A 108,467-nucleotide genomic window follows, 5' to 3' on the forward strand; every position below is an offset into this window, starting at 1 on the left:
GCCGGGAGTGCCCGAAGTCCGTGACCGAACCCGCAAGGGACGGAGCGGCCGAAGGCGAGCTCGGTGACTGGGGCGAAGTCGTAACAAGGTAGCCGTAGGGGAACCTGCGGCTGGATCACCTCCTTTCTGGAGCGACGAGTAAGCCCTCGGGCAGAAAGTCCTCACAGGTCGAACCACACAGACATCTCCGACACACTGGTTGAAGGGCCTGTAGCTCAGTTGGTTAGAGCGCACGCCTGATAAGCGTGAGGTCGGCCGTTCGAATCGGCCCAGGCCCACTGCCCTGACTTCAAGCCCCCGAGACGCTTACGCGCTTCGGGGGCTTGTTGCGTTAGGAATTCAGTGGTGGGCCAGGTGCGTCCTCCGGAAGCGCTTCAGCGACGTGTGACAAATGCGTGAGCTCGTTGAGGACTCGCCCCCGTCTCTCACACCGCGATCACCAGCGACTCTGCGTTGCTGCGCTGTGCGGCGGCGGTTTTGGCAGCGTCCTGAGTGATGCGGAGGGTGCTTTCGAGCGAGGCCTCAACGGCAGAAGCGCCGTCGTCCTCAGCGAGGTGGAGGAGCTGATTAGGGTGTTGAGCACCCCAGTTGAACTCGCGCACGAGCGCGTGCACGCGTCGGCGGTGGGTGTGCGGCGGCAGTTTGGCGGCGAGCGCGGCCCATGCTATGGGCGCGCGTCACCTTCTCGATGTGTGATGTCACTCGTCCGGGGTCCAGACGGTTGCCTTCCTGATGGTCCGTCGGCAGGCGATGCAGCAGACGGCCGTTCCGACTCTGCCGAGCGTGATGCAAGCGGCGTCCAACGCGGCGATCTGGATGGCGGACGAGAGCGGCGCCCAGCCGCTCTTGCGCCGGAAGCGTGTGAGCGGTGCGTGCCTGGTGCGCGAGTGCGTCGAGAACGCGGCCTGCCTCCCGTACCGCGATGATCAGCGGCTCCGCACTGCCGCGTCGCGTGGCGGCGGCCTCGGTCGCCTCGCTGGTGATGCGGATGGTGCTTTCGAGCGCCGCCGCGGTGCTGGGGACGCCGGCGACCTGCGCGCGTTGGAGAAGCTGGTGGAGGGTGTCGAGCACCTCCGCGAGTTCATGGCGCAGCGCGCGAGCGCCGCGGCGGCGGGTGCACGGCGGCAACTTGGCCGCGAGCGCGGCTTAGCGCACGTAGCGCAGCGGGCGGACGCCGCAGGCGGCCGCGGCTTCTTCGATGTGGCGCCACTCCTCGGGGGTCCAGACGGTCGGCTTCGTGACGGTACGGCGGGACGGCATGCTGCGGTGGTCGTGCGGTGTCCTTCGAGCGCAGCGAGCGAATTTGGGCGTATCCCAGTGTTGCTGGCTCCGGGTGTTCCTGCTGATACCACGACTCCAATGAAACGCCCGATGAAAACATTCGGCGATCCGAGAACTGCCAGCGCGTGTGCATGGGGGGCTTGGTCCACCGAGGGCTGTGATGCGCGAGTCGTGAGGGACCAGTTGCTTCATCGAAGTCGGTCTCGAGGGATCCGCAGAGCACCAAGTCAAACTCCGGTGTCCTAAACACCGCTCGGCTGGGTTGCGCATCATCAAAAAAATAGCTTGTAGCGTGCGCCGTCAGTAAGCTATACTGTGACGGAATTTGGTGGCAGGTAACGGGCCACGACGCCCCCGCGATGATGGGTTAAGCGGACAAAGCTTGACTTAATTCCCTTCCTCCCTTACAGTGAGTACTGAGATGCGCGAGCCCGATTTGCTTGTTGTGGGTGGTGGGATTCTGGGGTTGAGCGCAGCGTTTCTCGCAGCGGAGCGGGGCTGGCGCGTAGAACTTTGGCGCTTGCCCGATTCTCCACGACCTGAGGCGGATACGTTGCGGAACATCGCGTGGCTGCACACTGGGTTGGCTTACGCTGAACTTTTTAAGGATGCAGCGGCTCCCGATTTACCATCCCCTCTCAGCTTGCTTCTTAAGGAGGGGGGGAGGCGGATGATGGAGGCATTCGGTCTCTCAAATGAGAATGAGCCGCCAGGCATTTTCCGAGTTTCACCCGAGAAGGAGGACTCGTTTCTTCGGAATGCGCGTCTCCTGAATGCGGAGTTCAACCTGATGACTCCTGAACGTGCTCGTCGAAATGCAGGACCTTTCGCGGGTGCGGACAAATGCTATGAGGTGTGGGGAGAGATCCGTTTCCCGGAGCCCCAAGTGCTCAGCCAATGCCAAGAGCGGGCGGGCGACACTAGCGGTCTTCTGCAGATTCATGAAGATCGCCGGCCAGTCATCTTGGAAGTCGATGAGGGGAACGAAAGAGGATACCGCATTTCCGTTCCGGTAGGTGACAATCGCAGGGAGCAGATACGGCCGGCTAATACCTTCCTCGCAACTGGTATCCGGCTCCCAGAAATGTTGTCTGCTTTGAACGTGACGCACGAACTCCGAGTTTTTGGTACGCCGCTCCTCTGTGTTCGCGGTGACCCGTGGATCTACCCAAATGGCTTGTTTCACCACTACATGGGTGCAAAAGGGCTAACCATCCTCTCTCATCAGACCCCATCGCCCGAGCGGACGTGCAACGTCGTGGGTGCGCGAATCTGTTCGGAGGTTCCCGATGTCAATGCGCGATTTGGCGAAGGCGCTGATATTGATGAGACATTGGGCGGACTTCCCGAATTGCTACGAACGGAAATGCATACTAACCCGGGCGCGTATACGGTTACGGCAGCTTATAAAGTGGGCCGCATAGAGCAAACGGTAACTGGCGTCCGACCCAAGAAGCCATGCCCTATGGAGGAAATCTGGGAGAAAGGACCCCCTGAGCTTCCTGATGGGCTCTACGCGGCGTTTCCCGGGCGTGCGACATTGGCCTATTTGACCGCCCAGAAGGTTCTCCACCGCATCTTTGGAGATCGCGCGGGGCCAGGCACCGAGGCACATCCGTTCGATCCCGCGGCCGATGGAGCAATGGATAACCCGTCGGCGAGAACCACAGGCAAATTTCGTATGCATTGGGAGTATGAAGATTTAGACGAACGCCGCCCGGTGATCAATGTCTAATAATAACGAAGGTCGGTTCACAGCCGAGTTGCTCGCCCTTATGGAGAGCACCGGGCTTTCTCCGAGCCAGTGGGCGGAGATGCTTGGGGTTTCACCGGCTGCGGTCAGCCAGTGGAGGTCTGGTGAGACCATCCCCAGCCCAGAACGCTTCCGCGCCATAATCCGCGTGTGCAGCGACGTTGGCGAAAGATCGAGAGAGCGACTCGAAGCCTGGTGGAAGCTGATGCCGATTTCTCTTGCGGCATTGCGTCCAGACCGGAGCCAGTCGAGCGAGACTCTGGGCGACTACTATGTTGCACCGCTTTATGAGGCCTTTCACCGGGTTTACAAGCGGTTACCATTTCGCGAGAAGGAGCGGGTTCTAAAGATTGCAGGAGACGTCTCGAACTTCCCGGAGAACCCTCACCTTGGCGTGCTCTGGCCAGGGTTGGAACGTTCCGTCGCCACTGAGTTCCGTGACATCCTTTTCGGACTCTCTCGCGCATCCTTCGAAAAGCAACATTCGTTTCTTGACGCAGCGCGGGCTGATTTCTTTGCTCTCGTGCTGGAGCGTCCTGATCCACTTGCAGCTCGAGTGTCGCATGCAGAGGCTGGACCTCGGACACACTCGTGGCCGAACGCTCTGGTCGAAGCCATGCAATCAGCTGCCAAGATAGCAGCGGAAAGTAGCATTGGAGCGTATGCGGCGGTTTTGCCGGCCTATACGTTTGCGGTGTGCGGAGATGGTGAGTCGCGTGCCAGCAGACTGGAAGCATGGTCGGAATTGCTATCGGTCGCCCTCGAACGTGAACACGAGCAGATCCGTAACGCACAATACCCGGAATTTACTGGATTGAGTCAAGCGGTCCAAGCGCAAGTTATTGGTCAAACAGACAGTACGTTACGCGCTCATCTACGCGAAGAAGTGCTTAGGGCTTATAACCGAGCCCTCGATGTACCGGCGTCTCCAGCTCTGCATCTCGATCGACTCTACTGGAGGTCAGTGTCCCGGTCCCGGCCTTCCGCAGCCGATAAAGAGCTTACTGAGGCTTCTCCCGAGGCATGGAAGAAGATCAAGAATGCTCTGACACAATCGACGACGTTTTCACACATCCAGCCGAAATGCCGGATGAATGCAAGCCCGTACGCTGAATGTGTGTGGCAGGTACTTCTGCGCATTCTGTTTCAGCAAGCGACGGGTAATACGCTTGACTTGGAACCGATTCCGTGGCGGGCAGTTGCATCGGCACTTCAGAAGAATGATATCGAGGTTGCTTTTCATAACCGCTCCCTTGAGCGTGAGAATCCGTCTCATGCTGACCCATTGTTTAAGTATCATGGATATGAGGTTGTGATTGCTCAGAGCCATTTGTCCGGGGTGTTAGCAAACCAAGATGTAGAGGCTGACGTACGAGGTCAACTTGGAATCATCTGCGCGGATGGCGAAATTTCCGAGAATGAGATCAAAACGTGGCTGCAGCGCGAAGCTGTCAAAGCGTTATTTAGAGGCGCATCCGTATACTATCCCCAAGGGACAGATATGGAGCGCGCATTGGACGAGTTCCTGAAGAGGTTTAATCTGAGTTTGGCCGACATTAAGTGTCATGATGATGCGGGCGGTGAAGGCATTCTCGCAATTCTGGATGGGAAAGCAGATGTGCTATTCGGCGGCAACAATGATGTTGCGTATCTTCGACGCCATTTTCGGGCGCGTGTCCCACTGAAGCTTCAGGTACCCGATGAAGATATTCCCATCTTTGAACAAGGATTTGATGTCCCGACATCCTCCTCGGGACGCTCCACTAATGTTTATTTTTTCGCAAAGAAGGGCGTACGACGTGCTCAGCTGTGTCAGACTTTACAGGATCTTTGGCCATGGGTTCACCGTCTTTGGGACATCTTAACAGAGAATTACGACAATCTGGATATAGAAGGTAGACGACTAAAGGCGGAATTGGATGAATGTGGCATCGCATGGAGGCAGAATCTGCAACTCCACTTGCTTCACGAACTCAATAGTCTGCTTTGCGGCAGTGAACCGGGTGGCGGTGGCTCAATCATTCCAACTGAGCAACACTCTGGTTTCCTGGAGGATTTTGCTGCGATTCAGCAGATACTTGCGGATCACAATAAGTGGGGCCCCCAAGCTCAGACTCTGGGTTTCACGAATCACTCATCCGTTGTGACCTCTCGGCCCTAGGAGTTTACCAATGACCTGGCTATCCCCCAAGGAAGCTGTGCACGAGGATCCAGACTATCTGTACACAAGCGTCCCGTCTACGGATCGAAAGCCGGCTTGGGCAGTATTCTCGGTTTTTCTCGGTTTCATTGTAGTTGCCGGGCAGATGACCGTAGGGGGAGGTCTCGCATCGCAGCTTTCGAAGGGTGACCTAATCGCCGCGGTGCTCATCGGGAATGCCATCGCAGGCGTGTTTGCGGCATTCGCTGGGTACACAGGTGTAACGTCTGGTAAGTCGTTTGTCATCCTGACAAAGGAAGCCTTTCCTCAGGGCACGTGGCGCGTCGCCTGTTTATACGTGCCCTTGGTCTTGATCGGATGGTATGCTGTCGAGGCAGCGATCTTCGGAAGCTTGTTGGCGAGCGCCGCAGGCGCCGGTTCCATCGCAACGCGTCTATTTATTGTGGGATCCGCCATCCTGTTTGCGTCCTCCACATTCATTGGATTCAAAGGCTTACGATACGTTAGCTACGTCGCCGTGCCTGTGATGATAGGCATCGGAACCTACGCGATTGTGCGTGTGATGACGAGTACGAATGCTGATTTCGGTTTTGGTTCCGTCCAACTGAGCCTTGGGCAGGCAACGGCCTTGGTGGTGGGATCATGGATCATGGGCGCGCTTACCTGCGTTCCGGATCTCACCCGCTTCAACCGCTCGCATTGGGCTGCCATCGCGATCGGTTTTTTTGGAATTTTGTTGGGAAATAGTTTCAACCACTTGGTCGGGGCAGCCGGCGCCGCATTTGCGAAACAGGCGGATCCTGCGGTGATCCTGATGACGCTTGGCCTAGTTGTTCCGGGGCTAGTATTTGCGCTCGCCAATATTTGGACCACCAATGATGGAAACATGTACTCAGCGTCACTGAACGCAGCTCCAGTTCTGGGGATTAGTCGACGCGCCGCCGTTGTCCTCTGCACAGGTCTTGCGGCAGGTCTCGCGATGTTCAGGCCGCATGAGATGCCGAAACTCTTTATGTTCTTAGGCGTACTAAATGTCACGGCCCCGGCTCTGGGAGCGGTTGTGCTTGGCGGGTACTGGTTACGTAGGCGTGGATTAATCGGCGATAGTGATAATCCGGCCCCTGCTTGGTTGGGGTGGATCGGCGGAAGCGGGGTCGCCTACATTACTGGAGCGGAGTGGGCATTCCTGACTGGGTTTGTGGTTGCCGGGATTATCTTCTGGGGGGCCACACTGCTGACTCAGACGAGTAGGCGACCAGCGCTGGAACTTTAGATGGGGAGGGGCGCGGTTGCTGTTTCGGACGTACTTCGCAACGTCTACGGGGAGGGTGAGATGAAGACGATAAATCCGCGGGGCGAGATCTTCGGCGATCACACAGCGGCGCGCCGCAACGAGGAGGACGGCTCACTTAGCGCGAGTACTACGTTGGTTTACCTGGGTCAAGGACAGCGACGGGCACTCAGACCCGAGACGGTAGGTTGCATTGTGGCGGGGCAGGCCAAGGGCCACTACTGCCACCTGTAACAGACGAGCGCTGGCCTGTGAATCCGTACTTCTTCTTGGTTCCGGGTCTCGGGCTTGTGCTCGTGACAGATAACGGACACCACTTGGTGAACATCCGCGGTGACCTCGAGGCATTACGCGAGGTCGCCGCTACTTTGTCCTGCCTGATCGCGCAGCGAAGCACTTCAGCGTTTTCTCGCGAAGCCGTGGTCGCCGCCATGGAGGCACTTCGTCAGTTTCAATCGGTTGAGGGTAGGTGCGCTACTGCGGGTCCACCAATCTCCTGCCTACCCCCCGTTGTTTTCAACTATCTCCAGTTCGTTCATGGTGAACTCGGCGCTGAACCGACATCCTCTGAGGGTATTTATCGCGCTCGGGAAGAGCTTGCCCGAATGGGCTACGAGATCGCGTTGCGAGAACCCTCTGGAGACGCGCCTTCGCTCCGATGGACACCTCCTATTCCCGTTTACGAGGTTCGCGAGAAGTTGCTCCCCGCGCAAGTGATTGCGGAGGGTAAAGGTCTCACTCACGAGCGGAGCATTGCTTCAGCGGTTGGCGAAGCTGTTGAACGAATCTTGGGGAGCTTCCCGAGTGCACAGGTCGGGATCCGGTCGGCTTGCTTTCGAGAACTCGGAATACCAGATGAGGAGATCAACGCGTTCGACTTCGGGCCTCGCGATTGTCTCCACCCTCTGATTGTAACTGACTGGGTAGATGCGTACGAATGGTGTTCGGAAGGCTGTGAGCCGTTATTCGTCCCGGCAGAGTTGGTCTTTACGAGCCACATTGGCGGTTCTCGCGTTGCTGTGGTGGCATACCGAAACACGACCGGGTTGGCAGCCGGACGTTCTGTTGATGAAGCCGTATTGAATGGCCTTCTGGAGATTATTGAGCGAGACGCATATTGGATTGTCATGCGATGTAAGATGCGTACGCCCACCATTAGCCTGAGGGATGTACAGCGTCTCGATCCTCGGGTTGGAGAACTCGCCATTAACCTTGAGCGTCAAGGACTTCGGCTTCACCTCCAAGACATCTCACTTGACTGGCCCATTCCCATCGTTCACGCGTTCCTAGAAGACGCCTCGGGACGAGTGCCTGCATTTGCCCACGGCTCCGGCGCAGCCTTGTCCATATCTGAAGCTGTCACCCGCGCCATCTGCGAAGTTGTCCAAGTGCGGTCGGACCTCTGCAGGTGGGTTGACACTCATCTTCTCGACTTCGTTATGCCAGCGAATCCACTACGTAGCCCCCACCTAACTTGGGCTGACCCCTTGTGGGGTCCACAACTGGCGCATTTCCGTACCTCGTCCCGTCAGGCCCGATCTGTTCGTACCGAGAGAACAAACGCACACGTTGCTGACCTTGTCGCCGCCCTGCGGGCGGAGCTAAGCGTGCGCGGTCACCGCGTACTGTATTGTCGCTTAGGTGAGATCGGTGGGATTCACGGTGTACGTGTATTCTTATTAGGGGCAACGCCGCCAGACCCTCGTGGTGAGCGAGTTTCACCGAGGATGAAACGGTTCCTCAACATCCAAGGGTTGTCCTCGCCCTATATTGAGCCGATTCTAACCTGAGGAGTGTTCAGTACCTGCCCGCAAGGCAAAGCTCAATGTTCTGCCGTGCTTGGGAAGCTCCTGTGGGTCTCCGTACTGAAATCATCTACTGCCGTCGTCATCCTGAAGAGGTGCAGGTGTTCAAGCTGCCGGGCAGAGTCCGGCAGCGGGGGAACGGAACGTCGGCAGATCGCGCGTCCTGTCTGGGTTTTTGTGACAGGCTGCGGTGTTCCGCTCCCCTCGGGAGCCGCCTGATAAGCGTGAGGTCAACCGTTCGAATCGGCCCAAGCCCACTCCCTAGATGAAGGCCCCGCAACGTTCTGCGTTGTGGGGGCTTTGTTTTTGTCGCGTGGCGACGGTCAAATGCTGGAGGGCCAGCTTCACATGCCGGCCCCGCAACTGGATACGGACTTTGCCGACGTGACGCGGGTCTTCACGGGTGCACCCGCGAAGACCCGCTTTTCGTCCGGAGGCGCCGGATCGCCATCACCCCGCCGGGACGGCCCACCAGGCGGGGTCGGGGGAGGCGGAGAGGGTGAGGGCGTCCAGGCGCAGGAGCGGGAGCTTGACCTCGCTGAAGTTGGAGAACACCACCAGCCCAAAGGTGAGCGCCGCCCCCTCGCCGGCCGGCTGCTCGCGCCCGTGCCACGCGGAGAGCGCCTCCAGCAGCTGCCGCGCAAAGGTCTTCTCCACCGCCGGGTTCCAGTCGGCCTCCACCTGGAAGCGGTAGTCGTCCACCAGCAGCAGCGGCAGCCGCACCACCAGCGGCGCGTCGTCGCCGGGCGACGCCAGCGCGAAGCTGTATCCCACCTCCAGGCGGATGAGCCGCTCCCCCGCGGGCACCCCCAGGAGCGCGGCCATTTGCGGCCCGGAGGCGGGCTCGAAGACGGCGCGGAAGAACGAGGCCAGCCGGGACGCCAGCGTGTCGCCGGGCAGGTCGTCCAGCGACAGCCCGGAGGCGGCCACCAGCGGCGTCACGGCGTTGCCGAAGCGCACGGTGGCGGTCTCGTAGACGAACGCCTCGTTGGTCTTCCACTGTCCCAGGCCGGCGTTGCGCACCACCCGGGCGCCGCCGCGCGCGTTCTGGCGCTCCGCCAGCCGCAGCCCGGGAAAGCGCAGCGCCCGCGTGACCTCGGGCGCGTCGAAGCCGCCGCCCAGGCGCGCCACCGGAAGGCGGCGGTAGGGCCGCACCTCGGCCTGCGGCTCCACGTCCTCCGGCGCGTACCCCCGGATCTCCGGCCACACGGGAAGCCCGTCCACGCCGGGAAGGCGGCGGACGGACAGGACCGCGTCGTCGTTGTCATCCTCCTCGAGCCAGTAGCTGTCGGTGATGGGCCGCAGGTCGTCCTGGGTGGTAAAGTGCGGCCCCCAGGTGCCGGCGGCGCCCTGCACCAGGGCGGCAAAGCGGTCGATGACGGCCAGCGCCTCCGCGCGCACCGCCTCGTCGCCGTCCGCGGCGGCGGCCACGGCGCCGGCGCGCGCCCACAGCGCCGGGGACTCGGCGGTAAAGCGGGCCAGCGCCTCGAACAGGCTGCCGGGGGGCGGCCGCTCTCCCCGGGCGTCCGCCCGTGCCGGCTCGGCCCCGGGCGGCGCGTCGACGTTGTAGTCGGCGTCCACCACCAGGCGGTCCTGCGCCACGTCGCGCTGCTGCAGCTCCAGCGCGTACGTCCAGCGCAGCGCCTCGGCCAGCGTCGCCGGTGGATCGTAGCCGGCCTCCGCCGTCTGGCGCACCATCTCGGGGGGCTGGGGAAAGCGGCGGATGGGGACGGGGACCTCGAAGGTGCCCAGGTCCACCGCCAGCGCCGCCGGCGGGTCGGTGCGCACGAAGCGCAGCCAGCTGGAGGGGTGGTAGCGCCGCTCCCCCGCCGCTTCCTCCGCCCGCCGCCGCCGCTCCAGGTAGCCCACGGTCCACCGCAGCTGCCCCTTGAAGCTGCGCTTTTCGGTGGGCCGTGCGGCGGTGAACAGGAAGGTGAGCGGCTGCACGAAGCCGCCCTCGCCGCCCGGCCCGGGCGACCGCAGGCTCAGCCGCCCCACCGAGAACTGCGCGTCGGAGCCGTCCAGCGCGTCGCGCGCGGCGTCCACCGCGCCGTAGTAGCGAGGCTCGTCGCCGCTTCCCGGGGCCGGCGCGGGGACCCGCACCGTCATGGGAAGCTGGACGATGGTGTTCACCTCGTACGCGGCGGCCAGGCGAACCAGGAGCCGCTGGTACATCGCCTCCACCGCCGAGGGGACGTCGCCCGCGCCCCCGGGGGTGTCGGACGGGTCGAAGACGGGAGCCACCGAAGCGGCGACGGCCCGCGCGATGGTTTCCTTGTATCCCATCAGCTCCGTGAACCGCTCCGGCGCCAGCCGCGCCACGGGAACGGCCAGGGCGGGGGAAAGGAAGGCGTCCACCGAGGCCAGGAAGTCGCCGGCCCAGGCGTCCAGGTCCACCTGCGCAAAGGTGGCGTCGGCCTCGGTAAAGTCCGACGGCTGGCCCGTCCACGCGCCCTCGCCGGCGTAGCGGCGCACGCGAAAGGTGCCGCTGGCCAGGTGGCGCGAAAGCGGCGCGGGGGCAAAGTAGTGCCGCGCATCCCCCGGCGTGACCTGGATGCCGCCGGGCCCGCCCACGCGCACCGCCCACAGCTCGCCGCCGGCCTGCTCCGTCGCGGTGTGCCCGCCCGCCGCGCCCGTCCCGGCGCCGATGGCCACCCGCAGCCGCCCGCCGAACGCCTCCTCGAAGGCGCGCGCGAACTCCTGCAGCCGCCGCGTCTCCTTTTCGTCCCCCGCCTCCGGGCCCAGGGGCGGGAGGTGGGGGGGGACGGGGGATTCGACCGCCGCGGACGCGGGGTTCTTCGCCGCGGCGTCGGGATCGACCATCCCGGTGCGCCGCAGCCGCAGCGACACCGCCAGCGGGAACGCCTCGCCCGCGGCGGTTGCCCCGGCCACCGTCCACGAGAGCGCGAGGACCGTGGCGGGGAGCGCGGGCCACGGGTCGCCGGGGTGCAGCGCGCCCAGCCAGTCGCGGATCCCCCGCGCGAACGCCGCCAGCGCGGCGGGGTCCACCGCCAGCTCGGCGCCGGGCGCCACGCTGAACCAGGCGCCGGCCGCCGTGAACGGGTCGCGCAGCTGGTCGTACACGCGCGCCCAGGCCACCCGCGCGGCGCCGGCCGCGTCGACCTGCGCGTCGCCGGGCCCGTCGCCCGCCAGCGCGCCGGGGACCACGGCGCCGGGCGCAAAGCGCACCTCCACGGTGAGCCGCGCCGCGTCGCCGTCGCGGGCCACGGTGTACTCCAGGGCCACCCCGGGCCAGTCGCCGGGGGCCGCCAGCCGGTCGTGGAAGCGCACGTTCACGGGGGGAAGGCCCACGGGGTCGCTTTCGTCCATGACGTTTCCGAACAGGTCCAGCACGCGGAACTCCAGCGACACCTGCCCGCCCACGCCGGCGTAGCGGCTGGGGTCCGCATGGCGGTACGCCTCGGAGGCGAAGCGGAAGACGGCGGGGACCTGCTGGTACAGCCACTCCGCCGGCTCGCCGCCCTCCACGGACGCGGCGCGGAGGGCACGGAAGCGGCGCGCGGCATCGGGCGCGTTGTCGGGCTGGCCGGGGCCCACGGGAACGGACCACACCGACTGGCGAAAGCGGCCGCGCCCGCGCACGCGGAACTGCAGCAGGTTGAACAGGTTCTGCAGCTGCGCGGCGGGGTCGCCCGCGGCGTCCAGCAGCGCCTGTTCCTCCGCGCTTCCCGGCGCCACCCCGGCCACGTGCGCCGCCCGCAGCAGCGCCCGGCGGGTGAGCCCCGCGCCCTCCCCGTCCGCATCTGTCCCTTCCGCCGCCGCCGCCAGGGCGCCGGCCAGCGACGGCGGCGGCGCCAGGGTGCGGTTGGGGTTCACCCGCCTCACCTCGAAGCCCAGCGTTCCCGCGGGCTGCGCGGCGTCCCACTCGCGGGCGCCCCGCGGCTCCACGTACAGCGTGCGCCCGCTTCCGTCCCCGTCCGCCGCCGCCAGGGCGCCGTCGACCACCAGGGCGCCGTCCACCACCAGCGCGTTGTGCCAGGGAAAGAGCCGCGCGTCCGCGGCGGCGGGAAAGGTGACCAGCAGGGTGAGCGGGGTGGAGGGCCCGCGGTCGAACAGGTCGTCCGGGAGGTCGTCCCCGTCCGCGTCGGCGTAGTGCAGGTAGAACCCCCCCGAGTTCACCACGCCGGCCTGCCAGGCCAGCGTCAGGAAGGCGCGGCGGTCGGCGAGGGGCGCGCGGACGGGGTCGGTGTCCGCGTCCGCCAGCCGCGCGGCCATCAGGCGCGTCTCGGCCGGGTTGCTCTCGGTGGACAGGTTGGTCTTCACCAGCAGCACGGAGCCCGCCGGGGTGCGCGAGCGCAGCCCCGGGGCGCCGTCGGCGGCGGGGTACAGGAGGTGGATGGAAGCCGGGTCCAGTGCGCCGGGGGCGGCCAGCAGCCCCTCGAGCACGCGGCGGTTGCGCTCGTCCGCGCCGCCCAGCTGGTACAGGTGCGGGACCCATGCGTCGGCCGCGCCGTCGGGTGCCACCTCGCCCTCGCGCCGCTCGCGGCGCACGCGGTGCAGCGCCAGGTCCACGCGGACGGCGGGGGCCCAGGCCACCGGGTCCGGCGCGCCGCCGTCGTCGCCCCAGGGCGCGGCGGCCACCCCCAGGACGATGCCCTCCGGCGGCACGGCGGCGGCCAGGGGGGCGGAAACGCCCGCCACCACGCGCGCGGCGGCGTCCGCCGTCCAGTCGGCCAGCTGCTTCAGCGTCAGGCGCAGCGGGCGCGCGGCCAGCGGGGGAAGCCAGCGGCGCTCCGTGACCCGCGCCTCGAGCGGGAGCGCGGCCATGGCCCGCAGCGCCTCGCGGGCCGCCGCGTCGTCCGCGGGAACGGCGATGCGCGTTCCCGCCGGGCCGGCGTGCACCCACGCGGCGATGGCGGCGGGGATCTCCATCCGCAGCGCGTACTCGGCGGTGCCCAGCTCCAGCGGAAACTGCTGCCCCGTCTGCTCGTAGAGGGCGGCCAGGGTAAGCGAGGGCCAGTCGCCGCGGCTGTCGGGGATCTCCTCGTCCGGGGGGCGCAGCCCGGCCTGCAGAAAGCGGGAGACGCGGGCCGCCACGCCGGCGTAGTCCACCTCGTCCAGCGCCTCCGCCATCCGCAGCGTCCCGCGCTCGCTCGCCACGCGGTCCAGCTCGGCCCGCATCTCCTTGACCAGCGCGGCGAAGTAGTCCTCGAACACCAGCCGCGCCATCGGCGTCCCCTCGTCCTCCGCCGCCAGGGCCAGCAGGCGGTCGGCGGGGGCGTCGAACGAGGTGCGCATCTCGTCGTAGTACGCGCGCAGGTTGCGCACGTACGCGGGCGTGCGCCGCGCCGTCCGGTCGAAGTCGATCCGGCGCGGCTCGCCCGACGCCTGGCCGGTGACGTTCAGCACCAGCTGGGGGATCATGGGAAAGACGGCGCCGGCCACGGCGGGAGGCGGGTCCTGGCCCTCCCGCAGCGGGGGCGGCGCGTCGATCTCGAGGACGAAGTTGGCTTGCAGGAACGCGACGATCCGCTCGTAGGTCAGCGGGTCGGGGTTGCCGGGGTCGGCCACGTTCAGGTAGCGGGGGCGGGCCAGCCGCGCGCCCCACAGGGCCAGCCGGTCGCGGTCCAGCCGCTGCGCGCGCCCGGGGCCGTTCATCCCGTCCGCGCGCGCCTGCAGCTCGGCCTGCCACTCGGCCACCGCGCGCGCCAGCGCCTCGAACGGCGACCACTCCTGGCCGGCCACGGGGGTCGTGGGGATGGTGAGCGTGGCCACGAAGGCGGGAACGCCCTCCACGCGCGTCATCCGCGGGGCAAAGAGCAGGGGGAGCACGGGGGTCAGGGTGGCCCAGGGAAGGCGCACGGCCGTCCAGGGAAGCGATCCCCCGCCCGCCATGCGCGCCTCCAGCAGCATCCGCGCGCCGCCGTTGTCGACGACGAACTCCTCGCTGACGTCGGCGTGAAAGCTCAGGTCCACCCCGATGCTGATCCGCTTTCCGAAGACGTGGAACGACGCGACCTCCACCCGCAGCTGCACCGACACCCCGGCGGAGACGCGGATGGTGGTCGACTTCCCCGTCTCGAAGGTCACCGTCACCGACGCCTCCAGCCGCACGGTGACCGACGCCTTGATGATGGCGAAGTCCACCGCGCCCTGGATGACGCCCACGATCCCGAACGTCCCGCGGAACCAGAAGTAGTCGAACAGCGACGGCCCCGCCCCCGGCGCCGCCAGCCCCGTCCCCGCCGGTCCTTCGCCAGACGCGATCGCCAGCGGGACGTCCGCGTGGGGGCCGTCGAGGGCCAGCCCCAGCTCGCGCGGGGTCTTGCGCCGCAGCCACGCCACGCGCCCCTCGAAGACGCCGTAGAGGGAAAGGGTGAGGACGGCGGTGAGGATTCCCTTGCGGAACTCGCGCCCCACGCCCAGGCGCAGGGCGATGCCGAAGGCCAGGACCGGGTCGTACGCCATCCCCTCGGGCGGGGCGGGGAGGTCGGGGGCGGTGGCGCTGCTCAGCTTTGCCAGGTAGAAGCCGCCGCTGCCGATGAGGAACAGGTACTGGATGGTGAACGAGCGCTCGCCCAGCGGCCACCCCAGGCTCACCTTGAAGTCGCCGTTGGTGTAGATCCACAGGGCGATGGAGGGAAGGGTGATGGACCACGCCCCCATGAACACCTCGCGCAGCGCCACGGGGAGCGTGAGGTCGATGTAGAACAGCCCCACCTCGTCGCTGATGCGCTGGTACAGCACCTCGAAGGCGAGCCCCTTCAGAAAGCCCAGCCTGGGCCCCGCCCGCAGCGCGACCCCGTACAGCACGGGGTCGTTGAAGATCACCTGCAGGTCCACCAGGTCGCGGACGGTGAGCCACACCCCCGCCAGCCACCCCGCGTCGGGGCGGTAGAACTCCGCCAGCCGCTTCACCAGCTCGTCGCCCGGCTCCTGGCGCAGGTCGGTGCGCATCTTTTCCATCACCGCCGCCATGGTGGTGGCCCCCTGCAGGCGGGGCGAGACGCGCTGGCCCAGCCCGAAGTACTTCAGGTCGATCAGCGGCGGCTTCGGCTGCGGGACGGCGAACGGGTAGGTGAGCGTCTGCTCGCGGCCAAAGAGAATGACGTCGACCCCGAAGTCCCACTGCGCCGGGCGCCCCGCGCCCGCCTGCTGGTAGCGCACGCGGACCCCCGTCACCTCCATCTCGGGGATGGGGAGCTCCAGCGGCGTCTCCATCTTCATGGCGCCCTGGATGAAGCGCGGGGCGTTGGGCGAAAAGGCCAGCTCGGGGGTCAGCCGCTGCCGGTAGAGCGCGTCCCAGGGGCGAAACGAGCCGATCCCCGGCAGCTCCGGCACCGCAAAGCCAAAGGCGCCGCCCAGGCTTTCCAGCACCTCCCTGATGCTCACCGGCCCCTCGGTGCCCAGCCGGAACACCAGCCGCCGCGTGGAGAGCGCCAGCGAGAACACGAAGGTGAAGCCCTCGCCACCGTCCTTTCCGGCGGTGCCGGCGCGCGCGCTCAAAACCAGCTCGGTGACGATCTCGGGCGTGCTTCCCTGCGGCATGCGGGGCTCCGGAAAGGGCGCGGGCGGCGGACGGGGTAGGAAAGAGGCGGCCGGCCCGCCCCGCGAGCGTCGCGGGGCGGGCCCGGCCCGGGCGGCGGATCAGCCGTTCTCGGGCGGGGGCGCGGGTGGCTCCACCTGCTTGCGGACCAGCTCGAAGCTGAACGACTGGAGCTCCAGGTTGCCCACGATCTTCCAGCCGTCGAACTTCAGCGTGACCTTTACGTCGAAGGTGACGTTGGTCCCCTTGGCCCTGACGATCAGGGTGTTCACCGTGGCCTCTGCGCCCGTGATCTTGCGCAGCGTGTCGGGGAGCTGTGTCCAGTCGGGGCTTTTGAAGGTCATCTGGCCGGCGAACCAGTCGACCATCTTTTCCAGCGTCCCCAGCTGGATCTCCTTGTCCGCGGGGAGCTCGAACGAGATCCCTTCGGCGGCAAGGTTCAGCACGTTGCCGCTGGTGATGGGGACCGTCGTCTCGTCGATCTTGACGATGGCCTGGAAGTACAGCTCGTTGACGGGGGTGTCGGCCGTGGCCTCGGGAAGGTCTTCGCGGAAGACCGCGGGGACGAACATCCCCTGGTACCTGGCCGGCACGGTTGCGTCGCTCATGCGTGCTCTCCTTCGGGGGTGGGGCCGGCGACCACGAACCGGGGAGTCGGTTCGCCGGGTCCGGCGTCCTGGCCGCTGCCGGTGACCACCACCGTCAGCGTAAGATAGATTCCGTCCGTCGACTTCCACCGCTCCGTGAGGTCGGCGCGGTACAGCTCGTCGGGCCCCTGGGGCTCCACGAAGCGGATCCCGATTCCCCACAGCACCCACTGGGGGCCTCCCGGCGGCTCGAACGCGGAGCGGCGGACCAGCCGCGTCCCGTACTGCTCGTTCAGCCAGCCGAAGAACAGGTCGACCGTGTCCGCCTCCGGCGGCGGGCGCGGGGCGGCGCGCCAGGGGGCGCGGGCGCCGCGGTAGGGCGCGGCGGGCGCCCCCTCCGGCTCGGTCCACCAGCCGCTCATCCGTCCTCCTTGGGAACGTAGCCCAGGTACCAGCCCAGGTTGCTCTTGCCGGCCGCCGCCCCCTCGCCGGGGTCGGCGAAGAGGACGAAGTCGAGCACCACCCCGGGCGGCAGGGTGATCCCGAACAGCGTGAGCGCCACGTTGTTGAAGAGCAGCGCGTACACGCCGCGCCCGCCCCGGGGAAAGCGCATCAGGTTGCCGTCGCCGAAGGTGGTCTTGAGCACCCCCTGGAACGAGTAGCCGGCCACCCCCGGCGTAAGCGCGGGAAGCTTTACCCAGACGGCGGCCGCGTCGTCCTGCGGCACCGTGTCGCCCGGCCCCCACCCCAGCACCACCCCCGCGTCCAGCGAGGCGCCCGCGGTGGCCAGCGACCCCAGGGTTCCCAGCGGCATCCCCATCTCCAGCGCGTAGCGCGGCGCCTCCGTCAGCCGCCCCGCGGGCGAGGGCCCGCCGTCCTCCCCCTCCTGGGCCGTGAGCGCGGGAACCTGCACGGCCTGCGCGCCCAGCCCCGGCGCCGACAGGCCGTCCGCCGCCCAGCGAAAGCCGCGCAGCCGCAGCGGCATTCCCGCCGGCAGGCTTCCCGCCCGCAGCGACCCCTCGGGCGGGGCCAGGAAGGCCATCCCGGCGGGGTTGAAGCGCAGCGGCCCCGGCTCGCTGACGTTGCCCTCGCCGTCGCGCAGGAAGTCGTAGTCCAGCGAAAGGCCGGTGAAGGGAAGGAGCGCGGCGCCTCCATCGCCCCCGTAGCCGAAGAGGTCCAGCGGGAGCGCGTGCTTCGCGAACCCCAGCCCGCCGGTAAGGGCGAAGCGCGCCGTCACCCGGGTCTTTCCGTCCGCCGGCTCGGAGCCGGCGGTGACGAACTCGGCCCCCTCCACCGCCACGTCGCCCAGGATGCGCACCATCCCCTCGGGCGCGGGAAAGCGAAAGCGCGCCGGCTCGCGCGCCTCCAGCGCAAAGCCGCCCACCCCCTCGCGCTGCTGAAAGCTTCCCAGCAGCGGGATGCGGTTTCCCCCGCCGCCCACCCGCTCCACGTCGCGGCCAAAGAGGCGGTTGATCTCCAGCTCCACCCGGCAGCGGAACTCCACGACCTCGGAGTTGCGAAAGAGCACCGTCAGCTCGCGCACCGCGAAGTCCTGGTCCGGCGGCGGCGCCTCCCCCGCGCCCTCCCTGTCCTCCGTGCTCCGCAGGCGCTTCGCCCGGGCGCGGAGGGCGTCCGCCGCGGTCGCCGCCTCGTCGGCGACGGCGGTGTGCAGGCGCAGCGCGGGGACGCGGGCCCGGCGCGCGGCCGGCGGCGCCTCCACCACGGGGGGGTAGAGGATGAGCCCGAAGAGCGAGCTGGTGACGATCTCCGCCGCCGGCTCCGTCCGCACCTGGTTCATCTCGATGCCCAGGTGGTGCCCGCGCAGGGGGCGGGTCATCCGCCCGCGCAGCCCCTCGAGCTCCGTCCGCAGCCCCGTGACCCCGGCGTTCAGCGCCAGCACGCCGCGCCACGCGGGGTTGCGCGCGATCCGCTGGTCGAAGTCGCGCAGGTTGGGGTCGTCGCTCTCCCGGGCGGCGTCCAGGAAGCGGCGGATGGTGTCCTGGACGGGAAAGCCATCGCCCTCCTTGTCGTTGAAGGGGTCGGGCGAGGTCCAGAGGTTCACGTCCTCCACCAGGTCGCGCAGCGCGCCGTCGCGGAACTTGAAGAGAAGGATGGACTCCAGCGGCGCCCGCGGCGCGGCCGGCGCCATGCTGAGCGTAAAGCCGCCCATGGTCACCGACGCGTCGAAGCTTCCCGTGGTCCCCGGGGCGGCGCGCGAGATCACCAGGAAGACGTCGCCGGAAAGCAGCGCCAGCGCCAGCGGCGGGGCCAGGGTGCGCCCGCCGGGCGCGGGGGTGAACGCCAGCCGCCCCTTGCCGCCGGGTCCGTGCGCCAGCACCAGCTCGCGCCAGCTCCCGTCCTCGTTCAGCGTGGCCAGGAACCCCTGCGGCGTAAGCGCCGTGGGCAGCCCGCTCCCCACGGCGGAGAGCGCCATCGGCCGGCGCGCCCCGGCGCCCAGGAGCGCCACCTCTCCCGCCGCCTCGCCAAAGCGGGGGCCCTCGCGCAGAAAGGGGGCGATGCGCCAGCGCGTGGGGGCCAGCACGTCGCGCTCGAAGGCCGCGAGCGCGGCCGCGTCCACCCCGGGGTTCAGCGGCGCGCCGTCCACCGCCTGGGCCACGCCCCCGTACGGCGCGGCGGGAAGGGAAAAGGCGTCCCTCCCGTACTCTCCCACGCGCACGGGGACCACGTCCATCATCCGCGGCGCCGCGGCGTTGGGGTGGCCAAAGTAGACGGCCTGGCGCGGCTGGGCGAAGTAGCCGGAGGGCGCCGCCTGGTCGATCGGCTGCATCCACGCCGTGGTGGCGGTGTCGTCCAGCGCGGGGGCCAGGTCGCCGGACTCGGGCGGGGCGGGAAAGCGCGGCGCGTACGCGGGCATCCCGGGAACGAAGCGCAGGGCGGAGGCGGTGGGCGCCAGGTACTCCGTGGCCTGCAGCCCGCACATCACCGCCGGCACGGTGCGCCCGGCGGGATCGACCAGGCCGAAGTCGCCGCTGGGGGCCAGGTAGTACGCGTCGGCGCGGGGCTCCCGGCACAGCGCCAGCGCCGCGCCGTCGCGCGGGCGCAGCCGCAGCCGCCGCCCCGTGGGCGTGCTGAAGCACCCCTCCAGCTCCGCCCCCCGGGCCCGCGCGCCAAAGGCGAAGCGCGAGCGCGACGCGTCCTCCGGGCGCAGCGGGTCCAGCGCGGCGTCGAAGTCCAGGGTGGCGGGGGCGGCGGGGGGAAGGAAAACGGGATAGCGGGTGCGGACGGGCGCCGTGGGCGGGCCGTGGAAGTAGCGCACGTCGCCGCCCAGGGCCAGCAGCTGGCCGCGGTCCATCTCGGCCGCGAACGCCGGCGCGCCCGCCAGCGGCCCGGCCAGGGCGATGCGCAGGCCGGAGCGCAGGATGGGGAGCGGATCGGGGAGGGGGGCGGCGCGAAAGAGGATCCCCGCGCCGCCGGCGGGGGCGAGCTCGAACCCATCCAGCCCGGGCGCGAGGGCCGCCGTGCACCCCGCCTGCACCTCCAGCGACAGGCTGCCCAGGGAGATGCGCGCCGGCTGCGCGACGGCGCCCTCCCGCACCCCCGCCATGGCCGCGACCCGCGGGATGCGGGTGTCGGAGCGGGCCACCCACACGAAGCGGGTAAAGCCGGGGAGGGCGCGGTTGCGGATGAACTGCGCCAGGGGGCCCTCCTGCTCCGGGGCCAGGGGCGCGTCCAGGAACAGGTAGTAGCCATCCCGCGCCGCGGGGTCCGACCAGGTGGCGGAGAGGGTGAGCGTGTCCGGCGCCGCCGGGTCGGGCAGGCGAAGGAGGTAGCGCGGGCGCGCCCCGTCCGGGGTGCCGTCGCCGGAGGCGGTGTACAGGTCGCGTCCGTTCGGGCGGCTGAACGAAATCTCCGGCATGCGGGGCGGGCTGGCGGGGAAGGGAAGCCGGGGGCGCGGCGCGCGTGCGTGTGGAGCGGAAAAGGCCACTGCGCAGGCGGGAACAGGCCGCGATGGCAACGTATGTACGTTCCCCGGGCATGTCAATTCGACCTCGCGGGGGCCAGATCGGGGGCCGGGACCCGGGCGGCGCCTCCCTCAGGAAGTCGATCACGCTGGGAGGTTTGGCGACACCCTCTCGTCCCGGACGCTCGGCCCGATCGTGCATTCTCCCAGGCCGTCTCATCCTCAGCCTCAGACCAGATCCTGAAAAGGAATGATCGTACAGAGGAACAGAGTCAGACAGAGAAAGCGCCCTCCTCTGTCTGACTCTGTTCCTCTGTACCCATCAAGGTGTTGTTTTTCTGGAGCCGGTATCACACGAAGGGCACGGGAGGACGGGAAGAAGACGAGAGGACCCGGTTTTCTCCTCGGTTCGAAGTTCCTGCGGCTGAACGAGATGGGGGATCTCGCGGCCGGCGGGGGGCCGGGCGGACGCGGCGAGCCCGCACCTTCGCCGGTTCCGCCGGGGCGGGCAGCGCCGAGGCCGCACTCCGCCCCTCATCCGCCAACGTGCGCACGATGTGCTCTCCTCGGCGGTTTCCCCAGCCGCCACCGTCGTTTTCGGACCGTGTGCGCCCGCCGGGCCTCCCCCCGCGCAGCACTAAAAACGACGGGTTCGGGAATTGGCCGAAGACATGGTAACGTATTTCACGTCAGGCAGTTGACAGGTGCTGAGGCTTCGTATAAGTTGAAGCAATCAAAACAGATGGCGGCGGGCGACGGTGGATTGTCGCCCCCACGGCAGGACCGCGGTTCCCCTCTCGCAGCCCGGGCATCCCAGCCCGGCGCTCCGTAAGCTGGATCTCCCGTCTTATCGTGTAGTTTATCCCGGCCGGCGTGCTTTCGAGCGCGCCGGGCGCGACCATTCGGTTTCCACACATACGGACAGGCAGACGGCCCGGTGTTCCCCTCTTGGCGCTTGTATACGGCCAGCGCTCGGAATGCCTGTGGATCGTTCGTTTGGTGCTATTCCTTACCCGATGCACCCCCGCGGGGCGCACAGGCATCGGGATGACCCCAGTGCGCCCGCACATCCCCTTTCAGGAAGAAAAAGCAATGGATTCGGAGAGCCGCAAGCTGCGCATCAAGGAGATCCTGGTGGAGCGCCTGAACCTGGCCATGGACCCGGCCGAGATCAGCGACGACGCGCCGCTGTTCACCGCGCAGGACGAGGGCGGGCTGGGGCTGGACTCGGTCGACGCGCTGGAGCTGGCCGTGGCGATGAACGGCGAGTTCGACGTGGAGATCGGCGACGAGGACATGGGGATCTTCGAGTCGGTGGCGAAGATGGCCGCCTTCGTCGAAGAGCGCCTGGTCGCGGCGGTCTAAAGGACCGGGTGATCCCGCGGCGGCCGGGGGCCTTTCTGGCCCCCGCCGCCACGGGGCCCCCTTCGCCGCAATCGAAGATGATCATCGGCATGGGAGCGGACTTCGTCCGCGTCGACCGCATCGCGCGCTTCGTGGAGCGCGCGGGCGAATACGGACTGGCGCTCGTGTACACCCCCTACGAGCGGACGCGGCTGGCGGGACGCGAGTTCGCGGCGGGGCGCTTCGCGGTCAAGGAAGCGCTGCTCAAGGCGGCCGGGCTGGGCTTTTCCCAGGGGGCAAGGCGCCTGGCCGAGATCGAAACCGTCCCCACCGGCACCGGCGCCCCGGAGGTCCGCACCAGCGGTTCCGTGCGGGCGCGGCTGGACGAGATGGGCGTCAAGCGGGTCCACGTCACCATCACGCACGAACGGGAGCACGCGCTCGCCTTCGTGCTCCTGACCGGCTGAAGCGGCTGCCCACACACGGCGGCCCCGCGGTCGTACCACCGTTCCAATCGTTCCCCACCGGCCCACGGCGGACGCCCCGACGCGGGCACCCCGCGGCCGTGCATCGTTCCTCATCTGCCCCCAGGCGGGATAAAAGGTCGTCCATGCTACTCAAGTACGCGCTTCGCGGCATCGGCCGCCGGAAAAAGGAATCGGCGCTGCTGGTGCTGGTGGTCCTGGTGTCGGCGTACGTGATCCTGGCGCAGGCGGCGCAGCGGCGCGGCGTGGAGATGCGCGCCAAGCGGGTGCTGGTGGAGTCGCTGTCGGGTGAGTTCCTGATGTACCGCAGCGCCCGCGGCGGCATCGACGTGCTGGACGCGCAGATGGACGAGATGGAGACCTTTCACGCCGACCCCGCCCGCGTGGCGGCCGCGGCGGCCTCGGTCCCCGGCGCCACCATCGAGCCCCGCCTTCGCTTTGGCGCCCTGGTCTCGTCGGGCGAGGAAAGCTCGGGGATGTACCTGCAGGCCGTCTCGGCCGCCCAGCTGCGGCGCCTGGCGTCGGCGCTGGAGTTCAAGACCGGCGGCATGGAAGACAGGGCCGCGGACGGGCTGGTGCTGAGCGAGGCCATGGCCAAGCAGCTGGGCGCCGCCGTGGGCGACACCCTGGTGGTGCTGGCCACCAACCGCGACGGCTACATGCAGGACGACGCGCTGCGCGTCACCGGCATCTTCCGCGGCAAGGGGATCGCCTCGTTCCTGGTGCCGGTGGGCTTCATCCCCTACGCCCGCGGCGAGGCCATGCTGAACCTGGCGCCCGGCGAAACGGCGGAGCTGGTGGTCTCGCTTCCGGCGCAAATGGCCGGCGACCGCGAGGCGGCGGTGCGGCGCGCGGCGGAAGCCATCGCCCCTTCCCTTCGCGTGGCCGAGTGGAACAAGACGGCGCCGCTGTTCTCGGCCATCCTCTCGGTGTGGCGCGGCTCGGGGGCCATCACCCAGACGGTGTTCTGCGCCCTGTCCTTTCTGCTGCTGCTGAACGTGGTGCTGATGAAGGTGCACCACCGCCGCAAGGAAGTGGGAACGCTGCTGGCGCTGGGCTACGGGCGCGGCTGGGTGACGTCGCTGGTGGCGGTGGAGTACCTGCTGGTGACCTGGATCGGCTTTGCCCTGGCGGCGTGGATGGTGTTCGGGCTGGCGATGGCCTTTGGCCGCAGCGGCATTCCCATCGGCTCCGAGGCCATGCAGGCGGCGTACATGGGGAGCAAGATCTACCCCCGGCTGCTCCTGGCGGACGTGGTGCAGGTGCTGGCGATGTTCTCGGTGGTGGCGCTGCTGGCGGCGACCCTCCCGGTGCTGCGCTTTCGCAGCGTGGAGCCCTCGCGCCTGCTGAGGACCGCCACGTGAGCACGCACACGGACGCGGTGGTCGTGGGCTCGGGGCTGGGCGGCCTGACGGCGGCGGCGCTGCTGGCCCGCGCGGGACGGCGGGTGCGGGTCTACGAGCGGCACACGGTGGCCGGCGGCTACGCGCAGAGCTTTCAGCGCGACCGCGGCAAGGTGGTGTTCGACGTGTCGCTGCACGGGCTGGGCGGGCTGGCGGGAAACGGGCTGGTGCGCAAGAACCTGGAGCTGTGCGGCGCCTGGGAGCGCCTGAAGCCGATCGCGGCGCCCAGCCAGTACCGCACCGTCTTTCCGGAGCACGACGTACGGGTGCCGCAGCTGGACGTGCCGGGCTACGTCGACGCGCTGGCGGCGCACTTTCCCGCCGAGCGCGACGGGCTGGCCCGGCTGGCCCGGGAGATCGCCGACACGCACGAGGAGTACGAGCGGCTGCAGGCCACCGCCTTCAAGGACCTGTTCCGCAACCCGCGGGCGTATCCCAAGGTCGTCCGCTACTCCCGCTGCACGCAGCAGGCGCTGCTGGACGCCTTCCTGGTGGACCCGAAGCTGAAGTCGCTGTTCGCGGCGCAGTGGAGCTACCACGGCGCGCCGCCCTCCAAGGTGCCGGCCATCGCCTTCGTGGTGAGCTGGGCGGAGTACATGCACGGCGGGGCCTTTTACCTGGAAGGCGGAGGCCGCTCGCTGGCCGACGCGCTGGTCGGCGTCATCCGCGACCACGGCGGCGAGGTGCACCTGCGCTCCCCCGTCGAGCGGATCCTCGTCGAAGGCGGGCGCGCGACGGGCGTGGAGCTGAAGAGCGGCGAGCGGATCGCCGCCGGCCTGGTGATCGCCAACGCGGCGCCGGCGCAGGTGGTGAACGAGCTGGCGGGCCCGGAGCACTTTCCCGCGGACTACCGCGCCAAGCTGCAGGGGCTCAAGCCGTCGCTCTCGACCTTTCTGACCTTTCTGGCGCTGGACGTGGACGCCCGCGAGCTGGGGCTGGACGACTACAACGTCATCCTGACCCCCTCGTACGACCTGGACGAGGTCTACGCCCGCTCCGCCGCCGGCGACGTGGACGCCGCCGAGCTGACGATCGTGGCCCACAGCAACCTGGGCCCCGCGGCCACGGGGCGCGAAGGCGGGCAGCTGGCCCTCTTCGCCCTCAGCGGCTGGGAGCGCTGGGCGGCGATGGAAAAGGCCGAGTACAAGCTGGCGAAGGAAGCGGCGATGGAGGGGATGATCACCCGCCTGGAGCGGCTGATCCCCGGCGTGCGGCGGCACATCGTCGTCAGGGAAGCCTCGACGCCGCTGACCAACGCGCGCTACACCGGCAACCCCGGCGGCTCCATCTACGGATTCGAAAAAGACCTGGCGCAGTCGGCCAAAGTGCGCGGCATGTCGCGCACCCCGGTAAAGGGCCTCTACCTCTCGTCGGCCTGGACCTTTCCCGGCGGCGGCTACTCGGGGGCCATCTGGGCGGGCTACTTCTGCGTCCAGGAAAACGACCTCGCGGCATGAACCCTCACCGACGCTCTCCGATGACCTTCTCGCTTCCCCCCATCGCGCGCATGGCGCTCCAGAACCTGGGGCGGCACCGCGTCCGCAACCTCCTCGTGGGCGCGGGGGTGGGCCTCTCGGCGGGGCTCCTGTTCCTGGTCCTGTCCGTGGGCGAGGGAATCCGCAACCAGCTGGTGCAGAGCGTGGTGGATTCCGAGTCCGGCGCGGTGGGCGTGCGCTTCGGCGGCGACTTCCTGCGCTCGGACGAGGCCGCCCAGAAGGCCGGGCTGGACCGCATCACCGCCCACTTCCAGGCCGACCCCGCCGTGACGGGGATCCGCCGCCGGGTAAGCACCCGCGCCGTGCTGGTGGCCAACGACCGCACCGCCGACGTGCAGCTGAAGGGGATCGAGCCCGCCGCCGAGCAGGCGGTGCGCGGCGGGATGGAGATGCGCTCCGGCGCCTTTCTGGCCCCGGACGCCGCCGCCGACGTGGTGGTGAGCGAAGCGACGGCGAAGCGCCTGGGCGTCAAGGCGGGCGACCCCTGCGTGCTGATGGGGCAGACCCGCGACGGCGCGGTGAACGCGCTGGACTGCCGGGTGTCGGGCGTGTTCCGCGGCGCCTCGCGCTTCACCTCCGGGGCGGCGTACGCGCCGTACGCGCTGGCCGCGTCGTTCTACGACACGCGCACGCCGACGGAGCTGCTGGTGGACCTGCGGTCGCTGGAGCAGGCCCCGGCCGTGTACGGACGTGCGGCGACCGCGCTGCAGCTTCCCAAGGATGGCCCGGTGCGGCTGGGAACGTACCGCACCCGCACGGGGATGGCGTCGTCCATCGCCAGCGTGAACTCGGTGTCGATGACCGTCATCGTGCTGTGCCTGCTGCTGATCGCGGCGGTGGGGATCGCCACGGCGGTGGTCAACAACGTCAACGAGCGCACGCCCGAGCTGGGAACGCTGCTGGCGCTGGGATTCTCGCGCTGGCAGGTGGGCGGCTTGATCGTCCTGGAGACGGCGCTGCTGGCGCTGGTGGCCACCGCGGCCGGGCTGGCCGTCTTTGGCGGGGCGGCGCTGCTGATGGGGCGCTCCGGGGTGGACGTGGGCGAGGCGGCCTCGCTGGCCTTCGGGATGCGCGTGCTGCGCCCCGAGCCCACCCTGCAGGCGCTGGTGACGGCGTTCTGGCTGGGCCTGGCCCTGCCCATCGTGTTTTCGCTGCTCCCCGCGCGCCGCGGTGCGCGGATGAACCCGATCGACGCGCTGCGGACGGCGGGGTGAGGGGAAGACGTACCTAGTACCTAGTACCTAGTACAAAAGTCAGACGCCGGGCACCAGGCACTCGGTACTCGGCACCAGGCACTCGATACTAGGCACTCGATACTCGGTACTCGGCACTCGATACTCGGCACCGCGCACTCGACCGTACGCTCGCGACTTACTCTCTACCGAAAGACCCACCGATGCCCATCCTGACCCCCCTGCTCGTCGGGCTGGCCGCCATGCTGGCGGCGGGCCCCGCGCCCGCCCCGGCGGCGCCGCCGGCGACGGCCGAAGAGATCGTGGAGTACGTGGACAACCGCGTCTTCTCGCAGTCCATGAGCTACCGCATCCGCATGACCAGCTTTCGCGGCGGGCGCGCCCACCGCCAGTACGGCATGCAGGTGTACAAGCGCGGACCCATGCTGCGCATCGACTTCCAGGACCCCGCCGTCGAGCGCGGGCGCCGCGTGCTGAACGACGGCCGCGACCTGTGGATGTTCCTGGCGCGCACCAGCCGCACCATCCGCCTGGCCAACCGCCAGAGCTTCATGGGCACCGACGCCAGCAACCAGGACCTGCTGCGCATCTCGCTGGCCCGCGACTACCAGATCGACGGCGCCGCGCAGCCCCGCACCGTGGACGGCCGCGCGATGACGCTGGTGCGGCTGCGCGCAAAGGACGCGGCTACCTCGTACGACCGCATCGACCTGTACGTGGACCCGGCCAGCAAGGTCCCCCTGGTCCAGGAGTTCCTCACCGTCTCGGGGCGCGCGGTAAAGCGCGTGCGCTACGACCGGGTGGGCGACGTGGGCGGCGCCCCCTTCCCGGCGCGCGTCACCATCGAGAACCTGCTGGTGCGCGGCGCCGAGACCGTGCTGGAGTACGACCGGGTGGACCGCTCGCCCGACCTGACGGCCGCGTTCTTTACCCTGGCCGCCCTGCGCCGGTAGAACGAAACGCGCGACGAACCGTTCCGCCGCGGCGACGCGGCGGAACGTGCCGGGGAAGGACCTTCCCGGCCGCAGCCAGGCTCCACCGTAGCTTCCAGCAGTACCGCAGGTACCGGGCGGACCCATCCGCCCCCTCCCGCAGTGCCCCTGGACGGGCCGCCCCGGCGGTCTCCGCTCCGTGATTCGTGTTCCACCCGAAAGTCCCCAAACGGCCACCGTGCGAACAATCGCATGAATGGCCGCGGGAGCCCGATCGCTCTTCAGTCCGCGAAACGCGCGCAAAAGCTGCGCGCCAGCCCTTTCCACCGAGAGTGCACATGATCACCACCGCCAACGGAACCGCCCGCCGCAGCCAGGAAAAGGTCGTCATCACCGGCCTGGGCGTCTACTGCTCCATCGCCCGCGAAGTGGACGGGTTCGCCGAGGCGCTCCAGACGGGGCGGCAGGGCTTCCACGAGATCGACGAGTTCGACCTCGAGGGGTGCCGCAACCGCCTGGCCGGCATGGTCAAGGAGCTCGAGGAGGTGCCCACCCGCACCGGCATGCGCTCCAACATCCTGCTGAAGCACGCGGTGACGCAGGCGCTGGCCGACTCGGCGCTCACCGACGCCATCCCCGACCGCTCGCGGGTGGGGGTCTCGGTGGGCACCAGCGTGGGCGGCGTGGGCGGGTACGTGGACTGGGTGGCCGGCGGCGAGCGCGAAGACCCCAACGCGGTCTTCCAGACCCCGCTGAACCCCTACAACCACCTGCGCGGGCAGGAGTGCGTGAGCAACGTGCCGCACACGCTGCTCCCCTACGAGGTGGCCAAGGAGCACGGCTTCAGCGCCGGCACCAGCTGCTGCGTGACGGCGTGCAGCGCCGGCGCCAACTCGCTGGCCATCGCCGCCGACTTCATCCGCAACGGGCGGGCGGACGCCATGGTGGCCGGGGCGCTCGACACCTTTACGCCCCTGACCTACATGGGCTTCCACGCCCTGATGGCGATGACCAAGGCGCTCCCCTCGCCCTTCGACGCCAACCGCAGCGGGCTGCTGGTGGGCGAGGGCGCCGGGATCATGATCCTGGAGCGCGAGAGCGCGGCGTTGCGCCGCGGGGCAAAGATCTACGCCGAGCTGGCGGGCTACGGGCTCAGCAACGACGCCTTCCACGTCACCCAGCCGCACCCGGGCGGGCGCGGGGCCATCTCGGCCATGAGGCGCGCCCTCAAGGACGCGGGGATGACGGCGGACGAGATCGAGTACGTGAACATGCACGGCACCGGCACCAAGTACAACGACCTGATGGAGCTCAAGGCCATGCGCGAGGTGTTCGGCGAGCGCGCGGGGCGCATCCCCATCTCGTCCATCAAGAGCGCCATCGGCCACACCCTGGGCGCGGCCGGCTCCATCGAGGGGATCGCCTCGGTGCTGGCCATTCACCAGGAGTTCCTGCCTGCCAACGGCAACTTCACCTCGCCCATCGAGGGCTTCGAGTACGACCTGGTGACGGAGCCGCGCCCCGCGCCGGGGCTGAAGACCGCGATGAGCAACTCGTTCGCCTTTGGCGGCAACTGCGCCTCGCTGGTCTTCCGCCGCTACGAAGGCTGATCCCCCTCGCACCGAAAGCCCACGACCATGACCCCCCCTCTTGTGGCTGAGGCACCGCCGGCGCCCCCCGCGCCCGTGCTCCTGGCGGTCGCCCTCCCCTTCGCTCCGCCGGCGGCCCCGGCGCCGGCGGAGCCGACCGAGACGAACGAAGACCCGCGCCGCGCCCAGCGCACCCGGCTTCTGCTGGGGCAGCTGAGGCGGCTGCGGACCGAGCTGCGCACCACGGCCGACGCCCGCGACCTGGGGCGCCTGGACGCCCGCCGGGTGCTGGTGCTGGCGCCGCACCCCGACGACGAGGTGATCGGCTGCGGCGCGCTCATCCAGCGCCGCGTGGCGGCCGGCGCGCAGGTGACGGTGGTGTTCATCACCCAGGAGGGCGCCCGCTCCATCGTGCGGCACCAGGGTGAGCCCGTCCGCCGCCGGGTGGTGGAAAGCCGGCGCGCCGTGGCCGACCTGGGCGTGGTCCGGGTCGCCTACCTGGAGCTGGAGGAGCTTTCGCTCAGCCGCGACGCCGAGGCCTACGACCGGCTGCGCGCCGCGCTGGCCGAGCTGATCGGCGGGATGGGGCCCGGCCTGGTGCTGGCCCCGGGCGACGGCGAGATGCACCCCGACCACCGCGCCGTCTGCCGCGCCACCCTGGAGGCCATGGACGCCCTGTGGGCGGCGGACGAGATCGACCTGGACACGCCGGTGGCGCTGTACGAGGTGTGGGGCGGCGGCGAGGCCAACGCCTACCTCCGCGTGGCCCCGGCCGAGATGGCGGCCAAGCGCCTGGCCATGGGGCGCTACGCCAGCCAGACCGAGACGGCGGACTACCTGGCGATCATGGAGCTGCTGCACGAGACGCGCGGGCGCACCCTGGCCGGCGGGTTCACCCCGGCCGAAGGGTACTTCCTGCTGCGCGGCGCCGAAGAGGCCCGCGCCCGACTCCTCAACCCCACGGCGTGAGCGACCGCACCATGCACCTGAGCATCGTAACCACCACGCGCACCAAGGTGGCCCACCTGCGGGCCGCGCTCCGCAACCTGGCGAAGCGCGCCGAGGGCCGGTCCGACGTGGAGCTGGTGGTCGTCAACGACGGGTCCGAAGACGACACCGAGGCGTTCCTGGACGGCTTCCAGGCCGAGTTCCCCTGCGTTCGCCTGCGCACCGACCGGGTGGGGCTGGCCTCGGCCCGCAACGCCGGCGTGCGCGCCAGCACCGGGACGCACCTGCTGTTCATGGATGACGACATCGTCCTGGGCGAGGGCTACCTGGACGCGCTGATGGCCGCCATCGCCGCGTGCCCCGACCGGGTGCAGGTGGGCAACCTGGACAACGTCCACATCGACAACGTGGAGCCGCTGCTGGAAGAGGCGCGGCAGCCCTGGTTCGGCGGCTTTCCCCCGCTGGACGAGCTGACGGCGCACAACTCCATGTTCACCGCCGCCCGCCACCTGTTCGCGGGAACGCGCACCGACGGCGGCGAGCCGGTGGTGACGGCGGGATGGTGGGCGGTGAGCACCGGCGGAAACATGTGCGTGCCCCGCGAGGCGTGGGAGCGGGCCGGCGGCTTCGACGAGCACTTCAAGAGCTGGGGCCCCGAGGACGCGGAGTTCTGCTTTCGCCTCTTTCGCCTGGGATACACGGCGCGGTTCAACCCCGGCTGCCGCCTGTACCACCTGGACCACCGCCGCGACACGGTGGCCACCAAGCTGAGCCTGATGCAGAACGCCGGCTACATGATGAAGAAGCACGGCAAGCCCATGGAGCTGTACGCGTACCTCGAGGTCATCGGCGGCATCATCCCCGTGCAGGAGTTCAACAACCGCTGCGCGCGGGCCAACGGGCTGCCCGAGATGCAGGTGGAAGAGTGCTTCCTGACGCTGAAGTACGTGACCCGCAAGGACCAGCTGATCGCATGGAAGCGCGCGTGACCCCCTCCGACCGCTTTCGCCGCGGCTACGTGCCGGGCTTCGACTGCCGCCTGTCGACGCTGCGCAACACGCTGGCCTACCACGGCCACCCGTTCAGCAACGGCATGGTGCTGGGCCTCTCCGGCGCGCTGTGCTTCAGCTACGCCGACAGCGCCCGCAACCGGCTGCCCTTTCACACCGTGGCGGGCGTGTCGGACCAGACGCTGGAGGGGACGGCCGCCGCGCTGAACCTGTACATGCACCGCGGCCGGCACGACCCCGCCCACGCGGGCCCCGCGCTCTTTCGCGAGTACCTGGCCGAGGGGATCCCCGTGAACGCGGCCGTCTACCGGCCGGCGCTCAAGCGGGCGCAGTTCCGCGGAAAGCCCGTGCGCATCAGCGACGCCACGGCGGTGGGGTTCCACTACGTCACCCTGACGGAGTACGACGCGAATACGGGCGAGTACACGGTGTTCGAGACCGACGCCGCCGCGCCCTTCCGGGTGACCGAGGACGAGCTGATGGCCGCGTGGTTCCACGACCGCGACCACCACCGCCCGCTGCGCGACCCCTTTCAGCCCTGCGACGGGCACTGGTACGCGCTCAACGCGCCGAAGTCGGTCGAGGCGCTGCTCCCCGCCTCCATCCGCCACGCCGCCGCGAAGGTGGTGCACGGCTTCTTCGCGCCGCCGGTGGAGCGCATGGGGCTGCCGGCCCTCCAGCGCCTGGCCGCGGACGCCGCGGAGTGGCACACCGAGGGCTGGGACGAGGCGGCGCTCGCGCAGAGCATCGTCTTCATGAAGATCCTGGAGCACTGGCTTACCGGCGGCGGCTTTGGCCGCAAGCTGTACGGCCGCTTCCTCAGCGAGTCGGCCACGGTGGCCGGCGCGCCGGAGCTCCGGGACGTGGCCCGCCGGTTCGCCGGCACCGCCGCCGCCTGGTCGGCGCTGGTGGCCGAGCTGAACGGGGCGGTGAAGTGCGACTGGACGGCCGGGGTGTTCACGGCGGACCGCGCGAAGCTGCGCGAGGCCGCCCGCGCCCTGCCGGCGCTGGTGGACCTGGAAACCGCGCAGATGGAGGCGCTTGGACGATGGGCGAGCTGAACCGCGACCCGCGCTACGTGGCCCCCGGCTCCGTGCCGCTGGCCGACAACGAGATCCTGGTCACCCCCCGCTTCGCCGACGTGGACATGATGCGCGTGGTGCACCACAGCCGGTACTGGACCTGGCTGGAAGACGCCCGCTTCCACTTCCTCCGCGCCGTGCTGGACGTGACCCCGGGCGAGATCGAGGCGCTGGACGTGTACACGCCGCTGGTCTCCTCGTCGGCCACCTACGGGCGGGCCGTGCGCTGGGGCGACTCGGTGGTGGTGGCGGTGCGGATGGAGCTGTTCGAGGGCGCCAAGTTCTCGTTCCACCACCTCGTCACGGCCGCGGCGGACCGGCGGACCCGGGTGGCGTCGATGACCACCACGCACGTGTTCACCGGGCTGGACCTGAAGCTGAAGCTGGCCATCCCCCCGTTCTACCGCGCCCGGCTGGACCGCGCGCTGGAGCGGCTGGGGCCCGACACCGACCTGATCACCCTTCCAAGGCCGCGCACCGCGGCGGTGGCCGCCCGATGAGCATCATGGAGACGGACGTCCTGGACCTCGGCACCTCCCTCGCGGTCCTTGCCCCGGCGGCGGACGCCGGGACGATCGGCAGCAACTGGGCGGAGCGCACCGCGGAGTACGTGCGCGCCTACCAGGTGCGGCTGGACGCGGACGAGGTGGTGTGCCTGGCCTCGGCGCTGTGGCTGGAGGCGGTGGGCGGCGCGCGCCCCCGGCTGGCGGGGGTGAGCCCCGTGGCGCTGGAGCAGCTGTGCGCGCAGCTGCAGTGGGGGCTGGTCGCGTACCGCAACGGCTGCCCCACCATGCTCTACACCGTGTGCATGCGCACCCGGCTGGGGAAGCGGATGCTGATGAAGGTGGACGAGGCCGCGCTCACCGGCGGGGCCCTCACCGGCAAGCCCGTCTACGCGCTGGCCGACCGCGTCCACGGCCTGGGCGACCTTCCCGACGGCTCCGGCCCCGTGCTGGCGCGCCGCGACGAGATCGAGGCCGAGCTGGACTTCGGCGGCGGCGTGCGGCGCCGGGTGACGCTGGGCGAGCTGCTGCGGGTGTGGAAGGTGGATGCGGACGAGATGTCGTGCGAGTGGCACATGGTGCTCCCCTGCCACCCCACCCCGCACCCCGACGGGCGCCGGATGCTGGCCCGCTCGGCCCTGGTGCGCCAGTTCCACCTGCTGAGCGCGCGCTTCCCGGACCGCGCCAGCGGCCTGCACGCCCTGATCCGCATGCGCGAGGCGCTGGCGATGGAGACGGACGTGGACGCGCACCGCCGGGCCCTGCGGGCGTCCTTTCCCGCGATCGGCGGCGAGCGGGCGGACATGGGACGGCTGGCCTTTGCCCGCGGCGTCCGCGCGCTGGGCGGCGGCGCCTTCGAGGGCGTGGCCCGCGCCGCCGGACGCGCCTCGGCCGCCTGGCTGGCTCTCCGCGCGCTGGCGGGGGACGAGACGGCTTCGGCCGCCGCGCTGGACGAGGGATACGAAGAGGTGCAGGACCGCGAGCGCACGCTGCTGGACGCCCTGGCCCGCGTGGCGGGAGGTGCGTCGTGATCGCCCTGAGGGAAGCGCCCGCGATGGAGACGGCCGCGGGGGAGAGCGTGTCGCTGGACTACCGGCACCAGCCGGGGAACTTCTGCCTGGGCGTGGCCCTGCGCGGGGTGACCGAGGCCGTGGGCCTGAAGCTGAGCGAGGCCGAGGTGATGGGGCTGGGCGGCAGCGTCTGCTTTCGCTACGGCGCCGACCTCCCGAAGCGCAAGTTCCACCTGGAGGTGTGCCACTCCGGGGTCGACATGGCGCTGTTCGGCAACCTGGGGATCCTGGCCCGCCAGCGCCGCACCACCGACCGCGACTGGGCCGAGCGGCGGATGATGGAGCTGCTGCGCGAAGGCCGCCCCGTGGCCGTCAAGGTGAACCCCCGCTTCTGTGAGGGGGTGATGCGGGCGACCCCCGAGGCGCTGGTGCCGCTGCTGTACATCCATTGGGTGGTGGTGAGCGGCTACGACGCGGAGCGCGACACCCTGCGCTACCACGACAACACCCGCTTCGCCGCGTACGACATCCCGCGCGAGGAGTTTCGCCTGGCCCGCGACAGCGGCCCCAGCGTGCAGAACGGCCGCAACACCTGGCTGGAGCTCGAGGTGCCCCGCGCGTTGGTGCCGCTGGACGAGGCGTGCCTGCAGGGGATCCGGCAGATGGTGGTCTCCAGCAAGTACCTGCACGGCGGCGAAGGATACAAGGGGGTGGACGCCGCCACCCGCTACGCCCGCCACCTGAAGAGCTGGCGCACCACGCTTACCGCGGACGAGATCCGCGGCAACGCGCTGGGGATGATGAGCTCGATCACCCTGGGCGGCGCGCTGAAGGGCGCCGGCCGCCGGCACTACGCCGCCTTCCTCGAGGCGGCGGCCCGGACGCTGGACGCGCCGGTGCTCAAGGAGGCCGCCGCGCCCTACCGCGCCCTGGCCGGCGTGTGGACCGGGCTGTACGCCCGGTTCGCGGCCATGGCCGCCGACCCCGCGGACGACCGCCTGTGGAGCCGCGGCTCCGAATACTTCGCGCTGCTGGACGCGCTGGCCGCCGGCGAAAAGAACGCCGCCGACACGCTGGAAGCGGCGCTGGCCGAAACCGAACGCGGACGCATGGCGCGCCCGCTTCCCTCTACCCGCAAGGCCCCATGCTGACCCTGAAGTCCCCCCCGCGCACCCGGCCGGCCCCCGCGCCCGCCGCCCCCCCCGCCGCGGCGCCGGTGGCCGAGACCGTGATCCGCGTGGACGACCTGCGCAAGAGCTACGGCACCCGCCAGGTGCTCAAGGGCGTGTCGCTGCGGCTGCAGGCCGGAAAGATCCTGGGCGTGCTGGGCTCCAACGGGGCGGGGAAGACCACCCTGCTCGAGACGATCGAGGGGCTGCGCCGCATCGAGCACGGCACCGTCGAGGTGCTGGGGCACGACATGCGGAAGGACCACAAGCGCGTGCAGGCCAGCCTGGGGATCCAGCTGCAGAAGACCGCCATGTTCCGCAACCTGACCGTGGCGCAGACCCTTCGCATGTACGGCCGGCTGTACGGCCGCGCCATCGACGTCAAGGCGTCGCTGGAGCGCTTCGGCATCGGCGAGCACGGCGAAAAGCTGCTGCAGCAGCTGTCGGGCGGCATGTTCCAGCGCTTCTCGCTGTGCCTGGCCACGCTCAACGACCCCCGCATCCTGTTCCTGGACGAGCCCACCACCGGGCTCGACCCGTACGCCCGCCGGATGCTGTGGGACATCATCCGGACGCTGCGGGCCGGCGGCACCTCCATCGTCATCACCACGCACTACCTGGACGAGGCCGAGGCGCTGTGCGACGAGGTCGCCATCCTGCACGGCGGCGAGTTCGTGGCCTACGGCCGCCCCCGCGACATGGTGGAGCGCCTGGGCGCCCAGAAGACGGTGGTGATCGAGCTGGACGAGGGCGTCGTCCCCGCCGAGACCGGGATGCTGGGCGCGCTGGACTACCGCGTCGTCGACGGGCAGCTGCACGTGCTGACCGAAGAGGTGCACGCCGCGCTCAAGCAGGCGCTGGGCGCCCTGGAAGCCGCGGACGTGCGGGTGGCCAACCTCAGCATCCGCACCCCCAGCCTGGAGGACGTGTTCATCCGCCTTACCTCCACGCACATCGAGACCACCCCCACCGCCGCCGCGAGGCGCTGAAGGATCCGTCAATGCGCAACGCGTACGAGATCGCCCGGGCGTTCACGCTCATGTTCTTCCGGGACAAGCTGAACCTGTTCTTCACCTTCTTCTTCAACGCCTTCCTCATGGTCCTGCTGGGCCTGACGGTGGCCGACCGCTTCAACCTGCAGGTCACCCTGGGCGTGGCCGACATGGCCCGCTCGCCGATCTCGCGGTCGGTGGTGGACGGGCTGGCGAAGTCGCAGAACCTCAAGGTGCAGCGCTTCGCCAGCGAGGAAGCCCTGGTGCGGAGCGTCACCGACGGAACGCTGGTGGCCGGGATCGTGGTGGACCGCGCGGCCGGCGCCGCCGCCTCCACCGCGCAGGCGCCGGGCACCCAGGTGCGGGTGATCGCCGACCCCAGCCGCAAGATGTGGATCGAGATGCTGAAGCCGGGCCTTACGGTGGCCATGCTCGAAGCCGACCCCTCGGGGCGCAGCGCGCTGCAGACGGTGAGCATCCGGGCCAAGGAGACGCAGAGCCGCAACCTGAGCTACTTCGACTTCATCTTCCCGGGCGTGCTGGCGTTCTCGATCATGCAGATCGCCCTGTCCGGCGGACTGGCGCTGCTGCGCTACCGGAAGAACGAGACGCTCAAGCGGCTGAAGCTGACGCCGCTGGCCCGCCACGAGTTCCTGCTGGGCTACACCGCCAGCCAGCTGTTCGTCCTGCTGCTGCAGGTGATCGTGTACTTCGGCATCGCCCGGCTGGTCTTCGGCTACACCATCCACGGCTCGGTGGCGACCATCGCCCTGGCCACCCTGCTGGGCTCGCTGCTCTTCATCGCCTTCGGGCTGCTGGTGAGCACGCTGGCGCCCTCGGTCGAGTCGGGAAGCAACCTGGTGCGCTTCCTCAGCTTTCCCACCGCGTTCCTCTGCGGCGTGTACGTGCCGCTGGATTCGCTGCCGTCGAACCTGGCCAAGGCGTCGTTCCTGTACCCGCTGACGCCCTTCGTCTCGGCGCTCCGCAGCTCGGCCAACTACGCGGCGCCGCTGGCGGCCAACGCGGTCAACTTCGCGGTGATGGCGGGGGTGCTGGTGGTGTTCGGCTCGCTGGTGTTCAAGACCTTTACCTGGGAGGAGCAGGCCGCATGACCGCCGAGACGCTTGAGCCGGCGCGCCCGCACCTGCTGGTGATGGGAATGCGCGGCACCGTGCTGCCGGTAAAGCCCTTCATCGAGCCGGCGCTGCGCCGCAACGCCCGCATCACCTGGGTTACGCTGGGCCCGCCGTCGGAGTACCTGGCCGCCCACGCGCACGTGGTCGATTCGGCCGCGCTGGACGGCGAAGCGGCACTGGTCGCCGCGCTCGACGCGGTGCACGCCGAGCACCCCGTGGACGCCATCCTCTCCTTCCTGGAGGAGCTGGTTCCCCTGGCGGGCACGCTTTCCGAGCGCTGGGGGCTGCCCACCAACCCCGCGCTGGCCGGCATCCGCACCACCGACAAGTGGGAGATGCGCCAGGCGCTGGCCGCCGGCGGCGTTCCCGTCCCCGGCTTCGTGCTGGCCGGCACCCGTGCGGAGTACGACGCCGCCATCGCCCGCTTCGGCTTTCCCTGCGTGGCCAAGCCCGTGAAGAGCTCCGGCAGCCGCGGCGTGATGATCGTGCGCGACGCGGCCACGGCCGAGCACTGCTGGGAGTGGACGCGCGCCATCTCGCGGCAGGACGCCGGCCAGGACGTGGTGCTGGTGGAAGAGTTCATCGACGGGCCCGAGTTCAGCGCCGAGGTGGTGGTGCAGGAGGGCGAGGTGGTCTTCCTGAGCTGCACCGAAAAGCTGCTCATCGGCGGCGACTTCCGCGACGAGGTGGGCCACCTGCACCCCCACCGCTTCGACCCCGCCGTCGCCTCCATCGTCGACCGCGTGGTGCGCGACACGGTGGCGGCCACGGGCGTGCGCCGCGGCGGGTGCCACGTGGAGTTCAAGGTGAACGGCACGCAGGTGCACGTGATGGAGATCGCCAGCCGCCTGGGCGGCGCGGGGATCCCCGCGCTGGTCAAGCTGGCCACCGGCGCCGACCTCACGGACCTGACCTACGCCGCCTGCCTGGGCGAGCCGCTGAAGATCCCCGCCGACCGCGGGATGTACGCCGGCGTCCGCTTCGCCACCGTCACCCAGCCGGTGATCGTGCACTCCGACCGGGTGGACCCGGCCATCCGCGCCCTTCCCGGCGTGCTGCAGACCCACCTGTTCGCCGTCCCCGGCGAGGTGGTGGCCCCCGGCCAGTCCGGCGGGCAGCGCATCGGCCTGGTGATGGCGCGCAGCCGCAGCCGCGACGCGCTGATGGACACCCTGGTGCGCGCCTCCACGCAGATGCTGACCGACGCCATCACCCCGGCCGGCGCGACGGCCGGCGTGGCGGTGCCCGCGTGACCACTCCCCTTCTCCCCCATTCCCCGCAGGCGACGATGTCCCCGCCCGACCACCTGCTCGTCTTTCCGCCGTTCCGCGCCTTCTCGGCGTCGACGGTGGCGATCCTGAAGGCCGCCGAGCGCCACGGGCTCACCCTGTCCGTGATGACCACGCTGCCGGCCGAGTTCTTTGAAGCGTACCCGTTCGTCCTGGACGTGGTCGCCCTTCCGGAAGAGGACACGCCGGAGTCCCGCGAGCAGGTGCTCGCCGAGGCCGAGCGGCTGCTGCGCGAGCGCGGCTACCGGCGCGCGGTGACCTTCTCGGAGGACCACGTGGAGCTGTGCGCCGAGATCAACACGCGCCACGGCCTGGGCGGCAGCACCGTCCGCTCGGCCCGCCTCTCCCGCGACAAGCACCAGATGCGCGGCGCGCTGGCCGCCGCCGGGGTCCCCGTCCCCGGCTTCCACGGGGTGTCGACGTACGAGGAGTTCGCGGCGGCCGTGGAGGCGGTGGGCTTTCCCTGCATCTCCAAGCCGGTCAAGGGGTGCGCCAGCGAAGGCGTGGTGAAGCTCGAGGCCGGCGCCGACCTGCGCGCCGCCTGGGCCTTCACCTCCGAGGTCGAGCAGCTGGAGTGCGAAGGCGCGCCGGTGCTGGTCGAAGAGTACGTCTCGGGCGTGGAGTACAGCGTCGAGATCGTGGTGGACGGCGGACGCGCCCACGTGGCGGGGATCACCGACAAGACCACCGAGGCCGAGCCCTTCTTCGGCGAGATCATGCACGTGTTTCCCGCCGCGGTGGACCCCGAACTCCGCGCCCGGGTGGACGTGCTGGCGCAGGACACGGTCACGGCGCTGCAGATGACGGACGGCGGCGCGCACCTGGAGTTCCGCCTGTCGCCCCGCGGCCCGGTGGTGATGGAGTGCGCGGCCCGCATCGGCGGCGACTCGCTTCCCATCGTGGTGATGATGGCCAGCGGCATCGACCTGTACGAGGCCGTGCTGCTGCAGGCGCTCGGCCGCGGCTTCTCGGTCGCGCCCAAGCGGGCGAAGGTCGGCGGCATCCGCTTCGTCCAGACCGAGGCCGAGGGAACGCTGGACGCCATCGAGTGGGACGCCGTCCGGCTGCGCGGGCTGCGCGGCATCGTGGGGTGGGGGCTGCTGCAGGAGCAGGGCGGCTTCGTGGCCCGCCCCCCCCGCGGCGACACCCACCGGCTGGGCTTTCTGCTGGGGGTCGCCCCCTCGCAGGACGCCGTAAAGCAGACGCTCGCGGCCGGCGCGGCCGCACTCACCTTCTCGCTCTCCTAGAGGTCCTTCCCATGATCCACATCTCCAGGCCCGTTCCCGGGGCCGAGCCCGTGCTGCTGGTGATCGAGACCGAGGGCGCCGACGACATCGCCGCCGAGGCGCGCGCCAACGGCTGGACCCCCGTCTTCATCCGCACCGACGCGTACGCCGGCTGGCTTGCCCCGGCCGACCCGTCGGTGGGCGAGATCCTCTACGAGCCCGCGCCCGACTTCCACCGCCTGTACCAGATCGCCGTGGAGCGCGGCGCCTCGGCGGTGCTTCCCATCTCGCTGCTGGAGCCGGGCTCGCTGCGCGACTCGCTGCTGCGCGACCTGGCCGAGCGGATGAAGGCCCCCTTCCGGGTGGTCAGCAACCAGCCCAGCGCGGTCGAGCTGGCCTTCGACAAGGCGCTCACCAAGCGGGTGCTGGCCGACGCCGGCTTCCGCTCCATCCCCGGGTGCGTGGCCGACAGCCGCGAAGAGCTGCTGGCCGCCGCCGAGCGGTACGGGATGCCGCTGGTGGCCAAGCCCCGCCGCGACTTCACCGGCAAGGGCTTCCGCATCTTCCAGTCGCACGCCGAGGTCGAGGCGTACGTAAAGAAGTGCCGGGTCAAGGACCTGGTGGTGGAGCCCTTCATGGAGGGAAGCGAGCTGTCGCTGGAGCTGGTGCGCTGGGACGGCGTGTGCGTGGCGCAGCCGGTGGTCTACAAGGGCGAAACGCGCCTGAACCACCTGGAGCACCCCGTCTACCGCCCCCGCCTGTCGCCCTGGCAGCGCGGCACCGAGCTGGAGCGCCGGGTGGTGGAGACGGGCAAGGCCATGGCCGACGCCCTGGGGCTGGAAGGCGCCTGCGAGCTGGAGTTCGTGGTGGCCGACGGGGTTCCGCACCTGATGGAGATCAACCCGCGCGTCTCGGGCGTGACCCGGCTGTGCAGCGCGGGGGGCGGCAGCAGCACCTTTCGCCAGCTGGCCCGGGTGGCCATGGGGCTTCCCCTGGTGGCGCAGTGGCCGCGCCCCGGCATCGCGGTGAACCTGCCGATCGTGGTGTGCACCCACGACGAGCGCGTCACCCGCCTTTCCGCGCACGACTCGGTGCGGTTCGTCAAGCGGATCGACTGGATGCCCAACCTCCCCATCAAGGGCTCGCTGCTGCTGGAGGCCGCGTCGCTGGCCGACCTGCAGACGGTGATCACCGAGCTGGAGCACCTTTCCAGCACCGCCTACCTGGACGAGATGCAGGCCACCCTGGCCGCCCAGTACGTGGCCAGCTGAACCGGAGAACGACGACGATGACGACGACCCTGGACGCCCCCGTGGCGCAGACCGAGACGGCGCAGACCGAGACGGCCGAGGCGCCGGCGAGGACCCCGAAGACCGTGTCGCACGCCGAGATCCGCGAGATCCTGCCGCACCGCGACTTCTTCCTGATGGTGGACCGCGTGCTGGACTACGACGACACCAGCATCCGCGCGGTCAAGAACGTGACGGCCACCGAGCCCTTCTTTCGCGGGCACTTTCCCGACGCGCCGGTCTTTCCCGGCGTCATGCTGATCGAGGCGTGCGGGCAGACGGGCGGGATCATGCTGGCCAAGAGCGAGCGCTTCAACACGCGCGGATACCTGGCCCAGGTGAACGACTTCAAGTTCCTGGGCTTCGCCGGGCCGGGCGACACGCTGATCCTTTCCGCGCGCTTCGTCTCGGCGCTGGGAAGCTTCGCCAAGGTCTCGGTCGAGGCCGAGACCGCCGAGGGCCGCAAGGTGGCGCGCGGCACCATCTCCTACTTCTTCGACGAGAGCGCGCGCGGCTGACCGCCGCTCCGCCCCCTCCCATACCTGGACGAGGTTCTTGTGATGTACGGACCGAACGACGACGCCCGCGTGGTGATGACCTCCTACGGCTTCTGCATCCCCGCGGGGAGCACCGACGCCCCCTTCGCCGACGCGCTGCTGCGCGGCGCGCAGGCCGCCCCGGTGGCGAAGGTGGACGACACGGCGCTCGACGCCGCGCTGGCCACCCACATTCCCTGGGGCGAGCAGCGCCGCATGGACCGGCTCACCAAGCTGGGGGTGCTGGCCAGCATGGAGTGCTTCAAGCGCTCCGGCCTCGAGATCACCGAGGAGAACTGCGACGACGTGGGCGGCATCTACGGGTGCGCCTTCGGCCCCATCGCCAGCACGCGCGACTTCATGGCCAGCGGCAAGAAGGGGATCAAGGGCGCCAGCCCCCTCATCTTCCCCTACACGGTGGTCAACGCCTGCCCCGGCATCGCCACCATCCTGCTGGGGATGCGCGGGCCCAGCAGCACCGTCTCCGGCAGCAACCCGGTGACCTACTCGTACGACCTGCTGCAGACCGGCCGCGCCAGCGCGCTGATGACGGGCGGCTTCGAGGAGCTGACCCCCGAGATCGTCTCGGCCCTCGAGGCGCCGATGGCGGCCGGGCTGGACGAGCGGGTGCAGGCCATCGACGGCCAGGCCGAGGGCGCCGCGGTGCTGCTGCTGGAGACGGCCGAGTTCGCCGCCGCCCGCGGGGCCCAGGCGATCTGCGAGATCGTGGGCTACGGGCAGGCGATGAACCTGACGGAGGAAAAGACGGCGATCGAGAACATGGGCCACATCGACCCCGCGGCCATCCACGCCAGCATGCGCCAGGCGCTGCAGACCACGGGGACCGACGCCGGCGACATCGGCCTGGTGGTTTCGCTGGCCCGCGGCGACAACGGCCAGCGCGAGTCCGAGGCCCAGGCGGTCGACGCCCTCTGGGGCGGCGAGGCCCGCCCGGAGCTGCGCGAGCCCAAGGCGCGCCTGGGCGAGACCTTCGCCGCCAGCGAGACGCTGGGCATCATCGCCGCCCGCTTCTACGCCGAGTGCGACCCGGCGGCGTTCGGCGGACGGGCCGAAAAGCTGGCGATGGTGAACGGATACCAGCTGGGCGGCAACGTCACCAGCGTGATCGTGAAGTTCTGAGCGCCCCCGCGCTTCGACCCCCTCATAACGAATCTGACGAGAGAGACCGTACCATGTTCGAGACCCTGGAAGAGCGGAAGATCATGAATCCGCTGTCGCTGGAAGACAAGGTGGTGCTGGTGACGGGCGCCAGCGGCGGCATCGGCCGCGCGGTGGCGCGCTACCTGGGCGCGCTGGGCGCCACGGTGGTGGTGCACTACCACAGCAACGAGGCCAAGGCGGCGGCGCTGCTGGCCGAGCTCGAGGAGAACGGCGCCGGCGGCAGCATCGTCCGCGGCGACGTGCGCAACGAGGCCGAGGTCAAGGCCATGATCAAGGGCGTGGTGGCGCGGCACGGGCGGCTCGACGCGCTGGCCAACACGGCGGGCGTGCTGACGCGCGGCTTTCTCGCCATGCAGTCGCTGGAAAGCTTCCGCAACGTCCTCGAGACCAACCTGCTGGGCAACTTCCTGGTGATGAAGCACGCCTCGCAGCAGATGATCAAGCAGCGCCGCGGCTCCATCGTCAACGTGAGCTCGGTGGCGGGGATCCAGGGGCTGCGCGGGCAGGGCGCGTACAGCACCAGCAAGGCGGCGCTCAACTCGCTCACCCAGATCGCCGCCAAGGAGATGGCCGAGCTGGGCGTGCGCGTCAACGCGGTCGCCCCGGGGCTCATCGCCACGGGGATGCTCGAGAACCCCACCGACGCGGACGAGAAGTACCGCGAAAAGGTGCCGATGAAGCGCTTCGGGCGCGAAGAAGAAGTGGCCGCGATGGTCGCCTTCCTCCTCTCCGACGCCTCCAGCTACGTCACCGGCCAGGTGATGGTGGTCGACGGCGGCCTGCTGGTCGGCACCTGATCCGCCTCCGCTGATCGAACGGGGCAGGGAAGGCCGGTCGCCCGAAGTCCCGCGATCCCGGTCGCGGCGGCGCATCGGCACCGGTGGACGGACGGCTCCTCGGCAGGGACTCATGAGAAATTTTTTGAGAGGGATGCATTCCTCTCCCGCCGTCTCCGGAGCGCACCCGGGGCCTGCCCAAGGACCACCTGCCGCGCGTCCCCTGCCGGACCGTCGGTTTCCTGGCTGGCTGGATGCGCGGCCTGAGCCCGGCGGACGCTTGGTCGCGGCGGATCGAGAGCCGGCGGCGCGGGGCGGGGCCCGGAAAAGACGCGCGGCAGGTGGAGGCGCAGTCCGGGTCCGGTGCTCCTTCGGACGCCATGCTGAAGCCGGAAACGCTGGTTGAGGATGCCCGGGGACGAGGATGGGTGCCCCTGAAAAAAATTCTCATACACACCGCGAGGGGCCGGGGCTGACGGCACGGCGGCCGGCTTCGGGGCGGCGGACGGGACTGCGGACGGGACTGCGGACGGCGGCGGATGGATGGCCGCCGATGAAGATCCAGATACGAAATCGGCCGGGCGCGGATGCGGCCGGCATGGACTGAAACGAATACGACGGAGCACGGACGATGACCGAGAACACGCTGCGCATCAAGGAAATCCTCGTCGAGCGCCTGAACCTGGCCATGGAGCCGGCCGACATCGCGGACGACGCGCCGCTCTTCACGGCGCAGGACGAGGGCGGGCTGGGGCTGGATTCCGTGGACGCGCTGGAGCTGGCGGTCGCCATGAACGGCGAGTTCGACGTGGAGATCGGTGACGAAGACATGGGGATCTTCGAGTCGGTGGCGAAGATGGCCGCGTTCGTCGAAGAGCGCCTGGCCGCCGCCGTCTGAGCGGCACCCCATCCCCCTTCCTTTCCCTGAAACGAGTGGTACCCGGATGACCCCCCCGCACCTGTTCCTCTTCCTCTCGTCCCGCGACGAGGTGGCCGTGGCCATGCTGAAGGCCGCCGCCCGCACGGGCGCCCAGGTCTCGGTGATGAGCGACCGCGCTCCCGAGTTCTTCGTCTCGTATCCCTTCGTGCGCCACGTGGTCACCCCCGTGCGCGGCGGCGACGACGCCGGCTGGGAAGCCGCCGCCCGCCGCCTGGAGCAGATCCACGCCGCCGAGCCCTTCGTCCGCGTGGTCCCCAGCTCCGAGGGCTCGGTCGAGTTCGCCGCGCGGCTGAACCAGCACCTGGGACTGGGCGGCAACTCGCCCGAGACGGCCGCCGCCTCCCGCGACAAGTTCCGCATGCGCCGCGCGCTGGCGGCCCACGGAGGCGCGCTGATCCCCGAGTTCCGCCTGGTGAGCAGCTGGGACGAGTTCCAGGCCGCGGTCGAAGCGGTGGGCTACCCCTGCATCAGCAAGCCCATCCGCGCCGCCGCCAGCGACGGCGTGGCCAAGATCGAGGACGCGTCGCAGGTGCGCGCGGCGTGGGAGTTCACCTCCGCGGTGCCGCAGATCGACGCCACGGGAACGGGGACGGTGCTGGTGGAAAGCTACGCGTCGGGGCCCGAGTACAGCGTCGAGGGGATCGTCTCCAACGGGGTCGCCCACATCCTGGGCGTGACGGAGAAGACCACCGAGGCCGAGCCGTTCTTCAACGAGATCATGCACGTCTTTCCCGCGCCGATCTCGGCCGAGGCCGAGACGGCCATGCGGCGGACGGCGCAGGCGGTGGCCGAGGGGCTGGGGATGACCGGCGGGGCCATGCACCTGGAGGTGCGGCTGAACGCGCGCGGGCCCGTGGTGATGGAGTGCGCCGCCCGCCTGGCCGGCGACTCGGTGCCCATCATCGCCCGCTTCGCCACCGGGGTCGACATCTACGAGCAGATGCTGAACGAGGCGCTGGGCCGCCCCGTGTGCATGGACCGGCGGACGAACCGCGTGTCGGGGATCCGCTTCGTCCAGAGCCCGCGCGAGGGCGTGCTGGAAGGGTTCGGGTTCGACCGGGTGAAGCTGGCGGCCGCGCGCGGCGTCGTGGGCCACGGCCCGGTGCGCCGCGCGGGCGACATGATCGCCCGCCCGCCCCGCGGCGCCACCAACCGCGTGGGGTGGGTGATGGCCGTGGGCGCCACCGCCGGCGCGGTGCGCGCCACGCTGGCCGCGGGCGAGGACGCCGCGCGGTACACCCTGGAGGGCGACGCGCCCGTGGCCGTGGCGGCCTGAAGCCGCCGCGCCTCCCCTTTCTTTCAGCAGGTCCGCGGGACCGCAGGAGCTTTCGATGTACCCTCGCACCCTTCGCCGTCTGGCCGCCGCGCTCGCGCTGGGAGCCGTGCTCCCCGCGGGCGCCCGCGCCCAGGACGGATTGCAGCACCAGACCATCGCCGAGCTGCACACCTTCGTCTCGGCCGCCGCGGACAGCTCGGTGCTCAACCCCGGCAACGCCGCGGAGCTGGGCGGCGTGACCACCGCGCTGCGCCTGTACCCTGCCGCCGAGCTGCGCCGCGGGCTGTTCAAGGTGCGCGCCGACGCACGCTTCGCCGCGCCGCTGCTGAACGCCGAAGGCAGCCGCGGCTCGGCCGAGCTGCAGGAAGGCTACGTGGGCGTGGCCCTGGGCGACGCGGCGTACCTGGCCGCCGGACGCCAGCGCCTGGGATGGGGGACGGGGTTCATCTGGAACCCCACCCGCATCGACGCCGAAAAGGACCCGCTGCGCACCTCCAGCCGCCTGCGCGGCATCGACGCCGTGCGCCTGGAGTACGCCTTCGGGGGCGCCACCCTCAACCTGCTGGCCGCCGCGCCCGACGTGCTGCGCGCCGAGTCGTCGCGCGACCTGCTGTACGCCGCCCGCCTGGAGACGCGCGTGGCCGGCGTGGCCACCAGCCTTTCGGCGGTGAACCCCGGCCGCGCCGACTGGCGGATGGGATGGGACTTCAGCGCCGCCGCCGACCGCTTCACCGTCTACGGCGAGGGCACCCTCCGCGGCGCCTCGGCGCTGTCGGTGGTGGACGCCGCCGGGACCACGGTCCAGCGCGGGGAAGGCGCCCGCGTCCTGGGCGCGCACCACGACGTCGTCCTGGGCACCCTGCTCTCCGTCTCGGCGCGCTGGTCCGGGCTGGTGGAATACCAGTACCGCAGCGACGCGTGGAGCGGCGCGGAGTACCGCCGCTTCGTGGACGGCCTCCCCCGCAGCGGGCGCCTGTACGACGCGCTGGGGCCCGGACGCCACCGCGTCTTCGGGATGGTGAAGATGGCGGGGGGCGAGGGCGCCTGGGGCGTGGCCCTCAAGGGCTTCGCCGACCCGGTGTCCGGCACCTGGCTGCTGTCGCCGTCGTTCGAGACCGCCGGCACGCGCTTCAGGGCCGAAGTCTCGCCGCAGATCTTTCTGGACCGGGACGCCGTGTCGCCCTACCGCGCGCGGACCCAGGTAATCGTCAGCGCCTTCTTCTAACGACCGAAACGGCGGCCCGCCGCGCCCCGCGCGCCACGGCCCCTTCCCTTACGCGAACGAAAAGGATCCGAACCATGCCTCTCTCCTTCCAGACCCCGCTCATCCAGCTGGCCGGGCTGTCGCGCAGCTACGGCGCCGGCGCCGCCGAGGTCCGCGTGCTCCAGGACGTCACCCTCGACTTCGACGACGGGTGCTTCGCCGCGGTGGCGGGCCCCTCCGGGTGCGGCAAGAGCACCCTGCTGAACATCCTGGGATGCCTGGACGTCCCCACCGCCGGCAGCTACTGCTTCGCCGGCGAGCAGGTGGACCCGTCCGACCACCGCCAGCGCGTGCGCCTTCGCCGTGCGTCGTTCGGCTTCATCTTCCAGTCGTTCAACCTGGTCCCCGTCCTGTCCGCCGTGGAGAACGTGGAACTGGCGCTGGCCGTGGTCGGCGTGCGCGGCGCCGCGGCCCGCCGCCGCTCGCTGGAGATGCTGGAGCGCGTGGGGCTGGCCGACCGCGCCGGCCACCGCCCGTCGCAGCTGTCCGGCGGCCAGCAGCAGCGCGTGGCCATCGCCCGCGCCCTGGTCAAGGACCCGCGCGTGGTGTTCGCCGACGAGCCCACCGCCAACCTGGACGAGGACAGCACGGCGTCGGTGGTGGAGCTGATGCGCGAGCTGAACGCCAACAGCGGCGTGGCCTTCGTCATCGCCACCCACGACCCCGCCGTCTACCAGGCGGCCAACGAGGTCTACCGCCTTCGCGCCGGCCGCCTGGCCGACGCACTGGCGGCCGTATGACCGCCACCGAAACCGCGGTGCCCGGGCGCGCGTCCGTGGACGCCCTGCGGGTGGCCATGCGCCGCGCCGCCGCCGCCGAGCGCGCCGCCCGCGCCACCGCCGCCGAGGCGGGCACCCCCGGCTGGCGCATCACCCCCATGCGCGAAGCCGACCTGGACGCGGTGCGGGCGCTGGACGCCGCCGCCTTCCCCGAGAACGCCTGGCGGAAGGGCGGCTACCCCGCCGCCATGGCGCGCCGCGAGGCGTACGTGCTGCGCCTGGCCGACGGCACCGTGGCCGGCGTGCACGTGGTCCGCGAAAGCGGGGACGGGATGACGGTCGAGAAGATCGCCGTGCGCCCCGACCTGCGCGGCCAGCGGCTGGGGTGGTGGCTGTTCCGCTGGGGAATGCTGTACGCCGCGCAGGCCGGCGCGCCCCGCGTGACGCTGCAGGTGCGCGAGGACAACGCGCGCGCCATCGCTATCTACCAGGGCGCGGGGCTGCGCGTGGCCCGGCGGATGGAGAACCACTATCCCACCGGCTGCCCCACCGGGCTGCAGATGCAGATCGACCTTTCCCCGACCCTTGCCGGAGGTGCCGCATGAGCCAGCTCCTCGAAGCTCCCGCCGCGGCGCTCGAGGGCGCGCCGGCGGACCCGTCCGCCGCGCGGATCCCCGCGCTCGCCATCGCGCCGGCGCCCGCCGCCGTGCCGGCCCACGCGCCCGCCGCGCGCGTCCCCGCGCTGGCCATCGCCCCCGCGCCGGCCGCGGCGCCCGCACCCCGGACCGGGCCGTACAAGACGGCCGACCTGGAGCGCGTGTGGCACGCCTGGGTGCAGATGTCCGCGTTTCTCAAGAACCGCCCCACGGTCATCGTCGAGGGCGAGGGCGCGTACGTCACCGACGACCGCGGCAACCGGTACATCGACGCCATCTCGGCGATCTGGAACGTGAACGTGGGGCACCGCCACCCCCGCGTGGTGGCGCGCATCACCGAGCAGCTGGGCCGGCTGGAGCACTTTTCCCTGATGGGCTTCAGCAACGGGCCGTCGCTGGACCTGGCGGCCAAGCTGGAAGAGGTCACGGACGGGCGCTATCCGCACGTGTTCTACACCAACAGCGGCTCCGAGGCCAACGACACCGCCATCAAGATCGCCCGCCAGTACCACCGCAACCGCGGCGACACCGGGCGCTACAAGGTGATCTCGCTGGAGACCAGCTACCACGGCTGCACCTTCGGCGCGCTCAGCGCCACGGGAATCGAGGAGGACAAGGCGGCGTTCGGCCCCATGCTTCCCGGCTTCAGCCACATCATCAAGCCCGACTGCTTTCGCTGCCCGCTGGGGCTCAAGAAGGAAAGCTGCGGGATGGCCTGCGCGGGCGCGCTGGAGCGCCGCATCCTGGAAGAAGGCCCCGAGTCGGTGGCCGCCTTCATCTACGAGCCCGTGATGGGGTCGATGGGCGCGCTGGTGCCCCCGAAGGACTACTTCCCCCGCATCCGCGAGATCTGCGACCGCTACGGCGTGCTGATGATCGCCGACGAGGTGGCCACCGGCTTCGGCCGCACGGGGACCTGGTTCGCCATGGAGCACTGGGGCGTGTGGCCGGACCTGATGTCCGTGGCCAAGGGCCTGACCGGCGGCTACGTGCCCATGGGCGCGGTGCTGGTGACGGACGAGATCTACCAGGCGTTCCTGGGCACGGCGGAAAGCGGAAAGCACCTGGCGCACGGCTTCAGCACCAGCGGCCACCCGCTGGCCTGCTCCGCCGCCCTGGCGGTGATCGAGGTGCTGCAGGACGAGGGGCTGGTCGAGCGCAGCCGCGTGCTGGGCGACTACCTCCTGGGCCGGCTGCACGAGCTGGAGGCCTTTCCCTTCATCGGCAACGTGCAGGGGCTGGGATTGTTCTGCGGCTTCGAGCTGCTGGCCGACCGCGAGACCGGAGCGCCGATGGAGCCCAAGCGGGCCGGCGCCACCGCGGCGGAGCTGTTCTGCTGGATGACCGCGCGCAAGGGGGTGATCACCTTTCCCGCCTCGGAGCACAGCGTGGTCGTCCTTCCTCCCTTCATCTTTACCGAGGAGCTGGTGGACCGCACGGTCCAGGTCCTCACGGAGACCGCCGCATGGTTCGCGAAGCTGTAGGCCGCTTTGCCGGCAAGACCGCGCTGGTGACCGGGGGCGCCTCCGGGATCGGCCGCGAGTGCTGCGTGGCGCTGGCCCGCGAGGGCGCCGCCGTGGTGGTGGCCGACCTCGACGCAAAGGGGGGCGAGGCCACGGCCGAGCGCCTGCGCCAGGGCGGCGCCGAGTCCACCTTCGTCCCCATGGACGTGACCCGCGCCGACACCGTGGAGGCCGCCTTCGCCGCCGCGGCCGAGTGGAAGGGCCCGCTCCAGGTGGTGTGCCACGCCGCCGGGGTGGAGTCGACCGGCACCGTGGCCGACGTGGACGCGGCCGAGTGGGACCGCGCCATCGCCGTGAACCTGACGGGCACCTACCACGTGGGGCGCAGCGCCGTGGCGGCGCTGGGCGCGGCCGGCGGGGGCTCGCTGGTGAACGTGGGCTCGCTGTACGGCACCGTGGGCACGCGCAACATGGCCGCCTACTGCGCCAGCAAGGGCGGGGTGATGATGCTGACCCGCGCCATGGCGCTGGACCACGCCGCCCAGAAGGTGCGCGTGAACGCCGTGTGCCCCGGCCCCGTCCGCACCCCCATGCTGGGGCGCATCTTCACCGGCCTGCGCGGCCACGGCGTGGGCGTCTCGGACTCGGGGATGAACGACATTCCCATGGGCCGCATGGCGTCGCCCGCCGACGTGGCCGCGGCCGTCCTGTACCTTGCCTCATCCGATTCGGGCCACGTCACCGGCACTTCGCTGCCGGTGGACGGCGGTGCCTCGTGCATGTAGCCCTCACCTCCCGATAAAGACCTTCCCATGACCTCCTATCCCAAGACCCTGGCCGAGCTGCGCGAGCGGCCCCGCACCTGGCTGGTGACCGGCGCCGCCGGCTTCATCGGCTCCAACCTCACGCAGGCCCTGCTCGACCTGGGGCAGACCGTGGTGGGGCTGGACGACCTGTCCACCGGCCACCTGCGCAACCTGGCGCAGGCCGTGGGCGAGCACCCGGACCGCCGCGCCCGCTTCCGCTTCATCGAGGGAAGCATCCTGGACGCCGACGCCTGCCGCGACGCGTGCGCGGGCGTGGACCACGTGCTGCACCACGCGGCGCTGTGCAGCGTTCCCGCCTCGCTGGCCGACCCGGCCGCGGCGCACGCCGTCAACGAGGGCGGCTTCGTGCGGGTGATGGAAGCCGCGCGCGCCGCCGGGGTGCGCCGCGTGGTGTACGCCAGCACCAGCGCCGTCTACGGCGACCGCAGCGGCGGCGCGCTCAACGAAGAGATGATCGGCCGCGCCCTTTCGCCCTACGGCCTGGGCAAGCGGATGAACGAGCAGTACGCCTGCCTGTACCGCCGCGTGTACGGGCTGGAGTCGGTGGGGCTGCGCTACTTCAACGTCTTCGGGCCCCGGCAGGACCCGGCGGGCGCGTACGCCGCCGTGGTGCCGGGGTGGACGCAGCGGCTGATCGACGGCGAGCCGTGCGAGACGTACGGCGACGGGCTGAGCACCCGCGACTTCTGCCACGTGGACAACGTGGTGCAGGCCAACCTGCTGGCCGCCACCGCGCCGCTTCCCGCCACGGGCGACTACATCTACAACGTGGGCTGCGGGGCCAACACCTCGCTCAACGAGCTGTTCGACTCGCTGCGCAAGGCGGTGGCCTGCCACATCCCCGCCGCCGCCGAGTCGCGCCCCGTCTACCGCCCCGCCCGCGCGGGCGACATCCGCCGCTCGCAGGCCGCGCTCTCGCTGATCCGCATGCAGCTGGGCTACCGGCCCACCATGTCGGTGGCGCAGGGGCTGGCGAACACGGTGGAGTGGTACGTGCAGCACGCGGCCGAGTCCATGGCCGTGGCGGCGTAGGGCGGGGGGCGGGGGGAATAGGGAATAGGGAATAGGGAATAGGGGACAGCCGGCAACGGCGGGTCGGGCTGCGGCTGACCAGGTTCCCTGAGCACGGTTCCCGGAACAGGCGGCGAACTCACACGGAGGAAGCAGAGGAAGCAGAGAATACCACTCCGCTTCCTCTGCTTTCTTTGCGTGATACCGAATCCGGGAAAACAACGGCTTCAAGGGTACAGAGGAACAGAGTCAGACAGAGGAACCACGATGATATTTCAGCTCGCTTTCTCTGTCTGACTCTGTTCCTCTGTACGATCATTCTTTTTCAGGATCTGGTACGAGACGTTCTTCGGGATGGATGGGGGGAGCGCGGCCTGGCGGGAGGGAAGAACGGATGTTGCGTTGGCGGACGGGACGAGCAGCACGCCCCCTGAACCACACGCATGCAGTTGAACGATCTGCCGCAACAGGCCGGCGTCATCTTTCCCGGCGAGGGCGAGATGGCGCGGCTGTGCCGCCGGATGGACTGGGCCTCGACACCGCTGGGACCGGTGGAGCGGTGGCCCCAGAGCCTGAAGACCGCCGCGGGGATGGTGATCGCCCAGGGGATCGCCCAGAGCCTGTGCTGGGGGCCGGAGCTCGTCCAGATCTACAACGACGAGTACCGCGTGATCATGGGCGGCAAGCACCCGGCCGGCCTGGGGCGCTCGGTGCTGCGGAACTGGGTGGAGATCAGCGGCGAGATCGGGCCCCTGTTCCGGCGGGTGCTGGGCGGCGAAACCGTGTTCTTCGAAGACCTGCTGCTGCGGGTGGAGCGCGGCGGCGGCATCGAGGACGCGTACTTCACCTTTTCGTACAGCCCGGTGCGGGTGGAGTCGGGCGAGGTGGGCGGCGCCCTCATCAACTGCTTCGAGACCACCCGGCAGGTGCACGCCCGCGCCGTCCAGGCCGAGCGCGACCGCCTGTTCGATTCGCTGAGCTTCGAGCGCTCGCGCCTGGAGTACGTGTTCCAGCACGCCCCCGCCTTCCTGGCGGTGCTGCGCGGGCCGGAGCACGTCTTCGAGATCGCCAACGAGGCCTACTACCGGCTGGTGGGCCACCGCGACATCGTGGGCAAGCCGGTGCTGGAGGCGCTGCCGGAGGTGCGGGGCCAGGGGTTCGACCAGCTGCTGGACGGGGTGCTGGCCACCGGCGAGCCCTTCATCGGCCGCGAGCTTCCCCTGCACGTGGTCCGCACCCCCGGCGCCGCGGCGGAGGAGGTGTACGTCGACTTCGCCTACCTGCCGCTGGTCGAGGCGGACGGCACCCGCACGGGCGTGATCGCCCACGGGCACGAGGTCACCGAGCAGGTGCGGGCCCGGCGCCAGGTGGAGCACCTGCTGGGGGAGAGCGAAGCGGCGCGGCAGGCCCTGCTCGAGGTGAACGCCCGGCTCGAGGCGCAGCAGGCGGAGCTGGAGGTGGCCAACGAGCAGCTGCGCGACAACGCGCTGGAGCTGGAGCTCCAGACGGACGAGCTGCAGCGCACCGCGGCCGCCGTCGAAGAGCGCGGCCAGGAAGCCGAAGCCGCCCGCGCCGAGGCCGAGCGGGCGCGCGAGCACCTGGCCCGGGTCATCGAGCAGGCGCCGGTGGCCATGTACATCGCCCTGGGCCGCGAGCACGTGTTCGACGTGGTGAACGGGCCCTACTACGCCATGGTGGGCAAGACCCCGGCGGACATGCTGGGGCGTCCCGGCCGGGAGGTGTTTCCCGAGCTGGCCGAGCAGGGCGTGTTCGACATCATCGACCGGGTGTACGACACCGGGGTGGCGTACCGCGCGCCCGCCATTCCGGCGGTGTTCGACCGTGACGGGGACGGCGCGGCGGAGACGCACTACTTCAACCTGGTCTACCAGCCGCTGCTGGACGCCCGCGGCGCCGTGTACGCGGTGGCGCTGGTGGCCACCGAGGTCACCGAGCTGGTGGAGGCGCGCGAGGCGGCGGAGGCGGCGCGGCGAGAGGCCGAGGTCGCCAACCGCGCCAAGGCCGACTTCCTGGCCTCCATGAGCCACGAGCTGCGCACCCCGCTGAACGCCATCGGCGGCTACGTGGAGCTGGTGGAGATGGGGATCCACGGCCCGGTGACCCCCGAGCAGCGGTCGGCGCTGGGGCGGGTAAAGGCCAGCCAGCAGCACCTGCTGGCCCTGATCAACGACGTGCTCTCCTTCGCCAAGGTCGAGGCCGGGCAGATCGAGCTCAACCTGCACCCGCACTCCGTCTCGGGGCTGCTCTCCGCCGTGGAGCCGCTGGTGGGGCCCCTGGCCCAGGCGGCGGAGATCGCGCTCTCGGTGAGCGAGTGCGACCCGTCGCTCCTGCTGGTGGCCGACGAGGAGCGCACGCGGCAGATCCTGCTGAACCTGGTGGGGAACGCCATCAAGTTCACCCCCGCGGGCGGATGGGTGCGGCTGGAGTGCGAGGGGCGGCCCGGCTGGGTGCACGTGCGGGTGCGCGACAACGGGCCCGGCATCGCGCCCGAGAAGCAGCACTCGATCTTCGACCCGTTCGTGCAGGTGGAGCGCCGCTTCAGCAACCCGCGCGAAGGGGTGGGGCTGGGGCTGGCCATCAGCCGCGACCTGGCCCGCGCCATGGGCGGCGAGCTCACCGTCGCCAGCGCCCTGGGCCAGGGCAGCACCTTTACCCTGCGCCTGCCCCGCGCCGAGCCCTCGTAGCGCGCGGACGGAGCCTTCGGTCATCCACGGAGCACCTCCCGGAGCGGCGCGCGACGCGGTTCGCTCACAACGCGTGATTTTCTGTCGATCCAGATGTAGATTGGCCGCGGCTTCCGGTGGTTCGCGGTCATAGTCGGCCGTTTCCGCGCGTTGCATGAAGACGGCGCCGGATCCTCCCTGCCGTACCCATCCCCCTCCCGCAGTCCCGCATTCCTCCAGACCCCACCCGTCATGTCCCGTTTGAACGCGTCATTCCAGATCCACAAAAAAGGTTGGAGTACAGAGGAACAGAGGAGAAAAGAGAGGAACAGAGGCCCGAGCCGGGGTTTCCTCTGCTCCTCTGTGTTTTCCTCCGTTCCTCTGTACCCAATTCCCTTCCTTTGTCAGTCGATGCCTCAGGCGCTTCGGGGATCGGACCTCTCCCGTGCAATCGTGCCCCTGCTGATCGCGCTCGCCGCGGTCGTGGCCGGCCCCGGCGCGGCCGGCGCGCAGATGGATTGCAAGCCGCCGGGCGCGGAGGAGAACCAGTCGGCGCCGCTGTGCTACACCGAGCCGCAGGTCTCCATCGTTCCGGGGGCGGTGCAGGTGAGCCAGCCCGGCGTGCCGGTGAGCATCGAGGCGTCCGACTACTCCCTGGACGGCGGCAACCCGTCCAGCTTTCGCGTCTACCTGGACAACGTGGACGTGACGGCGCAGTGGCCGGTCACCACCACGCCCACGGGAAGCGGCACGGGACGAAAGTTCACGCTGCGCGCCTCGGGGAGCGTGGCGCTCTCGCAGGTGGCGCCCAGGCGGACGCTGCGCGTGCGGCTGTGCGACACCGCCACGCAGTGCCCCGCGCCGGAAGCCGAGTACACGCTGGCGCTGCCGGGCGTGCAGGTGAACGGGGACAACCAGTCGGGGATCGCCGGGGAATCGGGGAGCGTCGCCTTCGAGGTCTACAACACCGGCACCGTGCCGGCCACGTTCGACGTCGCGCCCGGCTGCACGGGCGTGCGGACGGGACAGTCCTGGCCGTGCTCCGCCGACCAGGCCAGCGTCACCCTGGCGGCCGGGGAGAGAAGGCTGGTGTGGGTGGCGTACGCGGGGTTCGCCGTCCCCGCCGGCACCACGATGTCGGTTACGCTGAACGCGGTGCAGCGGGGCGCGCCCGGAGTGCGCGACGCGGGATGGGTGCACATGGTACGCGGCGCGGCCTTCGGGGGGACGCAGGTGGCGCCGCAGGTGGCGGTGGTGGACCTGAACACGGGCGCCACGGTGGACCGCGGGTCGTGCGTCACCGTGGCGACCGCGCCGCGCGGCGCCTACGAGTGCGGCGACCTGCGCCTGGCCCACGCGCTGCCGGCGCAGCTGTCCCGCGGCCGCGCCTGGGCGCCGGTGCTGCTGTACAACAGCCAGCACGCCACGCCCCGTCCCACGGTGTACGTGGACGTGACCCTTCCCGCCGGCGGCGCCACCCCTGACCAGGTGCAGATGGTGGTGCGGATGGGCGGTGCCACCTACAGCGCCACCTTCCCCCCCGCCGACTACGTCCCCGGTGTTCCGCGGCGCATGGCGCTGCAGTGGGACGGCGCCGCGATGGCCACGGGGGCGTACGACTACACGGTCCAGGTCATCCACGTCTATGGGGCCACCCAGGTGGCCTCGGCACCCGTTCCCGGGGTGCTGACCGTGGTCAACCGCGCCGCCAGCCAGTTCGGGGCGGGGTGGTGGCTGGCGGGATGGGAACGGCTGTGCATTGGCTGCGGGCCGTCGGGCGCGATCCTGTGGATCGGCGGCGACGGCGGCACCATGCTGTACAGGAGGGCGGCGGCCGGGGCGCCGTGGGTGGCCACGCCGCCGGACGGGCCGCCCGACACGCTGGCCGTGACCGCCACCGGGGGATACGTCCGAAGGCTCCGCGGCGGCGCCACGGTGCACTTCGACGCGTCGGGGCGGCACCGGCGCACGCAGAACCGGCTGCAGCAGGCCACGGTGTTCGACGTGACGCCCGGGGGGCTGCTCACGACCGTCCAGGCACCCGCGGCGGGCGGGGTGACGCCCACCTGGACCCTGTTGTACAGCGACGGCCGGCTGCAGCGGGTGGACGCCGCCCTGCTTCCCGGGGGCGCCGTGCGCAGCACGAGCGTGGCGTACCCCCTGGGCGGCGCGCGGGTGACGGGCATCACCGACCCCGACGGCGGCGGCGTGGCCTTTGAATACGACGGGGCCACGGCGCGGGTGAGCGCGCAGCGGGACCGGCGCGGCACCTGGACGCGGTACACCTGGAACGGCGCCGCCAAGCTCACCGGCGCGCGGCTGCTGATGAACGGCCCCTCGCCGTCCGCGGACGACATCATCCACCAGTTCACCCCGGCCGAAGGGCGCAGCGTGGCCCAGGCCGGCTCGCCCGGCCCGTTCATGGACGCCGTGGTCAACGCGTACACCGAGCTGGACGGGCCGCGGACGGACGTGGAGGACCGCACGCGGCTGTGGCTGGCGGAGCGCGGCGCGCCGTACCGCATCGTGGACCCGCTGGGCGCGCAGACGCTGCTGCTGCGCACCGACGCCCGCTTTCCCGCGCTGGTGACGGAGAGCATCGGGCTCACCGGGCAGCGGACCACGGCCGGGTACACCGCGCGCGGCACGGTGGACACCACCGCCGTGGTGAACCCGCTGGGCGACGGGGTGAACGTCATCACCCGCTACACCTGGGACACCCGCTGGGACGCGCCCACCAGCACGCGGACGGAGACGCTGAACCCGCAGACCGGCGTGCGCGCCGCGGTGCCGGGCACCGTCTCGCACACCGAGTACGACCCGCTCACCGGGCACACGAAGTGGCGGCAGGACGGCGACGACCCCGCGCGGCGCACCACGTTCACCTGGTACCCGGCCACGCACGCCGCCGCGGGGCAGCTCGCTTCCGTGCGCTACCCGGCCGCCCCCGCCGCCGGCCTGGGCGTCGCCGTCGCGCGCGACTCGCTGGTCTACGACGCCCGCGGCAACCTGCAGATGACGGTGAGCCCCACGGGGCTGCTGACGCTGCACGTGCGCGACGCACTGGGGCGCGACTCCATCGTCTACACCCCCGTGGCCGACGACGCCACCGCGCGCGACGCTGCGCTGCTCACGATGCACGGCGCCCGCCAGCTGCGCTTCTACGACCGGCTGGGCCGCGACACGATGTCGGTGAGCATCGGCCCGGCGATCAACCACGCGCCGAACGCGAACGTCACCTTCACCCCCAACCCCACGGTGCAGGAGCGTTTGACCGTGCACACGCTGCTGGACGACGAGGGGCTGCCGCTGCGGGTGACGCGCTGGGCCACCCCCGACACCGCGGAGGTCGGCGAGCAGGTGACGGAGTACGTGTACGACGCCGCGGGGCGAAAGCGGCAGGAGATCACCGGTGGCGGGCACCTGCCGCAGCTCTTCGAGTACGACGCGGCGGGCAACCTGGTGGCGTGGACCAGCGGGCGGGGGCTGCGGACCATCAGCGAATACGACGCGGTGGGCCGGCTGGTGCTGCGCGCCACCCCGCCGGTGCTCTACGCGAAGGCCCCGTACTGCGGGCCGGCCGAGCCCTGCAGCGGGACCACCTTTCCGCTGTACCCCAACGAGGGGACGGGATACCGCGTCCCGGCGGAATGGACGCACTTCGGGTACGACCTGCTGGGGAACATGGTACGCGCCGAGAACGCGGACGCCATCGTCTCCCGCACCTACTATCCCAACGGCGCGCTGAAGACGGACTCGCTGCGCATCCGGAGCGTGGACGGGGTCGATTTCTCCGGGCACGTGTACGGCCTGCGCTACGCCTACGATCGCGCGGGGCGTGTGGCCGAAGTGGAGCATCCGGCGGCGCTGGCCGGGAGCAGCAACGTTGACCAGTACGCGTACGACGCGGGGACGGGGGCGCTGGCGGGGGTGACGGACCGGTTCGGCAACCCGTTCAGCTTTCGCTACGACGTCCTGGGCCGCCTCACCAGCATCCGCATGCCGCCGGCGGGAACGCCGGTGGTCGATTCACTGCAGTACGACCTGGAGGGGCGGCTGGTCTGGCGTCGCGAGACCACCCCGGCCGCGTCCACGCCGCTGCAGGACGAGCGTCTTGCGTACGACGCCCGCGGCAAGCTGGTGCGCGTGCAGGTGCTTCCGACTCTCCGCCGGGGCGGCAGCACGTACTCGTCGTGGTACTCGGGGCTGGGCAGCCTGGTGGCGACGGACTGGAGCAACACGGGGGACGTGCAGTGGTCGCGGGAGCAGTTCGTGATGGATGCGCTGGGCAACATGGCGCACAGCCGCACCTATCGCCCGGGTCCCGAGAACCCGGCCAACGACTATCCGGACTTCCGCTACGAGTACGACTTCCTGGGCCGCGTGCGCTCCATCCACAAGGAGGGCTACGCGGTGGGCACCGACGACACCGACCGCCAGTTCGATTTCGCGGGCAACGTGACCGCGGGAACGCAGGTGGTGGAACGCTACGACGTGTCGAGCGGCGTGACGCAGCGGGTGCGCGCCGTGAACAGCCGCTCGTACTATGATGCGGACGAGCGGCTGCGCGTGTTCCAGCAGTACGACACCGACTTCAGCGGCAACAAGGGATCGGGCGTGTGGGAGGAGTACCGCTACGATCCCCTGGGCCGGCGGGTGCTGGTGCGCACCCGCCGCGAGAACCCGCTTTGCTACGGCGACCCGAAGACGTGCATCAGCAGCGTGACGCGCTTCGTGTGGAGCGGCGACCAGATCCTGTGGGAACTGAAGGACGCTTCAGGCAGCTACGCCGCCGATGCCGGCGGGCGGGTAAGCTACGTGCACGCCGGCGGCATCGACCGTCCGCTGGGCATCTGGAAGCAGGGCGTGGGCACGATCATCACGCACCAGAACTGGCGCGGCCAGTTCGCCATGGGCACCTTCACCAGCGGCGCGCCCAGCGACTGCCAGCAGTATCCGCCCAGCGGCTGCGTGCCCGTGAGCTGGCCCGGGTGGAGCACGACCGCGTGGCACGAGAAGGTGGGCCAGGCGCCCGCGACCGGCTACGAGCACTACTGGATGGGCAGCCTGGCCGTAGGCATGCGCGACGCCAGCGGCCAGATGTACATGCGCAACCGCTACTACGACCCGCAGACGGGCCAGTTCACCCAGGCGGACCCGATTGGATTGGCGGGCGGGCTGAACGCGTATGGTTTCGCGGCGGGGGACCCGGTGTCGTATTCGGATCCGTATGGTTTGGAGCCGGACACGATTACCTTTGCTAAGGGGCTGAGTGGTGACGTGGCACGTACCTACTTCGCGCAGACTGTGGCTGCCGCGACGATCGCGAGTATTGCCGGTGATGTCCGCGGAACCCTGCTACTCGGTTTTATTGCCTATGCCGCTGCGTCAACTACGAACTTCGAGTTCGAGGCTCACCCGTTCGACACGCTCGAAGAGTCATTCTCCTTGGGTGGATTCGAATATTGCTCATCACAGGATTTCTGCAGAATCTCGATGAACTCCCGCGACTATCCGATGGTGGACTCGAAACCGGTGATTCTATCCCACGAATTCGTTGGCGCAGCCGTGGATGTAATGTTTGGAATACGGAACAAATTTCACAACGAGATGTTCTCTGCTCCGTTTGGTGAGAACTTAATGCGTGGCATTCTGGGGTGTGAACTTAGAATCGCACACGATACGCCTACTGGGCTCTGTCGTTAGCTCGCCTTACCCGGGAGGGTTGCCAGATGCGTCGCTCACGCTGTCGAGACTTCGGCTCTGTGTCGCAGGTGCAGAGGAATTCGCTTCTCTTGGCCCTTGAAAAGGAGGAAAGATGTGGCCCCCTAACCGTTCCAGCACTTCCGGAATTGCCGCCGTGTTGGGTATGCTCCTCTTTGCCCCAGTCGGTGGTTGCGGGGCAATCCAGCGTCAGGTAAGACCAGGTATCGGTGAGTCCGCTGTACACCAATCCGAGAAGATCTGGATCTTCGAGGCGTCGAGAACGCAGTCCTCTTTTGGTCGTGTGGGGCGGTGTAGTGGATTGCCTTTCGACACGGTTGGCGGAGCATGGACTCCGGACTCCCGACTGGTGCAGAGGCTAGACCCGATCGTCCGTCGGGCTCTCGCGGCTGCCAACGGAGAACGAGGATCGATTCGAGGCAGTGACTACCACATTCAATATTTCGGTATTGTAGTCGAAGGGCGCCGGCTCCTGTATCTCAATGGAATCCATCAGGTGCTGACGACTAACATGCTCCGGGAACCAGAGCGAGAATTAGCGGACGCGCCAGTCGTCATCTGCGATGCTGGCAAAGGTGCTTTTCAAACGTATTTCGATCTTCGAACGGAGCAACTTGGCTCGGTGCGGTTTCAGTCCGGCTATGGCGGTCCGTCGCCACAATCATAAATAGGGAATCAAATCAAACCAACGTATTCACGTGCATATCACTTAGAACAGCAGTATCCGCCCAGCGGCTGCATCCCCCGTGAGCTGGCCCGGCTGGAGCACGACCGCGTGGCACGAGAAGGTGGGCCAGGCGCCCGCGACGGGCTACGAGCACTACTGGACGGGCAGCCTCGCCGTCGGCATGCGCGACGCCAGCGGCCAGATGTACATGCGCAACCGCTACTACGACCCGCAGACCGGCCAGTTCACGCAGGCGGATCCCATCGGGCTGGCGGGAGGATTGAATGCGTACGGGTTCGCGGCAGGGGACCCAGTTTCGTATTCGGATCCCTTCGGACTGTGTCCACAATGCGTGGCCTGTGCGGCCGGTGCAATAAGCGATGTGGCGATCGGGTACGGAGTCAGTCGTGCTCTCGGCGGCCGATACAGCGGCCGTGATGTTGCCATGGGGCTGGTCGCTGGGTGCGCAGGCGGCCTCATTGGACAATTCGCCGCTGGACGACATCTCCGCCATCTGCGGCACGCGCGGCACGCCGACAACATTGCCCAAGCTGGGCGAATAGCTGATGTCGTCGGAAGTACCGGATCCGCCATGCGCCGGCTTTCAGGCATTGCGGACGAGATCAATCAACTCACGCGGAGTCAAGATGAAGCGATGCATATCTTGAGAGAGTCGATTGAGAAGGTCGGTCTGGAATACGGCGAGGAGGTTACGATCGATGGAACCAAGTACCTGGTTTCAGCTCAAGCTCCCGATGCAAACGACCTTAGCAGGGCTCTGGCTGTGGGCACCGATGGCAAAGTCAAGCATGCGCGGGTGCGCGAAATCAATGGCCGTTATGAGGTGGTAAGATGAGCATGCGCACAGCAAAGAATGGTGTAGACTTGGCGCTGGCCATTGCATCGCTCATGCAGGCGAACCATGATCTTTCCGTGCGCCTCCGACAAGCGGGAATCTCGAGTTCTGAACTCACCGCGGCTCGAGAATGGACCCGCGCGTCGGGCCTGCTTCGCGGATTGCCGGAGAGGAAGTTCCGAAACCTGTTCGGTGCTCCAGAGACGGCTGCTGGTGGCTGTATGTCTTACGCTCTGAGGCTTTGGCGGGAGCATCTGTTCGACGTTGTAGTCAACTCTGAAGGCCAAGTGTTTTACCGCGGTTTTCGGTTGCGCCCGGAGCGCCGGCCTACGCTTGGGCCTGAACCACTCGAGATGTTTGCAGCCGCGGAAACGCTGCGCGTCGGTTGGCATACTGAATCTGAGTGCCACAAGCTACTTGGGCAGCCTGCACAATCGTTTGTCTGGAGTCCGGTATCGGAATGGTTCTACGGTCCTCTGCCGAGCGACCTGTATCTGACGTTCGCGTTCGACTTCGGGCTACTCTCGAGCATATCGTTCCAGCCTTTCATTAGGTAAGTAAGCGTCCGCCGCGGGGATGCGAACGCGGGAACGCAGGTGGTGGAGAGCTAAGACTTGGCGACCGGGGTGACGCAGCGGGTGCGCGCCGTGAACAGCCGCTCGTACTATGATGCGGACGAGCGGCTGCGCGTGTTCCAGCAGTACGACACGGACTACAGCGGCAACAAGGGATCGCGGGTGTGGGAGGAGTGCCGCTACGATCCGCTGGGCCGGTGGGTGCTGGTACGTACGCGCCGTGAGAACCCGCTCTGCTATCGGGATGCGAAGACGTGCATCAGCAGCGTGACGCTCTTCGTCTGGAGCGGCGACCAGATCTTGTGGAAGCTCAAGGACGCGACGGGAAGCTACGCGGCCGATGCGGGCGGGTGAGCTACGTGCACGCCGGCGGCATCGACCGGCCGCTGGCCATCTGGAAGCAGGGGGTGGGCACGCTCGTCACGCACCAGAACTGGCGCGGCCAGTTCGCCATGGGCACGTTCACCAGCGGCGCGCCCAGCGACTGCCAGCAGTATCCGCCCAGCGGCTGCGTGCCCGTGAGCTGGCCCGGGTGGAGCACCACCGCGTGGCACGAGAAGGTGGGCCAGGCGCCCACGACGGGTTACGAGCACTACTGGATGGGCAGCCTGGCCGTAGGCATGCGCGACGCCAGCGGCCAGATGTACATGCGCAACCGCTACTACGATCCGGCCACTGGCCAGTTCACTCAAGCCGATCCGATCGGGCTGGCGGGTGGTCTAAACGCGTACGGGTTTGCGGCGGGAGATCCGGTCACATATAGCGATCCGTATGGCCTCTGTCCGCCGATCCGTAAGTGCCTTGAGAACATCGTGTACAGCCATTACAAGTTTGGAGACATGCTCCACGCTGGACGACACGCTTTCTGGGGCGCCTTACAGCAGGCGCTGGGGAGACATGCTAATCGCCATCAACTGATTCTCGCTGGGACGGTGGTCATAACACGCGAGGCAAACAGTCTCACCGCGCTCCGCGCTTCGATGGGGTTTAATGACGACCAGCAAAATGCCTTCAGGCATATCTACGGATCTTGTCAGTTGACTCGGATGTTTGGTGAGCGAGAAGCCCGCGAGACGACGTATGCTCACGAGAGAACGCTTCACGAGCGCGATGACAACGAAGTTGCGGATTCACAGGCAGATCAGAAGAACAACAACGTAGGCTTCGCAGCAGGAACCCGCTCAAACCTGAATCACTGGAGTTGTGAGGAGATTGCGGATGAGAATATCAGGGTTGGGAACTTCTGGTCGGATCAGGATTTTCGCTAATCTAACTCTCGTTGCGCTGTTGAGTTGCCAACTCGTCAGTGCGTGCGGGACAGATTCGCATCGCCACACAGGGCCAGACTACATGCTTGATCAGGCTTCGGGACTGCGGCTTGGCATGACTTGGCGGGAGGTTCATCGGGTACGCCCCGAGACTCTCCGAGATAGCTATCGCATCGGGGAGCCCGTGGGGCCTGTCACGCATAACGCATACTATTTCGGAAAGGGAAACCAAGTAGACTCTGGAGGCACGTCGGGGACGCTGAAGGCCGTCGTAATGGAAACGGGTTTTCTTGCTGCGGATTCTGCGGCTTATCAGGAATTGATCCGCGCAACGATGCATCGGTGGTCGGAAACCGCACAGCAGGAGCCAGAGGTGTTCCATCGTACACTGGTTGGTCCATCGGGATTTGCGCCGCTGAGGGTGAGAATTGTACGCTGGATCAAAGGGAACACCGTGCTTGTAATCGTTCATGGCGCGGAGCCCAATGCCACCGACAGCCGCTCGTTGCTGTTTAGAGCCATCGTCAAGTGTTCTGGAGTGTCTTTGCCCGAGACAAGCGGCTTGAATCTGCCAGCCGAACCGTCGTTTTCTGATTGCTGAATACGGGACACCGGGCTGGAAGCCCGGTAGCCACCGACTGGAGCAACACCGGCGACGTGCAGTGGTCGCGGGAGCAGTTCGTGATGGATGCGCTGGGCAACATGGCGCAGAGCCGTACCTACCGCCCGGGCCCCGAGAACCCAGCCTCGTGCGCTCCATCCACAAGGAGGGCTACGCCGTGGGCGTCGACGACACCGACCGCCAGTTCGACGCCGCCGGCAACGTGACCGTGGGCACGCAGGTGGTGGAGAATACCGACCCGTACACTCTCATCAGCACGCGGGTGCGCGCCGTGAACAGCCGCTCGTACTACGACGCAGACGAGCGGCTGCGCGTGTTCCAGCAGTACGACACCGACTACAGCGGCAACAAGGGGTCGGGGGTGTGGGAGGAGTACCGCTACGATCCGCTGGGCCGGCGGGTGCTGGTGCGCACGCGCCGCGAGAACCCGCTCTGCTACGGCGACCTGAAGACGTGCATCAGCAGCGTGACGCGCTTCGTGTGGTCGGGTGACCAGATCCTCTGGGAGCTGAAGGATGCTTCAGACAGCTACGCCGCGGATGCGGGCGGACGGGTGAGCTACGTGCACGCCGGCGGCATCGACCGCCCGCTGGCGATCTGGAAGCAGGGCGTGGGCACGATCGTCACGCACCAGAACTGGCGTGGGCAGTTCGCCATGGGCACGTTCACCAGCGGCGCGCCGAGCGACTGCCAGCAGTACCCGCCCAGCGGCTGCGTGCCCGTGAGCTGGCCCGGGTGGAGCACGACTGCGTGGCACGAGAAGGCGGGCACGGCGCCCACCACCGGCTACGAGCACTACTGGATGGGCAGCCTCGCCGTCGGCATGCGCGACGCGAGCGGCCAGATGTACATGCGCAACCGCTACTACGACCCCGCGACCGGCCAGTTCACGCAGCCGGATCCGATCGGGTTGTCGGGTGGGCTGAACGCGTATGGTTTCGCGGCGGGGGACCCGGTATCGTATTCAGATCCGTACGGGCTCTGTGCGGAGGATGGGGAGGATCACTCGGACTCCACACGCACGGTGACACCTCGCGAGGAGTCACGCCTACGATGCATCGCTCAGAACTATCTGAGCCCGGAAGTTCGTGGACAAGCACTCGCAATGCTGGATGCTAAGCAGGTTGGCGTAGGCGATTACAAATTGGGAGCTGTCGATGCCTATCAGCGAGGATCGTCTATTTTCTTTACGGGAGGCGGTGGATTCAACTCAATCGCCGTGTTCAATGAATACGCCCTCGCCAGGATTTTTGCTCATGAGATCCGCCACGTTAACCAATCCCGCTGGGTCAACCACTCGGGACAAATGAGTGATGCGTTAGTTGGTATACGTGAGATGGATGCTCGTGACTTCGAGGGTAGAGTGCTCATCCAACCAGACCTGCCGCGCTTTGGCTGGGACGGAGTTGAAAGATGCGAATACTAGCGACCGAGAGAAACAGAATGCGTCAATCGGCACTGGGAGTGCTGCTGGTCGGGGCTTTGCTAAACGCCTGCGCGATCAATCACGCTGGACAGGTGTCTGCCGAATGCCTCCGCAGCAATGCTCCACGACGGGAGAGGGTGATGGAGCACGACATCCTCAACGACCCGCACCTGCGGACTTGGGTGCACGCGGATGCGCTTCGAACGCTGGTGCGAAGGTACGTCGAGGACAATGGTGTGCTACCCTCGAATCTGGCGGTGCTTACATCCTTGGAAAACGGGCTGCCACTTCTCTGGGACGGCTGGGGTTACGCCTTTCGGTACGTCCGCAAGAGCGGGCTCGAATACGAAATTCGTGGGGCTGGTTCGGACGGGGTTTACTGTACTGACGATGACTTCGTTGGAACTGATCACCAGTTTCCACCCTACCCCACGACTCAACGTGACAGTGTAGGTTGATCTGCACGTGACGGCGTGGGCGCATTAACTCCCGGCGACCGGCGCTGTGAGGAGGTGACGGTTCGAGGCTGGGCTGCAGAGATGATCACGGAGCGGCAAGAAACCCTAGGGAACGGGTGCGGAAGGCGCAGCGAAGGCAAATGCGTTCCGACACATCTTTGGCAACTGCCAATTGCCGCGACGGAACGGAAAAGAAGATGCCCGACAAACCCTCCGCGCCCATGAACGGCGCTTGCGGAACGGAGATGACGCACAGGCAGAAGATTCCTACTGGATGGGCAGCCTCGCCGTCGGCATGCGCGACGCGAGCGGTCACGTGTACATGCGCAACCGCTGCTACGACCCGCAGACCGGCCAGTTCACGCCAGACGGAGGTGGACCGGCACCGCCTGGTCCGCCTGATCGTCCAAAGGCCGTCGCTCGCGGAAACGGCACTGCTGCCCCGGCGTACGGAGCGAACTGGAGGCGCAATCGAATCCTGCCGGAGCCCCGGACCTGTCCTGCCCTACGGGTGAGAGCGGACGCCACGCACGGTCACGCCTCGTCCGCCCGCGATCTGAAAGCCGGCTGTGGGGATCCCGCAAGATCGTGGGAACAAATGGTGTAGGCGGTTGCGGGAGAGGGCGCTCCGGGTGTATTCTTGTAGGTGGTCGCCCCGTCCGCGACTGCGCGGGCCGGTCCCGGCCGCATCCGTAGACCACTCCCCTGGAATGCCGGAGCGCGCCGCTGAAGGCCGCTCGCCCCGCCGGCCGTGCGCCCGTCCGCCCTGCGTGACGAGCCTCCGCGGCCGCGGTGCCGTTTTCTCGTCGACGCAACCCGTCCGTGCTGGCGCCGGCCCCGCCGGTTTGCTCTCCCCCTGTTCTCCCGTTCCGGAGTTCCCCTCGTGAAGCGCAACCTACTGCTCTGCTCCGCCGCAGCCCTGTTCGCCTGGGGGTGCAGCGACGGCACCACTCCGCCCGTCCCCACCACGGTGGGCGTCACGCCCGGCAACATTACGCTGGACGCCGTGGGCGCCACGCGCGTGGTGCGCGCCGCCGTGACCGACGAGAAGGGAAACCCCATGGAGAACGCCGGCCTGAGCTGGTCGTCCAGCTCGCCGGCGGTCACCGTGGCGGGCGCGGGCGGCGACAGCGCGGTGGTGACCGGGGCCGCCAACGGCCCCGCCACCATCACCGCCACGGCCGGCAGCGCTTCGGGAACGTCGACGGTGACGGTGGCGCAGGTGGCCACCACCCTGCAGAAGGCGGGCGGCGACACGCAGACGGGCCCCGCGGGCACCGCGCTGGCCACGCCGCTGCAGGTGGCGGTGCGCGACCGGCTGGGCGCGCCCGTCGCGGGGGTGACGGTGACCTTCGCGGTGGTCGGCGGGGGCACGCTTCCGTCGGCCACGGCGGTTTCGGGGGCCAACGGCGTCGCCACCGTCGTCTGGACGCTGGGCACCACGGCGGGGACCGCGCAGCAGGTGCAGGCCACGTCCGGCAACGCCGCGCCCGCCGTGTTCACCGCCACGGCGGTGGCCGGCCCGGCCACGCAGGCCACGGTGGAAGCCGGCAACAACCAGACGGCCGTGCGCGGCGGGACGGTGGCGGTGGCGCCCCGGGTGCTGGTGCGCGACGCCTTCGGCAACCCGGTGTCGGGCGTGAGCGTGCAGTTCACGGTGACGTCGGGCGGGGGCTCGCACACCGGCCCCACCCAGACCACGGACGCCGCCGGCGGGGCCTCGGTGGGCAGCTGGACGCTGGGCGCCGCGTCGGGAACCAACACGCTGACGGCGACCTTTCCCGGCACGGCGCTTCCCCCGGTGGTCTTTACCGCCACGGCCGCCGTCGCCGGCACGCTGACCATCAGCGCCGGCCGCAACCAGGCCGCCATGGCCGGCACGGCGGTGCCCGTGGTGCCCACGGTGCTGGTGCGTGACCCCAGCGGCAACCCGCTCCCGGGCCTCAGCGTCACCTTCGCGGCGGCGGGCGGCGGGTCGGTGCTCAACGCCACCACCACCACCAACGCCAGCGGCGTGGCCTCGGCGGGGGGCTGGACGCTGGGCCCGGTGGCGGCGCTCAACACGCTGACGGCCACGGTTCCCGCGATCACCGCCGCGCCGGTGGTGTTCCGCGGCGCGGGGTGCCAGGGCGGCGGGGCGGGCTACACCATGACGGTGTGCTTCACCACGACGATGACGCAGGCGCAGCGCGACGTGTTCCAGACCGCCGCCACGCGCTGGGGCACGGTGATCACCGCCGACCTGCCCAGCGCGTCCGCGAACATCCCGGCCAACGAGTGCGGCGACGACTCGCCCACGCTGAACATGAACATCGACGACCTGGTCATCTTCGCCGCCATCGAGCCCATCGACGGGCCCGGGGCGGTGCTGGGAGCGGCCGGCCCGTGCTACATCCGCGACGACGCGACCGAGCTGCCCATCCTGGGGCTGATGTACTTCGACGTGGCCGACGTGGCCCAGCTGGAGGCGAGCGGGGGCTTCGGCTCCGTCATCCTGCACGAGATGGGTCACGTGCTGGGGATCGGCACCATGTGGAACTACTTCGGGCTGCTGCAGAACGCGTCGTCGGACGCGGTGGTGCGCGACACGTGGTACTCGGGCCTCGAGGGGCTGGCCGGGTTCAACGCCATCGGCGGCGCCACCTACTCGGGGCTCAAGGTGCCGGTGGAGAACACGGGCGGGCAGGGCACCGCCAACGGCCACTGGCGCGAGTCGCTGCTGGGCCGGGAGCTGATGACGGGGTACCTGAACAGCGGCAGCAACCCCATGAGCCAGCTGACGGTGCGCTCGCTGGCGGACATGGGCTACACGGTGAACGCGGCGGCCGCCGACGCCTTCTCGGTCACGCTCACCCTGCGGGCCGGCGGCAGCACGGAGCGGGGCTCCATCCGCATGCACAACGACATCCACCGCGGGCCGCTGCGCGCCATCAACCGGCAGGGCCGCGTTACCCGGATCCGCAATTGAGCACGGGCGATGCGTCCGGGGCGCGCCGGTTGAGGCCGGCCGCCGTCCTGCTGGGGGTGCTGGTGCTGGCCGGGGCGGCGGGGCAGTCGTGCCGGGGCGCGGCCCCGGCGCCCGCCGCCGGGGTGCCGTGCGCGCCGGTGGCGGGCCCGCTGGCGGCCGGGGCGCGGGCGGACGGGCTGGCCGGCGAGTTCCGGCTGACGCTGGTGGCGGAGCGCGGCGCGCAGGCGGGGGCGTCGGTCTCGGGCGCGCTGACGCTGCGGGCCTACGGCGGCCGTCCGGCGCCGGTGCCCGCGTCGGCGGGGGTGCGCTACCCGCTCTTCGGCGGCACGGACGTGCGGCTGGACGCGGTGGGCGCGGTGTCGGCGGGCGAGACGGGGCGCGCCGACGCGGCGCGGCCCGGCGTGCTGGTGATGGAGTGGCCGCGGCCCGACGCGCCGGCGGGGACCCACAACCTCACGCTGCGGCTGGGCGCGGACGCCAACCAGGGCGGCCAGCAGCGCTTCGACGGGGCGTACATGGCGCTCACCGTCACCTCCATCGCCGCGGACCGCTTCGCCGGGACGTGGGAGAGCGGGGCGGGGCAGCCGCGGGCCGGCGGCCACTTCTGCGCCGAGCGGACCGGCGCGGCGCGCTGATCTCTCTTCTCGCTTCCTGATCGACAGAGCCCCGCACCGGTTCATCCGGCGCGGGGCTTTTTTCGAGGGAAGGGAATAGGGAATAGGGAATAGGGAATAGGGAATAGGGAATAGGGAACAGCGGGCAGCGGTGGGCCGGATGCCGCTGCTGCGGGCCCAGGTTCCGTGAGCAAGGGTCTGCACGGCAGGTGGGGGGAACTCATATCGCACAGAGTCAGCACGGTTCAGGTCCGCCGCTGACTCCGGGCGAGGCCAATCTTTCGGCGCGCCGCATGCGGCGGGATCGATCCCGATCCGGCATCAACCACCCTGAATGCGCAGAGTACCCGATGGCGCGACCGATCCAGCCCACCATCCGCACGCACGCTGGCGAATCCGCGGGCGAAGGCGTGACGCCCGAGGAGTTTCGCGACGCGGTGTCGTACTGGGCCACGGGGGTGGCGGTGCTGGCGGTGCGCGAGGACGACGACGTGGAAGCCATCACGGTGACCGCGTTCACGCCGCTCTCGGCCAATCCGCCGCTGGTGCTGGCGTGCGTGGGCAACGACGCGGCGGCGCTGTACATGGTGCTCGAGACGGGGCGGTTCACCCTGAACCTGCTGGCGCTGGGCGACCGCCGCGCCGCCAGCGCCTACGCCCAGCGCCTGCCGCTGGAGCCCAGCCCGTTCGAGGCGGAAGGCGATCCGGTGCTGCGGGGCGCGCCGGTGTCGCTCGTCTGCAGGCTGTGGGAGACGCACCCCGGCGGCGACCACCGCGTCGTCATCGGGCAGGTGGAGCGGGTGGTGCGAGGCGGGGAAGGCGCGCCGCTGCTGTACTACCGCCGCGGCTACCGGGCGCTGGAGAACGGGGAGGATTGATCCCCCTCGCATCCTTTTTCGCGGATCAGGGATGATGATGATGATACCAGATCCTGAAAAAGAATGATCGTACAGAGGAACAGAGGCAGACAGAGAAAGCAAGCCGTGGTTCCTCTGTCTGACTCTGTTCCTCTGTACCCATGAAGGTGTTGTTTTCCCGGGATCGGGATGAGCCCGGCGAAAATCACCGCTGCATGTAGCGCCGGCGCAGCTCGGGGGGAAACTTCTCGATGGCGTAGCGCAGCATGGTGCGCGGCATGGTGGCGTGGTGCCGGCGCAGGAAAATCTCTTCCGTCTCCCGGTCGCGGTTGCCCACCTCGCGCAGCATCCATCCCACCGCCTTGTGGATCAGGTCGTGCCGGTCGTCCACCAGCATCTCCGCGATCCGCAGCGTGGTGCCGAAGTCGCCGCGGCGGATGAAGTGCTGCGTGGCCAGGATGGCGATCCGCCGCTCCCACAGCAGCTCCGAACGCGCCAGCCCCTCCAGCACCGACCGGTCCCCCTGCACCAGGTGCGCGCCCACCACGTGCGGCGCGGACAGGTCCACCAGGTCCCAGTTGTTGATGCGCGACGTGCGTTCCAGGTACAGGCGGTAGATGTCCTCGCGCGCCGCCGCGCCGCCGCGCCCGTACGCGTCCACCATCAGCAGCAGGGCCAGCAGCCGCGCCTCGTGCCACGGCGAGCCCAGCAGCGTGTCCATCTCCCCCAGCGCCACCCCGCGGTACTCGCGCACCAGCGCACGAAGCGCGGGGACGCGAATGCCCAGAAACCGGTCGCCCTCGCCGTACTCGCCCGGCCCGGTGCGAAAGTACCCCTGCAGGACCCGCGCGGATTCCGGGTCGCCCATCTCCCGCAGCCGTGTTTCGATCTCGCCCGCCGACGTCATCGCATCCCTCCGTATGTGGAATCCGCCGGCAATCTACCGCGGCGGAGGAAAAGTGAAACACCCCGGTGGAGCAGTGGATCGCGATTTGCTGATGCCGGGCGACTTCCGGAGGAGAGGAGCGAACGGAGTGGACAGGACCCACAAGCAGCGGGGACTGGCGCTGGGCACCAGCGGGCTTGCGCTGGCGGTGGCGGTGATCGCGCTGATGAACGCCATCTGGTTCGTGGAGGTGACGGCCCATGAATGGGTGGTCATCGCCGCCGCCTGCGCGCTGACCGTGGGCGGCTCGTGGGTGCTGCTGCAGGCGGCGCCCCGGCTGTGGGTGCGGTGGGATCCGCACTTCGTGCTGGTGCCCATGATGGCGGTGGCCGCGCTGCTGTCCGTGTTCATCTGGGCGGCGGACGAGATCCGGCTGCTGCTGCTGGTGATCTGGCCGGTGGTGCTCATCTTTCTGTCGGGCTACGCGGGGTTCGTGACCGCCGCGCTGCTGAGCGGAATGATGACGGCGGGGTACCTGGCCGCCGTGGCGCTGGCGGCCCCGCACGGGGTGCGGCCGGAGGTGGAGCTGATCCTGGCGGTGGTCTTCTTCATCACCAACCTGTTCGCGGGGATCGTGCTGGGGCGCATTCGCCGCCAGCGCCTGGCCCTGGCGGCGGCGCGGGCAGAGCTGGCGCGGCTGGTGTACACCGACCCGCTGACGGGGCTGCCCAACCGCCGGCACTTTTCCGAGCGGTTCGAGATGGAGGTGGCGCGGGTGGCGCGCTACGGGGGCAGCTTCAGCCTGGCGGTGGTGGACTGCGACCACTTCAAGAGCTACAACGACCGCCACGGCCACCCGGCGGGCGACGATGCGCTGCGCGAGCTGGGCTTTCTGCTGCGCGAGCAGCTGCGCACCAGCGACTCGGTGGCGCGGCTGGGCGGCGAAGAGTTCGCGGTGCTGATGGTGGGCGCCGACCCGGCGACGGCGGCCGCGGTGGCCGAGCGGCTGCGGCAGCGCGTCGCCGGCCACACCTTCGGCGCCACGGCCGACGCGCTGACCGTCAGCATCGGCATCGCCAGCGCGCCGGAGGACGCGGACACGCCCGAAGCGCTCTTTCGCCTGGCGGACCAGGCGTTGTACGCCGCCAAGGCCCAGGGCCGCGACCGCGTCGCCGTCACCGAAGCGCTCACGGGATCGCTGCGGGGCCGGTAGCGCCCCTCACGCTCCGGCTCCAGGAGCGAATGAATTCGCCGCTGGAAAGTCGCAAAATCCGCCTTCGCGGATTGTGGCCGCCAGTTCCGGACGCGCCGACCAATCACCAGCATCCCGACAGTAGATTCCTCGGTCGCGCCACAGCCCGGTGGTTCGGCCGCCTTTCGTGCGGCGCTCCCTCGGAATGACAGTCCGGGGTGTTCGGAGAGAGATGCGGCGCGTTCGTCCTCACGCCCATCCGCCCATCCGCACATCCGCACATCCGCACATCCGCACTCACGCACTCACGCACTCACGCACTCACGCACTCACGCACTCACGCACCCCTTCACCCCTTCACCCCTTCACCCGCTCACCCCGCCACCCCTGCCTCCCCGCTGGCACGCCTCCTGACACACCCTCCCGCCCCGGCCCGATCTTCCATCGGCGCCGAGCCACGCATGACCGAAAGACCCGAGAATGATTCCCTCGCACGCGGACGCGGCGGACCGGGTGGTGGTGATCGGCTTTACCTGGTCGCCCCGCTCGCACGAGGTGCGCGACTTCCTTGCGCGCAGCCGCGTGCCCTACCTGTTTCGCGACTTCGAGACCAACGAAAAGGCCCGCGCCCGCGCCGACGAGCTGGGCGTGGGCGCGGACCGGATGCCGCTGCTGGTCTTTGGCGACGGGACGTGGCTGGCGGACCCCACGGACCAGGAGCTCGCCGAGCAGGTGGGGCTGAGCACCGAGGCCGAGTCGCCGTACTACGACCTGATCATCGTGGGCGCGGGGCCGGCCGGGCTGGCGGCGGCGGTGTACGGCGCCAGTGAGGGGCTGCGGACGGTGCTCATCGAAAAGGAGGCGCCCGGCGGGCAGGCGGGGATGAGCTCGCTGATCGAGAACTACCTGGGCTTTCCAGACGGGGTGGGCGGCAGCGAGCTGGCCGGGCGCTCACTGCGTCAGGCGGAGCGCTTTGGCGCGGAGGTGGTGGTGCGGCGCGAGGCGGTGGGGCTGCGCATCGACGAGCCCAATCGTGTGGTCACGCTGGACGACGGCGAGGAACTGCGCGCGCAGGCCGTGCTGCTGTCGCTGGGCGTGTCGTGGCGCATGCTGGAGGCGCCGGGGTGCGACCGGCTGATCGGGCGGGGCGTGTACTACGGCGCGGCGGCGGCGGCCATCCCCACCTGCCGCGACCGCGACGTGTACCTGCTGGGCGCCGGCAACAGCGCGGGGCAGGCGGCGCTGTACCTGGCCCGCTACGCCAAGTCGGTGACGATGGTGGCGCCCGAGGCGGACTTCGCGGAGAAGATGTCGGAGTACCTGCTTTCGCGCGTCAGCAAGCTCCAGAACGTGCACCTGCGGCCGGGCGCCAAGGTGATCGAGGCCGAGGGGCACGACATGCTGCAGACCATCACCATCGAGGACGTGGAGACGGGGGCGCGCGAGACGGCGGAGACCAGCACGCTGTTCGTGTACATCGGCGCGGCGCCGCAGACGGAGTGGCTCAAGGGCGCCGTGGCGCTGGACGACAAGGGCTTCGTGCTCACCGGCCGCGCCTGCTCGGACGAGGCGTGGGAGCTGGAGCGCCCGCGCTTTCTGCTGGAGTCCAGCCAGTCGGGCGTCTTCGTGGCGGGCGACGTGCGCAGCGGCTCCGTCAAGCGCGTGGGCGCCGCCGTGGGCGAGGGCTCCATCGCCATCCAGTTCATCCACGAGCACCTGCGCGGCCGGTAATCGCGCGCGTCCGCAAAAACAAAAGCGAGGGTGCAGAGGGGCAGAGAACGGCCAGAGGAACAGAGGACGACGGACATCCCTCTGCTCCTCCGGCTTTGTCTGTCCCTCTGTACCCCCACGTTTTTGCGGCAGCGTTCGGCAAACGTCGATCTGACCGGGGCCGCCAGATTGCGTTCGGGCGCAAAATGCGCGAGCTTTCGGGTTGCGCTGCTCCGTCCGCGCGCCGCAGGTCGATCATCATCCCCCATGCATACCGAACTCGCCGCCGCCGCCGAAGAGCTGGGCATTCTCTTCGCGCACAACCCCGTGCCCATGTGGGTCTTCGACCCGGGCACGCTCCGCATCCTGGCCGTGAACCAGGCGGCGGAGCGGCAGTACGGCTATTCCGCGGACGAGTTCCTGTCGCTTACCCTGGCCGACATCCGCCCCCCCGAGGAGATGGAGCGGGTGTACGCCGCCGTGCACGACCCGCGCGACGGCGGGGTGCTGGTGCGCGGCGAGTTTCGCCACCGCCGGCGCGACGGAAGCCTGCTCGACGTGGAGATCACCACCCAGGAGGTCCCCTTTGGCGGCGCCACGGCGCGCGTGGCGATGGCGGTGGACGTCACGGGACGGCGGCGCGCCGTGCAGCGGCTGGAGGCGCTGCACGCCGTGACCGCGCGGCTGGCCACGGCGCTCACCCCCGGCGAGGTGGCCCAGGCCGTGGTGAGCGAAGGCGTGGCGGCGCTGGGCGCGCGGTCCGGCGCCGTCGCCCTGCTGGACGCAGCCCGGGGCGAGCTCCACATCGTCCAGGCGGTCGGCTATCCGCCGGAGGCCATGGAGCGCTTTCGCAGCATGCCGCTGGCCACGGACTTTCCGCTGACCGAGGCGGTGCGCCTTGCCGAGCCCATCTTTCTGGCCGACGCGGCGGCGCGCGCCGAGCGCTACCCCGCGCTGGCGGACCTGCGCCGGGCCAACGGCGGCGGCGCCATGGCGGCGGTTCCGCTGCTGGTGGGCGGCGCGCCCATCGGCTGCATCGGCCTCAACTTTCCCGAAGGCTTCGTGCTGGGCGACGAGGAGCGGGCGTTCGTCCTGTCCCTGGCCGGCCAGTGCGCGCAGGCCATGCACCGGGCGGGGCTGTACGAGGAAGAGCGCCACTCGCGGATGGTGGCCGAGCGGCTGCAGGCGCTGACGGAGGGCTTTTCCGGCGCGGCGACGGAGGCGCAGGTGGGCGCGGTGGCCATGCGGCAGGGCGTGGCCGCGCTGGGCGCCTACGCCGGCGTGCTGGCGCTGCGGACGGAGGATGGGGACGAGCTGGAGCTGCTCTCCTCCATCGGCTACCCGGAAGAGGCGTGCATGTCGGTGGGGCGGCGCTGGCGGATGGACGCGTCCATCCCCATCGCCGAGGCCACGCGTACCGGTGAGCCGGTGTTCCTGGAGTCGCCGCGGGCGTGGGCGGCGCACTTTGGCGGGGGGTACACGCCGCCGGCCGGCAGCGCCAGCCAGGCGTGGGCGGCGGTGCCGGTGGCGCTGGAGGACGGTGGGCGCGGCGCGCTGCTGTGGACGTACGACCGGCCGCGCCGCTTCGACCCGCGCGAGCGTGCGCTGATGCTTTCCATCTCCCGCCTGTGCGCGCAGGGGCTGGACCGGGCGCGATTGTTCGAGGCCGAGCGCCGCGCCCGGGCCGAGGCGGAGCGGCTGGCCGTGGCGCTGGACGGGGCGCGCGAGGCGGCGGAGATGGAGAGCCGGCGTCTGGCCACGGTGCTGGACGCCATTCCCATCGGCGTGTGGATGGCGGATGCCACGGGGCGCGTTACCGACGTGAACCGCGCCGCGCCGGACATCTGGGGCGAGGCGCCCATGAGCGCGGGGGTGCAGGAGTACGCCGCGTACCGCGCCCGCTGGCCCGAGACGGGGCAGCCGGTGCAGCCGGAGGAGTGGGCGCTGGCGCGCGCGGTGTCCAGGGGCGAGGTGGTGGTGGGCGAGCGGGTGGAGATCGAGCGCCTGGACGGGTCGCGCGGCTTCATCCTGAACTCCGGCGCGCCCATCCGCGACGCGGACGGCACCATCGTCGGCGGGGTGGTGGCCGCGCTGGACGTGACCGAGCGGATGCGCGCCGAGGCGGAGCGCGACCGTGCCCTGGCGCAGGCCGAGGCGGTGCGCGACCGGCTGCGGCTGGTGTTCGAGCAGGCGCCCGTGGCCATCGTGCTGCTGCGCGGGCCGGAGCACGTGGTCGAATCGGCCAACGCCCGCTACGTGCGGCTGCTGGGGCCGGTGCGCCAGGCGGCGCAGCTGCTGGGGCTGCCCGTGCGCCGCGCGCTCCCGGAGCTGGCGGGGCAGGGCTTCTTCGAGCTGCTGGACCGGGTGTACGCCACCGGCGAGCCGTTCGTCGGCACGGAGGTGCCGGCCCGCCTGGACCGCGACGGCGACGGGGTGGCCGAGGAGGCGCTGTACAACTTCGTCTACCAGCCGCTGTTCGCGGCGGACGGGGCGGTGGAGGGGATCTGCGCCATCGGCGTGGACGTGACGGACCTGGTGCAGGGGCGGCGGGCGGCGGAAGAAGCCAACCTGGCCAAGAGCCAGTTCCTGGCCACCATGAGCCACGAGCTGCGCACCCCGCTCAACGCCATCGGCGGGTACGCGCAGCTGCTGGAGATGGGGATCTTTGGCCCGGTGACGGAGCCGCAGCGCGCGCAGCTGTCGCGCATCCAGCGCAGCCAGGAGCACCTGCTGGGCCTCATCAACAGCGTGCTGAACTTTGCCCGCATCGAGGCGGGGCGCGTTCAGTACACGCTGGAGGAGGTGCCGGTGGCGCCCGCGCTGGCCGAGGTGGTGGAGTTCGTCCTGCCGCAGGCGGGGGAGCGCGGCGTGGCGGTGGAGGCGGTTCGCTGCGAGGCCGGCCTGCGGGTGCGCGCGGACGCGGAGAAGCTGCGCCAGGTGATGCTGAACCTGCTTTCCAACGCGGTCAAGTTCACGCCGGAGGGCGGATCGATCTCCGTCTGGGCGGATGCGCGGCCGGACGGCCTGGCGGCGGTGCGGGTGCGCGACACGGGCGTGGGGATCGCGCCGGACCGCATCGGCGACATCTTCGATCCGTTCGTGCAGGTGGGGCGGCGGCTGAATTCGCGCGACGAGGGCGTGGGGCTGGGGCTGGCCATCTCGCGCGACCTGGCGCGCGGCATGGGCGGCGACCTGACCGTGGAGAGCGCCCCCGGCCACGGCGCCACCTTCACCTTCACCCTCCCGCTCGCGGACGGCTGATCCGTCCCGCCCTAAAAGACGGCGTCCTCCCGAATCCGCGTCATCCCGAATCCGCGGACCCACCTGTCATTCTGAGGAAGCGCCACCCCTGGGCTCGCGTGAAAGCCGCGGAGCCCGTTGGCGCGACCGAAGAATCTCCCTCCCCTCGCGCGGAACCCCGTCCCGGGCATCGCCCGGGAACCTTCCGCTCGCGGACGGCTGATTCGCGGATCCCTGAAAGACAGCCTCATCCCCAATCCGCCGACCCACCTGTCATTCTGAGGGAGCGCCACCCCCTGGCCTCGCGGGAAGGCGCGAAGCCCGTTGGCGCGACCGAAGAATCTCCTGCCCCTCGCGCGGAGCCCCTCCCGGGTATCGCCCGGGAACACCTCGTGACGTAAAGATCCTGCCGTTTCCGACAAAGATTCTTCGGTCGGCGCCACACTCCTGAGCAGAAGGAGGGTGCTGCGTGGCGCCTCCCTCAGAATGACAGCTTGTCAGGTCTGGTTTACACAAAACCCCGGAAAACACCTGTCATTCTGAGGGAGCGCCCACCCCGGAATTCCGGGAAACCGCGGAGCCCGTTGGCGCGACCGAAGAATCTCCCTCCCCTCGCGCGGAGCCCCTCCCGGGCATCGCCCGGGAACACATCGTGACGGAAAGATCCTGCCGTTCCCGACAAAGATTCTTCGGTCGGCGCCATGCTCCCGGGCGAAAGGAAAGCACCGCGCGGCGCCTCCCTCAGAATGACAGGTTTTGTCAGGTCTGGTTTAAACAAACCCCGGAAAACACCTGTCATTCTGAGGAAGCGCCCACCCCGGAATTCCGGGAAACCCGCGAAGCCTGTTGGCGCGACCGAAGAATCTCCTTCCCCTCGCGCGGAGCCTCTCCCGGGCATCGCCCGGGAACACACCGTGACGGAAAGATCCTGCCGTTTCCGACAAAGATTCTTCGGTCGGCGCCATGCTCCTGAGCAGACGGAAGGTGCTGCGCGGCGCCTCCCTCAGAATGACAGGTTTGGCTTAGCTGGCAAAACGGAGTCAGCGGAGTTTTTCTCCGCTGACTCCGGTGTGAGACCAATTTGTTGACGGTCAGCCCGCGGCGACGATGCGGACGGCGGTGCCCCAGGGGTCCAGCGTCAGCCAGCCGCCTTCGGTGCGCGTGGCCGGCTGGCCGGCGGATTCCAGGCTGCGGACGGCGGCGTCCGCGTCGGCGGGGCGGGGAAGGATGATCTCCCAGTCCAGCAGCTTCGCGTCGTTCTCGCCCCCCGGGGTGGCGCCGGCGCCGGCCCAGGTGTTCAGCCCCAGGTGGTGATGGTAGCCGCCGGCGGACAGGAACAGCGCGCCGGGATAGCTCCACACCACCTTGTCGAGCCCCAGCGCCTGGTGGTAGAACGCCGCAGCCTGGCCGATGTCGCCGACGTGCAGGTGCACGTGGCCCATGGTCGTCCCGGCCGGCATTCCGCTCCACGGCTGTCCCCCCGCGGCGCGGACCAGGCTGGCCAGGTCCAGCGGCCGCGTGTCCATCGCCAGCTGGCGCTGCGCGTCGTAGCGCCACGTGGCGCGGGGACGGTCGGCGTAGACCTCGATCCCCAGCCCGTCTGGGTCGTTCAGGTACAGCGCCTCGCTCACCAGGTGGTCGCTGGCGCCCGCGCGCTCGCCCACGCGCGCCAGGTGCTGGACGAAGCGGCCCAGCGCCGCGCGGTCCGGAAGCAGGATGGCGAAGTGGTACAGCCCCAGCCGCCCCCGCCCCGGCGCCGGCGCGGCCCCCCGCCGCTCCACCAGCTCCACGAGCACCGAATCGTCCCCGTGCGGGCCCAGCGTGGCGCCCTCCGCCGTGCGGTCGAGCACGCGCAGCCCCAGCACGTCGCCGTAGTACGCCAGCGAGCGCTCCAGGTCCGCCACCTGCAGCCGCACGCGGCCCAGCCGCAGCGCTCCCGGCAGGCGGTATCCGTCCGGCGCGATTCCGTATTCCTCGCGGGCCGCGGTCGTCACGTCGCTCATCGTACACTCCCGATCAGTGTGAACCTCGAATTTATCCGTTGCAACGATTATCGTCAAGCGGAGCAGGTGGATGCATCCCATGTCCGTCCCAGGTGTGGAGCGGGTGACCCATCTCTGCGTATGGCAGGTAGATGCATCTGTTTTCCCCCATCCACCCAAGTGCCTGGAGCTGAAACGTTTGCATGGTGAGATCCTGATCCGCCACCGCTGGGCACTTCCTCTGCTACGGGGCCAGTTGCCGCCGGCTGCTGGACCTGCCGCGGTGCATCCCCAATCCGCCGCCGTATCCCGCGAATCTCCGGCCGTGGCGGCGGACCCGTCCATCCCTCGGGAGGAAGCGAAATGGCCTGCAATCCCTGCGAGACCAGCTTCAGAAGCGCCACGTCGGTGGTGGTATCCATCGTCAAGTCCGGCACTGCCGCGACCTTGTGGGTGAACAACCAGGGGCGCAACATCGTGCACCTGCGCCGCATCCTCGTCTGCTCCAGCTCGGGGAGCACGTTCTACTTGCGCCCGGCCCCGTCCGGCATCACCTGGAGTGGACCGGAGTACCTGGAGCCCGGCATGACCGCGCAGTACTACAGCTGGACGCCGTCCGCGGGGAGCGAAGTGCAGGCGCAGGCGGAGTACACCGAGATCGACGGGCGCAGCCGCAGCTGCTCTGAACAGTTCTAAGGGGAGATGACGACGATGAAGCACTACAAGGCCAGCTTCAAGGGCAGCAAGTCGCCGGAGGAGATCGAGCGCGCGGTGGGGCGGGGCGGCGGGCTGATCACCCGCATCGACGTGGGCAGGGGCGAGACGCACGTGTACTTCAGCGGCGGCGAGGGCCACGGCAGGAACCTGGGCGCCCTGGGCGTTTCCGGCGAGCCCGGCGAGGTGCGCGAGGACGAGGCGAGCAAGCTCGGCTGAGGCGCGCGGCCAAAAAGGCGGGGGTACAGAGGAGCAGAGACTGGCAGAGGAACAGAGGAAAACGGAAGATGCGCGTCTCCCGTTTTTCCTCTGGCTTTTCTCTGTTCCTCTGTACCCTCCCCGATCTTTTTCCTCAGTCCGCCGCGACCGCCTCGACTTCTTCGAGCGACGGAGCGGCGGGCTCGGGAGCGGCGGCGGGAGTGCGCGACGGGTCCTTGAGCGCGGCGTGCGCGGCGGCCAAGCGCGCCACGGGGACGCGGTAGGGCGAGCACGAGACGTAGTTCAATCCCGCGCGGTGAAAGAACTCCACCGAGCGCGGGTCGCCGCCGTGCTCGCCGCAGACGCCCACCTTGAGGTCCGCCTTTACGCCCCGCCCCAGCCGCGTCGCCATCTCCACCAGCTGCCCCACGCCGTCCAGGTCCAGCGTCTGGAACGGGTCGTCGGGCAGCACGCCGCCCTCCACGTACGACGGCAGGAACCGCCCCGCGTCGTCGCGCGACAGCCCGAACGTGGTCTGCGTGAGGTCGTTGGTGCCGAACGAAAAGAACTGCGCGTGCGCCGCGATGCGGTCCGCCGTCAGCGCGGCGCGCGGAAGCTCGATCATCGTCCCCACCAGGTAGTCCACCGTGGTGTCGCACTGGTAGAAGACCTCTTCGGCCACGTGGTCGATGATCTCTCGCTGGCGCCGCAGCTCCTCGGCCGTGCCCACCAGCGGCACCATGATCTCCGGGCAGACCCGCACGCCCTCCTTCTGCACGTTCACCGCGGCCTCGAAGATGGCCTGCGCCTGCATCCAGGTGATGTCGGGGTAGCTGATCCCCAGGCGGCAGCCGCGGTGGCCCAGCATGGGGTTGGACTCGTGGTGCGCTTCCACCCGCGCTCGCAGCTTGTCGGGGTTCTGCTTGAGCTTGCGTGCCAGGTCCTTGATCTCGGCCGGGCCGTGCGGCAGGAACTCGTGCAGCGGCGGGTCCAGCAGGCGAATGGTGACGGGAAGCCCGTCCATCGCCCGGAAGATCCCCTCGAAGTCGGCGCGCTGCATGGGGAGCAGCTTGGCCACCGCGATGGCGCGGGCGCCGCCGCCGTCGGCCAGGATCATCTCGCGCACCGCGTCGATGCGGTCGCCCTCGAAGAACATGTGCTCCGTGCGGCACAGCCCGATCCCCTCGGCCCCGAAGCGCCGCGCCACGGCCGAGTCGTTCGGCGTATCCGCGTTGGTGCGCACCCGCAGGGTGCGGACGGCGTCGGCCCACTCCATCAGCCGGCGAAAGTCGTCCGTGGGCTCCGGCTCCACCGTGGGCACCCGCCCCAGGATCACCCGCCCCGTGCTGCCGTCCAGGGTAATCCAGTCGCCCTCGTGCACCGTCACGTCGCCCACGGTAAAGCGGCGGCGCCCCTCGTCCATCACCAGCTCGCCCGCGCCGGCCACGCAGCACTTGCCCATCCCCCGCGCCACCACCGCCGCGTGCGACGTCATCCCGCCGCGGCCGGTCAGGATGCCCTGCGCCGCCACCATCCCGTGAAAGTCCTCGGGCGACGTCTCGCGCCGGACGAGGACCACGGGCTCGTGCGGCCCCCGCTCCGCGGCCTCGTCGGGGTTGAAGACGACGACGCCCGACGCCGCGCCGGGCGAGGCGGGGAGCGCGGTGGTCAGCACGTGCACCTTGGCGTCGGGATCCACCATGGGGTGAAGGAGCTGGTCCAGCTGCTCCGGCTCCACCCGCAGCACGGCCTCTTCGGGGGTGATGCGCCCCTCGTCCACCATCTCCACGGCAATGCGCACGGCGGCGCGGCCGGTGCGCTTGGCGTTGCGCGTCTGCAGCAGGTACAGGCGGCCCTTCTCGACCGTGAACTCCAGGTCCTGCGCGTCGCGGTAGTGGTCCTCAAGCAGCTTCGCCGCCTCCAGGAACTGCTCGTACGCGCCGGGAAGCGCCTGGGCCATCCCGTCGATGTGCAGCGGGTCGCGGATGCCGGCCACCACGTCCTCGCCCTGCGCGTTCACCAGGAACTCGCCGTACAGCCGCCGCTCGCCCGTGGACGGGTCGCGGGTAAAGGCGACGCCGGTGCCGCTGTCGTCGCCCATGTTGCCGAACACCATGGAGCACACGCTGACCGCCGTGCCCAGGTTGTCGCTGATGTTGTTGATGCGGCGGTACGCCTTGGCGCGCGGCGTTTCCCACGAGTTGAAGACGGCGTGGATGGCGCCCCACAGCTGGTCCTGCGGCTCCTCGGGAAAGTCCTTCCCCGTCTTTTCGCGTACCAGCGTCTTGAACTCGCCCACCAGGTCGCGCAGGTCCGAGGCGGGGAGGTGCGTGTCTTCGCGCACGCCGCGGCCGTGCTTCTTTGCCTCCAGCAGGCGCTCGAACAGGTCGGCGTGCACACCCAGCACCACGTCGGCGTACATCTGCACGAAGCGGCGGTAGCTGTCGAAGGCGAACCGCTCGTCGCCGCTCTCCGCGGCCAGCGCCGCGGCGGTGGTGTCGGTAAGGCCCAGGTTCAGGATGGTGTCCATCATCCCCGGCATGCTGAACGCCGCGCCGGAGCGCACGGAGACCAGCAGCGGCGACGCGCCCCCGCCGAAGGTCTTTCCGGTGGCCGTCTCCAGCCGCTCCAGGGCGCTCTGCACCTGCTCGCGCAGCCCGTCGGGGTACTTTCCGGCGCGCAGGTACAGCCGGCAGACCTCGGTGGTGATGGTGAAGCCGGGGGGCACGGGAACGCCGATGCGGGCCATTTCGGCCAGCCCGGCGCCCTTGCCGCCCAGCAGCTCCTTCATGTCCTTGCTGCCTTCCGTCTGTCCCGCGCCAAAGAAATAGACGTACCGGTCCGCCATGGGCTCGTTCGCTCGGGTGTGGTGTTCGCTTGCTGGATGCTGTGGATCGGCAGGAGTCGGGCGCGACCGCCGGGTGCCCGCGCGCGGCCTATGGCAATATTGGCGCCGATGCGGGGGTGCGAAAGTGCGTGAGTGCGTGAGTGCGTGAGTGCGGGAGTGGTGGCTGCGCGGAGGGATCAGCTTCGGCGCGACCCGCGGGCGCCCCCTCCGCTCGCTTAGGCTCGCACCTCCCCCAAGTTTGGGGGAGGTTGGGCGTGGGCAGGATCACGGCGGTTCGAACAGGATCGAGCTGTGTCCGCGGACTTCCCCCCATCGTGCCGGCCTGCCGAAGCGCGATCGAATTCTCCCCTCTCCGTGAGGAACGAACGGGGAGGGGCCGGGGGAGGGGCCCCCCGTCGGGCGCCAGTTCGATGCGCTTCGTCGATCCGCCACCATCAGCAACCCAACCTCCCCCAGCAGTTTTGGGGGAGGTGGCGAGCCTAAGCGAGCCGGTGGGGGCGCTTGCGGGCGCAGCGCAATCCCGTCCGGAGCACGATCGAATTCTCCCCCTTTTCCTGCTCCGCGGGGAGAGGGGGGGGCCGCCCCCGGACGCAGTTCGATCCCCGTTCGCCGAGTCCCGATCTCTCGGCAACCCAACCTCCCCCAGCAGTTTTGGAGGAGGTGGCGAGCCTAAGCGAGCCGGTGGGGGCGCTTGCGGCGCAGCGCAATCCCGTCCGGAGCACGATCGAATTTTCCTTTCCCCCATGCAGTTTATGGGGGAGAGGCCGGGAGAGGGGGGCCGCCCCCGGACGCAGTTCGATCCCCGTTCGCCGAGTCCCGATCTCTCGGCAACCCAACCTCCCCCAGCAGTTTTGGGGGAGGTGGGCGAGTAATGCGAGCCCGGAGGGGGCGCCGGCCGGATGCACCGCGTCCGCCGGAGCGGAGACGGAGTTCCCCGTCCACCCCGCCCGGTTGACCAAGGGCCAGGAAGGGGATAGCTTTACGCGTTTCTGCGCGCGCCGGAGCCCCGGCGTGCGCGTGCTTTTGTTTTCCGCCGATTCCGGGCGGCCCATCCGCCGCCCTTTCTCCAGCACACCTCGAGGGACCCGCATGGCATCGTCCACCGTCGCCCGTTCGCGCCAGACGCACAAGCTCGACTCCGATGACGCGATGGCCCTGCGCGCCGCCGAGCTTTCGCAGTGGGCGCGCCGCAACGCCCGCATGATCATCGGGATCGCCGCGGTGGCGCTGGTGGTGGTGGGCGGCCTGCTGGTCTGGAAGTACTCGCAGGCCGAGAAGCGCGCCGTCGCGGGCGAGCGGCTGCTGTCGCTGGCCGCCAACCCCACCCTGGGCACCGCCGCCGGCACGCGCGAGATGGAGCAGTTCATCCGACAGTACGACGGCACCCCCGAGGCCGACGAGGCGCGCCTGATGCTGGCCAAGTCGCTGCTGGACCAGGGGCAGCCCCGCCCGGCCACCACGCACCTGAACAAGGTGGCGGGCGGCCGCTCGCAGCTGGCCGTGCAGGCGCTGATGATGCTGGGCTCCACGCACGCCCAGGCCGGCGACCGCGCCGCGGCCATCCGCGCCTACCAGCAGGCCGCCGACAAGGCGGGGATGAAGTACCAGAAGTTCGAGGCGCTGGGCCAGGCCGCGCTGCACCACGAGGCGGGCGGCAACTGGAAGGCCGCGGCCGACATCTACCGCGGGCTGCTGGCCGAGAGCGAAAAGGGCTCGCAGCAGGCCACCATCATCGAGATGCGGCTGACGGAGGCCCTGGCGCACACCGGCGGGCAGTAGCCGCACCGCCTCCGCCGCCCCGACGGTGGATTTCAACGCGGCCCCGCTGGGGCTGATGGAGATCCCGTTTCCCCGGATCGACCCGGTCGCCCTGCACCTGCCGGGCGGCTTTCCGGTCCGGTGGTACGGGATCATGTTCATGGTGGCGTTCGCGTCCGGCTACTTCATCCTCCGGCGCCTGGCCCGCCGCGGCTTTCTTCCGCTTTCGCCCGACAAGGTGGGCGACCTGGTGTTCGCGCTGGTGGTGGGCGTGATCCTGGGCGGGCGGCTGGGCTACATCCTCTTCTACGACTTCGCCTCGTTCGCGGCGAACCCCGCGCGCATCATCCGCATCTGGGAAGGCGGCCTGGCCTTTCACGGGGGGTTCGCGGGCGCCATCGCGGGCGGCTGGTGGTTCGCGCGCCAGCACGGCGTTCCCTTTCTGCGCCTGGGCGACTGCATCACCCTGGGGGTTACGCCGGGGATCTTTGCCGTGCGCATGGCCAACTTCATCAACGGCGAGCTGTACGGCCGCGTGACCACCGACGCGGTGCCGTGGGCGGTGCGCTTTCCCACCGATCCCATCGCCATGCGGCTGACGGGCGCCGCCGCCGGGCGCACCATGCGCGAGCGCGAGCTGCTGCTGGAGCGCGCGTACCAGACCGGCCTGTGGGACCAGGTGGCCCCCATGGTACCCCTGCGCCATCCGTCGCAGCTGTACGAGGCGCTGGCCGAGGGGCTGCTGCTGGGCCTGGTGATGTGGGGGCTGTACACGTGGAACCGGCGGCGCGGGCGCGACCTTGCGCCGGGGACGTACGGCGGCGTGTTCGTGCTGGGCTACGGCCTGCTGCGCTCGCTGGTAGAGCTGTTCCGCCAGCCCGACGCGCAGTTCACCGACGCGGGCGATCCGGTGGGTACCGTCCTGGGCCCGCTGACCATGGGCCAGACGCTCAGCCTGGCGATGATCGTGCTGGGGATCTTTCTGATCGTGCGCGGCGTGCGGATCGGCGCCGGGCCGGCGGCGGAGCCAGAGGAAGTACCGAGTACCTAGTGTCGAGTGCCGAGTACCTAGTTTCGAGTGCCAAGTGCCTAGTGCCGAGTGCCGAGTACTGCGGATGCACCCCGGCACCTGTCGCTGCGCACTAGGTACTAGGTACTAGGTACTAGGTACTAGGTACTAGGTACTAGGTACTAGGTCACCAGGTACCTTCACCCCAAGCGCTCGACTCTCGCCACGATCCCTCCCCATGGCCGGACATCACCACCACCACGGACATTCCCACGCCCACGGGCACTCCCACGGCGTGGCGTCCGCGCGCAACCGCAAGCGGCTGGCGTGGACGCTGGCGCTGGCGGCCGTGTACATGGTCGCGGAGCTGGTCGGCGGGCTGATGAGCAACTCGCTGGCGCTGCTGGCGGACGCGGGGCACATGCTCAGCGACGTCGGCGCGCTGGCGCTCTCCCTGTTCGCGCTGTGGATGGCGCAGAAGCCGGCCACCGACCGGCGCACCTACGGCTACTACCGCACCGAGATCCTGGCCGCGCTGGCCAACGCCGCCACGCTCATCGCCATCTCGGTGCTGATCTTCGTGGAGGCCGTCAAGCGCTTCTACGCGCCGGAGCCGGTGATGGGGCTCACGGTGATGTGGATCGCGGCGGGCGGGCTGGCGGTGAACGTGGTGGGGCTGATGGTGCTGCACGGCGGCAGGGACGACAGCCTGAACATCCGCGGCGCCTGGCTGCACATGCTGACCGACGCGCTGGGAAGCGTGGGCGCCATCCTGGGCGGCGTGGCGGTGTGGGCGTTCGGGTGGATGTGGGCCGATCCGGCGGTGTCCGTCGCCATCGCGGTGCTGGTGCTGTACTCGTCGTGGCACCTGCTGCGCGACAGCGTGGGCGTGCTGCTGGAGGGCACGCCGCCGCACATCGACCTCGAAGCGGTGCGCGGGGCCATGCTGGACGTGGAGGGGGTGGAAGAGGTGCACGACCTGCACGTGTGGACCATCACCAGCGGGCTGGACGCCATGAGCGGCCACGTGGTGGTGGGCGAGCGCGCCCTGCGCCGCGAATCGGGCGAGATCCTGTCGGACCTGCACTGCATGCTGCACGACCGCTTCGGCCTGCACCACCTCACCATCCAGATCGAGCCGCGCAACTTCGAAGAGCAGCGCTGCGTTCCGCTGGCGGGGTTCTGATCCCGATTCCGCAATCCGCAGTGCGTCTGGACGGCGTGGCGGGTTGAACTCTGCGTTCAGATCGCCGATCGTGGGGAGCGGCCCGCGATCGCGCGGGTCTTCGGCTCATCCCGATCGTGTCATCGCGTATCCAACCCCCTCCCAGAGGCCTCCGTGAAGCTCAGGCTGCGCATCGAAGACCTGGCCGTTGCCTCGCTCAAGGCGGACTCCGCGCCGGACGCGCTCGGCGGCACCGTCGCCGCACATGCATCCGACCCCGACAGCTGCTCCCCGATGGTGTGCGACTCCGGCGTGGAGAGCTGTATCGGCACCTGTGTGCACGAAGAGACCTGCGGCCTGTCGTGCACCTTCACCTGCATCCCCGCCCACTGCAGCGGCGAAGCGTCCTGACCGGTCTTGGCCGGATGCGGAACGGCGCGGAAGCCATGGAGGCTTCCGCGCCGTTTTTGCATCATCCGAAGACGATCCCTGACCGGACGGTCACGCCGGCTGCAGCACCTCGGCGGGTTCGGACCGGGGGCGCGCCACGGAGGGACGCTCCTCCACCCGGGCCAGGCGCTCGCCGCGGCGACGGCGCATCAGGCGCACGTAGCGAATGGTGAGCGCCACCGCCAGGAACTGGCCCAGCGAGATGGCCCACAGCTGGCGCCACGGCTCGGGCAGCAGCATCAGCACGTTCCCCGAGAACGACGCCACCGCCCCGAAGTACGCCCCGATCATCTTCACCAGGTGCTCGTACAGCCACAGGTCGGGCGAGAAGGGAAAGCCCAGCGGGCGCATGAAGCGGTACAGGTCGTACCCCGCGTACATCATGGTGCCGCTGCCCATGGCGTAGAACATCACCACGTTGCGGCCCAGCATTCCCATCGACGCCATCGCCACCAGCGTGGCGCCGGTGGCGAAGGTGGCGCCGGCGACGGCCCAGTCCGCCAGCTTCGCGCGGTCGGCCGCGCGCAGGTCGGGGCGCTTGCGGCCCAGCACGCGCCACCCCGAGAACAGGCACACCAGCGACGAGGCCGTCAGGCCCACGAAGTACGCCTTGGGACGGATGACGGTGAGCAGGATGGCGCTGACCAGCGCCACGCTCAGGCAGATCAGGAACACGCGTCCCGAGCTGCGGTGCACCTTGCCGGGGGCGCCCACCGGCTTGCGGGCCAGCAGCGCCACCATGCCCACGGCCACCGCCACCGTGCCGACGGCAATGTGGAGGATCAGGAGGGGAGTACGAACGTCGAACATCGGAGAACCTGCACTTCGCGGAGGGGGTAAAAGGAAGGAATCAATCAATATACGACAAATTCGCGTAAACGGAAGTTCCCATCCCCCGGCGCGTCTCCGGAACGCGCATCTTTCGTTGCCGCAACACAAGAAAGCGTCTTGCATTCGTCCGGCGCGCGGGCGGTCACTCCGCAGTGCGTGCCGATTGCGCCGAACGGTTGGCCGCAGTCCCTGGACGGGCCGTGGAGCCCATGGGACGAGGAGCCGATGGTGGAGCCACCGGAGGATGGGCGTCGCGAGCGGCTGTACGCGGCCCGCGGGGAAGCCGCCAGCGATCCGGAATACGTGGCCGAGATGGCCGAATTCGACCGCGGCTTCGACGTCGCTGTCGCGGAGGGCCTGGTGACGAACGGCAGGTGTGGTGAACTCGGCTTCGGATCGGCTGCGGGGCCAGGCCTGGATGACGAGAGCGGCGCGAGGATGATTCTCGCGCCGCTCGGCCATTCTCCCCGGGCGCCGTCTCTCCGGGCGCCGTTCGATGCGTGCTCTCCGGCTCAGGGAAGCGGAAGGCGGTCGCGGATCAGGAGGAGGATGGCGTTGTGGGGGACGATCTGGTACTTGTTGGCGTCGATCTCCACCTCGACGGCGGGGGCCTTGAGAAAGATGGCGAAGTCGCCCTTCTGCGCCTGCAGGGGAACGTAGCGAAGCTCGGTGCGGGTGCGGCCGCTCCACGGCTCGCCGTCGGTGGCGGCTTCGCCCAGGGGATAGCCGGGGCCGGTGTTCACCACGTAGCCGCTCATCACCTCGTCCTTCTGCTGCACCCCCTGCGGCAGAAACAGGCCGGACGGCGTCTTGTTGGTTTCTTCTTCCGGCTTGATCAGCACCTTGTCGCTGATCAGGATCACTTCGCGGCTCATCCGGATATCATCCACGCTCGTCTGCGCTTGCGTCGGTTTCTCCCGGGCGCCCGCCGGGATTTCGGGTTGCGGATGTACGATAACGCACCGGCCCCCGTTGCGCACGCGGCGCGGGGGAGCGTGAGTGCCGGGAGGGGCTGGCGGCAAGGCGGCAAGGGCGAATGAATTCGCTGCAACAACCACACGAAGGCCGCCTTCGCGGACTGGAGGCCGTGGTGCGGGGGCAAGTGCCTGCCGCGTGGGTGGCTGAGAATGTGTTCAAGAATCCGACGCTGCGCATCCAGGCAGATCCACCAGCGCTGTCATTCCGAGGCCCGGCCACGCCGTAGCTGCTTTCACACCAGGGGTTGCAGGGCCGAGGAATCCCCTGTCGGATTTGCTGGAGGGCAGACGCGGTAGCACGTGCCTGCTTCGCGGCTACGACACGGGCGGACAGGGCCAGTGCCGGAGCGGTGCGGCGGGGCACCAGCAGCAGACAGTAGATTTCTCAGTCGGCGCGCAGGATTTCGTGCGAGCCCGATGGTGCGGTGTGGCGCCTCCTTCGAAATGACAGACGGGCGCGAGCGCAGGGGATTCTTAGACGCACTCTGAGAGGACGTGGCCAACGCCGTGGACCGTCCGAAGCGGGATCGAATTCTCCCCTCTCCGTGAGGAACGAACGGGGAGGGGCCGGGGGAGGGGCACCTCGCGGGCGCCAGTTCGGTTCTGTCCGTCGAGCCTCGTTCCCTCGGCTCCGGGCGAATCGGGGCGTGCGACGAAAGGTGCAGGGGATTTGCATGTGCGGCGACTTTCCGGCGGGGGCGCGAGGGGCTAAACTGTCGCCTGCAGGCGTCTCGCGGCGCGGGTGGTGCGGACGGGTGCGTGCGGGCGGCGGGGACGCCCCTATTTCCTAAGGATACCGGGACAGGAGACCGTTGATGAGCAACAGCTTCGGGGCACGCTCCACGCTGGGCGTGGGCGGCCGCGAGTACCAGATCTACCGGCTGAACGCGCTGCAGGGTGAAGGGGTGGACGTGAGCCGCCTGCCGTACTCGCTGCGCATTCTGCTGGAAAACCTGCTGCGCACCGAGGACGGCGTCACCGTGACGCGCGACGACATCCTCGCCCTGGCGCGGTGGAACCCCAAGGACCCGCCCGACCGCGAGATCGCCTACACGCCCGCGCGCGTGGTGCTGCAGGACTTCACCGGCGTCCCCTGCGTCGTGGACCTGGCCGCCATGCGCGACGCCATGGCGGCGCTGGGCGGCGACCCGGCGCGCATCAACCCGCTGCAGCCGGTGGAGCTGGTCATCGACCACTCCATCCAGGTGGACGCATTCGGCACCGCCGAGGCGTTCGAGCAGAACGTGGAGCTGGACTACCAGCGCAACGCCGAGCGCTACGCCTTTCTTCGCTGGGGGCAGCAGGCGTTCCAGAACTTCCAGGTGGTGCCGCCCAACACCGGCATCGTGCACCAGGTGAACCTGGAGTACCTGTCGCGCGTCGTCTTTTCCACGGACGAGAATCCCAACCTGGCAAAGGGCGAGAACGGGCTGCCGCTGGCGTACCCCGACACCTGTGTGGGCACCGACAGCCACACGCCCATGGTGAACGGGCTGGGCGTGCTGGCCTGGGGCGTGGGCGGCATCGAGGCCGAGGCCGCCATGCTGGGCCAGCCCATCAGCATGCTGATCCCCGAGGTGATCGGCTTCCGGCTCGAGGGCGAGCTACCCGAGGCGGCGACGGCCACCGACCTGGTGCTCACCGTCACCGAGATGCTGCGCAAGAAGGGCGTGGTGGGCAAGTTCGTGGAGTTCTACGGCCCCGGCGTGGCGTCGCTGGCGCTGGCGGACCGCGCCACCATCGGCAACATGTCGCCGGAGTACGGCGCCACCTGCGCCATCTTCCCGCCCGACCAGGTGACGCTGGACTACCTGCGCTTCACCGGCCGGCCGGAAGAGCGCATCGCGCTGGTCGAGGCGTACATGAAGGAGCAGGGGCTCTTTCACAGCGCCGACAGCCCCGAGCCCATGTTCAGCGACACGCTGGTGCTGGACCTGAACACGGTGGAGCCCAGCATCGCCGGCCCGCGCCGCCCGCAGGACCGCATCCCCCTCAGCAAGGCCAAGAAGGCGTTCGCCGAGGCGCTGCCGGATCTGATCCCGGCCGGCGGCCCGGCGCCCAAGTCGCAGAAGGACGCCGCCAACGCCGACGTGGGCGCGGGCACCGACAAGGTGGGCGTGTGGGGCGAGGGCTCGGGCAGCGGCGAGGCGGCGCAGGAGGCCGCCAACGCGTCGCCCTCCGGCGGCGCCGAGCAGATCGGCCACGGCTCCGTGGTCATCGCGGCCATCACCAGCTGCACCAACACCAGCAACCCATCGGTGATGATGGCGGCGGGGCTGCTGGCCAAGAAGGCGCGCGAGCACGGGCTTACCCGCAAGCCGTGGGTCAAGACGTCGCTGGCGCCGGGGAGCAAGGTGGTGACGGAGTACTACGAGAAGAGCGGCACGCTGCCGTACCTGGAGGAACTGGGCTTCAACGTGGTGGGCTACGGCTGCACCACCTGCATCGGCAACTCGGGGCCGCTGCCGGAAGAGATCGCGAAGGAGATCCAGGACCGCGGGCTGGTGGCCTGCTCGGTGCTCTCGGGGAACCGCAACTTCGAGGGGCGCATCAACAGCGACGTGCGCGCCAACTTCCTGATGTCGCCGCCGCTCGTCGTCGCCTACGCCATCGCCGGGCGCATCGACTGGGACCCGTACAACGAGCCCATCGGCGAGGACGCCGAGGGGCGGTCGGTGTTCCTCAAGGACATCTGGCCCACCACCATCGAGGTGCAGAGCGCCATCCAGTCGTCCATCGACAGCGCCATGTACGCCCGCAGCTACGGCGCGGTGTTCGAGGGCGACGACCGCTGGAAGAGCATGCCCGTCCCCGCGGGCAACCGCTTCGAGTGGGCGGATGATTCCACCTACGTGCGCCAGCCGCCGTACTTCCACGACATGGCGCACGACGCACCGGCCACGGTAAGCGACATCACCGGGGCGCGGGCGGTGGCGCTGCTGGGCGATTCGGTGACGACGGACCACATCTCGCCGGCCGGGTCCATCAAGAAGGACTCGCCGGCCGGCAAGTACCTCATCGAGCACGGGGTGGACGTCCGCGACTTCAACTCGTACGGCGCCCGCCGCGGCAACCACGAGGTGATGATCCGCGGCACCTTTGCCAATGTGCGCATTCGCAACGCGCTGGCGCCGGGGGTGGAGGGCGGATTCACCACCTACTTCCCCGACGACGAGATCACCACGATCTACGACGCGGCCATGCGCTACCAGCAGGACGGCACGCCGCTCGTGGTGCTGGCCGGCAAGGAGTACGGCAGCGGCTCGTCGCGCGACTGGGCGGCCAAGGGGCCGTACCTGCAGGGGATCAAGGCCGCCATCGCCGAAAGCTACGAGCGCATCCACCGCAGCAACCTGGTGGGGATGGGCGTGCTGCCGCTGCAGTTCATGCCCGGCGAAAACGTGGAGTCGCTGGGGCTGACGGGGCGCGAGACCTTCGACGTCCAGGGGGTGACGGAGGTGATCGGCAGCAACCTCGCCACGCGCGAGGTCACCGTCGTCGCCACGGCCGAGGACGGCGGGACCCGGGAGTTCCGCGCGCTGGTGCGCATCGACACGCCGCAGGAGGTGCTGTACTACCGCCACGGCGGCATCCTGCAGTACGTGCTGCGCCAGCTGCTGAGCGGCAAGGAAAAGCCCGAGGCGGTGTCGCCCGCCGTCACCTCCGCGCCCGTCACGCAGCGCAAGGCCGACGACGAGAGCAAGGTAACCGAGGGCTCGATCGAGTCGTTCCCCGCCAGCGACCCGCCGGCGTACTGAACGGCGGAGTGCGAGCGTGCGAAGGTGCGAGAGTGCGAACGTGGCGCTCTCGCACCTTTCGCGTTTCATCCCGGATCCGCAAAAAGACTTGTCTCGCGCAGAAGAAGCAGAGTGGCTTCCTCTGCGTGATACCGAATCCGGGAAAACGACGCCTTCATGGGTACAGAGGAACAGAGTCAGACAGAGGAGCAAAGATGATATTCAGCTCGCTTTCTCTGTCTGACTCTGTTCCTCTGTACGATGATTCTTTTTCAGGATCTGGTATGTGGCGATTCTTTTCCGGAGCAGGTGATCCGGAGCGTGCCCGCGGTTCTCAAAGGAAATGCCTCACACGGAGTCAACGGAGTCAACGGAGTTTTCTCCTGCTGATTCCGATGACTTCGTGTGAGTTCCCCACCTGCTGCGCAGACCCTTGCTCACGGAACTTGGGCCAGCAGTAGGCATCCGGCCCGCCTTTGCCGGCTATTCCCTATTCCCTATTCCCTATTCCCTATTCCCTATTCCCTATTCCCTATTCCCTGTCAGGCCTCTTTCGTCAGGTGGCGAAGCGGCCCTGGCGGTCCAGGTGGACGCGGCGGCGAAGGGCGAGCACGGCCAGCGCGGCGAGGACGGGGAGCCAGACAAGGGCCGCCGCCAGGGACCAGTCGAATGGCTGCGCGGTAAGGGGGCTGAGCACCCGCACGGGCGACAGCGCCGAGCCGGGACCGAGCGCCTGCCGGACCGCGGCGGCCACGACCAGGATCGCGATCCCCCAGGCGATGGGCCGGCGGGCCAGCATGGCCGGCAGTGTGCCCAGGCAGTAGGCCGCCATCACCGCCATCGGCACCCCCGGCAGCACCCATCCGTCCACCCACCCGGCAAGGGACGACGTTTCCCGCGCCGCGCCGGCGACGTGGCCGGCCAGCAGAAGCAGTGTGCAGGCCTCCAGCCACACCAGCCCCGCGGCGGCGTGCAGCAGGCGGCGGCCAAAGGTGCCGGCGGGCTGCGACTGGTCCCACTCGCGGCCGGGCTGCTCGTCCATCCACACCAGCGCGGGCCAGAAGAACGCGGGGAGGAGGAGGAGGGTGAAGCTGGCGGCGAACAGCGCGGACCCCGACAGCGGACCCGCGTACGAGAGCGCGATCACGGCCGTGGCGAGCAGCGGCCACGTCATCCGCCGCGCCTGAACGCGCAGCTGCCGCATCGCGACGGAGCCCCACGCCGCGGGCTTGCGGGGGACGGAATTCCACGGGCCACTCGCCGCGGGTTGAAGGGGGCGCGCCGCCGCCGTCCCGCGGTCGCGGCCCCACAGCGGAATCCCGGCGCTCCCCTGGTGGCGGCCCACCCACGCCGACAGCCACACGGCCGCGGCGGCAAGGCCCAGCCGGAGGAGCGCGGTCCACGGGGAGAGCAGGGATTGATACGTCACCTGCATGGTACCATCCGGCAGGTAGCGGGTGTGCATGGAGGACAGGGGGACCTTCATCCCCACGATCATGACGATGACGATCCCCAGCAGGACCACGCCGACCAGCACGCGGCCCGGCCGGCGCGCCCGCAGCATGATCGCGGAGCCCAGCAGGTACGCGGTCATCCCGTTGGCGAAGGCGACCGCCAGCCACACCCAGGCGCCGTCGATGCGGACCTCGCCGCCGGCCCCCATGCCCACCACGACCAGCCCGAGGGCGAAGGCGCCGAGCATGGCGCACAGGATGATGGCCGCCCCGGCCGCGCCGCAGGCGACGCGGGTCACCTCGTACGCCACCGCGCGCACGGGGAGCGCCTGGTCCAGGGACCGGCTCCCCGCGCTTCCGCGCCACTGCAGCAGGGGAAGAAAGAACAGCAGCACGCCCAGCTGCGTCACCATCGTCCGGGGCAGGCCGCCGGCCAGGATCAGAAGAAGCACGATGAGGAACGGGCCCACGGTCCCGCGGGAGCGCAGCAGCACGGCGGCCTCCGCGCGGACGACGTCCGTCCAGCGCGCGGGCGTGCGCAGGGCGGCGGCGCTCACGCGGCCTCCCCGGCGCGCAGCAGCGCCAGCGCGGCGTCCTCCAGCGACAGGCGGCCGGCGTCGCGCACGGTGGCGCCGGACGCGGAGAGCCGCTCGGCCACCTGCCGCTCGTCGCCCCACACCGTCCAGGTGATCTCGCGCCCGGCGCCGGCGCGCACCAGCACGTCGCCGTTCAGCCCCGGCGCGCCGGCCCACCCCTCCGGCACCTCGGCGCGGTAGCGGCGCAGACCGCGGCGCACGTCGTCCACGTGCGCCTGCAGCAGCAGCCGGCCGTTGCGCAGCACGCCCACGTGGTCCGCCATCCGCTCCGCCTCGTGCACGTGGTGCGTGCTCCACAGGATGGTGGTGGGCGCGTCCGCCATGTGCTCGATCAGGATCTCGCTCAGCTGCTCGCGCGCCAGCGGATCCAGGCCGTCGGTGGGCTCGTCCAGCAGCAGCACGGGCGGGCGGTGCGCCAGCGCCGTCACCAGCGCCACGCTGCGCGCGCCGCCCTTGCTGAGCGCGCGGAACCGCTCGTCCATCCGCAGCCCCAGCCGCTTGCAGAGCGCGTCGGCGTATTCCCAGTCCCAGGCGTGAAAGAAGGCCGCGTGGTGCTTCAGCAGGCCGCGCACGGTCAGCCATCCGTACGCCGTGTCCACCACCTCGGGCACGTAGCCGATCTGCGCGCGCACCGTCGCCGGTTGCAGCGCGGTGTCCAGCCCCAGCACGGTGGCGGTGCCGGCGTCGGCACGCACCAGGTCCAGCAGCACCTTGAGGGTGGTGCTCTTGCCGGCGCCGTTGGGGCCCACCAGCACGTACACGGCGCCTGCGGGCACCTGCAGGTCCAGCCCGTCCAGGGCCACGGAGCCGCGCGCGTAGCGCCTGGTGACGGCGTGGGTCCGGATGGCGAGCTCGGCGCCGTCCAGGCGGGTGGGAAGCGTGGGAAAGCTCATGGAACGGGTGTGGGTCGGGTGATCAAGGTTGCAGCGCGGACGCGCCGGCATACGGAGGTGGCGGTCGTTTCGGAGCCTGTTTCGGTGACGATTGGACGAGCAGGGACGCAATCAGGGGATCGCCTCCCCCACTTCGCGCTTACCGCCCAGCGTGGCCGTGGAGCGAAGGGCCCGGCCGCGTGCCCGCCCACCCATGGAGAAAGCCGCGCATCTCGCGAAGGGTGGGGATCCGGCTGCACCGGTGGGCCCAGTCTTCCAGGGTGACCGCTCCCGCGGCCGCGGCGGCGTACAGCACGAGCCAGAGGGCCGAAACCGCGTGGCTCCATCCCGCCGGGCCGGCGTTCGCGAAGCCAACGGGCACCTGGCTCTCCACGATGTTCATACCGTAGTTGAGGAACAGACACGGCCCCAACAATGGCAGCGCCCGGTGCGCCACACACGTGCAGAAGAAAACCGCCGTGGCGGCGAGGTAGAGCGTCAGGGTCCTGATGGAGAGCCCGAGCCAGAGCCACGCCGGAGCGTCAGCGGGAGCGTCGAGCATCCCGGCCGCCGCCGCCTTGCCGAGACACACCGCCACCCCGACCGTGACGAACAGGAGGAGCCAGAGCGCGCCCGCGGTCGCGTGCAGGACCCTCCGCTTCGCCGCGTCGACCGGAAGCGTGTCATTCCACCGGCGCCGATGATTGCGCTCGGCCAGCCAGACGAGCACCGTCCAGGAGAGCGCGATGAACGCGCACCACTCGCCGAGTCCCGTGGATTCCACGAACGAGCGAACGGTTGGGCCCTCCCCGCCCTCGTTCAGATCCAGGATCGGCTCCGTCACGGTGAACGGTATCATGACCAGAAGCGTGAGCGCCGGCACGATGGTGAAGCGGCGCATCAGCCCCAAGTGCCGCCAAAGGATCGTGAGGGTGGCGGACGGGCGCGCGGGGCCGCCGCGCCAGACCGGGGGTGACGCGGGGCGGATCGGGAGCGCAGGGGCAAGGTCCCGGCGCGGTGCGCGTGCGCGCTGGGCCGCTGGACCCGCGGGCCCGAGGGCACTCGCGGGGTAGCGCGCGACGGCGAACGCGGCGGCGCCCGCAAGCCCCAGCGGGAGCGCGGTCCGGGTGAGCACCGCCGTCACCCCCATCCGTCCGAGCTCCGCCGGTTCTTCGAAGATCCACGCCAGCAGGAGGGACACGCCGGCGACGAGCACGGCCACGACGCAGAGCGCGCCGACAGCCGGATACCTGGAGCGCAGGAGCACTGCCGAGGTCAGCAGGTGAGAGGTGAGCCCCCAGGCCAGAAGGGCCAGCGGGTACCACGCCGGGTGTCCAGGATCTCCGAAGAGGGCGGCGTACAGGCCGACCACGACCGCCAGCAGGAAGGCCGCCCACGCCACGCCGCACACCAGGCGGACCCGCGCGTACAGGGCCTGGTTCACGGGCAGGGTGGCGTCCCAGACGCGACCCCCGGGTCCGATCTCCTGCATGCCCGGGAGATAGACGCCCAGCAGCAGGACGCCAAAGACCGCTTCCGAGTAGGTAACCTGGACCGAGTCCACGCGAAGCCACACGGCCAACGACGCCAGAACCAATGCGCCAACGCAATGAGCCCCTCGCTGGCGCTCCAGGCGTTCGAGCAGCACCGGCCGCAGGCGGGCGGCCGGGTGCAGGGCCGGGGCGCTCACGCCCGCCTCCCGGCGCGCAGCAGCGCCACCGTGGCCTCTTCCAGCGAGAGCGGCGACGCGTCGTGCACCGTGGCGCCCGCGGCCGCCAGCCTCTCCGCTACCTCGCGCTCCTCGCCCCACACGGTCAGCGCGACCTCGCGTCCGTCCCCCTCGCGCAGCAGCACCTCACCGTTCAGCTCCGGCGCACCCGTCCACCCCTCCGGCACTCCCGCGCGGTAGCGGCGCAGCCGCAGGCGCACCTCGTCGCGCGGGGCCTGCAGCACCAGCCGTCCATTCCGGAGCACCCCCACGTGGTCCGCCATGCGCTCCACTTCGTGCACGTGGTGCGTGGACCAGAGCAGTGTCGTGGGCGCGTCCGCCAGGTGGTCCACCAGCAGCGCCATGAGCTCCTCACGCGCCAGCGGGTCCAGCCCGTCCGTGGGCTCGTCCAGCAGCAGCACCGGCGGGCGGTGCGCCAGCGCGCTCACCAGGATCACGGAGCGCAGCGCCCCTTTGGAAAGGTCCCGCATAGCCGCCCGGAGCGGGACCTTCAACCGCCGGCAGAGAAGCGCGGCGTAGCCCGGGTCCCACGTCTCGAAGAACGCCGCGTGATGGCGAAGGAAACGCTCCGCCGTAAGCCACTCGTACCCCGTCTCCGACGTCTCGGGGACGTAGCCGATCTGCGCGCGCGCCAGCGCGGGATCCGCGGTGGTCTCGATCCCCAGCACCCGCGCCGTCCCCCGGTCGGCGCGCACCAGGTCCAGCAGGACCTTGATGGCGGTGCTCTTCCCGGACCCGTTGGGGCCGGCCAGCACGTACACCGCCCCGGCGGGCACCTCCAGGTCCAGCCCGGCCAGCGCGCGAGTGCCGTCGAAGCGCTTCATCAGCGACCGGGTCTCGATCGCCAGCTCGGCGCCGTCCAGATGGGTGGGGAGGGCAGGGAAGCTCATGAATCGCCTGCGGTCGAAGGGGTGGAGGGATGAAGCTCCGCCGCGCGGAGGATGGCGTCCGCCAGCTCGTCGGCCTCGATGCCGTAGCGCCGCGCGTCCTTGAGGGCGCGCTCGGCCACGTCGCGCAGCAGCAGTTCGCGCTCGCCGGTGCCGGGGTCGGCCACGAAGGTGCCCTGCCCGCGGCGCGAGTAGACGATCCCCGCGCGCTCCAGCTCGCGGTACGCCTGCTGGACGGTGTTGGGGTTCACCCGCAGCTCCGTGGCGAGCGCGCGGACGGAGGGCAGCGGGTCCTGCGCCGCCACCGTGCCCAGGACCAGCGCGCGGCGCACCTCGTCCACGATCTGCTGGTACAGCGGCCGCTCGTCCGACGGGTCCAGGTTGATCAGCACAGGTGTGTGATGTGTACTGGTGTATTAGTCACACTAGTACAGTAGGGGAGGGGGTGGGGGAGTGTCAAGGGTGATGTGAAGGGGTGAACGGGTGAACGGGTGAGCGGGTGAGCGGGTGAGCGGGTGAGCGGGTGAGCGGGTGAGCGGGTGAGCGGGTGAGCGGGACGAGGCTCGGAGCGAGGATCGCACTGCGTCGGCGGAGGCCCTCACCCGCTCGCTTGGGCTCGCACCCTCTCCCGCAGGCGGGAGAGGGTATAATCCGCCAATGCCACTGGCGCGTTTCCGCGATTCGGCGGCCTGTTCACGCGCTTGTCTTGCGCGTTGCGCCGGTCTTTGCCGACCCGAGCAGGTGAAGCCCCGTTCGGCGAGCGTAGCGAGTCGAGACGGGGCTTATGGCATTTCCAGCCACTGGTTTCAACCCGTGGCGAGGCGGCGTGGGACGAACCCGGCGCCAACACACCGGTTCACCTCATCACCCCTTCACCCCTTCACCTCCTTCCGCACTTCCGCACTTCCGCACTTCCGCACTTCCGCACTTCCGCACTTCCGCACTTCCGCACTTTCGCACTTTCGCACTTTCGCACTTATCTTCCTCCACCATGCGCACCAGCCCTTCCGTCCACCCCCGCCCCCACCCCGACGCGCCGGTCCGCCTGGCGCCGGGGCCCGAGTTCGACCTGATCCGCCGCTTCCTGGCGGGGCAGGCGCAGGGGGAGCGCGAGGACGTGCGCGTGGGGCCCGGCGACGACTGTGCGGTGGTGGCGGGAAACGGCATCGCGCTCTCGTCCGACATGAGCGTGGAAGGCGTGCACTTTCGCCGCGACTGGCTGGCGCCGGAAGAGATCGGGTGGCGCGCGGCGGCGGCGGCGCTCAGCGACCTGGCCGCTGTGGCGGCGCGGCCCATCGGCATCCTGGTCTCGCTGGCCGCGCCGGCGGGGGACGCGGGGGATTTCGCGGCGGCGGTGATGGCGGGGTGCCGCGCGGCGGTGGAGGAGGCGGGCGGCGCGCTGCTGGGCGGCGACCTTACGCGCTCGCCGGGGCCGCTGGTGGTGGACGTGACGGTGGTGGGCGAGGCGCCGCGCCCCGTGCTGCGCTCCGGCGCGCGGCCGGGCCAGGAGGTGTGGGTCACCGGCGAGCTGGGCGGCGCGGCGGCGTGCGTCGAGGCGCTGCTGGCCGAGCGCGCGCCGCAGCCGTCGGCGCGGGAGCGCTTTGCCCACCCGGTGCCGCGGGTGCGCGAGGCGCAGTGGCTGGCGGCGCATGGCGTCCCCACGGCCATGGTTGACCTGTCCGACGGGCTGGTGGGCGACGCGGGGCACCTGGCGGCGGCCAGCGGGGTGGCGGTGATGCTGGTGCCCGAGCTGATCCCGGTGCACCCGGCGGCCCGCGAGCGGTCGCGCGTGCGCTCGCTGCGGCGGGCGCTGGGCGGGGGGGAAGACTACGAGCTGTGCTTCACGGCGCCGGTGGGGGCGGTGCCGCCGCTGGTGGACGGGTTTGCGCGCGCCTTCGGGGTGCGGCTTACGTGCGTGGGCAAGCTGGGGGGCGGGGACGGGGTGTGGTTCGTGGATGCGGAGGGGCGCCGGCGGCCCACCGGGGTCGCGGCCTGGCAACACTTCGGGCGGGGGGACGCGTGATCCTCGGTTCGCTGCGGGCGGTCTGGATGATCTTCTGGATGTTCTGGGGGACCATGTTCGTGGGGGGCGGCGCCATCCTGATGGCGCTGGTGGGGGTGCGCGGGCCGGTGTACGTGCGCATGACGCGGGCATGGGCGCGCGTCGCGCTGTGGGCCAGCGGCTCCGACGCGGTGCTGCACGGGGTGGAGCACGTGACGCCCGGCGAGCCGTTCATCCTGGTGGCCAACCACGTTTCCTGGTTCGACATCTTCGCCATCGCGGCAAAGCTCCCCGTGGACTACCACTTCGTCGCCAAGAAGGAGTTGGAGCGGATCCCCGTCTTCGGGCTGGCGTGGCGGGTGGCGGGGCACATCTCCATCGACCGCAGCAACCGCGACAGCGCCACGCGCTCGCTGCGCAAGGCGGGCGAGCAGATGCGCGAGCAGAAGAGCGTGGTGGTGATCTTTGCCGAGGGCACGCGCTCGCGCTCGGGGCGGCTTCTGCCGTTCAAGAAGGGCGCGTTCGTGCTCTCGCAGGAAACGGGGATCCCCATCGTCCCCACCATCGTCACCGGCAGCTACGACATCATGCGCCCCGACACCTTCCTGGTGCGCCCCGCCACCATCCACGTCTACTTCGAGCCGCCGGTCGACCCCGCCGGCCTCAAGGGCGACGCGCTGATGGAGCGGGTGCGCCGGGTGTTCGTCGAGCGCCTGGAAGAAACCGACTCCCTCCCCCCCGACGATTCCGCCCCGGCCCCGCTTCCCGAGGCGGAGGACTGAACGCACGCCGGCTGGATGCAAGCGGCCCCGCGTCCGTCGCGGGGCCGCTTCGCGTATGAATGTGAATCCGTCCCCCGAGAGGGAATTGACTTCCTGAGAGGGTGTTGCCAAACATCCAGCGTGATTGACTTCCTGAGGGAGGCGCCGCTCCGCAACTCGCTTTTACACTGCACTTTGGCGCCGACCGAAGGACCTCGCCAGCAGAACGACGGGGCTGGTCCCCGTACCCTGATCTGGCCCCTGCGCCACCGGGACGAGGTCCTTCGGTCGCGCGCAATCTGTAGTGTGACTTCTGGTTACACGTGATGCGCTCCCTCAGGAAGTCACCGCTTCGTTATGAATTTGAGGTTTAGCAACACCCTTTGAGAGAGGCGCCGCGCAGACGGTTTTGAACGATAGCCTCGCGCGCAGGCGGTTGTGTGGAATCGGGTTGCACGTGGTGCGCTCCCTCAGGAAGTCATCGCTTCTTTGTGAGCTGGGGGCTGGAACACCCTCTCAGGAAGTCGGATCGACGCGCGGCTCGGGGGTTCACTGGACGGTGCTTGCGGTGAATATTATGTTCCTTCATCGTGAACATTATCTTCTCTCCCGCGCGTTCTCCATCCACTCGTGAAGCAGATTCCAGATGTCGGCAGGGCTCGTCCGCAGCATCGGTGAGCGGGCGCGGCGCACGGGGACGGAGGTGGCGAGGGCGCAGTGGAGCGCGCTGGCGGCCTCCGCCGCCGCATCGCCCGAGCGGCGCCCCCGGGCCATCGTGGACGCCGAGGCGCTGGTGCTGCTGTCGATGTCGCTGCGCGGACGCGAAAAGCGGCTGGACGAGCTGGTGTTCGCCTGGGCACGCCGCGGGTCGGCGCTGCTGAGCGTGCAGCGGATGACGTCGCTGGCCGAGGCCTTTCCGCTTTCCGTGCGCGAGGCGCTGGGCGAGTTCGCCGCGCAGGCGGGCGACCGGCGCTGGCGCGCGCACGCCGGCCCCGCGCCCGACGACCGTCCGCCGCCGCGCGAGACCCCGCTGGGTCCGCTGCGGCTTACGCAGGGCCCGGCGCTGCTGCTGCGGCTGCGCGCGGGGTTCGGCGTGGGCGCAAAGGCCGACCTGCTGGCGTTTCTGCTGGGGCTGCGCGGCGCCCCCGCGTCCGTCAGCCTGATGGCGGCGGCCACGGGCTACTCCGGCCGGGCCATGCGCACCGCGGCGGAGGAGATGGCGATGGCGGGCTTCATCGAGCGCATGGACAGCGCGCCGGTGACGTACCTGGCGGACCACACGGCGTGGGCGGCGGTGCTGCGCCTGTTCCGGCTTACGGCGTCGCGCACGCCCGAGGTGCCGCCGTGGCGCTACTGGTCGGTGGTGTTCGCCTTTCTGGCGGACGTGGACTGCTGGGCGCGCGAAGCCGACGAGCACGGGTGGAGCCCGTACCTGGCCAGCAGCCGCGCCCGCGACCTGGTGGCGGACCACGCGCGCGCCGTGCAGCTGGCCGGCCTGCGCCTGCCCAACCCGGAAGAAAGCAGCGGCGCCGCGTTCTTGGAAGACGTGGCCGCGGAGATGGACCGGGTGCACGCGTGGTGTGTGAAGAATCTGTAGAACGGCAGTGTGGAGTGCCCAGTGCCAAGTGCCAAGTGCCAAGTGCCAAGTAGCTCGCGCATGAATCCACCCGCCCGGCACAAGCACCTGATCCTCGGCACTCGAAACTAGGTACTAGGTACTTCTCCCCTCCCCATGCCCGAGTCCATCCGCACCCGCCTCATCCGTGTGGGCTTCAACTGGTTCCCGGCGTACCGCGGGACCGGCGGGCGCATCACCTACATCGCGCGCGACTGGCGGGAGATCCGCGTGCGCCTGCCGCTGAGCCGGCGCACGCGCAACTACGTGGGCACCATCTTTGGCGGCAGCATGTACGGCGCGGTGGACCCCATCTACATGGTGATGCTCATCCAGGTGCTGGGGCCGCGCTACGTGGTGTGGGACAAGGCCGCGTCCATCCGCTTTCGCCGCCCCGGCCGCACCACGCTGCACGCGCGCTTCGTGCTGGACGACGCGGAGCTGGACGCCATCCGCGCCGCGCTGGCGGAAGCGCCGTCGGTGGACCGCACGTACCGGGTGGAGCTGGTGGATGGGGAGGGCGTGGTGCACGCGGCGGTGGAGAAGGTCGTCCACATCCGGCTCAAGAAGCCCGCGGGGGAGGGATGAGCGGCGCGGCGCGGGATGCGGATGGGCACGATTGCTGCCCCCGGTGGCGCTCCATGCGGATTCGATGGATGGCGGCGGCCCTGGCCCTGGCGGCGTGCGGCGGCGGAGACGACGGCGCGGTGGTGGAAGGCACCTTTCACCCGGGGCTCGCGGCCACCGGCGTGTGGGTGGTGGAGTCCGAGCGCAGCGAGCCCGCCGACAGCAGCGGCTTTCGCCTAGCGGACCTCACGCCCGGCCCGGTGAGCCTGCGCCTGATGCGCGGCTCCGACACGGCCGCGGTGCTCAACGTGTCCGGCCTGGGGCCGGGGATGCGCCTGGCGCTGCAGGGGCTGCGCGTGGACGCGGAGTCCGGCCTGGCTTTTCCGCGCTCCGTAGAGCTGGACGGCGGGCCGGTGGTGACGGTGAACGGCCTGCGGATGGCGCCCGCCGGCCGGGTTCCGCGCGAGGTGGACGCGCGGGGCGCCGTGCTGGCCTGGTCGTCGGACGTCGGCGCCCTGCTGCTGCGCCCCGACGACGCGCGCCTCCCCGACCTGCGCGTGGTGGTGGGGCCGTCCACGCAGGTGGTGGGCACCGACGGCGGCGGCGCCGACGCCACCACGCTGGAGCCCGGCGACTCCCTGCGCGTGGAAGGCCGCTTCGAAGAAGGCTACGTCCTCGCCACCCGCCTCACGCTCCCCACCCGCATCGGCGCCGCGGCCGGCGACGACGTGGAGGCGGATGAAGGCGATCCGGGCACATCCGCCGAATCCTTCCGGGAAGGGGACGGTGGCGGAGGCGCGGCGGCTCCGCTGTCCATCTCCCGCATCCCAGCTTCCCGTGAGGCCCCGCGCGGCGGCAACGGCAACGCGCGGGGCAGGGACGAGGAATGGCGAAAGGAGGAGCAGAAGCGCAGGGAGGAAGCGCGGCGCAACCAGGAGGAACGGCGCAGGGACGCGGAAAAGGGCAAAGGCAAGGGCAGGGAAAAGAAGAACAAGGGCTGACCGCCTCTGCGGTCAGCCCTTTGTCATGCGCACGGTTTCTGTTTCCCGGTTGCGGACGCGCCGGTGCATCGGATGCCGCAAACCGCCGGGCCGCCGAGTCCGCGCAGGCGGACTTTGCGATTTTCCCGCGGCGAATTCATTCGCTCCCGCGGGCGCACGCCGGGATGATGTTCCCCCTGTCGGGCGCGATCCGACACCGTCCGTAGCGTCTCCCAACCCCGCCTTACCCCAACCTCCCCCGAAGTTCGGGGAGGTGGGCGAGTAATGCGAGCCCGGAGGGGGCGCCCGTCCGGCGCAGCTCGAATCCCGCCGTCTACCCCGCCCCCTACTGGTCCCCGCTCGAGCGCGCCTCGCTGGTCGTCAGCAGCTGCTCGGAGACTACGTACCACTTGCCGTCGTCCTCGTCGCGCTTGAAGACGTACTCCTGCATCCCGCGCCCCTGCCGCGTGCGTCCGTCGCCGCCAAAGATCCACTCCTTGTCCACCAGCACCCGCGCCTGGTCCGGCGCCTGCCACTGCACCTGGATCGAGCGAATGCCGATGCGGCGGTCGTCGTAGCGCCGCAGGTCGCGGGTGCGGTCCCGGCGCACGCCCACGCGCGCCAGGTTGTTGGAGTTGTAGTAGTCTACCCGGCTGCCGTAGTGCGAGATGTGACGGCTGATGTCACCCTCGACCCACGCCTTGTTCAGGTCCTCAACGGCGGCCCGGATCTCCGTCTCGGCCTGCGCCATCACCGCCGCCGGAGTCGTGGGCGCGGGCTGCTGCGCGGCCGGGGTCTGCGCGGGCGGCAGCGTTGCGGCGGGTCCCGCGCCGGGCACCGTGGCTGGCGGCACCGTGCCCGCCGGCGTCGGCGCGGCGGCCTGCTGGCTAGCGGCGGACTGCCCGGCGACGCCTTCCAGGTGCAGGAACTCCTCGTCCAGCGCCGCCACCCGCCCGCTGTCCTGCATCACCGCGCCCACGCTGTCGGCGGAGGCCACGGGGGCCGGATCGTCGCCGCCGCCGCGGCGGGTCGCCCAGACGGCTACCGCGAGAAGCAGCAGCAGCGGGATGGCCCATAACGCCTTGTTGCCCGCAAACCCCGGACGGCGCATGGACGGCGGCGTGACCGGAATCCCGTCCGGCCGCGGGTGAGCGGGAGCCCCATCCACGGCCGGAGCGGGCGTCGCAGGCGCGGCGGGCGGCACCGGAGCAGCCGATGCCGTCGTCGGCTCCACCACGGGCGCTGCTTCCACGACGGGCGGCGTGACCACGGGCGGAGCCGCGACGACGGGCGGAGCCACGACGACGGGCGGGGCCTCGGCGGCCGGCGGGGTGCTGGCGGACGGGCTGATGACGCGGACGTCGTCCACGCCCTCCATCAGTTGGGTGGAATCGGAGTCCACCTCCACCACGGGCGGCGGCACGGCGTGGAAGGCCGTGGCGTCGTCGGCCTGGGCGGTGGTCAGCGCCTCCACGAACGTCGCCGCGTCGGGATAGCGGTCCGCGGGGCGGGGGCGCAGGGCGCGCTGGACGACCTCGCGGATGTGCGGCGGCACGTCGAGCCACGCTTCGGGCGTGGGAAGCGGCACGTCCTCGCCTCCGCGGACGGCGGCACGCTCGTCCTCGTTGTACGGGCGCTGGCCGGCCAGCATCTCGTAGCCGATCAAGCCCAGCTGGTACACGTCGGACGCGGCGGTCACCGGGCGGGTGACGTCCAGCTGCTCGGGCGAGGCGTACGCCGGCGAGTGCGGCAGGCTGCCGATGGTGGTCAGCGCGTGCTCGGGGTCGTCCTCCAGCGGCTTGGCGATGCCGAAGTCCAGGATCTTGACCCCGTCGATGTCGCCGTCCCCCACCAGGAAGACGTTGGCGGGCTTTACGTCGCGGTGCACGATGCCGGCGCGGTGCCCGGCCGCCACCCCGCGCGCCGCGTCGGCCAGGATGCGCAGCGACTCGGCCAACGTCAGCTTTCGCTCGCGCAGCGCCTCCTTGAGGTCGCGCCCGCGCATCAGCTCCATGACGATGAAGTCCAGCTCCAGCTCGGGATCGGTCCCGTAGTCGAAGATCTGGACCACGTTGGGGTGCTGGATGCGGGCGGCGCTGGCGGCCTCGCGGCGAAAGCGCTCGCGGAAGTTGGCCAGCGCCGTGTCGGACGAGGCCGCCAGCGACACCACCTTCACCCCCACCTCGCGCCCCAGCGTGCGGTCGAGCCCGCGGTAGACCACGCTCATCCCCCCGCGGGCGATCGCGTCGATCACCTCGTAGCGGCCGGACAGCGTCCGGCCCACCATCAGCCCCTCGAAGCCGCGCCTCATGCGGCGGCCGCGGCGGCGGTGAGGGCCCGCGCGCCCATGGCGATCCGCCGCCATGCGCCCGGGTGATGTGCGGCGAACGCTTCGGAAAGGAGGGGGAGCACGGCCCGGAGGACCGTTTCGCGCGGGATCTCGGACATCTCTGGCTTCCGAAAGATGAGCGTCGCAACCGAAACGTGCCCGGGAGGCGCAAGCGATGTGCCCGCCTGCATCAACCCCCCCGGCGGCTGCCTGAAGAACGCGCCCTGAAAAGATCGGGCCTCACACGGAGTCGACGGAGTCAGCAGAGAAAAACTCCGTTGACTCCGTTGACTCCGTGTGAGGCCCATTCTTTTGTGCCCGCCGCGGGCTCAGCGGAGCGGCGTGTGCCCCGCGTGCTCGTCTTCCTTGGCCGGCTCGGCGGCCTTGGGCGTCTCGGACGCCTTGGGCTGCGACGGCTCGGTGCGCGCGCGGCCCTTGGGCGCCTCCGCCGCGGGCGTCGACGTTCCGCTACGGCGGCTGGGCGTCGCCGGCGTGGTGGACGCGCGGCCGCTGCCGCTGCCCGTCGCCCCCGTCGCGCTGCTCCCCGCGCCCGAGCGCCGCGCCGGCGCCGCCGAACCCGAGGTGGACGACGAGGTGGCGGCCGCGGCGGCCTCGGCGTTCGCCGGATCCACCGCCTGCTTCTGGCCGCTGATGTCGCGGAACTCCACCGGCACGCCGGCGCGCACGTGGTGCGACAGGAACTCCACGTCCCAGTTGGTCAGCCGCACGCACCCGTTGCTGGATGCGTAGCCGATGGTCTGCGGCTCGTTGGTGCCGTGGATGCCGTAGTGCGGCTCGGACAGGTCGATCCACACCTTGCCCACGGCCACGTTGGGCCCGGCGGGGATCATGGCGTCGGGCTCGCTGTCGGGCACGCCCACCAGGATGTCGGGCTGGTAGTGCCACGACGGGTCCTGCGTTACGCCGTTGACCGTGAAGCCGCCCGACGGCGACGGCGAGTACGCGCCGCCCAGCGTCGAGGGAAAGTGGTACAGGATGCGCCCGCCGGAATCCAGCGCGTGCACGTACGTCCCGCGGCCCGAGACCACCAGCTTGGCCACCTGCGCGCTGCCGCGGGCGTCCTCGCCGCGCACGGCGGGCAGGTACAGCTGCTGCCCGGCCGTCACGTTGTCCAGGTCAACCCCGGGGTTCAGCTGCTGCAGCAGGTCGGGTGTGGCGTGGTACGTCTCGCTCAGCTTTTCCGTCAGCGACTCGTAGCACGAGCAGTCCAGCTTGGCGTGCTCGTAGATGTCTTCGGGGATGGGCGTAAAGGGCCCCTTCACGTCCTCTTCCGCCATCGTCCTGCGGACCACCAGCTCGCGCGGGTTGCCGGCCACCTGCCGCAGCCGCGCGAAGGTCGCGCTGTCCAGCCGGGCCGTGGCGCGCAGCCCCTCGCGGCGCTGGAACCAGTACAGCGCCTCCGCCGTGTTCTTGCCCCAGCGCCCGTCCATGATGCCGGGCGAGAACAGGGCGCGGTCCAGCAGGATCTGCGTGCGCAGCACCGAGGGGCCGCCCACGTCGCCGTGCAGCGGCACGTGCTGGGGCGCCGTGTTCACCGTCTGGGCGGTGATCTGCTCCCACTTTTCGGGGTTGGGGATGTCGGGCCCGGTCGCGGGGTCCAGCTGCACCACCTCCTGCCAGCTCATGTCCATCCGCGCGCGGTTCAGCTCCTCGGCCGACATGGCGGCCATGCGGCGGTTCCACGCCACCTGCACCGCCTGCGCGCGCGCCGCCGCCGCGTCCTGCGCGGGCGGGTTGGGCTCGGGCTGCTTGGGCGCCGCCTCCTCGTCGCCGCCGCACGCGGCCAGCAGCAGGGCGGCCAGGACAAGGGATGGATATCGATTGATCATCGTTTTCTCGTGCTTCTGGGTCATCGAAAAGCCGCCCGCCCCCGGATCCGGAAACAGGCGGCTCAACGAACGCTGGATGGCACGTTCCGGGCCGCGCAGGATGATCCATATCCCCGCTCCCGAAAAGACTTGCCCCACGCAGTGACGCAGAGGCGCGGAGAGCAACGTTCCTCTCCGCGCCTCCGCGCATCCGCATCTATACGAAACCGAGAAAAAGACTTGTCTCAGCCAGAGGCCGCAGAGGCCACAGAGGAACGAAACGACACCGATTGTTTCGCCGTCCTGGTGCTTCGGTGAACAGGATACGATCGTCACCCCTTCACCCCTTCACCCCTTCACCCCTTCACCCCTTCACC

General features: G+C 69.9%; 78 protein-coding genes, 1 tRNA gene and 1 rRNA gene. 61 read left to right on the plus strand and 19 right to left on the minus strand.

The window, feature by feature from the left end; translation table 11 throughout:
* Window positions 1-126, plus strand: a 16S ribosomal RNA gene (locus VGC13_RS22460); the annotation flags it as partial.
* Between the two features lie 78 nt (window positions 127-204).
* Window positions 205-278 (plus strand) — tRNA-Ile (locus tag VGC13_RS22465).
* Between the two features lie 147 nt (window positions 279-425).
* Here the strand turns inward: VGC13_RS22465 and VGC13_RS22470 are convergent.
* On the minus strand, window positions 426-614 hold the full coding sequence (locus VGC13_RS22470; RefSeq protein WP_331127538.1) for a hypothetical protein: 189 nt from the start codon (window positions 612-614) through the stop codon (window positions 426-428).
* A gap of 1,088 nt (window positions 615-1,702) precedes the next feature.
* Between VGC13_RS22470 and VGC13_RS22475 the strand changes: the two genes are divergently transcribed.
* The 4 genes from VGC13_RS22475 (at window position 1,703) to VGC13_RS33710 (ending at window position 8,276) form a co-directional block, all read left to right on the plus strand.
* Window positions 1,703-3,016: an FAD-dependent oxidoreductase gene (locus tag VGC13_RS22475; RefSeq protein WP_331127539.1), complete on the plus strand. Its 1,314-nt coding sequence runs from the start codon at window positions 1,703-1,705 to the stop codon at window positions 3,014-3,016.
* A complete protein-coding gene (locus VGC13_RS22480; protein ID WP_331127540.1) occupies window positions 3,009-5,195 on the plus strand; it encodes a helix-turn-helix transcriptional regulator in 2,187 nt (728 codons plus the stop codon). Before VGC13_RS22475 ends, VGC13_RS22480 begins: the two co-directional genes overlap by 8 nt.
* Before the next feature lie 10 nt (window positions 5,196-5,205).
* The gene (locus VGC13_RS22485; protein WP_331127541.1) at window positions 5,206-6,468 is read left to right on the plus strand and encodes a cytosine permease; all 1,263 of its coding nucleotides are present in this window, start codon (window positions 5,206-5,208) and stop codon (window positions 6,466-6,468) included.
* Between the two features lie 623 nt (window positions 6,469-7,091).
* The gene (locus tag VGC13_RS33710) at window positions 7,092-8,276 is read left to right on the plus strand and encodes a YcaO-like family protein (RefSeq protein WP_414683011.1); all 1,185 of its coding nucleotides are present in this window, start codon (window positions 7,092-7,094) and stop codon (window positions 8,274-8,276) included.
* A gap of 465 nt (window positions 8,277-8,741) precedes the next feature.
* Here VGC13_RS33710 and VGC13_RS22490 read toward each other — a convergent pair whose 3' ends face one another.
* From VGC13_RS22490 to VGC13_RS22505, 4 genes are all read right to left on the minus strand, one after another.
* Window positions 8,742-15,800, minus strand: coding sequence for a hypothetical protein (locus VGC13_RS22490; RefSeq protein WP_331127542.1), 7,059 nt, complete (start codon window positions 15,798-15,800; stop codon window positions 8,742-8,744).
* A gap of 99 nt (window positions 15,801-15,899) precedes the next feature.
* Window positions 15,900-16,406, minus strand: a complete 507-nt coding sequence (locus VGC13_RS22495) for a hypothetical protein (RefSeq protein ID WP_331127543.1) — start codon at window positions 16,404-16,406, stop codon at window positions 15,900-15,902.
* Window positions 16,403-16,807, minus strand: coding sequence for a hypothetical protein (locus VGC13_RS22500; RefSeq protein WP_331127544.1), 405 nt, complete (start codon window positions 16,805-16,807; stop codon window positions 16,403-16,405). The genes VGC13_RS22495 and VGC13_RS22500 overlap by 4 nt, the downstream gene beginning before the upstream one ends.
* Window positions 16,804-20,262, minus strand: a complete 3,459-nt coding sequence (locus VGC13_RS22505) for a hypothetical protein (RefSeq protein WP_331127545.1) — start codon at window positions 20,260-20,262, stop codon at window positions 16,804-16,806. The genes VGC13_RS22500 and VGC13_RS22505 overlap by 4 nt, the downstream gene beginning before the upstream one ends.
* A gap of 1,137 nt (window positions 20,263-21,399) precedes the next feature.
* Between VGC13_RS22505 and VGC13_RS22510 the strand changes: the two genes are divergently transcribed.
* The 37 genes from VGC13_RS22510 to VGC13_RS22690 all read left to right on the plus strand — a co-directional run bounded on the left by VGC13_RS22510 (window position 21,400) and on the right by VGC13_RS22690 (window position 64,875).
* Window positions 21,400-21,672, plus strand: coding sequence for an acyl carrier protein (locus VGC13_RS22510; protein ID WP_331127546.1), 273 nt, complete (start codon window positions 21,400-21,402; stop codon window positions 21,670-21,672).
* A 77-nt stretch (window positions 21,673-21,749) separates the two neighbouring features.
* Complete coding sequence (gene acpS / locus VGC13_RS22515; RefSeq protein WP_331127547.1) at window positions 21,750-22,118, plus strand: holo-ACP synthase; 369 nt, start codon at window positions 21,750-21,752, stop codon at window positions 22,116-22,118.
* A 143-nt stretch (window positions 22,119-22,261) separates the two neighbouring features.
* Entirely contained in the window at window positions 22,262-23,500 is a 1,239-nt protein-coding gene (locus VGC13_RS22520; protein ID WP_331127548.1) for an ABC transporter permease, read from the plus strand.
* Window positions 23,497-24,996, plus strand: a complete 1,500-nt coding sequence (locus VGC13_RS22525) for an NAD(P)/FAD-dependent oxidoreductase (RefSeq protein ID WP_331127549.1) — start codon at window positions 23,497-23,499, stop codon at window positions 24,994-24,996. Before VGC13_RS22520 ends, VGC13_RS22525 begins: the two co-directional genes overlap by 4 nt.
* A 20-nt stretch (window positions 24,997-25,016) precedes the next feature.
* Window positions 25,017-26,249 (plus strand): ABC transporter permease, encoded by a 1,233-nt coding sequence (locus VGC13_RS22530; RefSeq protein ID WP_331127550.1) that lies wholly within the window; start codon window positions 25,017-25,019, stop codon window positions 26,247-26,249.
* A gap of 182 nt (window positions 26,250-26,431) precedes the next feature.
* The gene (locus VGC13_RS22535; RefSeq protein ID WP_331127551.1) at window positions 26,432-27,181 is read left to right on the plus strand and encodes an outer membrane lipoprotein-sorting protein; all 750 of its coding nucleotides are present in this window, start codon (window positions 26,432-26,434) and stop codon (window positions 27,179-27,181) included.
* 317 nt (window positions 27,182-27,498) lie between these two features.
* Entirely contained in the window at window positions 27,499-28,770 is a 1,272-nt protein-coding gene (locus VGC13_RS22540; RefSeq protein ID WP_331127552.1) for a beta-ketoacyl-[acyl-carrier-protein] synthase family protein, read from the plus strand.
* A gap of 27 nt (window positions 28,771-28,797) precedes the next feature.
* Entirely contained in the window at window positions 28,798-29,718 is a 921-nt protein-coding gene (locus VGC13_RS22545; RefSeq protein ID WP_331127553.1) for a PIG-L deacetylase family protein, read from the plus strand.
* Window positions 29,715-30,686, plus strand: coding sequence for a glycosyltransferase family 2 protein (locus VGC13_RS22550; protein ID WP_331127554.1), 972 nt, complete (start codon window positions 29,715-29,717; stop codon window positions 30,684-30,686). Before VGC13_RS22545 ends, VGC13_RS22550 begins: the two co-directional genes overlap by 4 nt.
* The gene (locus VGC13_RS22555; protein ID WP_331127555.1) at window positions 30,671-31,768 is read left to right on the plus strand and encodes a BtrH N-terminal domain-containing protein; all 1,098 of its coding nucleotides are present in this window, start codon (window positions 30,671-30,673) and stop codon (window positions 31,766-31,768) included. Before VGC13_RS22550 ends, VGC13_RS22555 begins: the two co-directional genes overlap by 16 nt.
* Window positions 31,756-32,289, plus strand: coding sequence for a thioesterase family protein (locus VGC13_RS22560; RefSeq protein WP_331127556.1), 534 nt, complete (start codon window positions 31,756-31,758; stop codon window positions 32,287-32,289). Before VGC13_RS22555 ends, VGC13_RS22560 begins: the two co-directional genes overlap by 13 nt.
* A complete protein-coding gene (locus VGC13_RS22565; RefSeq protein ID WP_331127557.1) occupies window positions 32,286-33,323 on the plus strand; it encodes a hypothetical protein in 1,038 nt (345 codons plus the stop codon). The genes VGC13_RS22560 and VGC13_RS22565 overlap by 4 nt, the downstream gene beginning before the upstream one ends.
* A complete protein-coding gene (locus VGC13_RS22570; protein WP_331127558.1) occupies window positions 33,320-34,453 on the plus strand; it encodes a DUF4872 domain-containing protein in 1,134 nt (377 codons plus the stop codon). The genes VGC13_RS22565 and VGC13_RS22570 overlap by 4 nt, the downstream gene beginning before the upstream one ends.
* Window positions 34,447-35,460: an ABC transporter ATP-binding protein gene (locus VGC13_RS22575; protein WP_331127559.1), complete on the plus strand. Its 1,014-nt coding sequence runs from the start codon at window positions 34,447-34,449 to the stop codon at window positions 35,458-35,460. The genes VGC13_RS22570 and VGC13_RS22575 overlap by 7 nt, the downstream gene beginning before the upstream one ends.
* A gap of 11 nt (window positions 35,461-35,471) precedes the next feature.
* Complete coding sequence (locus VGC13_RS22580; RefSeq protein WP_331127560.1) at window positions 35,472-36,575, plus strand: ABC transporter permease; 1,104 nt, start codon at window positions 35,472-35,474, stop codon at window positions 36,573-36,575.
* Window positions 36,572-37,852 (plus strand): ATP-grasp domain-containing protein, encoded by a 1,281-nt coding sequence (locus VGC13_RS22585; RefSeq protein ID WP_331127561.1) that lies wholly within the window; start codon window positions 36,572-36,574, stop codon window positions 37,850-37,852. Before VGC13_RS22580 ends, VGC13_RS22585 begins: the two co-directional genes overlap by 4 nt.
* Before the next feature lie 35 nt (window positions 37,853-37,887).
* A complete protein-coding gene (locus tag VGC13_RS22590; protein ID WP_331127562.1) occupies window positions 37,888-39,135 on the plus strand; it encodes an ATP-grasp domain-containing protein in 1,248 nt (415 codons plus the stop codon).
* Window positions 39,136-39,146: 11 nt separating this feature from the next.
* Complete coding sequence (locus tag VGC13_RS22595; RefSeq protein WP_331127563.1) at window positions 39,147-40,385, plus strand: ATP-grasp domain-containing protein; 1,239 nt, start codon at window positions 39,147-39,149, stop codon at window positions 40,383-40,385.
* Between the two features lie 17 nt (window positions 40,386-40,402).
* The gene (gene fabZ / locus VGC13_RS22600) at window positions 40,403-40,921 is read left to right on the plus strand and encodes a 3-hydroxyacyl-ACP dehydratase FabZ (RefSeq protein WP_331127564.1); all 519 of its coding nucleotides are present in this window, start codon (window positions 40,403-40,405) and stop codon (window positions 40,919-40,921) included.
* A gap of 42 nt (window positions 40,922-40,963) precedes the next feature.
* Window positions 40,964-42,079, plus strand: coding sequence for a beta-ketoacyl synthase N-terminal-like domain-containing protein (locus VGC13_RS22605; RefSeq protein WP_331127565.1), 1,116 nt, complete (start codon window positions 40,964-40,966; stop codon window positions 42,077-42,079).
* 53 nt (window positions 42,080-42,132) lie between these two features.
* Complete coding sequence (locus VGC13_RS22610) at window positions 42,133-42,918, plus strand: SDR family NAD(P)-dependent oxidoreductase (protein WP_331127566.1); 786 nt, start codon at window positions 42,133-42,135, stop codon at window positions 42,916-42,918.
* A gap of 610 nt (window positions 42,919-43,528) precedes the next feature.
* Window positions 43,529-43,795 carry an acyl carrier protein gene (locus tag VGC13_RS22615; protein ID WP_331127567.1) on the plus strand — a complete coding sequence of 89 codons (267 nt, stop codon included), beginning with the start codon at window positions 43,529-43,531 and terminating at the stop codon, window positions 43,793-43,795.
* Window positions 43,796-43,841: 46 nt separating this feature from the next.
* Window positions 43,842-45,113 (plus strand): ATP-grasp domain-containing protein, encoded by a 1,272-nt coding sequence (locus VGC13_RS22620; RefSeq protein ID WP_331127568.1) that lies wholly within the window; start codon window positions 43,842-43,844, stop codon window positions 45,111-45,113.
* A gap of 55 nt (window positions 45,114-45,168) precedes the next feature.
* On the plus strand, window positions 45,169-46,338 hold the full coding sequence (locus VGC13_RS22625) for a hypothetical protein (RefSeq protein ID WP_331127569.1): 1,170 nt from the start codon (window positions 45,169-45,171) through the stop codon (window positions 46,336-46,338).
* Window positions 46,339-46,412: 74 nt separating this feature from the next.
* Window positions 46,413-47,117, plus strand: coding sequence for an ABC transporter ATP-binding protein (locus VGC13_RS22630; RefSeq protein ID WP_331127570.1), 705 nt, complete (start codon window positions 46,413-46,415; stop codon window positions 47,115-47,117).
* Window positions 47,114-47,701, plus strand: a complete 588-nt coding sequence (locus VGC13_RS22635; RefSeq protein ID WP_331127571.1) for a GNAT family N-acetyltransferase — start codon at window positions 47,114-47,116, stop codon at window positions 47,699-47,701. The genes VGC13_RS22630 and VGC13_RS22635 overlap by 4 nt, the downstream gene beginning before the upstream one ends.
* Entirely contained in the window at window positions 47,698-49,236 is a 1,539-nt protein-coding gene (locus VGC13_RS22640; protein ID WP_331127572.1) for an aspartate aminotransferase family protein, read from the plus strand. The genes VGC13_RS22635 and VGC13_RS22640 overlap by 4 nt, the downstream gene beginning before the upstream one ends.
* On the plus strand, window positions 49,218-50,000 hold the full coding sequence (locus VGC13_RS22645) for an SDR family NAD(P)-dependent oxidoreductase (protein ID WP_331127573.1): 783 nt from the start codon (window positions 49,218-49,220) through the stop codon (window positions 49,998-50,000). Before VGC13_RS22640 ends, VGC13_RS22645 begins: the two co-directional genes overlap by 19 nt.
* Window positions 50,001-50,027: 27 nt before the next feature.
* A complete protein-coding gene (locus VGC13_RS22650) occupies window positions 50,028-51,074 on the plus strand; it encodes an NAD-dependent epimerase/dehydratase family protein (RefSeq protein ID WP_331127574.1) in 1,047 nt (348 codons plus the stop codon).
* A gap of 422 nt (window positions 51,075-51,496) precedes the next feature.
* Window positions 51,497-53,758, plus strand: a complete 2,262-nt coding sequence (locus VGC13_RS22655; protein WP_331127575.1) for an ATP-binding protein — start codon at window positions 51,497-51,499, stop codon at window positions 53,756-53,758.
* 432 nt (window positions 53,759-54,190) lie between these two features.
* Window positions 54,191-59,443, plus strand: coding sequence for an RHS repeat-associated core domain-containing protein (locus tag VGC13_RS22660; protein WP_331127576.1), 5,253 nt, complete (start codon window positions 54,191-54,193; stop codon window positions 59,441-59,443).
* A 764-nt stretch (window positions 59,444-60,207) separates the two neighbouring features.
* Window positions 60,208-60,984, plus strand: coding sequence for an RHS repeat-associated core domain-containing protein (locus VGC13_RS22665; RefSeq protein WP_331127577.1), 777 nt, complete (start codon window positions 60,208-60,210; stop codon window positions 60,982-60,984).
* Window positions 60,981-61,541 carry a hypothetical protein gene (locus VGC13_RS22670; RefSeq protein WP_331127578.1) on the plus strand — a complete coding sequence of 187 codons (561 nt, stop codon included), beginning with the start codon at window positions 60,981-60,983 and terminating at the stop codon, window positions 61,539-61,541. The genes VGC13_RS22665 and VGC13_RS22670 overlap by 4 nt, the downstream gene beginning before the upstream one ends.
* Window positions 61,542-61,598: 57 nt before the next feature.
* Window positions 61,599-61,913: a hypothetical protein gene (locus VGC13_RS22675; protein ID WP_331127579.1), complete on the plus strand. Its 315-nt coding sequence runs from the start codon at window positions 61,599-61,601 to the stop codon at window positions 61,911-61,913.
* Window positions 61,910-62,827, plus strand: a complete 918-nt coding sequence (locus tag VGC13_RS22680) for an RHS repeat-associated core domain-containing protein (RefSeq protein WP_331127580.1) — start codon at window positions 61,910-61,912, stop codon at window positions 62,825-62,827. Before VGC13_RS22675 ends, VGC13_RS22680 begins: the two co-directional genes overlap by 4 nt.
* Before the next feature lie 274 nt (window positions 62,828-63,101).
* A complete protein-coding gene (locus tag VGC13_RS22685) occupies window positions 63,102-63,428 on the plus strand; it encodes a hypothetical protein (RefSeq protein WP_331127581.1) in 327 nt (108 codons plus the stop codon).
* Between the two features lie 178 nt (window positions 63,429-63,606).
* On the plus strand, window positions 63,607-64,875 hold the full coding sequence (locus VGC13_RS22690; RefSeq protein WP_331127582.1) for an RHS repeat-associated core domain-containing protein: 1,269 nt from the start codon (window positions 63,607-63,609) through the stop codon (window positions 64,873-64,875).
* Between the two features lie 543 nt (window positions 64,876-65,418).
* On the opposite strand, the gene VGC13_RS22695 is transcribed toward VGC13_RS22690, so the two are convergent.
* Window positions 65,419-65,649, minus strand: a complete 231-nt coding sequence (locus VGC13_RS22695; protein ID WP_331127583.1) for a hypothetical protein — start codon at window positions 65,647-65,649, stop codon at window positions 65,419-65,421.
* 567 nt (window positions 65,650-66,216) lie between these two features.
* On the opposite strand from VGC13_RS22695, the gene VGC13_RS22700 reads away from it, so the two are divergent.
* The 3 genes from VGC13_RS22700 to VGC13_RS22710 all read left to right on the plus strand — a co-directional run bounded on the left by VGC13_RS22700 (window position 66,217) and on the right by VGC13_RS22710 (window position 69,793).
* Complete coding sequence (locus VGC13_RS22700) at window positions 66,217-68,301, plus strand: leishmanolysin-related zinc metalloendopeptidase (RefSeq protein WP_331127584.1); 2,085 nt, start codon at window positions 66,217-66,219, stop codon at window positions 68,299-68,301.
* On the plus strand, window positions 68,298-68,936 hold the full coding sequence (locus VGC13_RS22705; RefSeq protein ID WP_331127585.1) for a hypothetical protein: 639 nt from the start codon (window positions 68,298-68,300) through the stop codon (window positions 68,934-68,936). Before VGC13_RS22700 ends, VGC13_RS22705 begins: the two co-directional genes overlap by 4 nt.
* Window positions 68,937-69,265: 329 nt before the next feature.
* The gene (locus VGC13_RS22710) at window positions 69,266-69,793 is read left to right on the plus strand and encodes a flavin reductase family protein (RefSeq protein ID WP_331127586.1); all 528 of its coding nucleotides are present in this window, start codon (window positions 69,266-69,268) and stop codon (window positions 69,791-69,793) included.
* Window positions 69,794-69,977: 184 nt separating this feature from the next.
* Here the strand turns inward: VGC13_RS22710 and VGC13_RS22715 are convergent, their stop codons facing one another.
* Window positions 69,978-70,679: a DNA alkylation repair protein gene (locus VGC13_RS22715; RefSeq protein WP_331127587.1), complete on the minus strand. Its 702-nt coding sequence runs from the start codon at window positions 70,677-70,679 to the stop codon at window positions 69,978-69,980.
* A gap of 127 nt (window positions 70,680-70,806) precedes the next feature.
* Between VGC13_RS22715 and VGC13_RS22720 the strand changes: the two genes are divergently transcribed.
* The 3 genes from VGC13_RS22720 to VGC13_RS22730 all read left to right on the plus strand — a co-directional run bounded on the left by VGC13_RS22720 (window position 70,807) and on the right by VGC13_RS22730 (window position 76,821).
* Window positions 70,807-71,871 (plus strand): GGDEF domain-containing protein, encoded by a 1,065-nt coding sequence (locus VGC13_RS22720; RefSeq protein WP_331127588.1) that lies wholly within the window; start codon window positions 70,807-70,809, stop codon window positions 71,869-71,871.
* 459 nt (window positions 71,872-72,330) lie between these two features.
* Window positions 72,331-73,581, plus strand: a complete 1,251-nt coding sequence (locus tag VGC13_RS22725; protein WP_331127589.1) for an FAD-dependent oxidoreductase — start codon at window positions 72,331-72,333, stop codon at window positions 73,579-73,581.
* Window positions 73,582-73,827: 246 nt separating this feature from the next.
* A complete protein-coding gene (locus VGC13_RS22730) occupies window positions 73,828-76,821 on the plus strand; it encodes a PAS domain S-box protein (RefSeq protein ID WP_331127590.1) in 2,994 nt (997 codons plus the stop codon).
* A gap of 1,070 nt (window positions 76,822-77,891) precedes the next feature.
* Here VGC13_RS22730 and VGC13_RS22735 read toward each other — a convergent pair.
* Window positions 77,892-78,803, minus strand: coding sequence for a VOC family protein (locus tag VGC13_RS22735; RefSeq protein ID WP_331127591.1), 912 nt, complete (start codon window positions 78,801-78,803; stop codon window positions 77,892-77,894).
* Window positions 78,804-79,145: 342 nt separating this feature from the next.
* On the opposite strand from VGC13_RS22735, the gene VGC13_RS22740 reads away from it, so the two are divergent.
* The gene (locus VGC13_RS22740) at window positions 79,146-79,478 is read left to right on the plus strand and encodes a hypothetical protein (RefSeq protein ID WP_331127592.1); all 333 of its coding nucleotides are present in this window, start codon (window positions 79,146-79,148) and stop codon (window positions 79,476-79,478) included.
* Window positions 79,479-79,493: 15 nt separating this feature from the next.
* Window positions 79,494-79,715, plus strand: coding sequence for a hypothetical protein (locus tag VGC13_RS22745; RefSeq protein WP_331127593.1), 222 nt, complete (start codon window positions 79,494-79,496; stop codon window positions 79,713-79,715).
* A 133-nt stretch (window positions 79,716-79,848) separates the two neighbouring features.
* Here VGC13_RS22745 and ppdK read toward each other — a convergent pair whose 3' ends face one another.
* Window positions 79,849-82,542: a pyruvate, phosphate dikinase gene (ppdK, locus tag VGC13_RS22750; protein ID WP_331127594.1), complete on the minus strand. Its 2,694-nt coding sequence runs from the start codon at window positions 82,540-82,542 to the stop codon at window positions 79,849-79,851.
* 1,089 nt (window positions 82,543-83,631) lie between these two features.
* On the opposite strand from ppdK, the gene VGC13_RS22755 reads away from it, so the two are divergent.
* The 4 genes from VGC13_RS22755 (at window position 83,632) to VGC13_RS22770 (ending at window position 86,885) form a co-directional block, all read left to right on the plus strand.
* Entirely contained in the window at window positions 83,632-84,321 is a 690-nt protein-coding gene (locus VGC13_RS22755) for a tetratricopeptide repeat protein (protein ID WP_331127595.1), read from the plus strand.
* 25 nt (window positions 84,322-84,346) lie between these two features.
* Window positions 84,347-85,351, plus strand: a complete 1,005-nt coding sequence (gene lgt, locus VGC13_RS22760) for a prolipoprotein diacylglyceryl transferase (protein WP_331127596.1) — start codon at window positions 84,347-84,349, stop codon at window positions 85,349-85,351.
* Window positions 85,352-85,547: 196 nt separating this feature from the next.
* The gene (locus VGC13_RS22765; protein WP_331127597.1) at window positions 85,548-86,495 is read left to right on the plus strand and encodes a cation diffusion facilitator family transporter; all 948 of its coding nucleotides are present in this window, start codon (window positions 85,548-85,550) and stop codon (window positions 86,493-86,495) included.
* Between the two features lie 153 nt (window positions 86,496-86,648).
* On the plus strand, window positions 86,649-86,885 hold the full coding sequence (locus VGC13_RS22770; RefSeq protein ID WP_331127598.1) for a hypothetical protein: 237 nt from the start codon (window positions 86,649-86,651) through the stop codon (window positions 86,883-86,885).
* A 90-nt stretch (window positions 86,886-86,975) separates the two neighbouring features.
* Here the strand turns inward: VGC13_RS22770 and VGC13_RS22775 are convergent, their stop codons facing one another.
* Both VGC13_RS22775 and VGC13_RS22780 read right to left on the minus strand, forming a co-directional pair.
* Window positions 86,976-87,734, minus strand: coding sequence for a hypothetical protein (locus VGC13_RS22775; RefSeq protein ID WP_331127599.1), 759 nt, complete (start codon window positions 87,732-87,734; stop codon window positions 86,976-86,978).
* 533 nt (window positions 87,735-88,267) lie between these two features.
* The gene (locus VGC13_RS22780; protein WP_331127600.1) at window positions 88,268-88,630 is read right to left on the minus strand and encodes a co-chaperone GroES family protein; all 363 of its coding nucleotides are present in this window, start codon (window positions 88,628-88,630) and stop codon (window positions 88,268-88,270) included.
* Window positions 88,631-89,547: 917 nt separating this feature from the next.
* Here VGC13_RS22780 and acnA point away from each other — a divergent pair.
* Entirely contained in the window at window positions 89,548-92,490 is a 2,943-nt protein-coding gene (gene acnA, locus VGC13_RS22785; RefSeq protein WP_331127601.1) for an aconitate hydratase AcnA, read from the plus strand.
* A 535-nt stretch (window positions 92,491-93,025) separates the two neighbouring features.
* Here acnA and VGC13_RS22790 read toward each other — a convergent pair.
* From VGC13_RS22790 to VGC13_RS22810, 5 genes are all read right to left on the minus strand, one after another.
* A complete protein-coding gene (locus VGC13_RS22790) occupies window positions 93,026-94,480 on the minus strand; it encodes a hypothetical protein (protein WP_331127602.1) in 1,455 nt (484 codons plus the stop codon).
* Window positions 94,477-95,412: an ABC transporter ATP-binding protein gene (locus tag VGC13_RS22795; protein ID WP_331127603.1), complete on the minus strand. Its 936-nt coding sequence runs from the start codon at window positions 95,410-95,412 to the stop codon at window positions 94,477-94,479. The genes VGC13_RS22790 and VGC13_RS22795 overlap by 4 nt, the downstream gene beginning before the upstream one ends.
* Window positions 95,413-95,551: 139 nt before the next feature.
* On the minus strand, window positions 95,552-97,081 hold the full coding sequence (locus VGC13_RS22800; protein WP_331127604.1) for a hypothetical protein: 1,530 nt from the start codon (window positions 97,079-97,081) through the stop codon (window positions 95,552-95,554).
* Window positions 97,078-98,010, minus strand: a complete 933-nt coding sequence (locus VGC13_RS22805; RefSeq protein ID WP_331127605.1) for an ABC transporter ATP-binding protein — start codon at window positions 98,008-98,010, stop codon at window positions 97,078-97,080. Before VGC13_RS22805 ends, VGC13_RS22800 begins: the two co-directional genes overlap by 4 nt.
* On the minus strand, window positions 98,007-98,399 hold the full coding sequence (locus tag VGC13_RS22810; RefSeq protein ID WP_331127606.1) for a GntR family transcriptional regulator: 393 nt from the start codon (window positions 98,397-98,399) through the stop codon (window positions 98,007-98,009). The genes VGC13_RS22805 and VGC13_RS22810 overlap by 4 nt, the downstream gene beginning before the upstream one ends.
* Before the next feature lie 599 nt (window positions 98,400-98,998).
* On the opposite strand from VGC13_RS22810, the gene thiL reads away from it, so the two are divergent.
* From thiL to VGC13_RS22835, 5 genes are all read left to right on the plus strand, one after another.
* Complete coding sequence (thiL, locus tag VGC13_RS22815; RefSeq protein WP_331127607.1) at window positions 98,999-100,030, plus strand: thiamine-phosphate kinase; 1,032 nt, start codon at window positions 98,999-99,001, stop codon at window positions 100,028-100,030.
* A 26-nt stretch (window positions 100,031-100,056) separates the two neighbouring features.
* Window positions 100,057-100,791: a lysophospholipid acyltransferase family protein gene (locus VGC13_RS22820; RefSeq protein ID WP_331127608.1), complete on the plus strand. Its 735-nt coding sequence runs from the start codon at window positions 100,057-100,059 to the stop codon at window positions 100,789-100,791.
* 625 nt (window positions 100,792-101,416) lie between these two features.
* Window positions 101,417-102,367: a hypothetical protein gene (locus VGC13_RS22825; protein WP_331127609.1), complete on the plus strand. Its 951-nt coding sequence runs from the start codon at window positions 101,417-101,419 to the stop codon at window positions 102,365-102,367.
* Window positions 102,368-102,502: 135 nt separating this feature from the next.
* Window positions 102,503-102,973 (plus strand): DUF4442 domain-containing protein, encoded by a 471-nt coding sequence (locus VGC13_RS22830; RefSeq protein WP_331127610.1) that lies wholly within the window; start codon window positions 102,503-102,505, stop codon window positions 102,971-102,973.
* Between the two features lie 68 nt (window positions 102,974-103,041).
* Window positions 103,042-103,953 (plus strand): hypothetical protein, encoded by a 912-nt coding sequence (locus VGC13_RS22835; protein WP_331127611.1) that lies wholly within the window; start codon window positions 103,042-103,044, stop codon window positions 103,951-103,953.
* A 325-nt stretch (window positions 103,954-104,278) separates the two neighbouring features.
* On the opposite strand, the gene VGC13_RS22840 is transcribed toward VGC13_RS22835, so the two are convergent.
* The 3 genes from VGC13_RS22840 to VGC13_RS22850 form a co-directional block, all read right to left on the minus strand.
* Window positions 104,279-106,243: a serine/threonine-protein kinase gene (locus VGC13_RS22840; RefSeq protein WP_331127612.1), complete on the minus strand. Its 1,965-nt coding sequence runs from the start codon at window positions 106,241-106,243 to the stop codon at window positions 104,279-104,281.
* Window positions 106,240-106,380, minus strand: coding sequence for a hypothetical protein (locus VGC13_RS22845; protein WP_331127613.1), 141 nt, complete (start codon window positions 106,378-106,380; stop codon window positions 106,240-106,242). Before VGC13_RS22845 ends, VGC13_RS22840 begins: the two co-directional genes overlap by 4 nt.
* Before the next feature lie 210 nt (window positions 106,381-106,590).
* Window positions 106,591-108,111, minus strand: a complete 1,521-nt coding sequence (locus VGC13_RS22850; protein WP_331127614.1) for a L,D-transpeptidase family protein — start codon at window positions 108,109-108,111, stop codon at window positions 106,591-106,593.
* Window positions 108,112-108,467 lie beyond the last annotated feature (356 nt).

The sequence above is a fragment of the Longimicrobium sp. genome, from assembly GCF_036399255.1.
In the GTDB taxonomy this organism is placed as follows: domain Bacteria; phylum Gemmatimonadota; class Gemmatimonadetes; order Longimicrobiales; family Longimicrobiaceae; genus Longimicrobium.

Bases quoted from the DNA above. Each gene is read 5' to 3' on its own strand.
- VGC13_RS22475 (WP_331127539.1), top strand. From the start codon at position 1,703: ATGCGCGAGCCCGATTTGCTTGTTGTGGGTGGTGGGATTCTGGGGTTG.
- VGC13_RS22480 (WP_331127540.1), top strand. From the start codon at position 3,009: ATGTCTAATAATAACGAAGGTCGGTTCACAGCCGAGTTGCTCGCCCTT.
- VGC13_RS22485 (WP_331127541.1), top strand. From the start codon at position 5,206: ATGACCTGGCTATCCCCCAAGGAAGCTGTGCACGAGGATCCAGACTAT.
- VGC13_RS33710 (WP_414683011.1), top strand. From the start codon at position 7,092: ATGGGCTACGAGATCGCGTTGCGAGAACCCTCTGGAGACGCGCCTTCG.
- VGC13_RS22490 (WP_331127542.1), bottom strand. From the start codon at position 15,800: ATGCCGCAGGGAAGCACGCCCGAGATCGTCACCGAGCTGGTTTTGAGC.
- VGC13_RS22495 (WP_331127543.1), bottom strand. From the start codon at position 16,406: ATGAGCGACGCAACCGTGCCGGCCAGGTACCAGGGGATGTTCGTCCCC.
- VGC13_RS22500 (WP_331127544.1), bottom strand. From the start codon at position 16,807: ATGAGCGGCTGGTGGACCGAGCCGGAGGGGGCGCCCGCCGCGCCCTAC.
- VGC13_RS22505 (WP_331127545.1), bottom strand. From the start codon at position 20,262: ATGCCGGAGATTTCGTTCAGCCGCCCGAACGGACGCGACCTGTACACC.
- VGC13_RS22510 (WP_331127546.1), top strand. From the start codon at position 21,400: ATGGATTCGGAGAGCCGCAAGCTGCGCATCAAGGAGATCCTGGTGGAG.
- acpS (WP_331127547.1), top strand. From the start codon at position 21,750: ATGATCATCGGCATGGGAGCGGACTTCGTCCGCGTCGACCGCATCGCG.
- VGC13_RS22520 (WP_331127548.1), top strand. From the start codon at position 22,262: ATGCTACTCAAGTACGCGCTTCGCGGCATCGGCCGCCGGAAAAAGGAA.
- VGC13_RS22530 (WP_331127550.1), top strand. From the start codon at position 25,017: ATGACCTTCTCGCTTCCCCCCATCGCGCGCATGGCGCTCCAGAACCTG.
- VGC13_RS22535 (WP_331127551.1), top strand. From the start codon at position 26,432: ATGCCCATCCTGACCCCCCTGCTCGTCGGGCTGGCCGCCATGCTGGCG.
- VGC13_RS22540 (WP_331127552.1), top strand. From the start codon at position 27,499: ATGATCACCACCGCCAACGGAACCGCCCGCCGCAGCCAGGAAAAGGTC.
- VGC13_RS22545 (WP_331127553.1), top strand. From the start codon at position 28,798: ATGACCCCCCCTCTTGTGGCTGAGGCACCGCCGGCGCCCCCCGCGCCC.
- VGC13_RS22555 (WP_331127555.1), top strand. From the start codon at position 30,671: ATGGAAGCGCGCGTGACCCCCTCCGACCGCTTTCGCCGCGGCTACGTG.
- VGC13_RS22560 (WP_331127556.1), top strand. From the start codon at position 31,756: ATGGGCGAGCTGAACCGCGACCCGCGCTACGTGGCCCCCGGCTCCGTG.
- VGC13_RS22565 (WP_331127557.1), top strand. From the start codon at position 32,286: ATGAGCATCATGGAGACGGACGTCCTGGACCTCGGCACCTCCCTCGCG.
- VGC13_RS22575 (WP_331127559.1), top strand. From the start codon at position 34,447: ATGCTGACCCTGAAGTCCCCCCCGCGCACCCGGCCGGCCCCCGCGCCC.
- VGC13_RS22580 (WP_331127560.1), top strand. From the start codon at position 35,472: ATGCGCAACGCGTACGAGATCGCCCGGGCGTTCACGCTCATGTTCTTC.
- VGC13_RS22585 (WP_331127561.1), top strand. From the start codon at position 36,572: ATGACCGCCGAGACGCTTGAGCCGGCGCGCCCGCACCTGCTGGTGATG.
- VGC13_RS22590 (WP_331127562.1), top strand. From the start codon at position 37,888: ATGTCCCCGCCCGACCACCTGCTCGTCTTTCCGCCGTTCCGCGCCTTC.
- VGC13_RS22595 (WP_331127563.1), top strand. From the start codon at position 39,147: ATGATCCACATCTCCAGGCCCGTTCCCGGGGCCGAGCCCGTGCTGCTG.
- fabZ (WP_331127564.1), top strand. From the start codon at position 40,403: ATGACGACGACCCTGGACGCCCCCGTGGCGCAGACCGAGACGGCGCAG.
- VGC13_RS22605 (WP_331127565.1), top strand. From the start codon at position 40,964: ATGTACGGACCGAACGACGACGCCCGCGTGGTGATGACCTCCTACGGC.
- VGC13_RS22610 (WP_331127566.1), top strand. From the start codon at position 42,133: ATGTTCGAGACCCTGGAAGAGCGGAAGATCATGAATCCGCTGTCGCTG.
- VGC13_RS22615 (WP_331127567.1), top strand. From the start codon at position 43,529: ATGACCGAGAACACGCTGCGCATCAAGGAAATCCTCGTCGAGCGCCTG.
- VGC13_RS22620 (WP_331127568.1), top strand. From the start codon at position 43,842: ATGACCCCCCCGCACCTGTTCCTCTTCCTCTCGTCCCGCGACGAGGTG.
- VGC13_RS22625 (WP_331127569.1), top strand. From the start codon at position 45,169: ATGTACCCTCGCACCCTTCGCCGTCTGGCCGCCGCGCTCGCGCTGGGA.
- VGC13_RS22630 (WP_331127570.1), top strand. From the start codon at position 46,413: ATGCCTCTCTCCTTCCAGACCCCGCTCATCCAGCTGGCCGGGCTGTCG.
- VGC13_RS22635 (WP_331127571.1), top strand. From the start codon at position 47,114: ATGACCGCCACCGAAACCGCGGTGCCCGGGCGCGCGTCCGTGGACGCC.
- VGC13_RS22640 (WP_331127572.1), top strand. From the start codon at position 47,698: ATGAGCCAGCTCCTCGAAGCTCCCGCCGCGGCGCTCGAGGGCGCGCCG.
- VGC13_RS22645 (WP_331127573.1), top strand. From the start codon at position 49,218: ATGGTTCGCGAAGCTGTAGGCCGCTTTGCCGGCAAGACCGCGCTGGTG.
- VGC13_RS22650 (WP_331127574.1), top strand. From the start codon at position 50,028: ATGACCTCCTATCCCAAGACCCTGGCCGAGCTGCGCGAGCGGCCCCGC.
- VGC13_RS22655 (WP_331127575.1), top strand. From the start codon at position 51,497: ATGCAGTTGAACGATCTGCCGCAACAGGCCGGCGTCATCTTTCCCGGC.
- VGC13_RS22670 (WP_331127578.1), top strand. From the start codon at position 60,981: ATGAGCATGCGCACAGCAAAGAATGGTGTAGACTTGGCGCTGGCCATT.
- VGC13_RS22685 (WP_331127581.1), top strand. From the start codon at position 63,102: ATGGAAACGGGTTTTCTTGCTGCGGATTCTGCGGCTTATCAGGAATTG.
- VGC13_RS22710 (WP_331127586.1), top strand. From the start codon at position 69,266: ATGGCGCGACCGATCCAGCCCACCATCCGCACGCACGCTGGCGAATCC.
- VGC13_RS22715 (WP_331127587.1), bottom strand. From the start codon at position 70,679: ATGACGTCGGCGGGCGAGATCGAAACACGGCTGCGGGAGATGGGCGAC.
- VGC13_RS22725 (WP_331127589.1), top strand. From the start codon at position 72,331: ATGATTCCCTCGCACGCGGACGCGGCGGACCGGGTGGTGGTGATCGGC.
- VGC13_RS22730 (WP_331127590.1), top strand. From the start codon at position 73,828: ATGCATACCGAACTCGCCGCCGCCGCCGAAGAGCTGGGCATTCTCTTC.
- VGC13_RS22735 (WP_331127591.1), bottom strand. From the start codon at position 78,803: ATGAGCGACGTGACGACCGCGGCCCGCGAGGAATACGGAATCGCGCCG.
- VGC13_RS22740 (WP_331127592.1), top strand. From the start codon at position 79,146: ATGGCCTGCAATCCCTGCGAGACCAGCTTCAGAAGCGCCACGTCGGTG.
- VGC13_RS22745 (WP_331127593.1), top strand. From the start codon at position 79,494: ATGAAGCACTACAAGGCCAGCTTCAAGGGCAGCAAGTCGCCGGAGGAG.
- ppdK (WP_331127594.1), bottom strand. From the start codon at position 82,542: ATGGCGGACCGGTACGTCTATTTCTTTGGCGCGGGACAGACGGAAGGC.
- VGC13_RS22755 (WP_331127595.1), top strand. From the start codon at position 83,632: ATGGCATCGTCCACCGTCGCCCGTTCGCGCCAGACGCACAAGCTCGAC.
- VGC13_RS22765 (WP_331127597.1), top strand. From the start codon at position 85,548: ATGGCCGGACATCACCACCACCACGGACATTCCCACGCCCACGGGCAC.
- VGC13_RS22775 (WP_331127599.1), bottom strand. From the start codon at position 87,734: ATGTTCGACGTTCGTACTCCCCTCCTGATCCTCCACATTGCCGTCGGC.
- VGC13_RS22780 (WP_331127600.1), bottom strand. From the start codon at position 88,630: ATGAGCCGCGAAGTGATCCTGATCAGCGACAAGGTGCTGATCAAGCCG.
- acnA (WP_331127601.1), top strand. From the start codon at position 89,548: ATGAGCAACAGCTTCGGGGCACGCTCCACGCTGGGCGTGGGCGGCCGC.
- VGC13_RS22795 (WP_331127603.1), bottom strand. From the start codon at position 95,412: ATGAGCTTTCCCACGCTTCCCACCCGCCTGGACGGCGCCGAGCTCGCC.
- VGC13_RS22805 (WP_331127605.1), bottom strand. From the start codon at position 98,010: ATGAGCTTCCCTGCCCTCCCCACCCATCTGGACGGCGCCGAGCTGGCG.
- thiL (WP_331127607.1), top strand. From the start codon at position 98,999: ATGCGCACCAGCCCTTCCGTCCACCCCCGCCCCCACCCCGACGCGCCG.
- VGC13_RS22820 (WP_331127608.1), top strand. From the start codon at position 100,057: ATGATCTTCTGGATGTTCTGGGGGACCATGTTCGTGGGGGGCGGCGCC.
- VGC13_RS22825 (WP_331127609.1), top strand. From the start codon at position 101,417: ATGTCGGCAGGGCTCGTCCGCAGCATCGGTGAGCGGGCGCGGCGCACG.
- VGC13_RS22830 (WP_331127610.1), top strand. From the start codon at position 102,503: ATGCCCGAGTCCATCCGCACCCGCCTCATCCGTGTGGGCTTCAACTGG.
- VGC13_RS22835 (WP_331127611.1), top strand. From the start codon at position 103,042: ATGGCGGCGGCCCTGGCCCTGGCGGCGTGCGGCGGCGGAGACGACGGC.
- VGC13_RS22840 (WP_331127612.1), bottom strand. From the start codon at position 106,243: ATGAGGCGCGGCTTCGAGGGGCTGATGGTGGGCCGGACGCTGTCCGGC.
- VGC13_RS22845 (WP_331127613.1), bottom strand. From the start codon at position 106,380: ATGTCCGAGATCCCGCGCGAAACGGTCCTCCGGGCCGTGCTCCCCCTC.
- VGC13_RS22850 (WP_331127614.1), bottom strand. From the start codon at position 108,111: ATGATCAATCGATATCCATCCCTTGTCCTGGCCGCCCTGCTGCTGGCC.